Source organism: Streptomyces sp. NPDC059679, from assembly GCF_042734105.1.
Lineage (GTDB): Bacteria > Actinomycetota > Actinomycetes > Streptomycetales > Streptomycetaceae > Streptomyces.
The window spans coordinates 32,595-118,218 of the sequence record NZ_JBHWES010000035.1 but is presented as its reverse complement, the minus strand read 5'-3'; the positions used below and the strand labels follow the sequence as shown (position 1 = coordinate 118,218).

The 85,624-nt window shown below is 72.5% G+C and carries 49 protein-coding genes and 3 pseudogenes; 30 read left to right on the top strand and 22 right to left on the bottom strand.

Features of this window, described 5'->3' with window-relative positions; all coding sequences use genetic code 11:
* The 5 genes from ACFV2X_RS31760 to ACFV2X_RS31740 all read right to left on the bottom strand — a co-directional run.
* A partial coding sequence (locus ACFV2X_RS31760; RefSeq protein ID WP_385623083.1) for a type I polyketide synthase occupies window positions 1-3,528 on the bottom strand: 3,528 nt, incomplete at its 3' end.
* Between the two features lie 134 nt (window positions 3,529-3,662).
* Window positions 3,663-5,495 (bottom strand): acyl-CoA dehydrogenase, encoded by a 1,833-nt coding sequence (locus ACFV2X_RS31755; protein ID WP_385623080.1) that lies wholly within the window; start codon window positions 5,493-5,495, stop codon window positions 3,663-3,665.
* Window positions 5,496-5,698: 203 nt separating this feature from the next.
* The gene (locus tag ACFV2X_RS31750) at window positions 5,699-6,001 is read right to left on the bottom strand and encodes a hypothetical protein (RefSeq protein WP_385623077.1); all 303 of its coding nucleotides are present in this window, start codon (window positions 5,999-6,001) and stop codon (window positions 5,699-5,701) included.
* Window positions 5,998-6,621, bottom strand: a complete 624-nt coding sequence (locus ACFV2X_RS31745) for an RNA polymerase sigma factor (RefSeq protein ID WP_385623074.1) — start codon at window positions 6,619-6,621, stop codon at window positions 5,998-6,000. Before ACFV2X_RS31745 ends, ACFV2X_RS31750 begins: the two co-directional genes overlap by 4 nt.
* A 14-nt stretch (window positions 6,622-6,635) precedes the next feature.
* Window positions 6,636-8,180, bottom strand: a complete 1,545-nt coding sequence (locus ACFV2X_RS31740) for a sodium:solute symporter (RefSeq protein WP_385623072.1) — start codon at window positions 8,178-8,180, stop codon at window positions 6,636-6,638.
* A 317-nt stretch (window positions 8,181-8,497) separates the two neighbouring features.
* On the opposite strand from ACFV2X_RS31740, the gene ACFV2X_RS31735 reads away from it, so the two are divergent.
* From ACFV2X_RS31735 to ACFV2X_RS31710, 6 genes and pseudogenes are all read left to right on the top strand, one after another.
* Window positions 8,498-9,706 carry a cytochrome P450 gene (locus ACFV2X_RS31735; protein WP_385623070.1) on the top strand — a complete coding sequence of 403 codons (1,209 nt, stop codon included), beginning with the start codon at window positions 8,498-8,500 and terminating at the stop codon, window positions 9,704-9,706.
* A gap of 100 nt (window positions 9,707-9,806) precedes the next feature.
* Window positions 9,807-12,284 (top strand): PQQ-binding-like beta-propeller repeat protein, encoded by a 2,478-nt coding sequence (locus tag ACFV2X_RS31730; RefSeq protein ID WP_385623067.1) that lies wholly within the window; start codon window positions 9,807-9,809, stop codon window positions 12,282-12,284.
* Window positions 12,285-12,364: 80 nt separating this feature from the next.
* Complete coding sequence (locus ACFV2X_RS31725) at window positions 12,365-14,464, top strand: PQQ-binding-like beta-propeller repeat protein (protein ID WP_385623065.1); 2,100 nt, start codon at window positions 12,365-12,367, stop codon at window positions 14,462-14,464.
* Between the two features lie 5 nt (window positions 14,465-14,469).
* Window positions 14,470-16,686 carry a PQQ-binding-like beta-propeller repeat protein gene (locus tag ACFV2X_RS31720; protein WP_385623062.1) on the top strand — a complete coding sequence of 739 codons (2,217 nt, stop codon included), beginning with the start codon at window positions 14,470-14,472 and terminating at the stop codon, window positions 16,684-16,686.
* Window positions 16,687-16,761: 75 nt separating this feature from the next.
* Window positions 16,762-18,882 carry a serine/threonine-protein kinase gene (locus tag ACFV2X_RS31715; protein WP_385623060.1) on the top strand — a complete coding sequence of 707 codons (2,121 nt, stop codon included), beginning with the start codon at window positions 16,762-16,764 and terminating at the stop codon, window positions 18,880-18,882.
* 94 nt (window positions 18,883-18,976) lie between these two features.
* Window positions 18,977-20,423, top strand: a pseudogene (locus tag ACFV2X_RS31710) (alginate lyase family protein).
* 72 nt (window positions 20,424-20,495) lie between these two features.
* Here the strand turns inward: ACFV2X_RS31710 and ACFV2X_RS31705 are convergent.
* Window positions 20,496-20,816, bottom strand: a pseudogene (locus ACFV2X_RS31705) (hypothetical protein); the annotation flags it as partial.
* A 126-nt stretch (window positions 20,817-20,942) separates the two neighbouring features.
* On the opposite strand from ACFV2X_RS31705, the gene ACFV2X_RS31700 reads away from it, so the two are divergent.
* The 5 genes from ACFV2X_RS31700 (at window position 20,943) to ACFV2X_RS31680 (ending at window position 41,253) form a co-directional block, all read left to right on the top strand.
* The gene (locus ACFV2X_RS31700; protein WP_385623058.1) at window positions 20,943-22,706 is read left to right on the top strand and encodes a fatty acyl-AMP ligase; all 1,764 of its coding nucleotides are present in this window, start codon (window positions 20,943-20,945) and stop codon (window positions 22,704-22,706) included.
* A 3-nt stretch (window positions 22,707-22,709) separates the two neighbouring features.
* A complete protein-coding gene (locus tag ACFV2X_RS31695) occupies window positions 22,710-36,758 on the top strand; it encodes an SDR family NAD(P)-dependent oxidoreductase (protein ID WP_385623056.1) in 14,049 nt (4,682 codons plus the stop codon).
* Between the two features lie 115 nt (window positions 36,759-36,873).
* Window positions 36,874-39,249 carry a thioester reductase domain-containing protein gene (locus ACFV2X_RS31690; protein WP_385623054.1) on the top strand — a complete coding sequence of 792 codons (2,376 nt, stop codon included), beginning with the start codon at window positions 36,874-36,876 and terminating at the stop codon, window positions 39,247-39,249.
* Window positions 39,246-40,415, top strand: coding sequence for an alpha/beta hydrolase (locus ACFV2X_RS31685; protein ID WP_385623052.1), 1,170 nt, complete (start codon window positions 39,246-39,248; stop codon window positions 40,413-40,415). Before ACFV2X_RS31690 ends, ACFV2X_RS31685 begins: the two co-directional genes overlap by 4 nt.
* 55 nt (window positions 40,416-40,470) lie before the next feature.
* Window positions 40,471-41,253: an alpha/beta fold hydrolase gene (locus tag ACFV2X_RS31680; RefSeq protein WP_385623049.1), complete on the top strand. Its 783-nt coding sequence runs from the start codon at window positions 40,471-40,473 to the stop codon at window positions 41,251-41,253.
* A 104-nt stretch (window positions 41,254-41,357) separates the two neighbouring features.
* Here the strand turns inward: ACFV2X_RS31680 and ACFV2X_RS31675 are convergent, their stop codons facing one another.
* The 3 genes from ACFV2X_RS31675 to ACFV2X_RS31665 form a co-directional block, all read right to left on the bottom strand.
* Entirely contained in the window at window positions 41,358-42,059 is a 702-nt protein-coding gene (locus tag ACFV2X_RS31675) for an SDR family oxidoreductase (protein WP_385623047.1), read from the bottom strand.
* Window positions 42,060-42,217: 158 nt separating this feature from the next.
* Window positions 42,218-42,802 carry a TetR/AcrR family transcriptional regulator gene (locus ACFV2X_RS31670; RefSeq protein ID WP_385623044.1) on the bottom strand — a complete coding sequence of 195 codons (585 nt, stop codon included), beginning with the start codon at window positions 42,800-42,802 and terminating at the stop codon, window positions 42,218-42,220.
* A 45-nt stretch (window positions 42,803-42,847) separates the two neighbouring features.
* Window positions 42,848-43,555 carry an SDR family NAD(P)-dependent oxidoreductase gene (locus tag ACFV2X_RS31665; protein ID WP_385623042.1) on the bottom strand — a complete coding sequence of 236 codons (708 nt, stop codon included), beginning with the start codon at window positions 43,553-43,555 and terminating at the stop codon, window positions 42,848-42,850.
* A 103-nt stretch (window positions 43,556-43,658) separates the two neighbouring features.
* On the opposite strand from ACFV2X_RS31665, the gene ACFV2X_RS31660 reads away from it, so the two are divergent.
* Entirely contained in the window at window positions 43,659-44,498 is an 840-nt protein-coding gene (locus tag ACFV2X_RS31660; RefSeq protein WP_385623039.1) for a helix-turn-helix transcriptional regulator, read from the top strand.
* Here ACFV2X_RS31660 and ACFV2X_RS31655 read toward each other — a convergent pair.
* Window positions 44,488-46,416, bottom strand: coding sequence for a glycoside hydrolase family 9 protein (locus ACFV2X_RS31655; RefSeq protein ID WP_385623037.1), 1,929 nt, complete (start codon window positions 46,414-46,416; stop codon window positions 44,488-44,490). The genes ACFV2X_RS31660 and ACFV2X_RS31655 overlap by 11 nt on opposite strands.
* Window positions 46,417-46,492: 76 nt before the next feature.
* On the opposite strand from ACFV2X_RS31655, the gene ACFV2X_RS31650 reads away from it, so the two are divergent.
* The gene (locus ACFV2X_RS31650) at window positions 46,493-48,718 is read left to right on the top strand and encodes a family 43 glycosylhydrolase (protein ID WP_385623035.1); all 2,226 of its coding nucleotides are present in this window, start codon (window positions 46,493-46,495) and stop codon (window positions 48,716-48,718) included.
* A 94-nt stretch (window positions 48,719-48,812) separates the two neighbouring features.
* On the opposite strand, the gene ACFV2X_RS31645 is transcribed toward ACFV2X_RS31650, so the two are convergent.
* Window positions 48,813-49,931 carry an FAD-dependent oxidoreductase gene (locus ACFV2X_RS31645; protein WP_385623032.1) on the bottom strand — a complete coding sequence of 373 codons (1,119 nt, stop codon included), beginning with the start codon at window positions 49,929-49,931 and terminating at the stop codon, window positions 48,813-48,815.
* A gap of 53 nt (window positions 49,932-49,984) precedes the next feature.
* Between ACFV2X_RS31645 and ACFV2X_RS31640 the strand changes: the two genes are divergently transcribed.
* From ACFV2X_RS31640 to ACFV2X_RS31610, 7 genes and pseudogenes are all read left to right on the top strand, one after another.
* Window positions 49,985-50,677: a TetR/AcrR family transcriptional regulator gene (locus tag ACFV2X_RS31640; protein WP_385623029.1), complete on the top strand. Its 693-nt coding sequence runs from the start codon at window positions 49,985-49,987 to the stop codon at window positions 50,675-50,677.
* Window positions 50,678-50,696: 19 nt separating this feature from the next.
* Window positions 50,697-50,852 (top strand): annotated as a pseudogene (locus ACFV2X_RS31635) (class I SAM-dependent methyltransferase); the annotation flags it as partial.
* Window positions 50,853-51,084: 232 nt separating this feature from the next.
* On the top strand, window positions 51,085-52,056 hold the full coding sequence (locus ACFV2X_RS31630) for a DUF1996 domain-containing protein (protein WP_385623026.1): 972 nt from the start codon (window positions 51,085-51,087) through the stop codon (window positions 52,054-52,056).
* A 76-nt stretch (window positions 52,057-52,132) separates the two neighbouring features.
* Entirely contained in the window at window positions 52,133-52,711 is a 579-nt protein-coding gene (locus ACFV2X_RS31625) for a sigma-70 family RNA polymerase sigma factor (RefSeq protein WP_385623023.1), read from the top strand.
* Window positions 52,708-53,424, top strand: a complete 717-nt coding sequence (locus tag ACFV2X_RS31620; RefSeq protein ID WP_385623020.1) for a zf-HC2 domain-containing protein — start codon at window positions 52,708-52,710, stop codon at window positions 53,422-53,424. Before ACFV2X_RS31625 ends, ACFV2X_RS31620 begins: the two co-directional genes overlap by 4 nt.
* A gap of 155 nt (window positions 53,425-53,579) precedes the next feature.
* Window positions 53,580-54,512, top strand: a complete 933-nt coding sequence (locus ACFV2X_RS31615; protein ID WP_385623017.1) for an NAD(P)H-binding protein — start codon at window positions 53,580-53,582, stop codon at window positions 54,510-54,512.
* Window positions 54,513-54,659: 147 nt separating this feature from the next.
* A complete protein-coding gene (locus ACFV2X_RS31610; RefSeq protein WP_385623015.1) occupies window positions 54,660-57,347 on the top strand; it encodes an ABC transporter substrate-binding protein in 2,688 nt (895 codons plus the stop codon).
* Between the two features lie 17 nt (window positions 57,348-57,364).
* Here ACFV2X_RS31610 and ACFV2X_RS31605 read toward each other — a convergent pair whose 3' ends face one another.
* Window positions 57,365-57,907, bottom strand: a complete 543-nt coding sequence (locus ACFV2X_RS31605; protein WP_385623012.1) for a helix-turn-helix domain-containing protein — start codon at window positions 57,905-57,907, stop codon at window positions 57,365-57,367.
* A gap of 13 nt (window positions 57,908-57,920) precedes the next feature.
* Between ACFV2X_RS31605 and argG the strand changes: the two genes are divergently transcribed.
* Window positions 57,921-59,372 carry an argininosuccinate synthase gene (argG, locus tag ACFV2X_RS31600; RefSeq protein WP_385623009.1) on the top strand — a complete coding sequence of 484 codons (1,452 nt, stop codon included), beginning with the start codon at window positions 57,921-57,923 and terminating at the stop codon, window positions 59,370-59,372.
* Window positions 59,373-59,456: 84 nt separating this feature from the next.
* On the opposite strand, the gene ACFV2X_RS31595 is transcribed toward argG, so the two are convergent.
* Together ACFV2X_RS31595 and ACFV2X_RS31590 are read right to left on the bottom strand one after the other, a co-directional pair.
* Complete coding sequence (locus ACFV2X_RS31595; protein WP_385623007.1) at window positions 59,457-61,769, bottom strand: FtsX-like permease family protein; 2,313 nt, start codon at window positions 61,767-61,769, stop codon at window positions 59,457-59,459.
* Window positions 61,766-62,473 (bottom strand): ABC transporter ATP-binding protein, encoded by a 708-nt coding sequence (locus ACFV2X_RS31590; RefSeq protein ID WP_385623004.1) that lies wholly within the window; start codon window positions 62,471-62,473, stop codon window positions 61,766-61,768. Before ACFV2X_RS31590 ends, ACFV2X_RS31595 begins: the two co-directional genes overlap by 4 nt.
* A 137-nt stretch (window positions 62,474-62,610) precedes the next feature.
* On the opposite strand from ACFV2X_RS31590, the gene ACFV2X_RS31585 reads away from it, so the two are divergent.
* Complete coding sequence (locus ACFV2X_RS31585; protein ID WP_385623001.1) at window positions 62,611-63,471, top strand: sensor histidine kinase; 861 nt, start codon at window positions 62,611-62,613, stop codon at window positions 63,469-63,471.
* Window positions 63,468-64,178, top strand: coding sequence for a response regulator (locus ACFV2X_RS31580; RefSeq protein WP_385622999.1), 711 nt, complete (start codon window positions 63,468-63,470; stop codon window positions 64,176-64,178). The genes ACFV2X_RS31585 and ACFV2X_RS31580 overlap by 4 nt, the downstream gene beginning before the upstream one ends.
* 21 nt (window positions 64,179-64,199) lie before the next feature.
* Here ACFV2X_RS31580 and ACFV2X_RS31575 read toward each other — a convergent pair whose 3' ends face one another.
* Entirely contained in the window at window positions 64,200-65,639 is a 1,440-nt protein-coding gene (locus tag ACFV2X_RS31575; RefSeq protein ID WP_385622997.1) for a tol-pal system YbgF family protein, read from the bottom strand.
* 194 nt (window positions 65,640-65,833) lie between these two features.
* Here ACFV2X_RS31575 and ACFV2X_RS31570 point away from each other — a divergent pair, with 194 nt between their 5' ends.
* The 3 genes from ACFV2X_RS31570 (at window position 65,834) to ACFV2X_RS31560 (ending at window position 71,844) form a co-directional block, all read left to right on the top strand.
* Window positions 65,834-68,698, top strand: a complete 2,865-nt coding sequence (locus ACFV2X_RS31570; RefSeq protein WP_385622995.1) for a BTAD domain-containing putative transcriptional regulator — start codon at window positions 65,834-65,836, stop codon at window positions 68,696-68,698.
* Window positions 68,699-68,782: 84 nt separating this feature from the next.
* Window positions 68,783-70,753, top strand: a complete 1,971-nt coding sequence (locus ACFV2X_RS31565) for a BTAD domain-containing putative transcriptional regulator (protein ID WP_385622991.1) — start codon at window positions 68,783-68,785, stop codon at window positions 70,751-70,753.
* Between the two features lie 119 nt (window positions 70,754-70,872).
* Entirely contained in the window at window positions 70,873-71,844 is a 972-nt protein-coding gene (locus tag ACFV2X_RS31560; protein WP_385622988.1) for a helix-turn-helix domain-containing protein, read from the top strand.
* Window positions 71,845-71,854: 10 nt separating this feature from the next.
* On the opposite strand, the gene ACFV2X_RS31555 is transcribed toward ACFV2X_RS31560, so the two are convergent.
* From ACFV2X_RS31555 to ACFV2X_RS31540, 4 genes are all read right to left on the bottom strand, one after another.
* Window positions 71,855-72,592 carry a YoaK family protein gene (locus ACFV2X_RS31555; protein ID WP_385622985.1) on the bottom strand — a complete coding sequence of 246 codons (738 nt, stop codon included), beginning with the start codon at window positions 72,590-72,592 and terminating at the stop codon, window positions 71,855-71,857.
* Window positions 72,573-73,109 (bottom strand): DoxX family protein, encoded by a 537-nt coding sequence (locus ACFV2X_RS31550; protein WP_385622982.1) that lies wholly within the window; start codon window positions 73,107-73,109, stop codon window positions 72,573-72,575. The genes ACFV2X_RS31555 and ACFV2X_RS31550 overlap by 20 nt, the downstream gene beginning before the upstream one ends.
* A 61-nt stretch (window positions 73,110-73,170) precedes the next feature.
* Window positions 73,171-73,833 (bottom strand): hydrolase, encoded by a 663-nt coding sequence (locus ACFV2X_RS31545; protein ID WP_385622979.1) that lies wholly within the window; start codon window positions 73,831-73,833, stop codon window positions 73,171-73,173.
* An 88-nt stretch (window positions 73,834-73,921) separates the two neighbouring features.
* On the bottom strand, window positions 73,922-75,802 hold the full coding sequence (locus ACFV2X_RS31540; protein WP_385622976.1) for an amidohydrolase: 1,881 nt from the start codon (window positions 75,800-75,802) through the stop codon (window positions 73,922-73,924).
* A gap of 276 nt (window positions 75,803-76,078) precedes the next feature.
* On the opposite strand from ACFV2X_RS31540, the gene ACFV2X_RS31535 reads away from it, so the two are divergent.
* Both ACFV2X_RS31535 and ACFV2X_RS31530 read left to right on the top strand, forming a co-directional pair.
* Window positions 76,079-77,050, top strand: a complete 972-nt coding sequence (locus ACFV2X_RS31535) for an alpha/beta hydrolase (protein ID WP_385622973.1) — start codon at window positions 76,079-76,081, stop codon at window positions 77,048-77,050.
* A gap of 14 nt (window positions 77,051-77,064) precedes the next feature.
* Window positions 77,065-77,787 (top strand): alpha/beta fold hydrolase, encoded by a 723-nt coding sequence (locus tag ACFV2X_RS31530; RefSeq protein WP_385622970.1) that lies wholly within the window; start codon window positions 77,065-77,067, stop codon window positions 77,785-77,787.
* Between the two features lie 139 nt (window positions 77,788-77,926).
* Here ACFV2X_RS31530 and ACFV2X_RS31525 read toward each other — a convergent pair whose 3' ends face one another.
* The gene (locus ACFV2X_RS31525; protein WP_385622967.1) at window positions 77,927-79,036 is read right to left on the bottom strand and encodes a low temperature requirement protein A; all 1,110 of its coding nucleotides are present in this window, start codon (window positions 79,034-79,036) and stop codon (window positions 77,927-77,929) included.
* Window positions 79,037-79,362: 326 nt separating this feature from the next.
* Here ACFV2X_RS31525 and ACFV2X_RS31520 point away from each other — a divergent pair, with 326 nt between their 5' ends.
* The gene (locus ACFV2X_RS31520) at window positions 79,363-80,667 is read left to right on the top strand and encodes an MFS transporter (RefSeq protein ID WP_385622965.1); all 1,305 of its coding nucleotides are present in this window, start codon (window positions 79,363-79,365) and stop codon (window positions 80,665-80,667) included.
* Between the two features lie 57 nt (window positions 80,668-80,724).
* Here ACFV2X_RS31520 and ACFV2X_RS31515 read toward each other — a convergent pair whose 3' ends face one another.
* Window positions 80,725-81,597 (bottom strand): LysR family transcriptional regulator, encoded by an 873-nt coding sequence (locus tag ACFV2X_RS31515; protein WP_385622963.1) that lies wholly within the window; start codon window positions 81,595-81,597, stop codon window positions 80,725-80,727.
* A gap of 207 nt (window positions 81,598-81,804) precedes the next feature.
* Here ACFV2X_RS31515 and ACFV2X_RS31510 point away from each other — a divergent pair, with 207 nt between their 5' ends.
* Window positions 81,805-82,143, top strand: a complete 339-nt coding sequence (locus ACFV2X_RS31510) for a GNAT family N-acetyltransferase (protein ID WP_385622961.1) — start codon at window positions 81,805-81,807, stop codon at window positions 82,141-82,143.
* Here ACFV2X_RS31510 and ACFV2X_RS31505 read toward each other — a convergent pair.
* Window positions 82,100-85,441: a type 2 lanthipeptide synthetase LanM family protein gene (locus ACFV2X_RS31505; protein ID WP_385622959.1), complete on the bottom strand. Its 3,342-nt coding sequence runs from the start codon at window positions 85,439-85,441 to the stop codon at window positions 82,100-82,102. The genes ACFV2X_RS31510 and ACFV2X_RS31505 overlap by 44 nt on opposite strands.
* Window positions 85,442-85,624: the final 183 nt, after the last annotated feature.

Sequence of the window (85,624 nt, the reverse complement as noted above, 5' to 3'; positions counted from 1 at the left end):
CGTCTCCAACAGCAACCGCTGCTGCGGATCCATCGCCAACGCCTCACGCGGCGAAATACCAAAGAACCCCGCATCGAACTCACCCGCCGCATGCAAGAACCCGGCCTCACGCACATACGACTTCCCCGAGGCGTCCGGATCGGGGTCGAACAACCCCTCCAAGTCCCACCCACGGTCCTCCGGGAACCCCGACACCGCATCGCCGCCCGACACCACCAACCGCCACAAGTCCTCCGGAGACACCACCCCGCCCGGAAAACGACACCCCATCCCCACCACAGCGATCGGATCCTCAGCCCCGGCCCCCAAGGCCCCCAAGGCCCGTGGAGTCGCCGCATCCGGCCCGGCCTCCGTCGCTCGCAGTCCCAGCGCCTCGGAACGTACGAAGCCGGCCAGCGCGACCGGTGTCGGATGGTCGAACACCACCGTCGTCGGCAACCGCAGCCCCGTCGCCGCGTTCAGCTCGTTCCGGAGTTGTACGGCCAGCATGGAGTCGAGCCCCAGTTCCCGGAAGGCGGCCTGTGAGGGCACATCGTCGGGCGCGTCGTAGCCGAGCACGATGGCCGCATACGTGCGCACAAGATCCAGTGCCGCGCTATGACTCTCCTGGTCGCTCAGCTCGGCCCACGCCTCGAGGAGTGCGGCCTCCGGCGCCGGGGCAACCTTCTCGTCCCCGCCCGCGCCGTCATTCCCCTCCGTGTTCTCGCTCGCGTCCCACTCGCGCTGAACGGTTTCGTGGGCCGCGTCGGCTGCCTCAGCCGCAGGGGCTTCCAGCCAGTACCGCCTGCGCTGAAACGCGTACGTGGGCAGCTCGGCCCGGCGCGTCGTACGGCCGGCGAAGGCGGCGTCCCAGTCGACGGGGGTGCCGTGGACATGGACCTGGGCCAGCATGTCCATCAGTTGGTCGGGGCCGCCGGCGTTACGCCGCAGCGAGCCGACCACGATGGCCGCGCTGCCGACGTCCTCGATGACTTCCTGCACGCTCGCGGCGAGGATCGGATGCGGGCTCACTTCGACGAAGGTCTCGTAACCCGCCGTGGCAAGCGCCCGGATCGCCGGCTCGAAGCGGACGGTCTGCCGGGAGTTGCGATACCAGTACTCGGTGTCCAGCTCGCTGGTGTCCATCCAGCGGCCCTCGACCGTCGAGTAGAACGGGATGTCCGAGGAAGCGGGCCGTACCGTTCCCAGCAGGTCCAGCAGCGGCCGGCGGATCCGCTCGACGTGTGCGGAGTGGCCAGCGCAGTCGATGGGCAGCAGCCGCGCCCTGATGCTGTGCTCCTCGCAGTGCTCGACCAGTTCGCGCAGCGCCGCGGTGTCCCCGGAGACGGTCACCGTACCGGGTCCGTTGATCGCCGCGATCGACAGCTGCCCGCTCCACCGGGACAGCAGCAACTCCTCCGACTCCGCGGCCGGGAGCGCGACGGACGCCATGCCGCCCTGGCCGGCGAGCAGGGCGAATGCCTTGCTGCGCTGGGCCACCAGACGGGCCGCGTCCTCGAGTGGCAGGGCTCCGGCTATGTGAATCGCCGCGATCTCACCCTGTGAATGGCCGACGACCGCCGCCGGTTCGACGCCGTACGACCGCCACATCGCCGCCAGGGACACCATGACGGCGAACAGCACGGGGTGCACCACATCGAGCCGGTCCAGCGACAGTTCCGGGGAGGTTTCCGAGCCTCCGCGCAGCACATGGGTCAGCGACCAGTCGACGTACGGTGCCAGAGTCTCCTCGCAGCGGCGGATGTGTTCCGCGAAGACCGGGGAGCTGTCCATCAGCTCGACGGCCATGCCGACCCACTGGGACCCCTGGCCAGGGAAGACGAACACGGTGCGGGTGGTCGGTCCGAGGGCCGTGCCCTGGGTCAGCCCTGGCGCGGGGTGGCCTGCCGCCAGTGCCGCGAGTGGCGCCCGGAATCCCTCGATGTCGTGGGCCCGGATGACGGCTCGGTGTGTGAACTGTGCCCGGGTTGCGACGAGCGCGTGGCCAAGGTCGGCCACGGACGCCTGCCCGTGCGCCTGGGCCCCGATGTGCTCCAGCAGACGCCGGGCCTGGCCCTTGAGCGCAGCGGCGCTCTTCGCTGAGAGCACCCAGGGCAGCACCTCTCGCCCCTCAACCGTCCCGCCATCAGCCGCCCCGCCCCCGTACGCCCCGCCCCCGTACGCTCCGCCCTCAGACGCCCCTCCCCCGGTCACGCCGTCCCATTCGGCCAGCACCACGTGGCAGTTCGTCCCGCCGACTCCGAACGAACTGATCCCGGCGATCAGCGGTCGGTCCGGCGATGGCCAGGGGCTCGGCTCCGTGTTGACTTCCAGGCGCAGTTCGTCGAGCGGGATGTCGGGGTTGGGGGTGGTGAAGTGGAGGCTGGGAGGCAGTTCTCGGGCCCTGATGGCGAGTGCGGCCTTGATCAGACCGGCGATGCCGGCGGCTCCCTCAAGGTGTCCGATGTTCGTCTTCACGGAGCCGACCAGCAGCCGGTCGTCGGCGGGGCGTCCGGCGCCGAGGACGGCTCCCAGGGCGCGGGCTTCGATGGGGTCGCCGAGCCGGGTGCCGGTGCCGTGGAGCTCGACGTACTGGACGTCGGCGGTGCGTACCCCGGCGTTCCGGTACGCCTGCCGCACCACCTCTTCCTGCGCGCTCTGGTCGGGGGCGGTGAGGCCGTCGCCACCGCCGTCATTGTTCACGGCGCTGCCGTGGATGACGCAGTGGATGCGGTCTTTGTCGGCGATGGCCTCGGAGAGTCGTTTGAGGACGACGAGTCCGCCTCCCTCGCCCCGCACGATGCCGTTGGCCCGCGCGTCGAAGGTGAAGCACCGTCCGTCGGGGGACATGCCGCCGAACTTGGCGATGCTCACCGCGCTTTCGGGTACGAGGTTGAGGTTGACGCCGCCGACGACGGCGAGCGCGGTTTCTCCTCTGCGCAGGCTTTCGCAGGCCAGGTGGACGGCCACGAGGGAGGATGACTGACCGGTGTCCACGGTCATGCTGGGGCCGCGCAGGCCGAGCACGTACGACAGGCGGTTGGCGATGATTCCGCGCTGCAGGCCGGTCATCGTGTGCTGACTGATGGCGCCGAGGCCCTGGCGGCGGGCCAGGGTCGCGTAGTCGTCCCAGATGGCCCCGACGAACACGCCGACCGGCAGGCCGGCCAGTGTGGTGGGCACGATGCCGGCGTCCTCCAGCGCTTCCCAGCCCAGTTCGAGGGCGAGCCGCTGCTGTGGGTCCATGGCGACGGCTTCTCTCGGGGAGATGCCGAAGAACGCGGGGTCGAAGGTGTCGACCGAGTCCAGGAATCCACCCCAGCGTGAATTGGTCTTGCCGGGGGCGGACGGCTCCTCGGCGAAGTGGGCGGTGGCGTCCCATCGGTCGGCGGGGACCTCGGTGATCGCGTCAACACCGTCACGCAGCAGGCGGGAGAAGGCGTCCGGGCTCGGCGCGCCGGGCAGGCGGCAGGCCATGCCGATGACGGCGACGGGTTCGCTGGACGATCCATGCGTGCGGCTTGCCGGGTTCTCCGAGGTTTCTGGCATGGCGTGCTACGGCCTTCCGGGATGCGGAGGGATAGATACCATCTGTATCTAAGAGGGCGTGCCGGGAGAGGGAGAGAGGGTGTGGGTAAGGGGGAGCGGCGCGGTGGCGGGTCAGCCGGGCTGCAGGGCCGTGTTCACCGCGCGGCGAAGGCCTGGGTGTAGGCCGAGACGTAGTCGGCGTGGGCGATGGGCGCGCCGACCACGTCGTACGGCACGTCGAGGGCGTCCGCCAGGTCCAGTGCGTGGGGGGCGATGTCGTCACACAGCTGGTTCAGGAGGCCGGGGATCCGTCTGATGTCGTCGGCGGTGAGCAGGCCTTCGGTCAGATACCAGCCGCTGTGGTCGTGAATGTCGCTGAGGAAGTGCAGGGCGCACAGCCGCTGGGCGAGCTGCCGTGTCGGGCCGTCCGGCAGTCCGTCGGTCGCCGTGCGGACGATGTCCACCAGCAGGCGCTGGGCGTGGGCCTGGGCGGTGCGTTCGGCGAGTTCGAACCGGTCGTTCCAGGCGTCGAATTCGTTGAGGCCGTTCTCCCGGGCCTTGCCCAGTTCGCCGGTCAGCTCCTGGTGGAGGCGCCGTTCGCGGGCGCCGATGAGCGTGGCCCACAGGGCCGGGTCCGCCAGGTCCCATTCGGCCGCGGTGGCTGTGGGGTTGCGGCCGGGGGTGTCGTCGGCGGGGGGTTCGTAGTCCAGGCCCAGGGCCATGGTCCAGGCCGCGTTGAGGTAGAGGACCTGGGTACTGAGGCCGGCGGCGTTGAAGGAGTGGGCGAGGCCCTGGTATTCGAGCAGCCGGTTGCTCGGGCTGAAGCCGAGCACACCGGTGGCCGCACGGCCGGCGGCGGTGACCCGCTCGGCGATCTGGTCGATGACGGCCTTCAGGGTGAACAGTGTCCGGATGCCGCCGGCCGTCCCGCCCAGTGGTTCGGGGGACGCGATGACGCGGGCCGCCATGGCGGCCACGTAGGCCGAGGCCAGCGCGCCGAAGAGGGTCCGCTGCTGGTTGCGGTAGCGGATGACGGGCATGTCCGGGGCAAAACCGGCGAAGGTGCCGTTGGTGTGGCGTACGTGGGCGTGGCGGACGGCGATCGCCGCGCTCGCCCGGGTGATGGCGGCGAGGCCGACGGCCGCTCCTTCCCAGACGTACCGGATGAGGCGGGATGCCTGCCGTGAGCGCATAGCCGGGGTGCTGAGGGGGTCGGTGAAGGTGCCGTCGTCGGATATGGCGGCGGAGTCGCGGAGCCAGTGGGTGTAGGGGATGCGCACGTGGTCGAAGGAGACGGCGGCCCAGTCGAGTGGCAGCAGGGGGGAGGAGTCGTGGGGTTCGATGCGGACGCCGGGGCGGGGACCGGTGGTGTCGCGCAGGGGGACGGCGAAGCAGAAGATTCCGCAGTCCTGCCGGCCGACCATGAGCCGGGCCGTGACGATGCCGAGGCGGGGTATGCCGTCGGCGGCGACGCTGGGCGGGTACTTCACCGCTTCGGGGACGGGGGTGTTGATGGTGAATTCGCGCCGGTCGTGGTCGTAGGAGGCCACGGTCCGCACGGCGGCGTTGCTGTTGCCGTGGCCGAGCTCCGTCATCAGCAGGGCGCCGACGACTGACGTCGAGCCCAGATCGGCCAGCACGTCCTCCAGACCGTCCTGGTCCTTGCCGAACTCCCGGATGGCCCCGACGACGGTGCAGTGGTGCAGGAAGAACGCGTAGAAGAGGGAGGGGTCGGCGATGGCGGCCCATTCCAGCAGTGGGAAGAGCAGGTCGCGCCGACCGAGGAGGGGAGTGCGGGCGTCGACGCTTTCGGTGAGGTGGCGCAGGCGTGCGTAGGTGAGTTGGTGTCGGTCCGCGCCGGTGGCTCCCGGTCTCGGGGTGAGGATCCCGGACGAGAAGATCTGGGCGAGTCGCGGCTGGATTCGGTGGTAGGAGTGGTCGTGCACCAACGTACGAAGGTGCTCCTGAACCGATTTCTCTGCGTCCACGGTGGCTGACTTCCCCCTGTTGAAGAGTGGCGCGCGCAAGCCGAGTACCGGGGCAGCACCCCGTGCGCCGGGCCCTCCTTCCTCATCGTTTCGCATGCCCTCGTTTCGGCTGCCCGGGTGTGAGTTGCCGAAGGTGGCGCTTCGGTTTACAGGTTTCCGCCGCGAGTTGCGAAGGATTGTTCGGACGACGGTACGGCACCGGGTCAAAACACCCGCAAGGCTCGCTGGTCGACACGTAGCGGGATACCGGGAGGTATGGTCGCCTTCTCGAACGAGCCGGTGGAAATCACATGGGCGCTCGCGGTCGCGCTCGACAGCACCCATACGCCGACGGCCACGGCGATGGCCACCAGCAGCAGCACGACGACGGCGATGACTGTCCGTCTGCGGCGCTCGAAGTAGCGCCACCGGTCCTGCGCCTCCTGGTAGGCGGTCGGCGATTCCCGTACGGAGTCGGCGAAGCCTTCCAGCGCTTCCCGCAGGCGCCCCTCCATCTCGGAGTTCATGCGCCGGCTCCCTTCAGGATCGCCTCGAGCTTGGCCATCCCCCGGGATGTGTGGGACTTGACCGCGCCGCAGGATATGCCCATTGTCTGTGCTATCTCCGCTTCCGACAGGCTCAGCCAGTAGCGGAGCACCAGGGCCTGGCGCTGGCGCGTGGGTAATGTCTGCAGTGCTTCCACGACCGACCGCTGATCGTCGTTCAGGAGGACCTGTTGTTCGGCAGAGAGCACATGCTCATCGATGGGGCGCTGTTCATGGCGGCGCACCACCTTGAGGTGGCGGTGGCGCATCCGGGTGAGGTTGCACACGGTGGATCGCAGATAGGCGGCGGCCGCTTCCGAGGTGCGGAGCCGGGACCAGCGGCGGTTGAGTTGGTAGAAGGCCTCGGCGACGACGTCCTCGGCATCGGCCCCGGCGCCCAGCAGTGTCGCCAGGCGCAGCAGGCGGGAGTGGTGGACCTGGAAGAGGGGTTCGATGGCGCCTTCGGGGGCGGTGGCGCGCCGCTGTGTTCCGGCGGTGTCGGTCTGCTCCACGGTGACCGGCTGTGTCTGGGACAGCGGTGCCACGTCGAGGGCGGGCCCGGACGGGGAATCACCAAGCAACTCATGCTTGGGCGGTTTCATCTCTTTCTCCCTGATCAGTGGACTCTTATCGCGAACCGGGAGCCGCGTCGTCGCGGCGGGCCGGCCTGCTCGGCATCCGTGCCGCGGCGGGGCCACCACCGGTTGCAGACCGGTGTGAGCAGCACCGCAGCCGTCAGATTGAAGGCGAAGGCTCCGACGGCGACGTATACCGGGATCCGATGGGCGCCGAAGCCGAGGTCGACGATCGTATGGAACCCATGCCATACCGACATTCCCGTTCCCGACCCGATGCCTATTGCCCAGCCCGCCAGAAGGGCATACGGGTGGAACCAGGTCGTGAACAGGGACAGTGCTACGGCGGGGAAGAGCTGCAGTATCCAGATGCCGCCCAGCAAATGGAGGTTGATCGCGTCCTGCGGAGCCAGAGCGAGTGCGAAGGAGAAGGCGCCGGCGATCACCACGATGGATGAGAAGCGGGCGACCCGTACCTCGTGTTTGGGCGTGGCCGACGGGTTGAAGTACTCACAGTAAACGTTACGCACAACCAACAAGGAAATGCCGACGCAGATGGCCGACATGGGTACGAGGAGAGCGACGGCCAGTCCGCCCAGCAGAAGGGCCTGCAGCCAGTCGGGGGCGAGGGCGTCGATGAGCCGGGGAATGACGAGGTCGGTGTTGGTGGCGGGCACGTGGACGCCTACGGCAAGGGCGGCGACGCCAAAGGAGACGAAGAGGCCCAGCAATGCCGTCCATGCCGGGAGCAGTAATATGGCCGAGCGCAGGGTGTCCTTGCTGCGCGCGGCGAAGGCCGACAGATAAATCTGGGGATACATCAGCTGGGCCAGCGCCGAGCCGAAAGCGAGGGTCATATAGGCGGGTCTCATACTTGGTGAGACCGCGAGCGACAAACTCCGATCGGCAAGGCGGTCGCCCGCTTCGGAGAAGACTTGCCCCGGAGCTCCGGCCCGCACCGCCACCAAGCCGACGAGAGATATCGTCACAGCCGCGAGCAGGAAGGTCTTGGCCATGGCCAGGACGGAAATCGATCGCAATCCATCGTGGAAGGTGACGATGCCGCACAGTGTCAACAGCACGGCCATCACGAGGAAACCCGATCCGTCGCGGAAATCTACCCCCAGGACGCTGAGGATGTCCGCCAGGCCGACGATCTGAAGGGCGAGATAGGGCATGGTGGCGACGATCCCGGTCAGTGCGACGACGAGCCCCAGGACGTGCGAGCCGTAGCGGTGCCGGACGTAGTCGGCCGAGGTCAGGGCGGAACGAGCAGCGTACTCCTGGTACAGCCGGGGCAGCACCACAAAGGAAACCGGAATCAGCAGTACCGTGTAAACGAGGGTGAAGAAGGCGAATCCACCCTGGGCGTAGGCGAGCCCGGGCGCCGCCAGGAACGTATAGGCCGTGTAGATGACGCCACCCATCAGGACGCCGGTGCCCGCGACATTCAAGCGGCTGTCGGCGATCCCCCAGGCCGCGGGATGCGGAAGTTGATCACGCGCCCGCCATTTGACCGTGAACCATGCCGCGAACGATAAAGCACCGCCCACGACGGCCATGAACAGGATAAACTCATAGCCCATAGCTCGCCCCCGTTCCCCTCACGCGACAGGCGTACCCCCGATCCGCCGCCGCAACCCCCGTAAGCCAGCCCTCGAACGCTATATCGCTCACCTTGCCCGCGCAACGATTCGGCCGGCGATCCCGAGCTCAGCCCTCAGCATAATTGTCGCATTCACGCGCATTGCTCCAGGTGAGCCGCTTCTGCGTGACACCCTTCCGCATAGCATGATCGTTCAGGGATCCCTGGCGCAATTGCTTGAGTCCGACTAGGCTTCAGCCGACCTCAAGCGTTTCTCACGGCGTGTCATCCCGGTCCCTACCGAATTGGATATAAGGCATGACCGGAAATTCGTCCGATCCGGACGTTCTCAACTACCCGTTCGAGCGCCCCACCGCGCTTGACCCCTGTCCGCACTACAAGCGGCTCAGGGAGTCGACGCCGGTGGCCGGCATCCAGATGCCCAGCGGTGACCGCGCCCTGCTCATCACCGACTACGACTCCGTTCGTACGGTGCTGTCCGATCCGCGCTTCAGTCGAGCGGCGACGACCAAGCCGAACGCTCCGCGAATCGGCACAGAACCGCAGAACGCCAAGAATCTCCTCAGTATGGATGATCCGGAGCACTCCAGGGTGCGGCGCCTGGTGTCCCGGGAGTTCACGGCGCGCCGTGTCGCCGCCCTCCGTCCGCTTATCCAGAAGTACACCGACCACTTGCTGGACACCATGGAGGAGAAGGGGGCACCGACCGACCTTGTGCCCGCCCTCGCCTTTCCGCTTCCCGTCACCGTGATCTGCGAGCTCCTCGGCGTGCCGGTCGACGACCGCGGGAAATTCGCCGAGTGGTCGGGCACCGTCTTGTCGACCGTCTCCCTGCCGACCGAGCAGATCGTCGCGGCACACGTCGCGCTGAGCACCTACCTGGGCGCGCTCATCGCGGCCAAGCGGAAGACACCGGGCGATGACCTGCTCTCGGCTCTCGTGTCGATCCACCAAGAGGACGAGGAGCGGCTCGACGAGGAGGAACTGCTCCATCTCGGCATCACCTTGCTGATCGCGGGCCATGAGACCACGACCAACCAGATCGGCAACGGCGTCCTCGCGCTTCTGACACACCGTGAACAGTTCGAAGCGCTTCGCGCCGATCCCGGTCGGATCCCGGCGGCCGTGGAGGAGCTGCTGCGGTTCGCGCCCCCTGGCGATGAGGCGACACTGCGCATAGCCCTCGAGGATGTGAAGCTCGGCGACACCCTCGTGCCCGCCGGCACCGCGGTGCTCGCGTCCCTCGCCTCCGCCAACCGTGATGTGCGCCACTTCGGCACCCCGGACACGATGGACGTCGCCCGGTCGGCCAACCAGCATCTGACGTTCGGTTACGGCGCCCACTACTGCATAGGCTCAGGCCTGGCCCGGCTGGAGCTGCAGGTGGTCTTCGACAGCCTGATCCGCCGCTTCCCCACCCTCCAGCTGGCCATTCCGCCGGAGGAGGTGCCGCGCTCGTCCGGCCGGCTGATCCATGGGGTGACCTCGCTCCCGGTTGCCTGGTAAGTCCCGGCCGTATACGCCCGGGCCGTATACGCCCCGCGAGCCGTGTCCCGTGCGAAGCAGATAGCCTCCTGATGCTTCGTACGCCACACACGGGAGTGGGATGGAACCCCTGCGCTACGACGACCCGCGCCATGTGGGCCCGTATGTGCTCATCGGTCGTCTGGAGGCGGCCCTGGACGACGTCCCCGCGGTCGAGCGCAGATACCTCGCCCGACCCGTGGGCGGGGACCGTACGGTCGAAGTCACCACGCCCCTGGGGCAGTTCGACGACGACGCGGCGTACGGGGCCCGCTTCCGGGCCGAGGCCGAGCAGGCGTGCCGGCTGGCCGCTCGCATCGGATGGCCGGCGCCCGCCACCGAGGTGTCCGCCGAGCGGGAGCGGCCCGTCTGGCGCGCCCGTCCGTACCGGCCCGGACTGCCGCTGCCCGAAGCGCTGGTGGCATACGGGGGGCCGCTTCCGGAGCGGACCGTACGCGCGCTGGGCGCGGCCGTCGCGGAGGCCCTGGCACAGCTGCACACGGCGGGCCTCGCACACGCGGGGCTCACGCCGTGGGCGGTGCTGGTCGGCGACCGGCCGCGGATCACGGGGTTCGGCGCGGTCCGCGCGGTGGCGCCGGACGGTCAGGACCGCTCCGGGCTGCCGGGGTTGGTGGCCGAGTGCACGGCACCGGAGCAGTTGACGGGTGGCCGCCCGCGTCCGCCGGGAGACGTGTACGCGCTGGGGACGGTCCTCTCGTACGCGGCGACCGGGCGGCTGGCCGCCCCGCCCGGTGAACTGCCGGAGCCGCTGCGCGAGGCCATCACGGCCTGCCTGGCCCCGGACCCCGCGGCCCGGCCGAGCGCGGCCGCGCTCTTGGCGCAGCTGATACGGGATGCCACGAGCGATGCGCACGCCCCCGCGGGCGAGTTGGCGACGCTGCCGGGCGGCGGGCCGACGGCCACTGTCCTGGACGGCGGCGCGGGCGGGGCCGAGAGCCTGCTGGGACCGGGCTGGCTGCCGGGGCGGGTGATCGCGGCGATGGCCGGGCAGGCGGCACGGGTGCTGGCCACGGAGGCGGAGGGCACAGAGGGCACAGAGGGCGCGGTCGACGCCGGGCCGAGCGCCCGACCCGCCCGGCCCGTGGCCACCCACCCCCCGGCCGCACAGCCCGACTCAGCCGCCCCGGCCCCGGCCGCACAGGCCGCCCCATCGGCGCAGCCCGCCCCTGCCGCGCAGCCCGCGGCGGCCCGCCCGCCACAAGCCCGCCCGCCCGAGCCCGGCCCACCGCCCGGACCGCTGCACACCGCCGACACCGCGCCCCGGGCCACCGGCATCGGCCGTCGCCCGTCCCGGCGGACGCTGCTCACGGGCGCCACGGCCGGAGTGGCCGGCGGGGCGCTCGGCTTCGGGGCCGTCACCGCCATCGGCCTCGGGGACGACGAACACCCCGCGCGGCGTCCCCGGGCGATCCGCGGAGTCCCGCCGGTTCCGCTGTGGGAGTACCGCGTGAACGACGCGTCGTTTGCCGGCCCCGTCGTCTGGCGCGGCGAGATCGTGGTGCTGGTCGCCGGCGCCCAGGTCTTCGGCCTGTCCCTGCGCACCGGCAAGCGGCTGTGGACCGCGGACAGCGTGGCGGCGGGCCCCGCCGTCGATGTCGGCAACGGACTGATCATGGTCCCCGGCATAGGTCCGTCCAGCTTCCTGTCCGCGCGGAGCGGGAAGATGCGCTGGCGGGAGGGGAAGTACGACGACGAGAGCAGGGGCGGCGAGCTGAAGCAGGTGCTCGACGTCCGCGCCGGTGTCGTCTGGTTCACCGTCACCAGCCGGGGCGAGGACCTGGTGCGGAAGACCACATCCGTCGTCGCGTACGACGTCGGCGCCCGGCGGGAGCGGTGGCGCAGCCCGCTCCCCGAGCGCTTCACCGCCACCCCGGTGGACCCCGGCAAACGACGGCTGGTGAGCCCGCTGCCGCTGGGGGACGCCTCGGTGATACCCGAGGCGATCGGCGAGGGGCAGGGCAGGGAGCGGACGGACGCCAAGCGCTTTGTCGCCCTCGGCCGTCGCGACGGCCACCGGCTGTGGACGAGGACATACGACGGCGTCACGCTCGACACCGACGTGACCCCCCTCGCGCCGGGCAGCGCGCTCGTCACCGACGGCCAGGGCACCCTGCGGGCCCTCGGCCTCCCCGACGGCACAAGGAAATGGACCGCGCGACTCCGGTCGGACGCCGCGGCGTTCGGCAACCCTGCCGTCCGCGGTGGCAGGGTCTACGTGGCGGACGGCAAGTCCGCCGTCACCGCGGTGGACGCGAGGACGGGCGAGGTGGTGTGGCACACCGACCCCGAGCTCCTGACGGTCGAACTGCTGGCGGACATCCAGACCTTGGTGACGCCGTCCGGCAAGACGGTGCTGGCGGTCAACTCGACCGAGACCACGGCCTTCCGGGCCGCGGACGGCGCGTTCCTGTGGCGGTTCTCGGACGTCAGCGGCGCATCCGGCGGACTCGGCTCGGGCCCGGGGAAGCTGCTCGCCTTCGGCGGCGGGGTCGCGATCGTACTCAGCCACAAGTCCGCGTACGCGCTGCCGGTTGAGTGACCCGGCCGATGAATCCAGCACCAGGGCCGTCGCCTAAGCTCCCCATGGCAGGGAGATCCGCGGGCGACCGAGGGGGATGGATGGAGCCGCGCCAACGCGTCGGCCCGTATCGTGTCATCGCCGGTTCACACTGGGACGCGGACCACACGCGGTACTGCCTCGCGGTGGGTCTCACGGCCCCCTGCCACCCGGTCGTTCTGGCGGTGCCACCCACCGCTCTCGCGCAGGACACGGCGTTCCGCGTCCGGTTCCGTTCGGAGGCCGCGAACTCGCGGCGGCTGACCGGCCCCGCCGTACCGCCCGTGGTGGATGTCGCCCCCGACGGGCCCGGACTCCCCTGGGTCGCCACCGGCTACGTTCCGGCCGTGCCACTGCCGCAGGCGCTCGCCGCCGCCGGGGGCCGGCTGCCGGAGCCGACCGTGCGGGCGCTCGGCGCGGCGCTCGCTCGGGCGTTGGCGAGCGCGCATGCCAACGGGTGGGTGCACGCCGGGATTTCCCCGGCCACCGTCCTGCTCGCGGCCGACGGCCCCCGGCTGCTCGGCTACGGCGCCGCGCGGGCGGCGACATCCGACCGGCAGCCGACGGGGCGGGCAGCGGTGTCCGTGCCGCCGGAGCAGCGGACGGGCGGGTGGCCACAGCCGCCGGGGGACGTCTTCGCGCTGGGCACCGTCCTTGCGTACGCGGCCACCGGCCACCCGCAGCCGGCGCCGGAGGCGCTGGAGGCGCTTCCCGCGTCGCTGCGCCGCGCCATCACCGCCGCGTACGCGCCTGACCCCGGGCGGCGGCCCCGGGCGGATGAGCTGGCCGCCGAGCTGGCCCCGCCGCCCGCGCCCGGCTGGCTGCCGCCGTCCGTCACCGCGGCGATCGACCGACAAGAAGCCGCGGTCCGGGCTGCGGAGACCGAAGCGGAGGCGGAGGCCGCCGCGGCCGAGCCGCCCACCGCCGCGCCCGACCCGGCCGCCCCTGCCACCGGTCGCCGTACGCTCCTCGTGGGTGTCTCGGCGGCCGTCGCCGGGCTGGCCCTGGGGGGCGTCGCCGCCTTCGCCGCCTCCGGTGACGAGGACCGGGCGCGGCCGAGACCCCGCCGTACCCGCTTTCCGGGCGTCGCGCCGAAGCCGCTGTGGCGCGCCGAGCTCCCGGCCCGGGTCGGCGATCGCGCCAAGGGGAGTCCGCCGCTCATCTGGCGGGACCGGATCGTCGTCCACTCCGCAGGCCGCGGCGTGGTGGGCATCGATCTGCGCACCGGCGAAAGACTCTGGACCCTGGACGACCACCCGGTGCGCGGGGACATGTACGACCTCGGCGGCGGGCTGGTCCTGATCCCCGGAGACACGTTCAAGGCCGTCTCCGCGCGCACCGGCGCGGTGGAGTGGTCGGCCGCCGACTACGCCCCGGGCCGTGCGTACGCCTTCGAGGCGCCGCTCGCGCTGTCCGGCGACACGTTCTGGTTCACCGCCTCCCGAACCGGCCGGGCCGCGAAGGACAGTCGGGCTGCACAGGAATGGGGGCGGGTCGTCGCGTACGACACCAAGGCGCGCGAACAGCGCTGGACCCTCCCCACCGGGACGCCCGGCAAGGGAAAGGCGCTGCTGCAGCGGGAGTTCCTGCTGCTGTCGGACGCCGACGGCGGCTGCACCGCCGTCGACCGGCGCCGCGGCCGGAAGCTGTGGACCCAGAAGTACCCTGGCGTGCCCGACGGCAAGGAGCCGCCCGTCTACACCGGCACCCCCGAGGACCTGCTGGTGGTCACCCTCGCCGGAGACCTCCGCGCGTTTCGGATGCGCGGCGGAGAGCATGCCTGGACGTTCGGCGCGAAGGCCGGCCTGTTCGGCCGCGCGCTGCGCCATGGCGCCCACCTCTATGTGACCGACTCGCTCGCCCGCACCTATGCCCTGGACGCGGCCGACGGCGGCCTGAAGTGGAAGCGTGACAACGGCGTTTCCGTCAAGGCCAGCCTGCCGTACCCCGTCACCTCGATCAGTGGCTCCGGCCGCACCGTGCTCGCCTCCACCGCGAGCTCCGTCGACGCCTACGCCGCGGATGACGGCACGCTGCTGTGGCGCTTCACGGCGGTGGGTGCGGGCGAGGAGAAGGGGTACACCGGGACCGTCGTCGGCTGCGGTGCGGGCGTGGCCCTGGTGCGGAACGAACGTGTCCTGTACGCGCTTCCAGTGGACTGATGACCATGGCCTCTCCCCTCACCCACGACGATCCGCGGGCCCTGGGCCCGTACCGGCTCATCGCCCGGCTCGGCGCCGGCGGCATGGGCGTGGTCTACCTGGGCCGCTCGTCCGGCGGCCGCACGGTCGCGCTCAAGACCATGCACGCCAGGACGGCGGCGGACACCGAATTCCGCGCCCGCTTCCGGCTGGAGACGGACGCGGCCCGTGTCATCGGCGGGGAGTACGGGGCCGCGGTCGTCGACGCCGACCCGCTGGCCGACACCCCGTGGCTGGCGACCGAGTATGTGCTGGGCCCGCCGCTGGACGAGGCGGTCGCGCTGTGCGGCCCGCTGCCGGAGCGGTGCGTGCGGCCGCTGGGCGCAGCGCTGTGCGAGGCGCTGGGCCGGTTGCACGCCTCGGACGTCGTCCACCGCGATCTGAAGCCCTCCAACATCCTGCTCACCGCCTTCGGCCCGAAAGTCATCGACTTCGGTATCGCGCGCGCCATCGGCGACGACCGGCTGACCCGTACCGGCCGGGCCGCGGGCACCCCGGCCTTCATGTCGCCCGAGCAGGCCACCGGCGGGGAACACACACCGGCCGGTGATGTGTTCGCGCTGGCGGGTGTGCTGGTCTTCGCGGCGACCGGCACCGGGCCGTTCGGCAGCGGGCAGCCGGCCGATCTGCTCTACCGGGTGCGGTACGGGGAGCCGGAGCTGACCGCGGTCCCGGACGGGCTGCGGCCGGTGCTGCGGCGCTGCCTCGCCAAGGATCCGGCGCGGCGCCCGGGCACGGACGAGCTGCGTGCCCAACTGCACGACAGCGATGGGCAGTTCGCTGACCATCTGCCGGAGGTGCTGCTCGCGGACATCGCCCGGCGCTGCGTCCAGGCGTACGAGATCGCCCCGCGGCGCCTGGCCGCGCCCGCCGAACCCCCCGAGCCCGCCGGGCCCGCCCCGGCGTCCGACGCCCGGCTCCGGCGCCCGTCACGGCGGACGGCGCTGGCCCTGGCCGGCGGGGGCGCGCTGGCGCTCGCGGGCGCGGGCTACGCCGCCTGGTCGTGGCGGTGGGGTGGCGGTTCGGGGCCCGGTCCTGACGCCGGGCCGAGCCCCACCGCGCGCGCCGCCAACGTGCCACCGGACGCGGCGTGGCGGCGGGAGACACCTGAGATCAGCCTCCGCGAAGCCCCGCAGATCGTGGGCTCCGCGGTGGTCCTGCTCACGGACGACGGCACGCTGGCTCTGGAGGCGAGGCGCGGCACCCGGCTGTGGACCTCCGACACCATGGACGCCGGCTACGCCATGACCACGGACGGGAAGAGGCTCTTCACCCTCCAGGACATGGAGTACGGTGGCGGCCTCACCGTGACCCGCGTCGATCCGAAGACCGGCAATCCCGGGGCCGCCGTGTTGCGCGCCACGCGATGGGAGCCGTTCAGCACCACCCTGCTGACCGCCACCTCCGACGCGCTCTACGCCATCTCCCGCGACGACAGGGCCGGCCGCCTGGACAAGGGCTCGTATCTCCTCGCCTTCGACCTCGGCTCGGGCGCGGAGCGGTGGCGGCAGCCGTTCGCCCGGTCGATGCCGAGCGACAGCGACACCGCGGTCGTCGCGTCGGTCTCCGGCCGCCATCTGCTGCTGGCCGGCAACGGGCTCGCACTGGAAGTCCGGGACACCCGGACAGGCGCCCGGCTGTGGCGGCGGAGGGTTCCCACCGGCATGGAGTTTCCGGAGTCGCTGCAGAGGACCGCCCGCGGGCAGCTCGCGCTCTCCCCCACCCATGTGTACATCGGAGCCGACGAGATCTTCGCACTGCGGCTGAGCGACGGGAAGATCTCCTGGCGCTTCGGCAAGGGGCGTGAGGTGGGCGACGACTTCGAGGAGAGGGAGCGTTGCTACGGACCGCCCACGGTCCGCGGCGGCGTGGTGTACGCGGCGGAGGGCGACCGCGGATTCGTCGCCCTGGACGGCGAAACGGGCGAGCTCCGCTGGGCGGAGAGACCGACGGGGCTGGCCGCCGACTTCCACAGCGCCCCGCTCGTCGGTGACAGGTACGTCTACGGAACGGTCGACAGCCGTCGCTGGATATCCGCCGTGGACCTCGCCCGGCACACCTCCGCCTGGACCTTCAACGCCCCCGAGGACGGCGGCATCGGACGGGCCGCCGTGGCGCACCGTCAGGCGCGGCGCGCCATCGTGGCCACCGGCAACGTCGTCGCCGCCATCCCCCTCGAATAGCCCGAGAACAACCCCGACAGAGTCCGGTCAGCCCGACCGCGTCCGGTCAGCCCGAAGAGCCCTTCCAGGAGACACATGAAGCCCCTCGGCCCCGGCGATCCGCTCCGCCTCGGCCCCTACCGTCTGATCGGCGTGCTCGGCGCGGGCGGCATGGGCCAGGTCTATCTGGGGCGGGACCGCACCGGGCGCACCGCCGCGGTGAAGGTGCTGCTGCCCGAGTTCGCCCACCGGCAGGAGATGGCCCGGCGCTTCGTCCGCGAGGCGCAGGCGGCCCGGGCGGTGCGCGGCAAGGGGGTCGCCCGGGTGCTGACGGCTCAGGACGGCAACAGCACCGACGCCTCCTCGGGGGGCCGTTCGTGGATCGCCACGGAATTCCTGGCCGGGCCGGCGCTGGAGGGCGCCGTGGCACGATACGGGCCGCTCGGCGACGCCGATGTGCGGGCGCTGGGGGCGGCTGTCGCCCGTACCCTCGTGGACATCCACGCGACCGGCCTGGTGCACCGGGACATCAAGCCGTCCAACATCGTGCTGACCTCGGCCGGGCCCCGCGTCATCGACTTCGGCATCGCCCGGCCCGAACACGGTCTCACCCTCACCGCCACCGGCCAGGCCCCGGTGACCCCCGGCTACGGCGCCCCCGAGCAGGTGCTGGGGCAGCGGGTCGGGCCGCCCGGGGACGTGTTCTCCCTCGGCTGTGTCCTGGCGTACGCGGCGACCGGGCGGCGGGCCTACGACGGCGGGCATGTGGCGGCCGTGCAGTACGAAGTGGTGCACGGCGAACCCCGGCTGGACGGCGTCCACCCCGCGCTGCGGGCCGTGATCGCCCCCTGCTTCGCCAAGGACCCGGCGCACCGGCCACTCCCGGAACAGCTCGCCCGGGCCCTCGCGCCGCCGCGCAGAGCCGTGCCCGCGTGGCGCACGGGCCCGCTCGCCGACGACATCGCCGTGCGCGAGACCGAGGCGGAGCGGCTGGCGGCCTTCCCCACCGACGACACCGTCGCGCCACGGCCCGGCCGTCGCCGTGCCCTTTCCCTGCTGGCGGTCGGCGCCACCGCCGCGGTGGCGGCGCTCGGTGCGGGGGCGTGGTGGCTGCTGGACGGCGACGGCGGCGGACAGGCCGAGGACTGGGCCGCCGAACCGCTGCCCGACCCCGGGTCCGGTTACCGGACACCGCCGCGGCCGCTGTGGGGACCGGTGTCCCGGGCGGCCGCCGCCGACTCGCCCGCGCCGCTGCCCGTGCGCGATGTGGTCGTCGTCGGCGCCGTGGGCGGCGGGCTGCGGGCGTACGGGGTCACCGACGGGCGGCGGCGGTGGGATGTCCCCGGCGCGACGGCCGCCGCGCGGTATCTCGCCCCGAGCCACGACCTTTTCCTCGCCGCCGACACGCGCGGCACGCTGCTCGCGCTGGACCCCGCGGAGGACGGGAAACAGCGGTGGTCGGCCGCCGCCGATGTGGCGATGCTGCTCGCCGCCGACGCGGAGGCGGTCTATGTCGTCACCCGTCAGGGACGCTTGCGGGCGGTGGAGCTGGCGTCCCGCAGGCCGCGGTGGACGGTGCCGGCGCCGGTGCGCACCTCCCTCAAGGCCCCGGCGCTGGCGGCGGTGGGCGGTCGGCGGCTGGTGGTCTGCGGCTCGGACGGCACCGTGGCGGCGCTCGACACCCGTACCGGGCAGGCCGCGTGGCCCGCGCGCAAGGGCCAGAGCACCAAGGCCCTCGCTCCCGCCGTCGCCGGGGACACCGTCTGCCTCGGCGGTCGCTCGCTGACCGCCCTGGCGCTGTCCGACGGCGCGGTGAAGTGGTCCCATCGCTCCGATACGCCCGGCGACCAGAGCGATGGCCAGGGCGGCGACCAGGGCTCGGGCGGCTGGACCGCGCCCGCCGTGTCAGGCGATGCGCTGTACGCGGCCGACGGATCGGAGCTGCGGCAGCTCCGCCTCGCCGACGGCGACCAGTCCTGGACGTATCCACTGCCGTACGAGGCGCCGCCCTCGGATCCGCCCGTCGTCGAGGGGCACGGCGTGTGGATCGCCCTGGACCGGTCCGGTGGCGCGGGGCTGGCGACGGTACGGACCAGGGACGGCGTCGGCGTGTGGCAGCACAGCGCGGGCCAAGCCGGCACGTTGACGGCGGCGGGCGCGGGCAACCGGGTGTTTCTGCTGCGCGGCGGTGCCCTGACGGCGATGCCCGTGTTCTGACTCGGTGGATTTCCTCGGCTCACCGGTTTTCTGTTATCGCCCGCGCCGCGCCGCGTCTCCTGTGCGTACGGATCCGAACCCGAGGAGCACAGCAGTGGCAGCAGACATCAGCCGCAGGAACATCTTGAAGATCGCCGGGGCCGCGGCGGGTGCCGGCGGCATCGGTACGGTCGTCGGCGTGGCGGGCCCGGCCTCGGCTGCCGGGACCTTCGCGCACGCACCCGGGGATGCTGCACACCCGGGCGGACCTCGACCGGATGGCCGCCAAGGTGAAGGCGGGGGCCGCCCCCTACAAGGCGGGGTTCGCCCGGCTGACCGCCAACCCCCACGCGGGGGCGGGCTGGAAGGCCAATCCGCAGCCGACCGTCTACCGGGGTTCGGGCTCGCCGGAGAACTACCGCACCCTCTACAACGACGTCCACGCCGCCTATCAGAACGCCCTGCGCTGGCACATCACCGGCGACACCGCGCACGCGGACACCGCCCGCGATGTCCTCAACGCCTGGTCGGCCAAGTTGACCAGGCTGGACGGCACCGCCGACCGGTTTCTCGCGGCGGGCCTGTACGGCTACCAGTTCGCCAACGCCGCCGAGCTGATGCGCGGCTACGAGGGGTTCGAGCTGGCCCGCTTCCAGAAGATGCAGCGCGAGGTGTTCTGCGCGGTCAGCGAGGACTTCCTCAGCCGCCACAACGGCGCGTACATCACCAACTACTGGGCCAACTGGGATCTGACGGCCATGGCCTGCGTGCTGGCCACGGGCATCCTGTGCGACGACCGCGCCACGGTCGACCGTGCGGTGAACTACTTCAAACACGGCGAGGGCATGGGATCGGTCAAGAACGCCATCCCCGTCATACACTCCGACGGCCTCGCCGAATGGGTCGAGGCGGGCCGCGACCAGGGGCACGCCCTGCTCGGCGTCGGGCTGATGGGCACCGTCTGCGAGATGGCCTGGAACCAGGGCATCGACCTGTACGGATACGACGGCAGCCGCTTCCTCAAGGGCGCCGAGTACGTCGCCAAGTGGAGCCTGGGCGGGGACGTCCCCTTCACCCCCTACAGCCGGCGGAAGGGCGCGCCCGGCGTCTGGTCGGGGACGGAGACCGTCACCAGGGCCGCGGACGCCGACCCGGCGATGGTCCGGCCCATCTGGGCCATGATCGCCAACCACTACACCAAGCGCCGGGGCCGGCCGGCGCCGTACATCACCCGGATCGCCGCCAAGGCCGCCCCGGAGGGCGGTGGCGGGGACTACGGCCCCAACAGCGGCGGCTACGACCAACTCGGCTTCGGCACCCTGTGCTTCACCCGGGACCGCACCTCGACTCCAGCCCCTTCTTCATCCCCTTCCGGCTCCGCCTCCGCCGCGTCGTCTTCCGCCGCGCCCTCCTCGGCCCGGCCGCAGGGCGGCCGAGGCGCCCTGGCGGCCACCGGCTCGGGTGAGCTGGTCGGGCTCGCCGCGGCCGGCGGGGTCGCCGCCCTCGCGGGCGGGCTGCTCCTGCTGCGCCGCCGCGGCCGGGCCAGTGGCGAAGGGTCGTAACAGACCTGGTCAGTCGGTGTCGGCGGCGGTCGACCGGTAGTCGAACCAGTCGAAGGCGGCGCTGCCGGTTGGTCCGCCGCGCCTTCCGAGGTCGTAGTGGTGCGCCTCGTCGAGGCGCACCGAGAGCCCGGCGCGGGCCGAGCCGGGGTCCAGGAGCGCCGTCACCCGGCAGTCCGGGTGCTGCTGCCGACGCCCGATGAAGGTGTGGCCCGGCACGCAGTGCTCGCGCGCGGTGCCGCCCTCGGCGAGCATGAGGTACCACCAGTCGCCGATGCGATACGGACGCAGGGCCTCGGGATGCCACAGCCCCGTCCCGGACCACACCGGCCAGGGTCCCTCCAGCACCGTACCCGCCACCGGGATGGCCGGCGCGTAGATCCCCCCGGAGGCCGGCACTTCGTCCGGCAGGTCCAACTGCCCGGACCGGCCCCCGGCCTGCTCCCGACCTGCCCCGGACCCGCGTCCACTCCGTGGGACTGCCCCGTTTTGTCCGGGTCACCCGACCGTACTCTGATGCCCATGCCTGACTCGCTGGTCACCATGATGCTTACTCATGAGTCGCGCCAACCCGACCGAATCGCCTATCGCTGTCTCGCCACAGGAGACTGCGACGGGGAGATTCAGGAATTGTCGTACGGGCGGCTGAGCCGGCGTTCCCGGGCCATCGGCGCCTGGCTTCAGGAGCGCGGTCTCGCCGGTTCCCGTGCGCTGCTGCTGTATCCGCCCGGCGCCGAATTCATCTGCGGCTATATGGGGTGTCTCGCGGCCGGGGTCATCGCGGTGCCGGGCGTGCCGGCGCAGGGACGCAGACAGAACCACCGGGCCCTGACCAGGATGAAGCGCCTGATCGCCGACGCGGACGTCAAGGTGATCCTGGGCGGTCGGCAGGTCATCGAATCCCTGGACGGCATGGCGGAGGACTTTACCCAACTGGCCGACATCATCTGCGTCATCACGGAGGAAATACCCGACGAGGCGGAGAGTTCCTGGCAGGCTACGGAAATCAGGCCGGATTCGGTCGCGTTTCTCCAGTACACATCCGGCTCGACCTCGGCTCCGCGCGGTGTGGCGGTGACGCATGGCAATCTGATGGACAACCAGCGGGTCCTCACGGCGGGATTCGGGCACAGCCCCGACGCGATCGCGGAGTGCGGCGGGGAGCTCTTCGTCAGCTGGCTGCCGGTGTATCACGACATGGGACTCATTGCCCCGGTGCTCAACACCCTCTACCTGGGCGGGACCTCCACCCTCTTCTCCCCGCTGCATTTCCTGCAGCGGCCCGAGCGCTGGCTGACCGCCATTTCGCGGTACCGCCCGCACACCAGCGGGGCGCCCAACTTCGCCTACGAGCTGTGCCTGCGGCATGCCACGCCCGAGCTCATGGACCGTCTCGACCTGGAGCCTTGGCGGGTGGCGTTCAACGGCGCCGAGCCGGTGCGGGCCGCGACGCTGCGGCGGTTCTGCGACACCTTCGCCGCCGCCGGCTTCCGGCGTGAGGCCTTCCTCCCGTGCTACGGACTGGCGGAGGCGACGCTGATGGTGAGCGGCAGCTCGGTGGGCGCGCCGCCGACGCTGGTCAGCAGGTCCGATATCGGTTCGCTCGGTTCGCAACCCGGGACGGCGGACGCGGAACTGGTCAGCTGCGGCCGGCCGGGCCCCGGTATGACGGTGCTGATCGCCGACGCCGAACGCCTGGAGGAGTGCCCCGAAGGCGAGGTCGGCGAGATCTGGGTCGCCGGAGAAAGCGTCGCCCGCGGCTACTGGCGCAACACCCTCGCGACCCGCGAGGTGTTCCGGGCGTCGCTGAAGGACGGCAGGAGCGGTTTTCTGCGGACGGGCGACCTGGGGTTCCTGCGGGACGGGGAGTTGTTCATCACCGGCCGGATCAAGGACCTGATGGTGATCGACGGGCGCAACCACTATCCCCAGGACCTGGAGCTGTCGGCCGAGATGTCCCACCCCGCGCTCCGGCCCGGCTGCACCGCCGCGTTCTCCGTCGAGGACGGGGGGCTGGGCGAGCAGCCGGTCGTCGTCGCGGAGGCGGCGCCGGAGGCCGCGTCGGAATTCGACCGGATCACCGCCCTGATCCGCAGCACGATCGGCGAGGCCCATGGCCTGTCGGTACGGGACGTCGTCCTGGTCAGCCCCGGCACCATCCCCAAGACATCCAGCGGCAAGATCCAGCGCCGCGCCTCCCGGACCGCGTATCTCGAGGGGACGCTGTCCGTCGTCAACGCCTACGTCGGCTCAGCCGTCGGTTCCTCCAACGGCAGCGGCGGTTAGCCGATGTCCGCGAGGAAGTTTCCCAAGGTCTCCGCCGAGGCCGTCCAGGCGTGGCTGGTGCGGGCCGTCGCCGACCGTACCGGGCTCGATCCGCTGCGGGTCGACATCGAGCAGCCGATCGCCGAATTCGGCCTGGGGTCGCACGATCTGGTGGCGCTGGCTGTGGGCCTGTCCGAGCAGGTCGGCCGTCAGCTGGATCCGTCCCTCCTCTACGACCACCCCACCATCTCCTCGGTCGCCGCGGCGCTGTCCGGCGCCGGACCCGCCCGTACGCCCGCCACGTCGCCCGTATCCGTCAGGTCCGGCGCGTCCCCCGTGGACGACATCGCGATCATCTCGATGGCCTGCCGCTTCCCCGGGGGCGCGGACGACCCGGAGGGGCTGTGGCGGCTCCTGGCCGCGAGTGAGGACGTCATCGGCGAGGTCCCCGCGGGCCGTTGGAACACCCAGGCGCTGTACGACCCGGATCCGGAGGCCACCGGCAGGGCGTACACCTTGCGCGGCGGGTTCCTCACCGACATCGACCGCTTCGACGCCTCGTTCTTCGGCATCGCGCCGCGCGAGGCGGCCGCGATGGACCCGCAGCAGCGGCTGCTGCTGCAGACCGGCTGGGAGGCGATCGAGCGGGCCGGGATGGTCCCCAGGGCGCTGAGCGGCAGTTCCACCGGCGTCTACCTGGGCCTGTACGACAGCGGTTACCTGGCCTCGGCCGGGCTCGGCCAGTTGGACGGGCACGTCGGCACGGGCGCGGCGGCGAGCGTAGCCTCCGGCCGGCTCGCCTACGCGCTGGACCTGCGGGGCCCGGCCGTGACGGTCGACACCGCCTGCTCCTCCTCGCTGGTGGCCCTGCACCTGGCCGCGCGGGCGCTGACGGGCGGCGAATGCGACCTCGCCCTGGCCGGCGGCGTCACGCTGATGGTCACCCCGCGCGGCCACGTCGAGTTCAGCAGGCTCCGCGGGCTGTCGCCCACCGGGCGGTGCCGGCCGTTCTCGAACGACGCGGACGGCGTGGTGTGGGCCGAGGGCTGCGGCCTGGTGCTGCTCAAGCGGCTGGCCGACGCGCGACGGGACGGCGACCGGGTCCTCGCGGTCGTCAAGGGCTCGGCGATCAACCAGGACGGCCGCAGCCAGGGGCTGAGCGCCCCCAGCGGCCCGGCGCAGGAGCGGGTCGTACGCGCCGCCCTGGACGCGGCGGGCCTGGAGCCGCACGACGTGGACCACGTGGAGGCGCACGGCACCGGCACCCGGCTCGGCGACCCCATCGAGGGCCGCGCGCTGGCCTCCGTCTTCGGCCCCGGCCGCCCGGCCGACCGGCCGCTGGGCGTGGGGTCCGTGAAGTCGAACATCGGCCATCCGCAGGCCGCGGCGGGGATCGCCGGCGTCATCAAGATGGTGCTGGCCCTGCGGCATGAACTGCTTCCGGCGTCACTGTACGCCGAGCACCCGACCGAGCAGATCGACTGGGCGGGCGGCGGCCTGGAGGTGGCAGGACGTGCGCGGGCGTGGCCGCGCGGCGAGCGGGTGCGCCGAGCCGGGGTGAGCGCGTTCGGGATCAGCGGGACCAACGCGCATGTGGTGATCGAGGAGCCGCCCGAGGAACTGACGCCGTCCGCCGTGCCGTCCCCGCCGTCTCGGCAGGACGACACTGGCGGTGAGCGGCCCGAGGTGACGCTGTTCCCGCTGTCGGCCCGTGGCCTGTCCGCGCTACGCGGACAGGCCGGCCGGCTCCTCGACGCCCTGACGGCGGCCGAACCTGGCCCGCCCCTGTCGGCCGTCGCCGCGACACTGGCGCATCACCGTACGCACTTCGAGCGGCGCGCCGTCGTCGTGGCACGCCACCGCGACGAGCTGCTGAGCGGGTTGCGCGGCCTGGCTTCGGGGCAGGCCGACGAGAACCTGGTCGTGGAGGCGCGGGAGACGCTTCCACCGGGGAAGCTGGCCTTTGTGTTCCCCGGCCAGGGCGCGCAGTGGGCCGGAATGGCCCGTGATCTGCTGGCCCGCTCCGCGCTGTTCGCGGACGAGTTCGACCGCTGTGACGCCGCCCTGCGCCCGTACACGGACTGGTCGGTCACGGCCGTCCTGCGCGGCGACGCGCAGGCACCTCCGCTGGAGCGGGTCGATGTCGTCCAGCCGGTGCTGTTCGCCGTCATGGTGTCCCTGGCGGCGCTGTGGCGGGCCCGTGGGGTGCGGCCGGACGCTGTGGTGGGGCACAGCCAGGGCGAGGTCGCGGCGGCCTGTGTCGCCGGGAGCTTGAGTCTGCATGACGCGGCGGCCGTGGTGGCGCTGCGCAGCCGGGTGCTGACCGGTGTGGTGGGGACGGGAGCCATGGCCGTGGTGGCCCTGCCGTCCGAGGAAATCGAGGCCCGCCTCGCGGAGCTGGGCGGGAAAGTGTCCGTCGCGGCCGTCAACAGCGGCAGGTCGACGGTGGTGGCCGGGGACGTGGCGCCGGTGGAGTCGCTGCTGGCCGGCCTGGAGCGGGAGCAGGTGTTCACCCGGCGGCTCAGTGTCGACTACGCGTCGCACAGCGCGCAGGTCGAGCCCGTACGCGAGGCGATCCTGTCCGAACTCGACGGCATCGTCACGTATCCGGCGTCAGTGGCGTGGTATTCGACGGTGTTCGGCGGGCCGGTCGGCGAGGAGTTGGAGGCCGACTACTGGTACCGCAATCTGCGCGAACCGGTCCGCTTCGCCGCCACCGTGGAGCGCATGGTGGCCGACGGTTACCGGTACTTCGTCGAGCTCAGCCCGCATCCGTCGCTGCTCACCGCCCTGCGGACGGTCGCCGAGGACAGCGGAGGCGACCTGGTCGCCGTCGGTTCCCTGCGGCGCGACGAGGACGGGCCCACCTGTCTGGACCGGGCGGCGGCCGAACTGCACGTCCACGGGCGGGAGATCGACTGGTCGCGTCTTGTCCCCGATGGCGCGTGGGCCGAGTTGCCGACGTACGCATGGGATCCGCAGCGCTACTGGACCGAGCCCGACTCCCCGGCCGGCGCCTGGGGCCCGCTCCCCCGCGCCGGACATCCGTTGCTCGGAGTCCAGCTGCAGTCGCCGGACGCGACGCGCTGGACATTCCGCGGCGAGTGGTCCCGCGCCACGGCGGAATGGCTGCCCGACCACATGGTGTTCGGGCAGGTCGTGGTCTCGGGGACCACCCTGGCGGAGCTGTGCCGGGCCGCGCTCGCCCTGGCCCGCCCCGACCGTCCGGCCGACGTGGCCGACCTGCTGCTGCTCGCGCCGCTGACGCTGCCCGCCTCCGGCACGGTGGAGGTGTCCGTCGAGGTCGTGGCCGCGGACCCGCGGGCCGTGCCGGAGGTGTTCGTGCACAGCCGGCCGCGCGGGCCGGAGTCCGGGGCCGAGGGGTGGACGCTGCACGCCACCGCGTCGGCCGGCGAACCCGTCACCGGGGCCTTCGGCCGGCCTCCGGTGTGGCCGGAGGCGGCCGAGCCGTGCTGGGGCCCGGACACTTATGCGCGTCTCGCCGAGGCGGGCCTCGGCTACGGCCCGGCGTTCCAGGGCGTCCGGTCGGCGGTGCGCACCGCCGACGGTGAGCTGCTGGCCCGGCTGTCGCTCCCGTCGCACGCCCGCGATGCGGCGGATCCGTATCCGGTCCATCCGGCTCTGCTGGACGCCGCGTTGCAGGTGGCCGCCGCGTTCGACACCTCCGGCCGGGCGCTGCTCCCGGTCGCCGTCGACCGATGCGAACTGCCGCCTGGAGGGGCGACCGACCTCATCGCGTCGGTGCGGCGCACCGGCGGCACGGGGCCGGACATCACGCTGGACGTGGCGCTGTGGGACCCGGACGGCCTTCCGGTGGGGCGTCTGGAGGGCGTACGGCTGCGCGCCGCCGACCCGGCGGAGCTGCGGGGCGCCGCCGAGAGCGCTCGGCATCTGTACGAGGTGGCATGGACGGCCGTGGCCACCGAGGCCGAGCCGGGCGTGGCGCCGTCGCCGGGCGATGGCTGGGTCCTGCTCGGCGCCCCTTCGGACGAGCAAGTGGCGGCGGCCCTGAGCAGCCTCGACCCGGCCGGGACCGGGCTGCGTGCGGCCGGCACGGTGGACGCGTTGCCGGACGGCACCGACACGCTGATCAGGCTCTGGCCGGCCGCCGGTCCCGAGGCCGAACCTGCCGCCGCTGCCGAGGAGTTGACGGCAGCCGGGCTTGCCGAGCTAAGGGCCCTCCTCGCTCTTCCACGGGACCGCGCGCCGTCACGGGTCGTCTGGGTGACCCGCGGCGCGGTGGCGGCCGACAGCGGCGACGCGGTGCCGGGCCTGGCCCAGTCGGCGCTGTGGGGCCTGGCCCGCGGCGCCCGCGCCGAACACCCGGAGCTCGGACTGCGCCTGATCGACCTCGACGGCCCCGGCCCATGGCCCGCCCTGCCCGCCGCCGTGGCCGAGCCCGACGAGCCGGAACTCGCCCTCCGCGACGGCCGGTTGCTGGCGCCACGCCTCGTACGCACCCGGGCCGGGGGGGCCACCCCTCTCGGCAACCGGCCGGACCCGAAGACAGTGGTGCCCACCGACGGCACGGTGCTGATCACCGGGGGTCTGGGCGCGGTGGGTGGGCATATCGCGCGGTGGCTGGCGAAGAGCGGTGTCCCGCGGCTGGTGCTGACCTCCCGGCGTGGCCCCGACGACCCCCGCCACGCCGAGGCCACCGCGGAGCTGTCCGCGCTCGGCGCCGAGGTCGACGTGGTGGCGTGCGATGTGGCGGACGGGACGGCGCTCGCCAAGGTGCTCGACCGCGCCGGCCGTGCAGGCGGTGGCCGTGAACTGCCGCTGCGCGGCATCGTGCACTGTGCGGGGCTGCTGGCCGACGGGGTGCTCGCCGAGCAGACGCCCGAGCGGTTCGCGGAGGTGCTGCGCCCGAAGGTGGCGGGCGCGGTCAACCTCCACCGGCTCACCGCCGACACACCGCTCGACCTGTTCCTGCTGGTGTCCTCGGCCGCCGGGGTGGTGGGAAACGCCGGGCAGAGCAACTACGCGGCCGCCAACGTCTTTCTCGACCAACTTGCCCACCACAGGCGGGCTTTGGGGCTGCCTGGCGTCTCCGTATCCTTCGGGCCCTGGTCGGGCGCCGGGCTCGCCGCCGAACACGCGGATCTGGAGCGGATGGCCCGGTCGGGTTATCGCGCGCTGAGCCCCGATCAGGCGTGTGAGCTGGTCGAGCTCTCGCTGTCGCGCCGCGCTCCGCATCTGGTCGCCTGGGCCGTGGACCGGTCGCGGCTGCGTGACACCTTCGCCCATGACGGCGGCCCGGCGGCGGCGCTGTGGCGCGCGCTGCTGCCCACGCCACAGGCCGCCCGGGGCGGCGCCGCCCTGGCGGACCGGCTCGCCCGCCTCCCGGAGGCCGAGCGCACCGAACGGGTGCGCTCCCTGATCCGTGCGGAGGCGGCCCGGGTCCTGGGGCTGCGTTCGCCGGACGCCATCCGCCCCGATCAGCCGCTGCGCGAGCTGGGCATGGACTCGCTCATGGCCGTCGAGTTGCGCAACCGGATCGGTGCCCGGCTCGACTCCCGGCTGGCGGCCACCGTGTTGTTCGACCATCCGACGACGGCCCGGCTCGCGGACCATCTGCTGAACACCGTGTTCGCGTCGGCCGACCGTACGGCGAAGCGGCCCGCGCCCGGTGCTCCGGCGGCACGTGCCGGTTCCGACGAGCCGATCGCCGTGGTCTCCATGGCCTGCCGGCTGCCGGGTGGCGTCGCCGGACCCGAGGCGCTGTGGGAGCTGCTGGCCGAGGGCCGCGACGCGGTCGGCCCGTTCCCGGCGGACCGTTGGGACGTCGCGTCGCTGTACGACCCCGACCCGGAGGCCCCGGGCAAGACGTACGCCCGGGAGGGCGGTTTCCTCCAGGACATCGACGCCTTCGACGCGGGCTTCTTCGAGATCACCCCGCGCGAGGCCGCCGCGATGGACCCGCAGCAGCGGCTGCTGCTGGAGACGGCGTGGGAGGCGCTGGAGCGCGCCGGGATCGTACCGGCCGAGCTCGCGGGCAGCACGACCGGCGTGTACGTCGGCATGTTCGGCAGCGACTACCTGGCCGGGTCCCGGCTCGACCAGTTGGACGGCCATGTCGGCACCGGGACGGCGCTCAGCGTGGCCTCGGGCCGGCTCGCCTACGCCCTGGGGCTGCACGGCCCGGCCCTGACCGTGGACACCGCGTGTTCCTCCTCGCTGACCGCGGTGCATCTGGCCGCGCAGGCGCTGCGCTCCGGCGAGTGTGATCTGGCGTTGACCGGCGGGGTGACGCTGATGGTCACGCCGCAGACGTTCGTGGAGTTCAGCCGGTTGCGGGGGCTGTCCCCGACCGGCCGGTGCCGGTCGTTCTCCGACGACGCCGACGGCGCGGTCTGGGCCGAGGGCGCGGGGATGGTGGTGCTCAAGCGGCTGGGCGACGCGCGGCGCGACGGCGACGAAGTGCTCGCCGTGCTGCGCGGCACCGCGGTCAACCAGGACGGCCGCAGTCAGGGCCTCTCCGCGCCCAACGGCCCGGCCCAGGAGCGGGTCGTACGCCGGGCCCTGGAGCTGTCCGGGCTCGCGCCCGCGGACATCGACTACGTGGAGGCGCACGGCACCGGCACCACACTGGGCGACCCGATCGAGGCGGGCGCCCTGTCGGAGGTGTTCGGCGCCTCCCGCCCGCAGGGCCGCCCCCTGTACGTGGGCTCGCTCAAGTCGAACCTCGGCCATCTGCAAGCGGCTTCGGGCATCGCCGGTCTGATCAAGGTGGTGCTCGCGCTGCGCCACCAGACGCTGCCGCGCACCCTGCACGCCACCCGGCCCACCCGCCACGTGGACTGGGACAGCAGCGGGCTGCGGCTGCTGCGCGAACCGGTGGCCTGGCCGTCGGGCGCGCGGATGCGGCGCGCCGGGGTCAGCGCGTTCGGGATCAGCGGCACCAACGCCCACGTGGTCGTGGAGGAAGCGCCACACCAGGCACCGATCCCGCAGGTCTCCCCTCTGCCCCAAGGGGCCTCGGAGCGGCGGTTGTTCGTGGTGTCCGCGCGCAGCGACGCCGCCCTGCGCGGCCAGGCTGCCCGGCTCGCCGAACACCTGGCCGCGCTCCCGGCCGACGGTCTCGCGTCCGCGCTGCCGGACATCGCCCATACGCTGGCCCGCCACCGCAGCCACTTCGAGCGGCGCGCGGCGGTGCCGGCCAGTGGCCGGGGCGAGCTGCTGGCCGGTCTCGACGCGGTGGCGAGGGGAGACGCTCAGGCAGCCGTGTCGCTGTCGCCGTCGGGGGCCGCGCCCGAGGGCAAGGTGGCGTTCGTCTTCCCCGGACACGGCGGACAGTGGCCCGGCATGGGCGTGGAGCTGATGGCCGGCTCGGCGGCGTTCCGGGAGGAGCTGTCCCGCTGCGACGAGGCGATCGCCCGCCACACCGGCTGGTCGGTGCTCGCGGTGCTGCACGGCGAGGAAGGCGCGCCCAGCTCGGAGGGGACGGACGTCCTCCAACCGGTGCTGTTCGCGGTCAACGCCTCGCTGGCCGCAGCCTGGCGCTCCTTGGGAGTCGTCCCCGACGCGGTGGTCGGCCACAGCCTGGGCGAGATCGCCGCGGCGTACGGAGCGGGAGCCCTCACCCTGGACGACGCCGCGGCCGTGGTGGCCCGGCGGGCCCGCGCGATCGTGCCGCTGGCGGGTGCGGGCGGGCTGCTGTCCGTGGAGCGCTCGCGCGAGGAGGTCGAGCGGTTCCTCGCCCCGTACCCGGACCGGCTGTTCGTGGCGGCCGTCAACAGCGGAACGTCCACCGCCGTCTCCGGCGACCCAGGCGCGCTGGCCGAGCTGCGACGGCGGCTCGACGAGGAAGGGGTGCCCGCGCGGCGGCTGCCTGTGGCGTTCGCCTCCCACAGCCCGCTGATGGCTCCGCTGCGCGGGGAACTGCTCGACGCCCTGGACGGTGTCCGGGGCACACGGGCGCGGACCCCGCTGTACTCGACGGTGCTGGCGGAACCCATCGCCGGCGACCGCCTGGACGCCGACTACTGGTACGCGAATCTGCGGGAGCCGGTCCGGTTCGCCGACACGGTGCGGCGCATGCTGGACGACGGCTACCGCTACTTCGTCGAGCTGAGCCCGCATCCGTCGCTGGGCCCGGCGATCGAGTCCGTCGCCGCCGAGGCCGGGGCCGACGCGGTGAGCGTCGGCTCGCTGCGCCGCGACGACGGCGGCCGGGACGGGCTGCTGCGCCGGCTCGGGCGGCTGTACAGCGCGGGGCACACGCCCGACTGGTCGGCCCTCTTCCCGGCGGGCCGCCGCGCCGACCTCCCCACGTACGCCTTCGCCCGGGAGCGCCACTGGCTGTCAGCCGCTCCCGCGCCGACTTCGGGGCCGGGCACCTCGCCGCTGGTCGGCACGCACCTGGAGGCCAGCGACGAACCGGACCGGCACCTCTTCCAGACCGACATCGACCTGCGGGACGACCGGTTCGGCTATCTCTCCGACCACCGGGTGGCCGGGGAGGTGTGGCTGCCCGCCGCGGCCTTCCTGGAGATGGCGCTCGCGGCGGCTTCGGCGCTCCAGGACGGCGGCGGACCGGTGCGGCTGGCCGGGGTCGAGTTCGAGGCGCCGCTGCGGCTGGCGGCCGAGGCGCCCGTACGGCTGCAACTGGTCCTGCGGCCCGAGGAGGACGGCGTACGGAGCTTCACCATCGCCTCGACGGCCCTGAACGAGCGGCGGCCGACCTGGATACGGCACGTCCGCGGGCTCGTCGCCCACACCGACGACGGACCCGGCGCCGCTGATGAACGGTTCGCCGCGCTGCGGGACAGGTGCGCCGAAGCGGTCGACATGGCCGGTGTCCACACCGGTCTCGCCGCCCTGGGCATCGATTACGGCCCGGCCTTCCGGCACTTGGCGGAGGGCCGGCGCTCGGACGTCGCGGCGCTCGGCCGGCTGGCCGAACTGCCCGCCTCCGGGCATCTGCTGCACCCCGCGCTCCTCGACGCCGCCTTCCAGACCGCCGCCCTGCCCGGCGACGCCCCCGCGGGCCGGGCGTTCGTACCCGCCGGGGTCGGACGGCTGCGGTTCACGGGGTTGCGTACCGCTCCGGCCTGGGCGACCTGCTCGCTGCGCGCGGTGGACGGGGACGTCGTGACCCTGGATCTGCGCCTCTGGGACGAGCGGGAACAACTCGTGCTGGACGTCGAGGGGTTCCGGCTGGCCGCGCTGACCGCGCTGTCTCCGCTCGACGGCTCGCTCTTCGAGACGCGGTGGCTGCCCCGGCCCGCCGCGCGGGAGCTGCCCACCCGGGGCAGCTGGCTGATCCTGTCCGACGAGTCGGGCGTGGGCGCCGCGCTCAGCGATCTGCTCGGTCCGGCGGCACATGTGGTGGCCCGCAGGGGCGACACCTTCGCGGCCGAGGCGCCGGGGCGCTACCGGCTCGATCCGCTGAACCCGGAACACCTGGCGCGCCTGCTGGAGGAGGCGTTCCCCGAGGGCCCGCCCGAGCGGGTGGTCCAGCTGTCCGCCCTCGATGCCCCGGCGATCGACTCCGCGACCGATTCGGCCGAGGCCGCCAGCCGGGTGGCCCGGCTGTGCTGTCTGACCACCCTGCACCTGGTACGGGCGCTCACCGAGCGGCCCCGCGGCCGGGCCCCGCGCCTGTTCCTCGTCGTACGGGGCGCCCAGGCCGCCGGGGACAGCGCGGAGGTGACACATCCGCAGCAGGCGCTGGCCTGGGGCTTCGGCCTCGGGGTGGCCCAGGAGTACCCCGAGCTGGCCCCCACGCTGATCGACCTGCCGGCCGACGGCGGCCTCGACGCCCTGTGGACGCAGCTGCGGCACGCCGACGACGAGCGCCTGGTCGCGCTGCGCGCGACGGGCCGCCTGGTGCCACGCCTCGTACGCACCCGCCCGGACGACGCCGGACACGGCGAGATCCGCCCCGACGGCACGTATCTGATCACCGGTGGCCTCGGCGGCCTCGGCCGGGTCGTCGCCGAACGCCTGGTGCGGTGCGGGGCGCGCCGGCTGGCGCTGCTGAGCCGGGGCGCGCCCACCCCGGAGGCGGCGGGCTGGCTCGAGGCGCTGCGGGGGCGCGGCGTGACCGTACGCCACGTCCGGGCGGATGTCGCCGACCGGGAGGGCCTGGCCACCGCGCTGGACGGGCTGCGGCGCGAACTCGGCCCGGTCACCGGCGTCGTCCACACCGCCGGTGTGCTCGACGACGCCACTCTGCCGACTCTGACGGACGAGCGGGTGGAGCGCGTCCTCGCCCCCAAGGTGCTGGGCACGGCCCTGCTCACGGAGCTGGTGCCGGAGGCGGAGCGCCTGGTGCTGTTCTCGTCGGCGGCGGGCCTGCTCGGCTCGGCCGGGCAGAGCGCGTACTGCGCGGCGAACGCCTTCCTGGACGCCTGGGCACACCATCTCGCCCGCGCCGACCGGTCCGCGCTCAGCCTCGACTGGGGTGCCTGGACGGGCGTCGGGCTGGTGGCCGGGTCCGACACCCGGGCCGCGTCGGTGAGCCGGTCGGGTCTGATCGGCTTCTCCCCGCAGGAGGGAGGCGAGCTTTTCGAGCGGCTGCTGCCCACGGCGCGCCGTCAGCTCGCGCCGCTCGCCCTGGACTGGGCGGCGCTCGCGCACGACCCCGACACGGCACGGTCGCGGCCGTTGCTGTCCGACCTGGTCACCGCCCTGGAAGCCGCCCCGGCCGCCGCGCGAGGCGCGGACGGGCTGGTCGAGCGGGTGCTCACGGCCACGACGGCCCGGGAGCGGACCGACCGGCTGGAGACCTATGTACGGGCCAGGGTCGGCGAAGTGGCCGGTCTCGGTGTCACGGACGCCGCGCCCACCACGGCCCTGAAGGAGCTGGGCCTCGACTCCTTGACGATCGTCAGGCTGCGCAACGCCTTCACCCGCGACCTCGGCGTCGAACTGCCCACCTCCGCGGTGTTCTCGGCGGCCGACATCCGCGGCCTCGCGCGGGACCTGGGCGCGGCGCTGGCAGAGCGGGACACCACCCAGAACGCCACCACGGCCACCACCGCCACCGCCACCGCCGGGCCAGGTTCCGCTCTTCCGGCGGCCGAGGCAGAGGTGCCCGAGGCCGATGTGCGGCCCGCGACCCGTGACGTGGTGCGGCTGTTGCGCAGCGCCCGGCGGGACACCCCGAGCGCCGCGCACGCCATCGGCCTCGCGGTCCGGCTCACCGTGCCCACCACCCGGCGGCGGCTGACCGACATCCTCAACCGGCTGGCCGGGCGGCACGCGGCGCTGCGTACGGCGATCCTCACCGGCACCGGCACCGAGGAGGGGCCGCGGCTGCGGGTCGAACGAGCGCCTGCCGGACCCCTGCTGCGCTGGTCGGAGCTCGGCGGCGGCGCGGACGAGGACGGTGGTGAGGATGGTGAGGTGAACGGGCGGCTGCGGAAGTTGCTGGAGCCGCCGTTCGACCTGGCGGCCGCGCCGCTGTGGCGGTTCGAACTGCTCGACCGCGGCGACCAGGGCCAGGTCCTGGTGTTCGGCGCGCACCACGCGGTGAGCGATCTGCAGTCGCTGCTGCTCGTGGCGGCCGAGATCGACCGCGAACTGTCCGGCACCGCGCTGGACGACACCCCACTGGACGACACCGCGCTGGGCGACACCGTCTCCAACCGCGACATCGACCTGCTGCTCCAGGCGCAGGAGGCGCAGCTCACCGACCACCGCGACGACGCGGCGGCCGAGTGGCGCGAGGCGTTCACCGGCAGCGCCCGGCTCGACCTGACCCTCGCACGGCCGCGTCCGCCGGTGCGCTCCTTCCGGGCGGGCAGTGTGACCCTGGCGATCCCCGACCGGCTCATGGAGCGGGTGTCGTCCCGGGCGAGCCGGCTGGCGATCACACCGGCCGCCTTCTGTCTGGGCGTCCTGACCGTGCTGCTGGCCCGCGAGCGGGAGCGCGACCGGTTCGTGCTCGCCGTGCCTGTGGACACCCGTATCCACGTCGACGCGTACGACGCGGTGGGCTTCTTCGGGGTGCCGGTGCCCATCCCGGCCCAGGCCGCCCCCGGCGAGGCGATCGAGGACGTGCTGCGCCGCGCCGACGGCCGCCTGGACCGGGTGCTCACGAAGGGCGCCATGTTCTCCGACGCCCTGTCGGCGCTCGCGGCGCAGGGGCTCCACCGGGAGAACGCGCCGCTGGTCGAGGTGTACTTCAACTACGTACGTTCCTCGGCGGCGCGGCTGGACCACCTGGAGGTCCTGCCGGCCGGGACCGGATACTCCGACCTCGATCTGATGGTCACCATGACGCCGGACTCCGGACGGCTGCGGCTGGACTACAACCTGGACATCATGGACGAGGCCGTCTGCGCCGCGCTCGGCGAGGCGTTCCTGGGGCTGCTCGCCGTAGCGGCCGACGATCCGGCGACCCCGGCCCGTCCCCCGGCTCCCACCCGCCCGGCGGCCCCCACCCGCCCGGTGGCCACGGCCGGTCCCGTGGCCCCGACCCCCGCCCGTCCCGCGACGCCGCGTCCCTCGCTCGCCCTCGCGGCCACCTTCGCCCTCGGCAACCTGCCGCTGCTGTGCGAAACGGCCCTGAACGACGCGAATGACACCGCGTCAACCGGCGGTGGCGGCGGGGTGGCGGTCGCGGAGGCGCCCTACCACCATGTGCTGGCGAGCCTGCGGGATCCCTCCGGGGTCTTCGCCGACCCCTCCACGGCGCTCGGCGTGGTGCTGCTGAGGGCCACCGACCTGGAGCGGTTCGGACCGGTCGGCGACGCGCTGCTCGCCGAGTTGCACACTGCGTATCCGGCCGCGCTGCGGGCCCTGTCCGAACGGACCCGGACGCCGCTGGTCGTCGGGTTCCTCCCGTCCTCGTACGGCGACGACCGTCTGGAGCGGTGGGAGCGCGAGCTGGCCGCCGAGCTCGCGGAGCTGCCCGGTGTCGCGGTGCTGCGCCACGACGACTGGACCCGGCACCACGCGGTCGCGGACCGGTTCGACGACCACACCGACAAGCTGGCGCATCTGCCGTTCACCCCGCCGTTCCAGGCGGCCGTGGCGCTCACCCTGGCCGAGGTGGTCCGGGCCGTGCGCCGTACGCCGCCGAAGGTGATCGCGGTGGACGGCGACGAGACGCTGTGGAGCGGCGTGGCCGGGGAGATCGGCCCGGACCGCGTGGACCTCGGCGGCCCCCGCGAGCTGCTGGCCCGCCGACTGCTCCAGTGGCGCGCCGCCGGGGCCCTGCTGGTCCTGGTCAGCAACAACGACGAGGCCACGGTACGGGCCGTGCTGAACCGCCCGGACAGCCTCCTTCGGGCGGAGCACTTCAGCGTGGTCTCCGCCACGTGGGGCCGTAAGGCGGAGCGCCTGGAGGCCGCGGCGCGCACCCTCAACCTGGGCCTTGACAGCTTCGTGTTCCTCGACGACAACCCGGTCGAGATCGCCGCCATGCGGTCCGCGCTGCCCGAGGTGCTGTCCGTGACCTGCCCGGCGGCCGGGGAGCTGGCGCCCTTCCTGGCCCGGCTGTGGCCGCTGGTCCCCGCCGCGGCCACGGCGGAGGACTCGCTGCGCGCGGAGTTCTACCGCCAGGAGCGGGCCCGTGACGCGGAGCGCGAACGGGCCGGGTTCGCGGAATTCCTCGCCCAGCTGGACCTGGAGGTCGACATCCGGCCGCTGTCCGAACCCGATGTCCAGCGCGCCGAGCAACTCGTACGCCGCACCAATCAGTTCACCCTCCGCGCCCGGTCGGCCGACGGCGGCGATCTGGAGCGGTGGCGCCGGCAGGGCGAGGTGTGGACGGCCGCGGCCCGCGACCGGTTCGGGGACTACGGGCAGATCGGGCTGCTCGCGGTGCGCCGGGAGGGCGACCGGCTCGACGTCCTGGCCTGGATGCTCAGCTGCCGTGCGCTCGGCCGCGGGGTGGAGGAGCGGCTGCTGGGGTGGCTGGCCGACCGCGCCGACGCCCTGGGGTGCGCGACGGTGCGCCTGACGGCGGAGCGGACACCGCGCAACGTACCGGCCCGGCGGCTGCTCGCCGCGCTGGGCGGCGGCGAGCCGGACGATGCGCGGGTGACGGTCGTGACGACACCGGAACACCTGCGGGCGTTCCGGTCCTGGGAGCAGTGAGTTGACGAAGGGACGGACGGACTACGTGAGCGACGCACGCGAGGCCACCCAGCCGCGCCATGCCACGCAAGCCGCGGATTCGCCTCGCGGGCGGAGAAGCGAACGGAAAGACCCGGTGAGTGACGAGGCCATGCGAGTGGGCGCGGCGGACGAGGGGCAGCGGCTGACCGGCGAGTCGATCGAACGGGGCGGCGGCGGGCTCGGCGTGGCCGACCTGCTGGCCCGGGCCCTGCCCGGGGCCTCGGCCCCCTCGCAGGCAACGGCGGGCGACAATCCCGGAGATAAGCTCGAAGATGGGCCAACCGCAGAGATCGGCGCAGACATTGGCGCAAGGGTGGATGCCGACGTGGACCAGCTGGCGGAGGCCATCGCCGCCGCGGCGGCCCGCTATCTGCCCGATGGCCGGATGGGGCCCGACACCGACTTCTTCGACGCCGGGGGCACCTCCGTCGACGCGGTGGAGCTGGTCGCCGCGGTGGCCCGGGAGTCGGGTGTGGAGCTCGCCCTGGACGATGTGTTCGCCGACGCCCGGCCGCGCCGGCTCGCCGAACGCTGGCTCTCCGCCGCCGGGATCCGGACCGTACACGCCCCGCCGACCCCCGTCCTCACGTCCCCCGCCCCCACAACCCCCGTCCGCACGGCCCGCGCCCTGCCCGTGAACACCGCCGACGAGGACCTGGATCTGGTCCTGGCCGACCTCGCCCGCGCCGACGCCCTGCCGTGGACGGGCCCGCCGGAGCCCGCCCCGCCCCGTCGGATCCTGCTGACCGGGGCAACCGGCTTTCTCGGCGGCCATATGCTGCTCGATCTGCTGCGGTACAGCGACGCCCACGTCTACTGCCTGATCCGCGCGGCTGACGAGGAAGAGGCCACATCGCGGCTCGGCGCCGCGCTGGCCGGTTTCGCCCTCCCCTGGTCCTCGGAAATCCGCAGGCGGGTGACGGTGCTGCCGGGCGACCTCCGCCGGCCGCGCCTCGGCCTGTCGGAGGAGCGCTGGGACGCGCTGACTGAGGAGCTGGACTCGGTCGTCAGCGTGGCGGCGGCGGTGGACTTTCTGCGCGGCTACGCGTCGCTGCGGCAGAGCAATGTGATCGGGCCGCTGACGCTGGCCGAACTGGCGGCGACCGGGCGGCCCAAGCCGCTGCACCACATCTCATCGATCGCGGTCTTCAACCAGGTCGGCATCGTCTCCATGGGCGAGGACGATCCGCTCGCCCGTATCGACCGCCTCGTCGCCGGCTACGACAGGTCCAAGTGGGCCGCCGAGACCGCGCTGCGGCGCGCCCGTGACCACGGTCTGGTGGTCACCATGATGCGCCCGGGTGGCATCGGCGGACACACCAAGACGGGCGCATACAACGCCCAGGACCTCAGCAGCGGGCTGATCTCGGCGTTCGGCCGGTTCCGTACCGTGCCCGCCTTCCGTTACCTCAACGCCGCCCCGGTGGACTGGGTGAGCCGGGTGGCGACGGCCGTGATCCGCGAACCCGGCGCCTGGGGCTACAACTACAACCTGACCGGTGTCCCGAACACCCTGGACGACGTGGTGCGGGACATGGGGTTCGGCGGCATGAACGTGACCGTGCAGGAGTGGGACGAGTGGCGGGCCGACGCCCTGGCCCGCCTGGAGGCCGAACCGGTCCCCAAGCTGGACTTCCTGACCAGGGTGTTGCGCAGCCCCGCGGCCCTCAAGCTGTGCGAGGCGACGCTGACGGGGCCGGCCGCCACCGACGAGCGGACCAGCGCGTTCGTCGCCGCGCACGGCCTGCCGACCGCGGCCCGGTACGACACGCAGGCGCAGCTGAAGACGTTCGAGCGGCTGGCGAAGGACGGCCTCGGCCGGCTGCCCGACCGCGAGGACCCGCCGTATCTGTGGTTCCCCGAGACGATCGAGGGGAGCCTGGGCTCGGTCGGCGGGCCCGCGCACAGCAGGTGCACGCTGTCGCTGACCCTGTCCATCGCCAGCATGTACCAGCTGGTGCGGGAGCGCCGGGTCGATGTCCGCGGCGAGCTCTTCTGCGCTCTGCTGCACCCCGATCCGGTCGTGGTGGAGCGGGGCGATCTGTGGGTCCGTCCGCAGGAGGGGATACCCCTGACGCACGGTCCGCGGCATCAACTGCTGCTCTACCGGCTGCGGTTGCGGGACGCCGACGGCGGGCGGTGGTGGCTGGAGGGCCGGAAGTTCGCCCGTGCGCGGCGCGATGTGTGGCGGCAGACTCGGGCGCTGACCGTCGAGATCGGCCGGGAGGGCGAGCCCGCGTGTCTGGCGGGCGAGGTCGTCGTGCCCGCCGACAGCTATGTGCGCGACCAGATCGACGGCATCCGGGTCGACCCACGCCTCTCCAGCCAGGAGAAGCGGGTCGCCAAACTGACGTGGCTGGCCTGGTTCGGCCTGGAGGTGGGCCGGGGCCTGCTCGGCCCGTTCGCCCGAGTGGGGGCGGACCTGCTCGACCTTCGCCGGAACCCGACGCTGACGGAGCGCACCCGATGACCCCGCTGACCCCGAGGATCCCGCGGACCCGCAGGACCGCGCAGACCCCGATGGCCCCGGTGAACCCGCGGACCCCGGTGACCCTCCGGCCGCTGTACGTCCGGCTCGACGGGGCGAGGGTCGAGGAGATCCCGTTCCGGACCAAGGACGGGACCCGGCTCGGCCTGAGCAGGGTCGCCACCGGCTCTTCCCCCGGCCAGGGGCACCGCCCCGCGGTGCTGTTGCTGCACGGCCACACCGCGTCCTCCGACATGTTTGTGCTGCCCGAGACCCGCAACCTGGTCGAGGTCCTGCTGGACGAGGGGTACGAACCGTGGCTGCTGGACTGGCGGGGCAGCTGCCGGCTCCCGTACAACGAGACCGGCCGCCGGTACACCTACGACGATGTCGCCGTGTACGACATCCCCGAGGCGGTGGCGCTGGTCCGGCAGCGGATCGGGGACCGTCCGCTGTTCGTCGTGGCCCACTGCATCGGCGCGCTCTCGCTGTCGATGAGCATGGCGGGCGGTCTGGTGCCCGGGCTCGCCGGGGTGGTGGCGCAGGGGGTGTTTCTGACGCCGAAGCTGGCGGGCCGTACCTCCCTGCGGATGACGCTGGCCGCCGAGTTGCTGAAGTCCCGTGTCGACCACATCCCCGTGGACTTCCGCACGGTGGGCTTCTGGTCGCGGTACACCCCGCTGTTCGCCCTGGCCTCCCGGAAGGCGAGCTGCCCGGATCCGACCTGCCAGATCCTGCACAACTCGGCCTGGGGCACGGGCGCCTCGCTGTTCGTACACGAGCATCTGTCGGCCACCACCCACAACCGGCTGGCGGAGCTGCTGGGTCCGGCGCCGCTGTGGATCCTGCCGCATCTGCGCCGGATCGAGCTGGCGCGCAGCGTGGTGCGCTGGCACCACGGGGACGACCGCTACCGGGCGCTGCCGGAGAACGCGCTGGACCAGGCCGGTCGTATCGACTGCCCGGTGCTGCTGCTCTCCGGCAGCGAGAACGGGCTGTGGCTGGACTCCCAGAAGCTCTGCCACGAGGTGCTGGCCACGCGTCAGCCACGGCTGGATGTGGCGTACGCCGAGGTCCCCGGCTACGGTCACCTCGATACGTTCATCGGCCGGGGCGCCGCCCTCGATGTGTTCGGGCACATCCTCGACTTCCTGGGCAAGCACCGGTGATCCCGTACTCCACAGCCCTGCACCGTCACGCACCACAGCCCGGAGGTCATGACCCATGCCGCAGCTCGAAGTCGGCGGCGCCCGACTGACGTTCGACGACGAGGGTCGCCGCGACGGTGTGCCGCTGGTGTTCATCCACGGCTGGACGGCCAACCGGCACCGCTGGGACCACCAGATGGCGCATTTCGCCCCGCACCGGCGGGTGATCCGGCTCGATCTGCGCGGGCACGGCGAGAGCGACGGCATGCCGCGCACCATCGCGGAGCTGGCGGGCGATGTGTCCGCCCTGCTCGACCGGTTGGAGGTGGACCGCTTCGTCCCGGTCGGCCACTCGATGGGCGGCATGATCGCCCAGACGCTGGCGCTTGACCACCCGGAGCGGATCGAGCGCATGGTGCTGGTGAACTCGATCAGCCGGATGGTCTACAACCGCGGCCGCGGCCTGCTGATGGCGGCCTCGACACTGCTGCCGTTCCGCGTCTTCGTCACGGTCAACATCCAGCGGGCCTTCGGCCCCGGATACCCGCGCGCCGAGGTCCGCGAATACGCCCGCGCCTCCGCGACCACGCCGCGCGAGGTGGTCATGACGTGCTACGACGCGATGCGGGCCTTCGATGTGCTGGACCGGGTCGGTGAGATCCGGACGCCCACGCTGCTGCTGCACGGCTACCACGACATCCAGCTGCCGGTGTCGCAGATGCTGCGGATGGCCAAGGACTACCCGGACGCGGTGGTACGGATCGTCGACGCGGGCCACGAGCTGCCGGTGGAGAACCCCGCCGCGGTCAGCTCGGCGGTCGACTGGTTCCTCACGGCGGGAGGTTCGGGCACCGCGTAGCGGGGGTGCCGATCGCGACACTGCCGCCGGGGGATTCTCCCCGCTCCCAGGGCCGTTCGGAGTGGTGTTCAACCGCGTACGCGCCGCGGTTCAACACGCGGGCGCTACTGCGCCAGCTGCGGGTACAGCACCGCCGGGTCCTCGGCCAGCCCCGCCTTGACGCGCCGGGTGAGGTCGTCGGCCAGCACCTCGTACGCCCCCGACTCGACGCCGTCGAGCGCGGCCGCGGCCACCTGGCCCGCGTCGGCCTTGGGCGCGTCGATGTCCGCCGTCATATCGGTGTCCACGTATCCCACGTGCAGCCCGGTGACCCCGATGCCGCGCGGCTGCAGCTCCAGGCGCAGGGAGTTGGACTGGGACCACAGGGCGGCCTTGGAGGCGCTGTAGGAGCCGGCGTTGCCCAGCCAGGAGAGCACGGAGTGGACGTTGAGGATGTGGCCACCGCCGTTGCGCTCGATGACGGGTACGAAGGCCCGGGCGACCAGCAGCGGCCCGTAGAAGTTGGTCTCGAACTCCCGGCGGACGTCAGCGACCGGGGAGCCGAGGAAGGAGGCCCCGACCGAGGCGCCGGCGTTGTTGATCAGGACGGTGACGTCCTGGGCCTGTTCGGCGGCGGCCGCCACGGAGGCGGGGTCGGTGACCTCGAGCGCCACCGGGACGGCATCGGGGTGTGTCACCGTGCGCGGATCGCGGGCCGTGGCGTAGACCTTGGCGGCACCGCGCGCATAGGCCTCCTCCACGAGCGCCCGGCCGATGCCGCGGCTGCCGCCGGTGACCAGAACAACAGCGTCCTTGATCGCAGTCATGATGTCTCCCACTGTGGTAAACCGATCGGTTTCTCAGGCTGACATCGCCACCGTAAACCGATCGGTTTCCTGACGCAAGGCGGGTTTGAAAACACAACCGAGCAGAAGACGCACCGGTCGGGCGGGCAGGACCCTGAGTGGGGCCGCGCCTTGGCAGGTCAGCGCACACCGGCGGCGTCGAGCAGGGTGACCACGGTCGGCAGGAGCAGCCCGGCCAGGGAGTCGGCCTGGATACCGGCGCGGGCGCTCGCCCCGTCGAAGACCAGGCTCAGCTGCCGGGCGAGCAGATCGGGATCGCTCGCCCCGCCCCGTTCGGCCTCGTCCCGGAAGAACGCCGTCAGACCCTCCTTGATCCGGTGCGCGACCCTGCTCGCGGGGTGATCCACATCCTTCAGCTCGATCTGCACGGCCAGAAAGGGGCAGCCCCGATAGGCCGACTCGGCCGCCTGCTCCTCCGCCTGCTCCTCCGCCTGCTCGAAGAGGCCCAGAATCCGCTCACGCGGCGTACGGGCGTCGTCCGCCCCGGGCAGGAACCGCGCGGCGAAGCCGGCGGCACGCCGCTCCAGGCTCGCCGCCAGCAGTTCGTCCTTGCTCTCGAAAAGCTGGTACATCGAGCGCTTGGACACCCCCGCCGCCTTGCACAGCGCCTCCACGCCGACACCGACGCCGTCCAGATAGGCAAGGGTGGCCGCGGCGTCCAGCAGCCGGTCGCGGGAGCTCGTCTTCGTCGTGTCTGTGGTCATGTGCGACAGGCTAGTGCGGTTTCCGCCACACTGAAACCGATCGGTTTACCAGGGCAGGGTGCCTGCGGCGTCGAAGAAGCCCCCGGTCGGGCCGTCGGGGCCCACCTGCGCCATACGGACGATGATCTCGGCGCCCTCCTCGACGGTCTGGATGCCGGTGTGCCGGTTCAGATCCGTCGCGGTGTAGCCGGGCTCCACCGCGTTGATCCGCATCTGCGGGAACGCCTTCGCGTACTGCACGGTGACCATGTTGACCGCGGTCTTCGACGCCGGATAGGCGACGCCCGGGTAGGCGTACGTCGGGGTATCCGGGGCGGTGACCCTGGTCAGCGAGGCAAGGCCGCTGCTGACGTTCACCACGACCGGGGCGGCGGACCGCGACAGCAGCGGCAGGAACGCATGGGTCACGCGCACCACGCCGAAGACGTTCGTCTCGAAGACCGACCGCATCGCGTCGGCGGTCACCTCCGCGGCACCGGCCACCCCTCCATCCGGCTCCCGCGCCTCGACGCCGGCGTTGTTGACCAGCACATCCAGTCCGCCATCGGCCTCGACGGCCTTCGCCGCGGCCGCGACGGACGCGTCGTCGGTGACGTCGATGAGGACCATCCGCGCGCCGAGCCGCTCGGCGGCCCGGCGTCCGCGCTCGGCGTCCCGGCTGCCGACGTAGACGGTGTGACCTGCTGCGATGAGCCGACGGGCGGTTTCGAAACCGAGCCCCTTGTTGGCTCCGGTGATGAGTGTTGTCGTCATGCCGCCAGGGTCCGGCGGGGCGGGGCGGTCAGCCAGGCGTCCCGTGTTCCTGGGACTGCTGGTACCAGGCAGGGGCGTGGCCCGGCGGTGCACACTGGTGTGCATGGCGACGGCTGAATTCGGGCAGGCAGTGCACCGCCTACGCGACCGGGTGCCGCCCGAGGCGGCCGGACTGCCCACCGGCGGACACCGGCGGGCGCCCGGACTGCGCCGCGAGGAGTTGGCGTTGCTGGCCGGGATCTCCGTCGACTACGTCACCCGCCTCGAACAGGGCCGCGCCTCCAATCCGTCGACTCAGGTCGTCGAGGCCCTGGCCAGGGCCCTGCGGCTGTCGGACACCGAGCGCGCACACCTGTTCCGGCTGGCCGGGCTGGCGCCGCCGGGCCCGGACACGGTCCCCGCGCATATCACCCCGAGCATCCAGCGAGTGCTGGACAGGCTGACCGGGACGCCCGTCGTGGTCCTCGACGCGACCGCGACGATACTGCTGGCCAATCCGCCGTACGCGGCGCTGATGGGCGATCCGTCCGGATGGCGGGGCCACCAGCGCAACGCCGTCTGGCGCCACTTCCTCGGCCCGGGCAGCCGGGTGCGGCACACCCCCGAGACCCTGCGCGAGTTCGAGGCCTCACTGGTCGCCGATCTACGCGCCGCCGCCGACCGCTACCCGGCCGACCAGCGGCTGGGTCGGCTGGTCGGCGAACTGCGCGCACACAGCGAGCGGTTCGCCGCGCTGTGGGACTCCGGCGCCGTCGGCCGCCACGAGGCCGCACGCAAGACCATCGACCATCCACGGGTGGGGCCCCTGACGCTGGACTGCGATGTGCTCACCGTGGCCGGCAGCGAACTGCGCATCAGGGTCTACACGGCCGAACCCGGCACCAAGGACGCCGAACGCCTCGCGCTGCTCACCGTCCTCGGCACCCAGGAACTCATCGGATAGCCCCGCGTCCGTGTTCTGCCGCCACTGGCTGGTCGGCCGCGAACGAGACGACCCACGACAGCGCCGCGTTCCAGTTGACGGCGACCTCGTTGGTCGACCACGACTGGATGTCGTCGAGGTAGCAGAGCTGCGGCGCGGGCCGCCGGGGCGGATCGACGGTGCGGTCGATCAGCAGCCTGTTGGCCTTCGGATCCTCCAGGCCGGCGCTCGGGCCGCCCGCCATCGAACCGGCCGGTGGCTCCGGGAGCGCGGGGTCGATCTGATGGCCGTAGAGGCGGCTGTGCTGGTTGTGGGAGTGGTGTTCGCCGTATCCCGTCACATAGGACTGATTGAGGGCGTTGCGGCCGAAGATGTAGTCAAGACCTTCCAGCACCCCGTCGCGATACCGCCGGTCACCGGTCAGATCGAAGGCGGTCGCGATGACGACGAGCTTGTTGAGCAGCACGCTGTTGGAGCCCTGGACATACTCGCCTGCGCCGAGCGGCATCCCGTACGCCTGGCCGTGCGCCGTATCGAGATACCGGTCCGCGGCGGCCACCACCGAGGCGCGGGCGGCCGTCCGGTCGGCGTCCGGCAGCGGTCTTGGCACGGTCGCCAGGTCGAGCCGGCCGAGCGCGGCGACCTGCTGCCAGCCGAACCCGGACGGCGGAAACGCCTCGCCGGCGGCGTACGGCGAGGCCCGAAGGGCATCGAGAAACGCCTGCTCGTCGGTGGTGAGGAACAGTTCGGCCGCCGCCCAGTAGAACTCGTCGGTGACGTCCGTGTCGTCGTACGGGCCACCGCCGATCGCGTCGGCGCTGTCGGCGAACACCTCCCGGTGGGTCCGGGCCGCCGCCCAGGCGGTACGGGCGGTGGTCAGGCAGCGCTGGGCGAAGTCCTGGTCATAGGGCGCGTACAGCCGGGCGCCCTGCGCGGCGACAGCGGCCAGGTTGAGTGTCGCCGCCGTGGACGGCGGGTGCAGATGGCGCGGTTGCGGGTCCTGGTCCGGGGACAGTGGCAACCCGGTCCAGTCGTCGTCGTGCACCTTGTGGTGCGCCATCCCCGCGCGGGGCTGCCCGGCGGGCACCTGCATGCGCAGCAGGAACTCCAGCTCCCAGCGCGCCTCGTCGAGGATGTCCGGTACGCCGTCCCCGGCCTCGGGGATGCGCAGATCACCGTCGCCGAGCGGACCCAGGCGCCCTGGGGGTGCGGTGAGTGTCCGCTCGTACTGGCTGAGGAGTTGGTAGGTGGCGATCCCGCCGCCCACCACGTACTTGCCCGCGTCGCCGGCGTCGTACCAGCCGCCGCGCACATCCAGCGCATAGTCACCGACACCCGGCAGGCAGGGCACGCTGGTGTCGCCCTGGTTGGGGGCGACACCGAGGTGTCCGGCCGGCCGCCCGTACCCGGGTGCCAGCGCCTCGGTGATGGGGATGCCGCTGCGCTGGACGTAGAAGAAGTGCAGGGCGTCGGAGCACAGTTGGTCATAGAGGGTGGCGGAGATGTCGAACGGGTAGCTGGTCTGCCCGTCGGCGCTCAGCGTGTATCCGGTGCCGGTCCCGGCCACCGCGCCGAAGTCCAGTGTGTGCACCCGCTGTCCGGAGGACGGGTCCACCCCGGCCGGTGTCGAGGTGCCGGACGCCACGGTGGCGCCGGCGCTGTTGTTCAGCTGCCAGGGGATCGGTCCTGGGGCGTCGGTCACGACGGTCGCGTGTTTCGGTCCGTACGGCAGATAGCCGACCTGGTTGACCCGCACCCGTGGGCCGGTGTCCGGTACGTACTGTCGCAGCTGTCGCAGCCCCTGTGCCATATCGCCAGCGTGCGCGGCGTCCGCCGGGCATGCCACCCGGGCGGGCCCCGGTCCTGACCCGCCCACACTGAGACGAAACCGCACAGCGCGGCCGAAAACTTTCGCACCCTTGAGCGGCCGCCCACCCATTGACGTGCAGGGTTCAACTGACCACACTTCGGGCCAGCAGTCCAACATAATCCATCAGACTCCCACAGGATGTTTCATGGCGTCCCGCACAGCCCGAACCTTCCTCCTGCCGCTGCTCGTCCTGTTCACGATGGTGGTGAGCCTCCTGGCCGCATCGCCCAGTCCCGCACGGAACCGCGAAGCGCCATCGGATGCGCAGCCAAGACCCAAGTACGCCGGCTATCTCTTCACCTACTTCACCGGTGAGGGCACCGCCGACGGCGAACAGATACGGATGGCCCTCAGCCGCGGCAACGACCCGCTGCACTGGCGCGAACTGAACGCCGGCAAGCCCGTCCTCACCTCCAGCCTCGGCGAGAAGGGGCTGCGCGACCCGTTCGTCATCCGCTCCCCCAAGGGCGACAAGTTCTATCTGATCGCCACCGATCTGCGGATGTATCAGAACTCCAGCGGCACCTGGGACCAGGTGCAGCGCACCGGCAGCAAGTCGATCATGGTGTGGGAGTCGACCGACCTGGTCCACTGGACCGACCAGCGCCTCGTCAAGGTCTCGCCCGACACGGCCGGCAACACCTGGGCGCCCGAGGCGTACTACGACGAGGATCTCGGCGAGTACGTGGTCTTCTGGGCCTCGAAGCTCTACGCCGACGACGACCCGAACCACACCGGCAACACGTACAACAAGATGCTGTACGCGACGACCAAGGACTTCCGCAGCTTCAGCGCGCCCAAGGTGTGGAACGACCCCGGCTACTCGGTCATCGACTCCACCGTCATCAAGGACAAAGGCACGTACTACCGGTTCACCAAGGACGAGCGCGACCCGTCCTCCGGTACGCCGTGCTCGAAGTTCATCACGGCCGAGAAGTCCACCTCACTGACGGACACCTCGTACGACTTCGTCGCCGACTGCATCGGCAAGGGCGCGATCGACCGCGGCGAGGGGCCGACGATCTTCAAGTCGAACACCGAGGACAAGTGGTATCTGTTCATCGACGAGTTCGGCGGCCGCGGCTACATCCCGTTCGAGACCACCGACCTCGGCTCGGGCAAGTGGACGCCGTCCGAGAACTACCAACTGCCCGCCAGCCCCCGGCACGGCACCGTGCTCCCGGTGACGCAGGAGGAGTACGACCGGCTGCTGAGCGCCTACCCGGCGTCCGCCGGCTCGCTCGCCGACGTCACAGCCAAGGGCCAGAACGGGTACGCGATCGTCACCGAGGCGAGCAACAAAGTCGTGCTGCCGATGGACCCGAAGGCCGATCTCAGCCGTCTCGCGCCCCGCTTCGCGCTCCCGGCCGGCGCCACCCTCAGCCCGGCCTCCGGCACCCGGCGCGACTTCCGCAAGGCCCGGACGTACACGCTGAAGACCGCCGACGGGATGACCCGCACCTGGACCGTCGAGGCCGTGCCGATGCGCAGCCCGGTGCTGCCCGGGCTCAACGCCGACCCGGACATCCAGTACTTCGACGGCCGCTACTGGATCTACCCGACGACCGACGGCTTCCGTAGCTGGAGCGGCACCAAGTTCACGGCGTACTCGTCGAAGGACCTGGTCCACTGGGAGAACCACGGGGTGATCCTGGATCTCGGCCCCGATGTGAGCTGGGCGGACAACAACGCGTGGGCGCCCGCGGTGGCCGAGCGGGACGGCAAGTACTACTTCTACTTCTGCGCCGAACAACAGATCGGCGTCGCGGTGGCCGACTCCCCCGGCGGCCCCTTCACGGACGCGCTGGGCAAACCGCTGGTGGCCAAGGGTCAGTTCGCGGGCCAGATGATCGACCCCGCGGTGTTCACGGACGATGACGGCCAGGCGTATCTGTACTGGGGCAACGGCCAGGCGTACGGGGTGCCGCTGAACGCCGATATGACGTCCTTCGACGCCTCGAAGGTGCGGAAGTTCACCCCGGACAACTTCCGGGAGGGCTCCTTCGTCGTCAAGCGCAAGGGCACGTACTACCTCATGTGGTCCGAGGACGACACCCGCAGCGAGGACTACCACGTCGCCTACGCCACCGGTACGACACCGCTCGGCCCGTGGACCAAGCGGGGCACGATCCTCTCCAAGCGCGCCGAGTACGGGATCAAGGGCACGGGCCACCACTCGGTGGTGAACGTCCCCGGTACGGACGACTGGTACATCGCCTACCACCGGTTCGCCGTCAACGGCCCCGGGAAGGCGGGTGGCGACGGCACACACCGCGAGACCACCATCGACCGCATGGAGTTCGCGGCCGACGAAACGATCAAGCCGGTGGTGCCGACCCTGGAGTCCATCGCCCCGGTCCACCGGCGCTGACCGGGGGTTGCGGACACACGGACGGATCTGACGGGCTGGGGCCGCGCGGCCCCGGCCCGTCAGCGTGCAGACGGTCGGCTCTCGCGCTCGGCAGTCAGGATGGCTGGACTTCGTCGAAGAGGGCGAGGGCTTCGGCGGGGTCCGGGCTCACAAGGCGCTCCAGACCGGCCGTCGTCATCTCCGCCCACCTGCCGGCCCGTGCCCACATCCGTTCCTCGAAGGCGCGGACGGCGTCGTCCAGATCTCCAGGGCCGGTGGCGATGGACTCGGCGAGTTCGGCGCCTTCCAGCATCGCGAGGTTCGCGCCCGCCCCCAACGGGGGCATCAGATGGGCGGCGTCGCCCAGCAGCGTCACCCCGGAGACGTGGGTCCAGGTGAGGGACACGGGCAGGACGTAGAGGGGGCGGTGGGCGAAAGCGGTGCCGCGGCGGAGGAGGTCGAGGACGGGAGCGGCCCAGCCGTCGAACAGAGCCAGCAGGCTCGATCGCACGGCCTCGACGTCGGCCAGGTCCAGGTTCGTGTGCCAGTCCAGCGGCGCGCGGAACTGGGCGTACACCTTGACGTGGCCGCCGCTGTTGCGCTGGGCGACGACAGCTCGGTTCACTCCGTACACAGCCACGGAACCGTCGCCGATCAACCGGGCGAGGTCGGGGTGGCGGGTGTCGACGTCGTCCAGGGAGGTCTCGACCGAGGTGACGCCGGTGTAGTGCGGCGTCACCGACGAGACTGCCGGGCGGACCCGGGACCAGGCGCCGTCCGCGCCGACCACGAGGTCGAACGTCTCCTGTCGCCCGTCCGCGAAATGGACCAGTACGCCATCCCGGGTCCCCGGCACCACCCGCGTCACGCCCCGCCCCCACTGGACGTCGAGAGGGCCGAGCAGAAGGTCACGGAGTTGCCCGCGGTCGATCTCGGGATTGGCCCGCTCATCTGGACGGGGTCGCCAGTCGCGCAGGACCGTCCCGTCCGCGTCCAGGATGCGCATGGCCTGCCCCTCGGGACGAGACAGCGCCTGGAATTCCGCCAGCAGCCCCGCCTTGTCCAGCGCGCGCTGGCCCAGCCCTTCGTGCAGGTCAAGCGTGCCGCCCGGGGGGCGGGCGTCGGGGGCGGGATCGCGTTCGAGGACGGTGACGGGGTAATCATGGCGGTGCAGAACGCGGGCGAAGGCAAGGCCGGCAGGGCCGCTCCCGACCACGGCGATTCGATGTCTCATATCGATACACCGTATTGGCCCGGGACGGTGCATCGCAACAGTACGATGTGTCCATGACTGTGTGGGACCGGCCGGAGCCGCCGACTCGCCCCGTGCCGCTCGACCGGGAGCGGATCGTCGCCGCCGCCATCGCGCTGGCCGACGAGGGCGGGCTGGAGGCGGCGTCGTTGCGCAAGGTCGCCGCCCGGCTGAACGCCGGCCCGATGCGGCTGTACGGATACATCTCCACCAAGGAGGAGCTGTTCGACCTCATGGTGGACGAGGTCTACGCCGAGATCCTCCCCGAGGAGCAGCCCGGTGACTGGCGGGAGGCGCTGCGTGTCCTCGCCCACCGCACCAGGCAGGCCGCTCTCCGCCACCAATGGCTGGCCGACCTGCTCGGCGGCCGCCCGGCCATGGGCCCGAACGGTCTAGCCGTGGCCGAGGCCACGCTGGCAGCCCTCGACGGCCTCGCCGACATCGACACCGTCATGCGCGCCGTGGGGACTGTCAGCGCCTACTTCACCGGCGCGATCAGGCGCGAGATCGCGGACCTGCGGGCCGAGCGCGCCACGGGCCTGTCCAGGCGCGACTGGCAGCGCGCCTCCGGCCCGCATATGACGAGCATGCTGGCCACGGGCCGCTTCCCGACGCTGGCCAAGGCCGTGTACGACGGCACGGACGTGGACGCCGAGGCATCCTTCGCGACCGGCCTGGACTGGATCCTCGACGCCGTGGCCGCCAAACTCACCCGACCCCCGGCGTGACGCTCAGGTCTAGAAGCCGTTGGACTTCATCGACGACGCGTCGTTCGACGGAGTCGTGTGCGCATTGACGCTCCACCATATCGCCGACCGGCCGCGTCTCCTCGGCGAGCTACGACGCGTCCTGCGTCCGGGCGGATGGCTGCTGGTGTCGACGACCCACCCGACGGCTGACTGGCACCGCCGGATTCACGCTCGAAAGACTCATCGAGCCTCGTCCGACGCCTGTCCTGCGAGAACTCGACGAAACGGCCTACGACAAGCTCCACCAGGCTCCGTGCTTCCTTGCTGTCAGGCTCCTGCGGCCCTGACAGCACCGTTCCGGCTCGGCCCCGGCCTTGATGGGGCCGGGCAGGTGCTGGGACCCTGCTCCCGTGTGGCTTCGACACCTCCGTCCAAGGTCCCGGCCGGTGCCGGTGGTTCTCACCGTGACGCTCTGTCTGTCCGTGATCGTCGCCGTGGGAGTGGTCTTCGCCGCCAGCCGTGCGGCTCCGGACCGTACGGGGCCCTCGGCCGACCGCTATGTCGAGATCACAGCCGTTTCTCCGGCCGTCGTCCCGGCGGCCGGGCCGGACGCCTCGACGGGATCCTTCACAGAGGACTGCGGGCGCAACGAGAACGGGCACCACAACGCCGACAATGTCGTCGTGGCCCCGGGCGTGGTGGGCGGCGCTCACCACACCCACGACTACGTGGGCAATGTGTCGACCGACGCCCTGTCGACCAACGAGAGCCTGGCCCGGGCCGGAACCACCTGTGCGGGCGGCGACCGCTCGACGTACTACTGGCCGGTGATCCGGCGGCTGGATCGCGACGGCGCCGATGCCCACGCCGTGGGCGGAGGGGCGGACGGCAACACCGGCGCCATCGTAAAACCGTCGTCGGTCCGGGTGGAGTTCCGCGGCAACCCGGTGAGCAAGGTGGTCGCCATGCCCCGGTTCCTGCGGCTGGTCACGGGGGACGCGGTCGCGGCGACCGCGGGCGGCGATGCGCGGATACGGGCCCAGTGGGGCTGTTCCGGCCACCCCGGGCGGTTCACGACGGCGTACACGAGGTGTCCCCAAGGCAGCGGGCCCACCCGTACCTTCGACCTCCCCAGCTGCTGGAACGGACTTGCCACCGACAGCCCCGACCACCGCGCCCATGTGGTGTTCCCCGCCGTCAACGGCGTCTGCCCGCAGGCCACCTTCCCGGTGCCGCAGCTGCGGATCACCGTCGCGTACGACCTCACCCACGGCACCCGCTACGCCGTGGACTCCTTCCCGGAGCAAGGGCGCGATCCGAGGACCGACCACGCTCTCGTCATCAATGTGATGACGGACCGCCGGATGGCGGCGGTGGTGCGCTGTATCAACGACGGCCGTCACTGCCGGTCCGCGTGACACAGGCCACATTGAACCGGGGCCGTACGGGATCCGTGTTCAGCGCGTCAGTGCAGGAGAGGACGGGAGTGGGTGGATGGCGGCGGCACTATGGTCCCGCACTCGCAAGAAGCAACAGAGAACGAGTGACGAGGCACTGATCCGGGCTCTCTACGAGGAACACGGCAGGGCGCTGCTCGCCTATGCGCAGCGGTTGACCGGCGACCACAGCGCCGCGGAGGACGTGGTCCAGGAGACGCTGATCCGGGCCTGGAAGCACCCGGACGCGCTGGTCAACGGCAAGGGCTCGGTGCGCGGCTGGCTGCTCACCGTTGCCCGCAACATCGTCACCGACCGGTACCGGGCCAAGGCGGCACGCCCGACCGAGGTCGCCGAGTCCGCGGCCACCACGCCCGTGGCGCAGGACCATGCGGACGCCGTGGTGAATTCGATGCTCGTGATGGAAGCGCTCGATCAGCTTTCCCCGGACCACCGGGACGTGCTGAGAGAAATTTATTTCCAGGGAAGAAGCGTCGCCGAAGCGGCGGAAAGTCTCGGGATTCCACCCGGAACCGTGAAGTCGCGATCACACTATGCCTTGAAGGCACTGCGTGAAATGTACAGGGACAAACCGACGACGGCGAAGCTCGTCGCGCTGAAGGGGGTGGCGGTATGAGCATTCAGCAGCATGACAACAGCGAACTGCTCGGCGCCTACGTTCTCGGCGCGCTGGATGAGCGGGAGGTGCGGGCCATCGACGAACATGTGGCGTCGTGCCGGAGATGCCGCGACGAACTGGACGGGCTGCGGGAGATGGAGTCCGCGCTGGGTGAGGTGCCCCCCGAGGCATTTCTCGACGGTCCGCCGGACGGCGGGGATCTGCTGCTGCAGCGCACCCTGCGGCAGGCCCGCGGCGACCGCGCGGGCATGGAGCGCGGACAGCGGGTCGTCCTGGCCGCCGTCGCGACGGTCGCGGCGGCGGCCGTACTGGGCGGCGGTGTGCTGATCGGCCGGCACACCGGCGGGCGGCCGACGGAGATCGCGGAGCGCCCGCCGACCTCGACCTCGGCTCCGGCCACTCCCCCGGCCGGTACGAAGGTGGCCTCGGTGACCAGCGCCGAGACGGGCAGCCGGATGACGGTACGGGTGACCCCGGCGGCCGACTGGGTCCGGATCAACGCCTCGGTCAATGGCATCCCGGCGGGTGAGCGCTGCCGCTTGGTGGTGGTGTCCGACGACGGCAGCCGCGAAGTGGCCGGAAGCTGGCTCGTCTCGGGCGAGAAGAAGGGGGCCGACCTCGACGGCTCGGCGGCCGTACCGGCCGACCAGATCACCAAGGTCGTGGTGGAGAACGACAAGGGCAAGGAGTACGTGTCGGTCAACCTCTGACGAACGACCAGCCCCGCACCCCAGCACACTCCCGTCACCACGCCCCGGCCGGAACCGCCCCTGTCCATGCGTCCCGGCCGGGGCGAGGGCGCATGGGGCCGACTCGCGCCGAGCGCGTCGGCCAGCGAGAATGCTGGGGAACGGGAGGACTCTCGATGCCTGAGACACGTCCGATTCTCGTGACCGGGGCCGCAGGCAGTGTCGGAGCCGTCGGCCGCACCGTGGTGGAACTTCTCCGCGCGAAAGAACTCCCCGTGCGCGCTTTTGTCCGCCGAGCGGACGAGCGAGCGCGAGCGCTGCGCGCCACGGGCGCGGACGTCTTCGTCGGCGATCTCACGAACCCCGGGGACGTGGGCCGAGCCATGGCGGACTGCCGGCGGGTCTATTTCGGCATGGGCGTTTCCGCGCAGTATCTGGAGGCCGCGATCAACACCGCGGCCATCGCGCGCGACCGCGGACACCTGGACGTGTTCGTCAACATGTCACAGATGACCGTGGCCCAGATGAGCGCCACGAGCACATCGGAATCGGCCCAGCAGCATCAGCACTGGCTGGTCGAACAGGTCCTCAACTGGTCGGGCCTGCCGGTGACCCATATCCGGCCCACCGTGTTCATGGAGAACCCGCTCTTCCAGATCTTCGCGTACGCCTCGATCAAGAAGAGCGACACGATCCGGCTGCCGTTCGGCTCCGGGAAGACCTCGCCCATCGCCGCCCGGGACGTGGCGGAGGTCGTCGCGACGGTCCTGATGGATCCGGCTCCGCACCTCGGGAACACGTATCACCTCACCGGCGGCGCCTCCCGCGATATGACGGCCATGGCCGCGGAGTTCTCCGCCGCGCTCGGGCGAAAGATCACATACGTCGATGTGCCCCATGACCAGTGGCTTCAGCAGGAGCTGGCCACCCAGGGCCTCCCCGAGCATGTGCTCAATCACCTCTCCACGATGGCGCGGCTCCACGCCGAGAACCGCTACGACCGCGCCACGGACGATGTCAGCACGATCCTCGGCCGGCAACCGACGAGCGTGGAGGGCTTTGTGAAGCGGCGAGCGCGTGGACCCGGCCGTCGACCCGGACCCTGCTGAATCCGTCGGTGCTCAACTGGCGGACGATATCGGCGTGTTCGCCCTTGACGGGAAAGTCGCCAATGTGAGCAATTACTCCGGGACCGGTCCCGCCCGAGCCCCTATAGGCTCATAATTCGTGATGAACCGCAACGGGGGTGTCCGCTTATGCCCTTACCTCACGGTGGATTCGACGGGTTCCCGGACGATTCCAGAGCCGAAGTCTTCGTACGTGAGTTCCTGACCGCGGTGGCTCCGGCGAACCGAAAGAACCTGGCGACGAAGCCGCCACTTTTCATCCTGCGGGTCCCGGGCGATGCGGCCCAGTGCGAGGCCGCCGTGCACCGGGTGCTGGAGGCGCTGCGCCGGTCGATCGACGACAGCGGCAGGCTTGTGCCGTACGCACATCTGACCGCCGGCCCGGACACCGAACTGCTCTCCGAGCGCGCGGGCGCCTGTCTTCAGGTCCCCCCGCACATGGTGCCGGACCGCTTCCCGCACTTCCAGGTGGTCCGGGACCTGGTGACCTACCTCAGGGAACATCCGGCGCGCTGGCCCGGACCGCGCGCCAGGGAGCTGCGGGAACACGTCTGCGATCAGCAACAGGCCGAACACCGCGGCCTGCTGGGGAGGCTCCCGGCGAGCGACCCCCCGGCGGACACCATCCGGGGGTGGCTGCTGCGCGTCGGCTGGCTGTCGGTCGCCCGGAGACTCCCGCGCAGACTGTGGTCCTGGTGGACATCGGCGAAGGTGATGCGCGCCTGGCTGGCGGACCTGCCGGTGGCCGCGGGCGGCCGGACGCTGTTCGCGGTGCTGGACCAGGTGGCCGCCGTCCAGGCGGTGCGGCTGAGGACCAATCCCCGCCACGACGAAGCCCTCCAGGAACTGGAGGAGCTGCTGGTGCGGGCCCTGCTGGAGGATCTGCGCACCCCGCCCGTCGGCGGTGTCCTGCCCAGGCGGCGGCGCCGCACCGCGCGGCCGGTGCTCCTGGTGGAGTTGGAGCCGACCGGGGCACAGGGCGCCCGTGGCGCCGAGCGCTTCCTGCGCGCGCTGCACCGGATGCGGGACACCGCGGCGCAGCCGGGGCCGCTGGTCATCGCCGTCGGGCAGCCGTCCCCGGCGCTCCTCGCCGAGCTCGGCGACCCGCCGGAGAGCAACTTCACCCAGGCCGGGCTCCAGCTGGGCCACAAGGACGGCCCGCCGGTCCTCGTGACCTTCAGCGAGGCCGCGCTCGCGGGCCCGGGGCTGCCCGTGGGTCCGGTGGCGCCCAGGACCTTCCGGCTGAGCTGGCGGACCACCACGTCCATCGTGGCGGTTTTCGTGGCGCTGGCACTGGTCGGCACGGTCCTGATCGTGAGCCGCGCACTGCCGGACCCCGAGGATCGCTCCTGCGTCGGCGGCAGCCGGTCCGTCGCCGAGTCCGCCCGCGCCACACCGGTCCGCATGACCCCGAAGGCCTGGTACGACGCGGCGCGCAGGGCGATCGACACCGAGAACAGGCGCGCCGAGCGGTTCGCCGGCCAGGGGCGGACCGTACGGACCGTGGTGGCCTTCGGGTCCAGCAGACCGCGGGACGAGACGGACGCCCTGTTCGACGGGACGATCCCGGAGCTGCGCGGTATCGCCCTGTGGCAGCGAAGGCTGAACGACGAGGCGGTCTCGGACGACTCGCTGGTGCCGCTGCGCGTGGAGGTGCGCACCACGGGTGAGAACTTCCAGGAGGCCGAACAGGCGGCCCGGAGGCTCGTCGACGAAACCCGCCACGAGGACGCGGCGGGGCGCAAGGACCGTAAAAGGGACTATAAGAAGGTCGTCGGCGTTCTCGGGTACGCGCAGAGCCGGGACACGACCAAGGCCGCGCTCCGGGTGCTCGGCGCGGCCGGAATCCCCGCGGTCGGGACCACTGCCACCGCCGACGAGATGCTGGACGGCCCGGCGAGCCTGAACTACTGGCCCTCCGCCCCGTCCAACTCCACCGAGGCGCGCATCGAGGCCGACTTCGCCGGCCAGCAGAACATCGTGGCGGCACGCGGCGAGAAGCAGAACATCTGCTCCCCGGCGAAACGGGCGCTGGTGATCGAAAGCTCGGCGGACCTCTACAGCAAGAGCCTCGCGGACAAGTTCCGCGCCGAATTCCCGGGCCCCACCTCGGTGTTCAACTTCGACCAGGACGGCGACTTCCGGTTCGCCCCGGCAGGTTCGACCAGCGTGCACAGCGCCGTCGAACTCGCCAACCAACTGTGCCGGGCGCTGCGGACGGATCCGGACTCGGTCGTGTACTGGTCGGCGCGGGCGCGCGATTTCACCGCCTTCATCAACGCCATGGACCTCCGGGGCACCTGCGTCGACCACGACATCACGGTCCTCGGCGGCAACGACCTGACCAATGTGGCGATGACCGGCGAGCTCAGTGACAAGAGCTGGCTGCGGCTGTACTACTCGGCCCACCGCATGCCGCTCACCGACCCGCGCACCAGCGCCAGGAGCCGGCAGTTCGCCAAGGAATACGACCACTTCGTCCGGGCCACCACGGAGGGAGACGACCCCTGGCGGCAGGACGGACACTCCGCGGTGTCCTACGACGCCGTCCACATGCTGTCGCAGGCGATCGACCAGGCCCGGCTGCGCGACCCGGACGTCGAGCGGGAGTCCGTCCTCATCGCCCTCGGCGCCGGTGTCACCTTCGACGGAGCCACCGGATACGTCTCCTACGACCAGGGCAGCAACGCGCCACCCCGGGACAAGACCCTGGTCCTGCTGCGACAAGTGGCGCAGCAACCGGAAGCGGTGGTGGCCTGCGGGGCGTACCGGCCGGACACCTCCAGCCGTACGACCGGCGCACCGTGCGCACGCTGACCCGCCTGGTCGCGGCCTCACGGCCCGCTGCCGAAACCGGTGGCCCGGCGCGCCGACGGCAGCGAACCCGGTGTCCGTCCGATCAGCTTCCGCGACGTCCGGGTCAGATGCGCCTGGTCGGCGAAGCCCGCATACGCCGCGGCCGGCGAGGCGCCGGGCAGGGCGGCGACCGCGTCCCGCGGCCGTGCCCACTGCCGCAGTACGGCCAGCGATGTCCCCACGGCCTCGCGGACCAGTGCGCGCAGCCGCGGGGCCGACAGGCCCACCTCGGCGGCGACGGCGCCCCGAGGGGCGCCGTCGCCGGGGTGCATGATCTCCGCCAGGGCGTGCGCCACGCGCGTATCGAGCGCGGGTGGCCTGCCGGTCAGGGCGACGAGCTCGTCGTACGCCGCGTCCGGGTGCGCCGCGGCGGCCGGACAACAGGCGCCGACCGGCCCCAGCGCCTCGGCCTGCTGGTGCCGGCCCCGGGCAGCCGTGCGGCCGGGGCGTGGGCCGTCGCGGTCGCGGAGGCGGCCCGGGGCGGGTCGTAAATCGGCGCTTGCATGATCATGCGGGGTCATGCATACTTCTGCCGTGTCCAAAGTTCTCACCTCCCTGCCTGTCGGCGAGCGCGTCGGGATCGCCTTCTCCGGTGGCCTCGACACCTCGGTAGCCGTCGCGTGGATGCGCGACAAGGGTGCGGTGCCCTGCACCTACACCGCTGACATCGGCCAGTACGACGAGCCCGACATCGCGTCGGTGCCCGGCCGCGCCACGGCCTACGGCGCGGAGGTCGCCCGGCTGGTCGACTGCCGGGCGGCCCTCGTGGAGGAGGGTCTCGCGGCCCTCGCCTGCGGGGCGTTCCACATCCGGTCCGGTGGCCGCAGCTACTTCAACACCACCCCGCTCGGGCGGGCCGTCACCGGCACCCTGCTGGTGCGCGCGATGCTCGAGGACGATGTCCAGATCTGGGGCGACGGCTCCACCTTCAAGGGCAACGACATCGAGCGGTTCTACCGCTACGGTCTGCTGGCCAACCCCTCCCTGCGGATCTACAAGCCGTGGCTGGACGCCGACTTCGTCAGCGAGCTCGGCGGCCGCAAGGAGATGTCGGAGTGGCTGGTCGCCCACGGCCTGCCCTACCGGGACAGCACGGAGAAGGCCTACTCCACCGACGCGAACATCTGGGGCGCGACGCACGAGGCCAAGGCGCTCGAGCACCTTGACACCGGCATCGAGCTCGTCGAGCCGATCATGGGCGTGCGGTTCTGGGACCCGACCATCGACATAGCGGCCGAGGACGTCACGATCGGCTTCGAGCAGGGCCGGCCGGTGACGATCAACGGCAAGGAGTTCGCCTCCGCCGTCGATCTGGTGCTGGAGGCCAACGCCATCGGCGGCCGGCACGGCCTGGGCATGTCCGACCAGATCGAGAACCGCGTCATCGAGGCCAAGAGCCGCGGCATCTACGAGGCGCCGGGCATGGCGCTGCTGCACGCGGCGTACGAGCGGCTGGTCAACGCGATCCACAACGAGGACACCGTCGCCACCTACCACACCGAGGGCCGGCGGCTCGGCAGGCTGATGTACGAGGGCCGCTGGCTGGACCCGCAGGCGCTGATGGTGCGCGAGTCGCTGCAGCGCTGGGTCGGCGCGGCGATCACCGGCGAGGTGACCCTGCGGCTGCGGCGCGGTGAGGACTACTCCATCCTGGACACCTCCGGGCCGGCGTTCAGCTACCACCCGGACAAGCTCTCCATGGAGCGGACCGAGGACTCCGCCTTCGGTCCTGTGGACCGGATCGGCCAGCTGACCATGCGCAACCTCGACATCGCGGACTCCCGCGCCAAGCTCGAGCAGTACGCGGGGCTCGGGATGGTGGGCAACTCCCACCCGGCGCTGATCGGCGCCGCGCAGGCGGCCTCGACCGGGCTGATCGGCGCGATGCCGAAGGGCGCGTCCGAGGCGATCGCCTCCTCCGACGGCCAGGTCTCCAGCGACGACCAGCTGCTCGACCGCGCCGCGATGGAGTTCGGCGCCGACTAACGGCCCCGGAACACTCACGCGCAGCGGCGGCCCTCGCCCGGTTCCGATCCGGACGAGGGCCGCCGCGTTCCGTATGGCGGGGCGCTACTCGTTGTGCAGCACCTCCGCGATCGTCAGCCGCGCCGCGCGCCGCGCCGGGATCAGGGCGCCCAGCACCCCGATCACCAGCCCCGCCAGGGCCAGGCCGGCCAGGGTCGGGAGGTGCCAGACGTCGGTCATGTACGAGGGCAGGGCGATGTCCACCGCGTCCGCCATCCGCGGCTCCACCAGGTCGTAAACCGCGATGCCCAACGGGACGCCGAGCAGCGAGCCGAGCGCGCCCAGCACTCCCATCGACGTCACCATCATCGCCGTCACCTGTCGTGGCGTCATGCCGATGGACTTGAGCATGCCCAGGTCGCGGCGGCGGTCGTGGGTGTTGAGGACGACCGTGTTGAAGACGCCGAGCGAGGCGACCACGACCAGCATCAGGGTGAGCGCCGTCGCAGAGCCGACGATGGTCTGCTCGCCGGTGTTCGGGCCGTTCGGTGTGGGGGTGGTCCCGGAGTCCGCGGCCCTGGCGGCGCGCGCATAAGCGTACGGGTCCGCTCCGTCGCGGAGTTTGACGTGGTACGCAATGGGTTTCTCCTGGGGGGACAGGGCCGTGATCGTCGCCCAGTCGCCCACGACCAGCCGGCCGTCGCTCTCCATGTACTCGCCCACGACGGTCACCGCCTCCCTGTGGTCGCTCTTCTCCAGGGTGAGGTGATCGCCGATCCGCATGCCGTGCTGGCGCAGGAAGGCGGAACCAGCCACGATCTCACCCGCCCCCCGCGTCCACCGGCCCTCGGTGAGCACGCTGTCCAGCCGGAGCAGGTCGCCCCGGCGGGCCTCCAGCATGAGGTTCTGCGCGGCGCCGCCCATGCGGACCTCGATGTCCGCCCTGGCGGTGACCTCACTCGCGCCCGGCAGCGAACGCAGCAGGGACTGGAGTTCCCGGTCGCCGTGCTCGGGCTGGGTCTCCTTGCCGTGCTTGGAACTGCTCGCGTACACCGTGACGTCGTAGGAGCCCTGCCCCGCCTCCCCGAACCGGGTCATCATCGTGGCCAGGCCGGTCGCGAAGGTCACCGTGGTCACCCCGAGGAGCACGGCGGCGAGCGTGAGGGCGCTGCGGCCGGGACGGGCGAAGGGCAGGCCCACCCCCAGGCTCAGCGACCGCGGCAGCCTGCTGCCCGCCAGCCGGCGCTGGACGCCGAGCGCCCGTCCGGCGCGCGGGGCACTGCCCGCGCTGATCGCCCGCGCCGCGGAGAGCCGGTGCGCGCGCACCGCCGGGGCGAGGGCGGCGAGGGCGCAGACGACAGGCATGCCGATCAGGGCGAGCGCGTTCACCCAGGGCGCGATGCCCACGTTGTGGTTGAACACCCCCGAGTCGGGCCCCATGAACACGAACTGGAACAACGGACGTGACACCAGGTTGCCGACGACGGTGCCGAGTGCGCAGCCGATGACGGCGGGGACGGAGACCATGGCGAGGTAGACGGCGACCACCTGGCCCGGGGTGAAGCCCAGGGCCTTGAGGATCCCGATGTGCCGGAAGCCGGAGATCACGGCGCCACTGACCACGTTGGCGACGATGAGCACCGCCACCACGACACCGAGGACGCCGAAGGCCAGCAGATAGCTCGCGTAGGACCGGGCCGGGGCGCCTGTCCGGTGCTTGAGGGCGAGGTACGACTCGGAAGCGGTCAGGGCGTTCTTCGGCAGCCCTTCGGTCACCGTGGCCAGTTGGGCGCGCAGCCGGGCGTCCGACGACGCGTCCGTGAAGCGGAAGAGCATCTGCGTGGTGGTCGGGTGCAGGGCCTCGATCTGGGCGGGCGCGACCCAGGCGTCCGCCGTGTGGCTGAGTTCGAAGCCGAACCCGACGATGGTGAGCGTCGGCCCCGAGGGCACCCGGATCCGCTTGCCCAGGTCGCGTGCGGTCCAGTCCGACTGCCGGTTCAGGACGACCTCGCCCGGCCGGGTGGGCCAGTGGCCCGCCCAGAGGTCCACCCGGTCCACCGGGCCCCCCGGCCCGGGGCGGCCCACGACGGTGACCTGGCCGCCGAGGCCGTAGCTCTCCGGACCCCTCGGCATGTCGACCGTCGCCTGGGCGAACGGGCCGGCGGCGGCCTCGACTCCGGACCGCCGCGCCGCCCGCGCCAGCTGTGCCTCCGAGACCTTCGCGGGATCGAACGCGGCGGCCATATGCGGGCCGCGCTGCCTGGCGAAGGTCTTCTCGAAGGGGGCCGATGCCGAGTCGACCAGGCCGAGCGCGATCACCATCGCCCCGGTGGAGACCAGCGTGACCAGCAGGATGACGATCGTCTGGAGCCTACGCCGCCGTACGGCCGCACGCGCCGCCCGCCACACGGCCCTCATGCGGAGGCCTCCAGGGTGTGTTCGCCGGTCACCCGGCCGTCGGCGAGGAGGACCAGCCGGCTGGCGCAGCGCCGCGCCAGGTGCTCGTCGTGCGTCACCATGATCAGCGTCTGGCCGATCTGGTTGAGGTCCAGCAGCAGATCCATCACCTGCTCGCCGGACCGGCTGTCCAGGGCGCCGGTCGGCTCGTCGGCCAACAGCAGGGCGGGGCGGTTCATCAGCGCCCGGGCCACCGCGACCCGCTGCCGCTCGCCGCCGCTGAGCACCGCGGGGTAGGCCCGGGCGCGGTCCTCGATGCCCAGCTCCTCGAAGAGTTCCAGCGCGCGCCGGCGGGCCTGCCGGGCGGGGGTGCCGGTCAGCTGCGCGGCCAGGGCGACGTTGTCGAGCGCCGACAGGTCGTCGACGAGGTTGAAGAACTGGAAGACCATGCCGATGCGGCGCCGCCGGTACAGGGCGAGACCCTTCTCGCTCAGCTCCCCCACGTTCTCGCCGTGCACGGTGACCGTGCCGTCCGTCGGACGGTCCAAACCGGCGATCATGTTGAGCAGGGTGGACTTTCCGCACCCCGACGGCCCCATCACCGCGACCGCCTCCCCGGCCCGGATCTCCAGGGACACGCCGTCCAGCGCCGTCGTCTCCCCGTATTCCTTGCGTACGCCGTCGAGCCGTACGACGACCTCTGCGCTGCTGTGCTCAGTGAACATGCACAGGACGCTAACCGGGGAGCCCGGCCCGAACATCCCTCCCCGGATGGCACCTTCGCGCCCGTCTCATCCCCGGGATGCAGGGCCTGCATCCGCAGGCTGATGCGGATCCCGGGGCGGTCTGCCACAGTGGCCCCGTGTGGGAGTGGGAGACAAAGGCGCTGGTGGCGGCAGTAGGGGTGGTGTCGGTCGCCGCCCTGTGGCTGGCGGTGGCGCTGGTGCGTACGCGGCGCCGGTGGCAGACGGCCGTGGGAGAGCGCGGCTGGCTGCTGGAGCGGGAGCGGGAGAGCGCCGCGCGCGCCGCGATCGAGGCCGAGCGGGACCGTATCGCCCGGGAGTTGCACGACATCGTCAGCCATAACGTCAGCCTCATGGTGGTCCAGGCCGGGGCCGCCCGCGAGGTGCTGGGCACCATGCCGGACGAGGCCACGGCGGCCCTGCGGGCCGTCGAGGACGCGGGGCGTGGCGCGATGACCGATCTGCGGCATCTGCTGGGGCTGTTGGCGCCGTCGCCGAGCGGCGAGGACACCGACCAGGGGCCGGGCACGGCCGGCGGCGGCGCGGCGGAGCTGACACCGCAGCCGGGCCTTGACCGGCTTGGCCCGCTCGTCGACCGGATCTCCTTCGCCGGGCTGCCCGTCGAGGTGCGCGTCTCGGGCGAACCGCGCCCGCTGCCCCAGGGGGTCGATGTGACCGCCTACCGCATCATCCAGGAGGCGCTGACCAACGCGCTCAGACACGGCGACGGCGCCGGCAAGGCCGAGGTGACCGTGCGCTACGCCGACCACGCGCTGCGCGTGGAGGTGCTCAACACCGGCCCCAGCGTGCTGACCGGCGGTGCGCCGGCACAGCCGACACCGCGGCAGCGGGAGGGCACCGGCCGCGGACTGCTGGGCCTGCGGGAACGGGTCGCGGTGTACGGCGGAGACCTGGACGCCCGGCGCCGCCTCGGCGGCGGCTACCGGGTCCGGGCGCGTATCCCCCTGGACCGGCCATGACGGCGGCGGCGCCCGGGCGCGAGCGGGCTCCGCGCGTGCTCATCGCCGACGACCAGACACTGATCAGGACCGGCTTCCGGCTGATCCTCACCGCGCGCGGCATCGAGGTGGTGGGCGAGGCGGCCGACGGCGCGGAAGCGGTGGCGGCGGCGCGCGAACTGCGGCCGGACGTGGTGCTGATGGACATCCGTATGCCGACCATGGACGGCCTGGAGGCCACCCGCCGCATCCTGCGCCAGACCCCGGACTGCCGGGTGCTGATGCTGACCACTTTCGACCTGGACCACTATGTGTATACGGCGCTGTCCGTCGGGGCCAGCGGGTTTCTGCTCAAGGACGTCACCCCGGAACACCTGGCGGCGGCCGTACGGCTGGTGGACACGGGCGATGCCCTGCTGGCCCCGTCCATCACCCGGCGGCTGGTGGAGCGCTTCGCCTCACCGTCCGCCCCCGTCCCCGCCCAGCACGCCGACCTCGCGGCCCTCACACCCCGTGAGCTGGAGGTCCTTGGCTTGCTTGGCCGTGGCCTGTCCAACGCGGAGCTGGCCGCCGAGCTGACCCTGAGCGAGGCCACGGTGAAGTCCCATGTGGCCCGGATCTTCGCCAAGCTGGCCCTCCGCGACCGCGCCCAGGCCGTCGTGCTCGCGTACGAGACGGGGCTGGTCAGAGCGGGTGATCCGGGCGCGGGCGGCTCCCCGGCCCGGTGAAGGGACCGGTGAAGGGCCCGGTCACCGGTGGATCAGCGACCGGAAGCCGGCGCGCACATCGGCCTTGGACGCCTTGACGTACACCTTCGACGGCGGGCCGAGGTCGGTGGGCCCGTAGGTGGTGTACGAGAGCTTCCTGGGACAGCTCGTTCCGCCGATCTCCACCGAGCGGTCGGCCACGAGCTTTCCGGTCCGCAGCTCGTAGACCTTCACCGGAATCGCGATCTTGTGGAATGTCACATCCGTGGGGAAGTTGGGGAAGGACTTGTTCTCGTACGGACACGTCCGGACGGACGTCCCGTAGTCCTCGTCGTCCGCGCAGACCACCAGCACCGCGTGGGCGGCGTCGGTGGTCCGCCACTCGCCCGGGAGCTTGTTCGTGTACGCATCGTTCCCGTAGAACAGCGCGCGGTTGGTTCCCTTGCCGTAGGGGGCGGCGCCGCTGTACTTGGCCGGTCGGGAGCAGTAGGCGGGTTGTGTGTCCGTCGACCCGTCGAGCAGGTCGCGGACGTGTCCCAGTTCGATGGTCAGCGTGGCCCGCCTGACCCCGCCGCGGGCCTTGGCCGCGAGTCCGTCGCCCGGGTACTGGTCGAGGAGTTGCCGATAGCGGTCGCGCGCCTTCTTCCAGTCCTTGCCCGCCATGAGGTCGTCACCGCATCCGACCAGCGCCGCGGGCGCGGTCCGCTTCGCGGTGTCCGCGGACCGGTCAAGCGCGTTGTGGGTGGGCCGGCGATGGCGGAGCCAGTCGGTGACCGTGACGGTGCGGCAGGGGTTCTCGGTGGGCAGACCGCCGAGGAACCCGTCCAGGACCGCGTCGACCGTCTTCCCGTTGCCGGGCTGCGCGAGGACCGAGGAGAGCGTGTCGAAGCCCGTCTTCAGGGCGCCGGTGTCCCCGGTCAGCCCGGTGGTCAGGTCCGCCTTGGCGGCCCGTAGCTGATGGCACGCCTTGACGGTCTTGTCGCCGCGGGCGGCCGGCGGCGCGTCGGCTATACGGTGGCCGATCCACACCTCGCCCTGCGCGGCCAACACCCCCGCGCAGTCGCCGCGTTCCCGGGCCTCGGTCACGCTCCGCTCGATCCTGGAGGCGTCGAACCGCAGGAACCCCGCGGCCAGCAGCACCGGAGCCGTGACGCCGAGCGCCACCAGACGCCGCGTACGTACGGCCGGGCCGACCCGCACACCAGGCCCGCCGCGGCCCCGCGCCAGGAACCACCCGTGCGCGATGCCGGCCACCCACCAGACGACCACCACGATCTCGCACCACGGCCGGGCGACCGAGACCAGGACGGAGACGAGGACGACGGTCACCACCGCGGCGGCGACGGCGAGCCCGCGCCGCCCCAGCAGCAGGTAGCCGACGCCGAGCAGGGACGCGTTGCCGAGGGCGCCGGTCAGCGGGTCGTATGCCCCGCCCCCGGGTGGCGCGGGCTCCGGCACGGCGGCGTACGTCGGGTCAGCCATCTCCTGGTCTCTTCCTCTCGCGAAACGTGCGAGCCCCACATGGCGGGCGACCGCATCGTGCGCCCCCGCGCCCGGGACCGGTCCCGGCGGACGCGGATCCCGGCCCGTGCACCGTGGGCCGTGGATTCGGCCGCGGTCGACTCACCACTTAGATTGATCGTGAAGGGGGCAGCGATCGGATCTCGGAGGGTGAGTTGTCACAGGGTCCCGTGCGGTTCGCGCTCCTGGGGCCGGTCAGGGCCTGGCGTGGGGAGAGCGAACTCGACCTGGGGCGCCCTCAGCGCAGGGCGCTGCTGGCACTGCTGCTGGCGGGGGCCGGGCGGACGGTCTCGATGGACGGCCTGGTCGACGCCCTGTGGGGCGAGGACCCGCCGGACAGCGCCGCCAATGTGATCCACCGGCATGTGGGCGCGGTGCGCCGGCTGCTGGAGCCGGGGCTGCCCACGCGGGCGGCGGGCCGTTGGCTGCTGCGCGGTGCGGGTGGCTACCGTCTGGAGGTCGACAACGACTCCCTGGACCTGCTGCGCTTCCGGAGCCTGCGGGAGAGGGCCCGGCGGGCCGCGGCGGAGGGCGCAGCCGGGCGGGCCGTGGCGCTGAGCGTCGAGGGGCTGGCTCTGTGGCAGGGGCCCGCCGCCTCCGGGATCGCCGCCGAGGTGCGCGGCCACCCGCTGCTCGCGGCGCTGGACCGGGAACACCTGGCGGCCGTCAAGGAGTCGGCCGATCTGGCCCTGGGCGCCGACGCGGCCGACCTGGTGCTGCCGGCGCTGCGGGCGGCCGCCGCCGCGAGCCCGCTGGACGAGCCGCTGCTGTCCCGGCTGGTGCTCGCCCTGGCGGCGGCCGGGCACCGGTCCGAGGCACTTGAGGTGTACGAGGGGGCCCGCATACGCCTCACCGACGAACTGGGCATATCGCCCGGCGCGGAGCTGCTGGCGGCTCAGGCGGTGGCGGCCGGGCGTAAGCCCCGGGAGGCGGCGCCTGCGGCAGGCGGGCCCGCCCCTGACGGGCCGTCCGGGCGCACCGGCTACACCGCGCCCAGCCCCGCCCAGCTCCCGCCCGACCTGCCGGTGTTCACCGGCCGCAGAACGGAAATGGCGGAGGTGCTGGCCCGGTTACCAGGGGCGGGGCAGGACACCTCCACGGTGCTGATCAGCGCCATCGGCGGGATGGCCGGGATCGGCAAGACCACCCTGGCCGTGCACTGGGCCCATCAGGTCGCCGACCGTTTCCCCGACGGACAGCTCTACGTCAACCTGCGCGGATTCGACCCGACGGGGCCCGCCATGACCCCCGGGGAGGCCGTACGCGGCTTTCTCGACGCCCTGGGTGTGCCGCCGCAGCACATCCCGAACGGCCTGGACGCCCAGACCGCGCTCTACCGCAGCCTGCTGGCCGGCCGCCGGGTCCTGGTGCTGCTGGACAACGCCGCGGGCACGGACCAGGTACGGCCGCTGCTGCCCGGCTCGCCCGGCTGTCTCACGATCGTCACCAGCCGCAACCAGATGCAGGGGCTGCTGGCGGCGTACGGCGCCCATACGCTGAGCCTGCGGCCGCTCGATGTGGACGAGGCCCGTGAGTTCCTGGCCCGCCGGCTCGGGGACGGCCGGGTGTCGGATGCCCCGGGAGCCGTCGCGGAGATCGCCGAACGGTGCGCCGGGCTGCCGCTCGCCCTGGCCTGCGTCGCCGCCCGCGTGGCGCTGAGTCCCGACGTTCCGCTGTCGGTCGTGGCCGACGAGTTGCGGGAGACCCGGGAAAGCCTCGAGGGGTTCGCGGGCGGTGAGGTGTCCACCGATGTCGGCGCGGTGTTCTCCTGGTCCTGCCGCGCCATCTCCCCCGCCGCCGCCCGGTTGTTCCGGGTGCTCGGCCTGCAGGCCGGACCGGACATCTCCGCCACGGCGGCGGCCAGTCTGGTCGGCCTTCCGCTGCGCGAGACATGGCCGTTGCTGACCGAGCTCACCCAGGTGCAGCTGATCGGCGAACACACTCCGGGCCGGTACGTCCTGCACGACCTGCTGCGCGCCTACTCCCGGGAGCTGGCGCGGGCCCAGGATTCGCAGGACGAGCGCCGGGCGGCCCTCCACCGGCTGCTCGACCACTACGCGCACGCCGCCCACGCCGCGGATCTGCTGCTCGCCCCGCACCTGGACCCGATCCCTCCCGCGCCGCCGCGGCCCGGGGTGACCCTCGAGACCTTCTCCTCCGCCGAGCGGGCACTCGACTGGCTCACCGCCGAGTACCCGGCGCTGCTGCTGGCGGTGGACGTCGCGGTGCGAGGCGGATTCGACACCCGAGCCTGCCAGTTGGCCTGGGCCCTGGAGGCATTCTTCGACCGCCGGGGCCACTGGCACGACTGGGCCACGGTCCAGCGCGCCGCCCTGGGAGCCGCCCTGCGGACGGGCCTGCCCGCCATGGAGGCCCGCGCCCTGCGGGCCCTCGCCCGCGTCGAGGGCCGCCTCGGCCGGCACGACGAGACCCGTACGCATCTCGAACGCGCCCTGTGCCTCTTCACGGAGCTCGGCGACGACATCGCGCGGGGCAACACCCACCGCAGTCTCGGCTGGACCGCCGAGCAACTGGGCGATCTCCGCGGGGCGCTGCGCCACAACCAGCAGGCGCTGGAGCTGTTGCGGTCGAGGAAGGACCGGCCCGCGTGGGCGAGCGTCCTGGCCTCGGTGGCCTGGTACCACGCCCTCCTCGGCGAGTACGACCTCGCGTTCAGCCACTGCCGCACGGCGCTGCCGGTGCTGCGGGAGTACGGAGACCGCTACGGCGAGGCCGCGGCCTGGCACAGCATCGGCTACATCCATCAGCAGGTCGGCCGCCATACGCGCGCCCTCGGCGGGTACGGCAACGCCCTCGAGCTGTACCAGGAGCTGGGCGTGCCCTATATGGAGGCCCAGACGCTGACCGACCTCGGGGACGTGCACAGCGCGCTGGGCGACTCCGAAGCCGCCCGGGCCGCCTGGCAGGAGGCATTGTCGCTGCTCAACGAGCTGGAACACCCCGACGCAGGGAAGGTGAGCGCGCGCCTGGCCCCGGGTGGCGAGGCGCACCGGGGGTGACCGGACGCATCACCGGCTGAGGCGCTGTCGCCCCTGTACTATTTGCCGCCGTATTCACGCGCTGAGGGTATGAGAGGAGCGAGGGTGTCGCGGGAATCTGTACGGTTCGCGGTGCTGGGGCCCATACGGGCCTGGCGGGCCGGGGCAGAGCTGGATCTGGGACGCCCCCAACAGCGCGTACTGCTGGGCCTGTTGCTCGCGCGGGCGGGGCGACCCGTCGGGCTGGGCGAGATCGTGGACGCCCTGTGGGGCGAGGACCCGCCCGGCAGCGCCGTCAACGTCGTCCGCCGGCACATCGGAATCCTGCGCCGCACCCTGGAGCCCGGGCTGCCGCTGAGGGCGCCCGGTCACTGGCTGCTGCGTGAGGCGGCCGGCTACCGGATCGCAGTCGACGCGGACTCGCTGGACCTCCTCCGCTTCCGCCGGCTGCGCGAGCAGGCCGACGAGGCCGCCGACCGGTCCCCCGGGCGGGCCGTGACGCTGCTCACCGAGGCGCTGGCGCTCTGGAGGGGACCGGCCGGCGCCGATGTGTCCGTCGAGATACGGGCGCGCGCCTTTCTCGACGTACTCGACCGGGAGCACCTCGCGGCGGTGAAGGAGCTGGCGGACGCGGCGCTGCGCACCGGGATGACGGCCCCGGTCCTGGACGAGCTCCGGAAGGCGGCCCTGGCCAGCCCGCTGGACGAACCCCTGCTGGCCAGGCTGGTGCGCGCCCTGGCGGCCACCGGCCAGCGGGCCGAGGCGCTGGAGACCCACCGCGCCGCCGTCACCCGGCTCGCGGACGAACTGGGCCTGGCCCCGGGGCGGGAGCTGTCCGACGCCCATGGGGCGGTGCTGCGCGAGTCCCGTCCGGCGACGCGCTCTGCCGCGGGCTCCGGGGCCGCGCTCGGCGGGGAGCCGGCGGACGGCGGGCTGCTGTCGGCGAACTCGCTGTCGGCCATCCCTCTGCCGGGGGTCGGGTATTCCGAACCGCGGCCCGCCCAGCTGCCCCAGGACCTGCCGGCGTTCTCCGGTCGGCGCGCCCAGTTGGCGAAGCTGTCCGCGCTGCTGCCGGAGGAGGGCCGGCCGCTCGACACGGCAGTCATCAGTGTGATCGAGGGGATGGCCGGGGTCGGCAAGACCACGCTGGCCGTGCACTGGGCCCACCAGGTGGCAGACCGCTTCCCGGACGGCCAGTTCTACGTCGACCTGCGCGGATTCGACCCCACCGGCACGGCCCTCGACCCCGGGGAGGCCGTACGCGACTTTCTGTGCGCGCTCGGGGTGCCGCGGCACCGCGTGCCGCACGGCCTGGACGCCCAAACCGCGCTGTACCGAAGCCTGCTGGCCGGGCGGCGCTTCCTCGTTCTGCTGGACAACGCACTGGACACCGAGCAGGTGCGGCCGCTGCTGCCCGGGGCGCCCGGCTGTCTGGTGATCGTCACCAGCCGGGACACGCTGACCGGGCTGGTCGCCGACCACGGCGCGCATCCGCTGAACCTGTGCTGGCTCGACGCCGAGGAGGGGCGCGAGTTGCTGGCCGCCCGGCTCGGGGCCGCCCGGGTCGCGGCCGAGCCCCAGGCGGCGGCCGAGATCGTCGAGCTGTGCGCCGGGCTGCCGCTGGCCCTGTCATGCGTCGCCGCCCGGCTGGCCGCACACCCCGGCTTCCGGCTGTCCGCCCTGGCCGCCGAGCTGCGCGATGCCCACGACCGGCTGGACGCCATCGCCCGAGGGTCCGCCGAGGTCAGCACGGTCTTCTCCTGGTCGTATCGCGCGCTGTCGGCGGGCGCCGCCCGGCTCTTCCGGCTGCTCGCCGGCCACCCCGGCCCCGACCTCTCGGCGTCCGCGGTGGCCGAACTCGCCGCACTCGACGGGCTCGCCGGGCTCGACGCTCAGGAAAGCGCTCGGCTGCTCGCCGAGCTCACCCGGGCCCACCTGGTCGCCGAGCTGAGCCCCGGCCGGTACTCCGTCCACGACCTGCTGCGCTCCTATGCCGTGGGGCTCGGCGAGGAGCCGGAGCAGCGGACGTCACCTGGCGTTCACCTTCCGGATGGGGACGCCAACGGCGGTCACTGAAGTGACACTTTTTTGTACTTCCTGCGCTTGTATGGTCACTCACGAAGAGAACAAGGCCCTCATCCCGGCGACAAAAGCCGAGGTTGGGGGCCATTCGTCGGGTGCCGGTGGAGGCGCAAGTGAGAATCGGCCGCACCGCGGAACCGCGGGAGGAGACCCCCGGAACCGTCGCCGAGTATGAGGGCGCGCGGTACTGGAGGTCCGTCGGTCTGGACATCGCCGTCGTGGACGCCGCACCGCGGATGTCCCTCGGCGACGGCCGGTCGGATCCGGCGACAGCCGTATCGGTCCTGTCCGATCAGTCGCCGGGCCGCGGCGCCCGGCTGGGCGCATACGACCCGGGCGACTATCACCTCGTCGGGCTGCGGGGCGGTGGCAGTGGCTCCCCTCGGTGCGGTGGGTCCGGCGGGCCTGCTGGGCCCACCGCGCCGAAGACGCTGCTGCGCCCCGGGGACATCCTCTTCTACGACGCCGAGCTCCCCCACCTCCTGGAGATGCCCGCCGGTGCCCGGCTGAAGATCTTCCTGCTGCCGCGGCAGTCGCTCGGCGTCGGCAAACACGATCTGCACCGGGTCACGGCGGCCCCCGTCCGCAGTGCGTCGCTGCTCGGCTCCCTGGTGTCGCCGTTCCTGTCCGAGCTGGCCGAGATGGTGACCTCCGCCGCCCCCGCGGTCGGCGAGACCGTCGCCCGCAACGCGCTGGATCTCCTGGCCACCCTGGTCATGGAGCAACACGCCCCGCCGCCCGCCGATATGGCGGACGCGCGCCGGGCGATGCTGCTGAAGATCCAGCGCTTCATCACCCACCACCTCCCCGACCCCGACCTCTCACCGGAGGCCATCGCCCGCGCCCACCACATCTCGGTGCGCTATCTGCACAAGCTCTTCCGGGACGAGGGCACCACGGTCGGGCGCTGGATACGGGGCCGCCGGCTGGAGGAGTGCCAGCGCGAACTGGTCCTGGCCCGGGGGCGCCAGACCATCGCGGGGGTGGCCCGCCGCTGGGGGTTCATCAGCCCGACCCACTTCAGCCGGGTGTTCCGGGCCACGTACGGGATGTCCCCCAGCGAATGGCAGGGCGCCGCGAGCTGACCGGCGGCGCTCAGCTCGTCGGCGGAGCCCAGTGCGCGTCGGCGGTCGAGACGCGGTGGGTGATCAGCGCGGTGACCAGGAGCAGCAGCAGCGCCAGTCCGAGGGCTGCCGCGAGATGGGTGTGCAGCACCAGCAGGGCGCCGATCAGGGCCCCGAGGAACATCGCCAGTACGGACAGGATCCGCCGGCCCGGCCGGGGTGCCGTGCCGCCCGCCGGGGTGGAGTCGGCGGCGAGCCCGGTCAGGGTGAGGGTGAGAACGGTGGTGGTCATATCGGGGACGCCGAGGCGCCGGGCCACGGCGTTCTGCAGACCCATGGCCAGGCCGAGCAGCACGATCAGGGCGTACTCGACCCCTGTGGTGACCCGGCCGTCGGCCGCGGCCGCGGTGGCCGCCGCCGCGCCGAACAGGACTGTCTGAACACCCGTGGCGACGGCCAGCAGCCGTCCGCGATGTGCCACCAGCCGAGTCGCGAGCCGGCCTCCCGCCAGGGCGCCGGTCAGGAACACGGCCAGTGAGACGAGGGACGCCGAGGCCGACAGCCCCGGGGCGCCGGTCAGGGCGAAGCCGAGGAAGACCACATTGCCCGTCATGTTGGCGACGAAGACATGCCCGAGTCCCAGGTAGCTCACCGCGTCGACGATGCCGGTGACCAGCGTCAGGGTCAGCATCAGCGGCGGCAGCGGGCCGTGCCGGTCCGCGCGGGGCGGTACCAGGGTGCGGGCCGCGTCAGTCAGCAGTGCGCGCATCGGCGGTCATCCTCTCCTCGGTGGTCGGATCCTCGGTGGTCGAGCGGTGCAGGACAAGGCGGGTGAGCAGGCCGCTGGCCAGGCCGAGGGCGATCGCCGCCGACGACAGCCACACCGGCCAGTCCAGGCCGATCGCATGGTCGGCGGACCATCGGCCGGAGCCCGTGAAGGACAGCGCCGCGCAGACGACGACCAGCACCAGGGGGTACTCGTAGCCGTCGTTCTGCACCCACAGTCCGTGCTGCCACTTGACCGTGATCGCGACGGTCATCACGCCGATGGCGACCATGGCCGCCATCGGCGTGAGCGCCCCGAGGGCCAGGAACAGGCCCGAACCGATCTGGCCGGCGCCCGCGGCGAGCGCGGTGAGGGCACCACCGCGAAAGCCGTCGTGCCGGAACTCCTCGATTCCCCCCGCCAGACCATGGCCGCCGAGGCGGAAGCTCACCTTCTGCACTCCGTGGCCGGCGATGAGCAGGCCCACCACCACCCGGAGGATCAGCAGTCCGGTGTCCATCGTGTTTGGTTCCCGTTCCTGTTCCTGGTCCTGGCCCTATGACCGGTGTCGGGGGTCGGGGTCAGCCGGCCGCGTGGGGGTCGATCATGGACTGCGCGTAGAAGACACCGAGGCCGTAGGCGCCGGCGTGCTCCTTCACGACCTCCGTGACGGGGCCGTAGGTCTCCGTTCTCGCCCAGTCGCGCTGCAGCTCCAGCAGCACCTGCACCCAGGTCACCGGCACCGCGCCGGCCTGGATCATCCGCTGGAGCGCGTGTTCGTGGGCCTGGGGGGTGACACCGCCCGAGGCGTCGGAGACGACATAGACCTCATAGCCCTGGGCGATCATGGACAGTACGGGCAGCACCAGGCAGACCTCGGTCCACAGCCCGGCGATGACCACCTTGGTGCGGCCGGTGGCCTTCACCGCCTCGACGAGCGCCGGGTCCTCCCAGGCGTTCATCGAGGTACGGTCGATGATCTCGGCGTCCGGGAAGACCTCCGCCAGCTGCGGCAGGATCGGGCCGGAGAAGGACTCGGCGGCCACGGTGGTCAGGACCGTCGGCACATCGAAGACCTTGGCGGCCTTGGCCAGGCCGACGGTGGCATTGATGATCGCGGTGCGGTCGCCGCTGCCGGTGCCGAAGAACATCTGCGGCTGGTGGTCCACGAACAGCACCACGGCGTTGTCCGGGGTGAGCAGGTCGGGGCTCGGTACGGCGCTGACCTCGTTGATGTCGACCATCGTGGTTTCCCTTCTCGATTCTGGGCAGTTCTGGGCAGTTATCGGTTGGACGGGGTGAGACACCGTCATTGAACGGGGTGAGGCACCGTCAGAGGACGAAGCAGGGGTCGTACGGCTCGGGGCGGCCCCCGTCGGCAAGCCCCCGCTGGACGCGCCACTGCCAGTGGAGTTCCGACTCCGCGGCGGCCTCCCCCAGCAGCTCCGCCTGACGGGCACCGGAGCCACCGGCTCCCCCGGTGGCCCAGTGGCCGCCGAAGTGCGCCACCGGGCTCCACTCGGGGCTGACGGCCGGGATCTCCTCCGCCATCTCCTCGTACTCCGCCACGGCGTGGACGACCCGGCCGCCGACGACGGTCAGCAGCGACTCGATATGCGGGATGTCCCCCTCCCGCACGGTGAAGTAGTCGTCGGACAGGATCGCGAGGTCGCCGAAGAAGCCCTCCCGCAGGATGCCCTTGATGTGCTCCTCGCCGGTCAGCGCGGCACCGGCCCGGGTGTACATGGTCAGAGCGGTCTCCCGGTCGACCCGGTTCTGCGGCGGCCGCAGGGCCATTCCGCCCAGCGTCCGGCCGGAGATCAGCCAGTGCAGCGCGACCCAGGGGTTGTAGGAGGACACCCGGGTGGCGTCGGTGCCGGCGCCGACGGTCAGCCCGCGCGCCAGCATGGCCCGCACCGGCGGGGCCTCCGCGGCGGCGCCGAGGCCGTACCGGCGCGCGAACACCTCGCCCTGGAACGACATCCGGTTCTGTACGGACATCGCCCCGCCGAGGGCCGCGACGCGGTCGAGGCTGTCCGGGGACACGGTCTCCGCATGGTCGAACAGCCATCTGTTCCCGGCCGGGAACAGCCCTTCCGCGGCAAGCTTCTCGAACACCGCCAGGTCGCGCCTGATGGTCTCGTCGTAGGTGGCGTGCAGCCGGAAACCCCAGCCGTGCCCCATGAGGAGCCGTACCGCCTTTTCGAACCCGGTCTCGTAGTCGCCGCTCAGTTCCGGGCGGGGCTCGGCGAAGTTCTCGAAGTCGGCGGCGGCCCAGGTCAGGTTCTCGCCCGCGCCGTTCAGCCGCAGCCACTCGTCCCCGTCCTCGGGGCGGACCATCTCGATCCAGCGGGCGAGGTCGTCGAGCTCCTGGCCGGCGGTCTGCGGAAACAGGTGGTAGGCGATACGCAGCGTCAGCTGCCCGTCCCTGGCCAGCTCGGTGACCGTGCCGTAGTTGTCGGGGAAGTTCTGGAAACCTCCGGCGGCGTCGATCGCGGACGTCAGCCCGAAGCGGTTCAGCTCGCGCAGAAAGTGCTGGGTGGAGGTCTTCTTGTCCTCCCCCTCCAGTGTGGGGGCCTTGGCGAGCGTGGAGTAGAGGATCAGGGCGCTGGGGGCGGCCACCAGCATCCCGTTGGGCTCGCCGTTCCTGCCCCGTACGATCTGGCCGCCGCGGGGGTCGGGGGTGTCCTTGGTGTAGCCGACGGCGCGCAGCGCCGCCCGGTTCAGGATCGCCGACTGGTACAGATGCAGGACGAAGACCGGGGTGTCCGGTGCGGCGGCGTTGAGCTCGGCGGGGGTGGGCAGCCGCCGTTCGGCGAACTGCTCGGCCGACCACCCTCCCACCACCCGCACCCACTGCCCCTTGGGGGTGCGGGCCGCCTGCTCCCGCAGCATCGCCAGGGCCTGACGCAGCGTGGGCACACCGTCCCAGCGCAGTTCGAGGACATAGTTGAGGCCTCCCCGGATCACATGCAGATGGGCGTCGTTGAGCCCAGGGATCACGCGTCGGCCGAGCGCGTCGACCACGGTGGTGGCCGGGCCGACGAAGGGCGCGACCTCCGCGTCGTCCCCGACGGCCGTGACGAGGCCGTCGCGGATGGCCAGGGCGCCGGCGTGCGGGCGCCCGCTGTCCCCAGTGTAGATCTTGGCATTGCGGACGATCAGGTCCGCGGCATCGTCGGCGGCGTGCGGAACCAAGCCGCCGACCGGCATCGTAGGCACCTCGGCAGACTCCAAATAACGACATCGGGAATGCCCAGGACATTAGGGTTCGTCGGCACCCCCGTATTGCCCGGCAGCGCACTGCTTCCGGCCCGACAGCGCACGGCGCCGCGCCGCGTCCCACGAATGGCGCTGCGGGGAAAGACCCGGTGCGCTGACGGGCAAGAGTTTTCCGCCGGCCGACCTAAGGTGGCCAGAGCAACCGGGAGATCCACCCCTTCATCCCGGCATTCCCATTCGTATCCCCGCACCATTCGGGAGCCCCACATGTCCGACGCCATCGTGCCGGTCCAGCCCGTCCTGGAGCCGGCCGCGGCCGCCTTCGCCGAAGCCACCGCCAAGCCGCCGTTCCTCTTCGACCTGCCCCCGGCGGAGGGCCGAGCGGCGGTCGACGAGGTGCAGTCCGGCGAGATCGACAAGCCGGAGGTGGACGAGGAGTGGATCACCGTGGCCGGTGGTCCGACGGGCAGTGTCCGGGCCCGGATCGTCAAGCCGGCGGGTGCCACCGGGGAACTGCCGGTGATCCTGTACATCCACGGTGCCGGTTGGGTGTTCGGCAACGCCCACACCCATGACCGCCTGGTGCGTGAACTCGCCGTCGGCGCGGGCGCGGCCGTGGTCTTCCCCGAGTACGACCTGTCGCCGGAGGCCCGGTACCCGGTGGCCATCGAGCAGAACTACGCGGTCGCCCAGTGGGTGGTCCGGGAGGGCGCGTCCAAGGGTCTTGACGGCACCCGTCTGGCCGTGGCCGGGGACTCGGTCGGCGGCAACATGACCGCGGCGCTGACCCTGATGGCCAAGGAGCGCGGCGATGTGCCGCTGGTCCAGCAGGTGCTGTTCTACCCGGTCACCGACGCGAACTTCGACACCGGTTCGTACCACCAGTTCGCCACCGGATACTTCCTGCGCCGGGACGGCATGCAGTGGTTCTGGGACCAGTACACCACCGACGAGGCGCAGCGGGCCGAGATCACCGCCTCCCCGCTCCGCGCCACCACGGAGCAGCTCACCGGTCTGCCTCCGGCCCTGGTCATCACCGGCGAGGCGGACGTCCTCCGGGACGAGGGCGAGGCGTACGCCAACAAGCTCCGCGAGGCCGGTGTCGCGGTCACCGCCGTGCGTTTCCAGGGCATCATCCACGACTTCGTCATGCTCAACGCCCTGCGTGAGACCCATGCGGCCGAGGCCGCCATCAAGCTGGCCGCGGACACGCTGGGCGCCGCGCTCAACGAGCGCTGATAAGGAGATCTGATATGACCTCATCTACCACTCCGACCGTTCTTCTGGTCCACGGCGCGTTCGCCGACGCGGGCAGCTGGTCCGGCGTCATCCGCGAGCTGCAGAGCCACGGCGTGTCCGTGGTCGCGCCGCCCAACCCGCTGCGGGGACTCGCGTCCGACGCCGCTTACGTCGCCTCCGTCGCCGCCCAGATCGACGGCCCCGTCATCCTGGTCGGCCACTCCTACGGCGGTGCGATCATCACCGTCGCCGGGGCCACCGAGAACGTGGTCGGGCTGGTGTTCGTCGCCGCGTACGTCCCGGAGGAGGGGGAGAGCCTCGGCGAGCTGCAGGGGCGCTTCCCGGCGCCGCCGCTGGCGGACAACCTGCGCCCCGCGACCTTCCCGGTCGAGGGCGCCGAGCCCGCGGTGGAGTTCACCATCGTGCCCGAGTCCTTCCCGTCGGTGTTCGCCGCCGACGTGCCCGAGGAGGTCACCCGGGTCCTGGCGGTCGCGCAGCGCCCGCTCGCCGCGGCGGCCTTCGACGAGCCGGCCCGGGCCACCGCCTGGCGGACCAAGCCCTCGTGGGCGCTGGTGGCCGACGCGGACCAGGCCATCAACCCCGAGGTGCAGCGCTTCGCGGCGAAGCGGGCGGGGGCGAACGTCGTCGAGGTCGAAGGGGCCTCGCACGCCGTCGCGGTGTCCCAGCCGAAGGCCGTCGCGGACCTCATCCTCGACGCCGTCCGCGCGACGAGCTGACGCCGCTGGCTCGGACCTCGATACGCACGCGAGCCCGGCCGGGGCACTCCCCGGCCGGGCTTGCGGCTGTACGGCGTTGGCTGTTGTGAGGTCCGGGCCAAAGAGCGCGGCTTGGCCGGCGGCGGGTGGCCGCGGCGGCTCAGGCGGCGGCCGGCCGACCGCCGCGGGTCACCGTGACGACCGCGGCCAGCACCGCCAGGACGATCCCCGTGGCCAGGGCCGGCGCCGGGGAGAACACGGTCAGCAGAACGAGGGCGGCGGCGACGAGGAAGGGCACCGACTCGCCGGCACACTGCTGGTGGGGCCGCAGATGCAGCGCCCATACGGTGAGCAGGAAGACGGCCGCCGGGACGGCCACCATGGCACCGGCGACCTCCGGGGGCACGTCCGTGCGGTGGGTGACCTGGTCGGCGCTCACCCCCAGCCCCGCCCCGATGGCCGCCGCCGAACCGAAGATCAGGTAGTGGCCGTACGCCCACCCGAATCGTCTGCCGGGGGCCTGGTGCGTGGTGGCGAGCAGGGTGTGCGCGGGGCGGGCGAAGTACACCCACCACATGGCGAAGACCATGAGCAGCCCGCCCGCCGCCACCGCGTACAGCGCCCCGGTGGGGTGTTCGTCGAAGGCGGTGCGGACCGCGGCCGTGGCGGAGGCGACGGACTCGCCGAGCACGATCAGCGTGAACAGCTCGTAGCGCTCGGCGATGTGGTGCGGATGCCAGGGGGTCATCCCGGCCGACTGCGCCCACACCGGCACGGCCACCTCCGCCACCACCAGCACCGCGATACCCGGCGCATGCACCGCGTCCGGCACGAACAGCAGCGCGATCCAGCCGATCTGACAGGCCACCACTCCGCAGGCGAAGCGCAGGGTGGTCCGGCGCCTTTCGGGGTCGGCCCGCGAGGCGCGCAGCCACAGCCCGGCCAGCGCGGTGCGCATCACGACGTACCCCAGGACGATGACGCTGAGGTCGTCCCCCTCGAACGCCCGCCGCACACCGGCCGCGAGGATCAGCGATCCGGTGATCTGGACGAACACCGTCAGCCGGTACGGGGTGTCCTGCGGGTCGTAGGCGGAGGCGAACCACGTGAAGTTCATCCACGCCCACCACACGCTGAAGAAGACGATCAGGTAGTGCAGGACGCCCGACGCATAGTGGCCGCTGGTGACCGCGTGGTGGAGGCTGAAGGATGCCTGGCTCACGGCGACCACGAAGCACAGGTCGAAGAGCAGTTCCAGTGATGTCGCCACGCGGTGCTTCTCGCGCGGGTCACGAGCCCGCATGGACGGTCCGGTGGACGGTGGGATTCGCATAGATCATGTTCCTGAGTCGCTCGACGGGCACCTCCGCGATGACGGCGACCCAGGTCGTACAGTACTTCGCCGCCCGCAGGCCCCGCCAAGGCGGCCCCGGTCAGGACGCCGCGCTCGGTCATCTCCCTCACAGATGACAGTTGTCCCGGATCATCGCCGCGACAGGGGAAGCATCCGACGCCTGCCGAGCGCTTGCACCCATGCGAGCGCCGAAGCAGTCGCTCCACCACCGCGAAGCCCCGTCCGAGAAGGTGTCCGAGCCCATGATCACCACACGGCTCCGTTCCCCCCGCCCGACCACTCCCCGTTCCTCCCGCCCGACCGCTCCCCGTTCCTCCCGCCCGACCACTCCCCCGGTGGCCGCGCCCGCGCGGGCCGGCTCCGGTGTTCCGGGGTGGCTGGTCGCGCTGCTCGCCGTCGGCACCGGCCTGACGGCCGCCAACCTCTACTACGCCCAGCCCCTGCTGGCCTCGCTGAGCGATGTCTTCCACATCGACACCGCCACCGCGGGCGGGCTGATCACGCTCACCCAGATCGGCTATGTGGTGGGCATGCTCTTCCTGGTCCCGCTCGGCGACCGGTTCGAGAAGCGCCGGCTCGTCACCGTCCTGCTGGCGGTCACCACGGTCGCCCTGCTCGTCGCCGGTACGGCGGCCAGCTTCCCGGTACTGCTGATCGCATCCCTGGTCAGCGGGGCCACCTCGGTCGTGGCCCAGATCCTGGTCCCGTTCGCCGCGAGCCTGGCCCCCGACCACGCCCGGGGCCGGATCGTGGGCCGGGTGATGAGCGGACTGCTCACCGGAATCCTGCTCTCCCGCACGCTCAGCAGCCTGGTCTCCGATGTGGCCGGGTGGCGGGTGGTCTACCTGGGCTCGGCGGTCCTGATGGCGCTGCTGGCCGTGGCCCTGTACCGGGCCCTGCCCGAGCACGCCCCGACCACCGGCGCCCCGTACCACCATGTGCTCCGCTCCACCATCCGGCTGGTGCGCACCCACCCCGCGCTGCTGCGCCGGGGGCTGTACCAGGCCGCGATGTTCGGTGCGTTCAGCGCCTTCTGGACCACCGTCTCGTATCAGCTCACCGGCCCGGAGTTCCACTACTCCGCGATCGGTGTGGGAGTCTTCGCCCTGGTCGGCGCCGCGGGTGCGGCCGTGGCACCGCTGGCCGGACACTGGGCCGACCGCGGGCTGGCGCGGCCGATGTCCGGTGCCGCCTTCGCCGTCGCGGCGCTCGCCTCCGCGGTCGCCGGCTTCGGCCAGCACAGCGTCGTCCTGATCGCGCTGGCCGCGATCCTGCTCGACATGGCCGTGCAGACCACCCTCATCCTCGGCCAGCACACCATCTACCGGCTGGACCCGGCCGCCCGCGCCCGCCTCAACAGCGCCTTCATCGCCATCTTCTTCGCCGGGGGCGCGCTCGGATCGCAGCTCGGTTCCCTCGCCTACCGCGCGGGTGGCTGGACCGCGGTGGCCGCGCTCGGGGCCGCCCTGCCCGTCCTGGCCTTGCTCTACTGGACCACGGAGCACTGGACCGCGGAGCACCGGAGGGCCCGGCGCGCCGCCCACTGATGGCGCACACCGGCCGTACGCGAGCGCCGACACCCGGGGACGGGGTCGGCGCTCGGGTCATACAGCCGCGGGCGTGATGTGGCGCAGCAGCGCGGCGGTCGCCGGTGGAGTCTCCCCCCGGGGCCGCACCACCATGACGTGCCAGCGCGGTGGGTTCCGGACGAATCGGCGCAGCGCCAGATCGGGGAAGCGAGCGGCGATCGACTCCGGTATGACGCACACCCCGAGGTCGTGCCGGACCAGTTCGGACGCCGCGACGATGTCGTTGACCTCGAAGGCCGGGACGCGCTCGACCACGGCGGCCCGGAAGGCCCGGTCCACCGCGGAGCGGATCGCCCAGCCGGGCGTGAAGTCGATGAACGGCATCCGGGCGACCTCGGCGAAGGTGACCTGGTCGTCCTGGGCGAAGCCGCGTACCGGCGAGGCCGCGAGCACCATCTCCTCGCGCACCAGCGGCCGGACCAGCAACCCCCGCTGCTGCTGGCGGTCCAGGGCCACCACGGCCAGGTCCACCGAGCCGTCGCGCAGCGCCTCCCGGATATCGGCCACCGGCCCCTGCCGGAGCCGGACCACCACCCGTGGGTGTTCCGCCCGCAGCCGGGCCAGCGCGCGGTGCAGCCCGACCCAGACGCCCTGCATCGTGCCGACCGTGACCTGCCCGCGCAGCTCGCCCCGCGCCACGTCGACCGCCGCCCGTGCCTGCTCCGCCGCCCGCAGCGCCGCGCGGGCGGCGGGCACGAACGCCTCACCGGCCGGGGTGAGGGCGACCCGGTGCGTGGTGCGGTCGAAGAGCCGGGTCCCCATCTCCTTCTCCAGCGCGCGGACCGTACCGGACACAGCCGACTGCACCACATGCAGCCGCCGCGCCGCCGCGGTGAACCCGCCTTCCTCGGCGACCGCGACGACCACCTCCATCTGCCGCAGATCCATCTCCACTCCCCGAGGGACGAGCCGTTGCGGCCATCTCCTGACGAGATCAGCGCACTCACCGATCATCGCATGCCAGGATCAGCCGCGCCCCGTCGCCAGTGCGCTGTGGGGCAAGGCCGCGTGCACCCGTCGGCATACCGCGCCCGTCCGGCGGGTTAGGTTGACCTGGGGCATGAGCCCCGTACCGCCTTCGCCGAACGGAACACGATGACAGAGCCTGCCGCCGCGCCCGTGGTCAGCCGAGAGGACCACAAGCACCGCTACGAGATCCTGGTCGGCGGGCAGCTCGCCGGCTTCACGGAGTACCGCGACCGCGGCGAGCAGCGCGTCTTCTTCCACACCGAGATCGACGACGCCTTCGCCGGGCAGGGCCTCGCCTCGTTCCTCGTCCAGCACGCGCTGACCGATGTGCGCGACAGCGGGCTGCGCGCCGTACCCATCTGCCCCTACGTGGCGAAGTTCCTGAAGAAGCACACCGAGTTCGACGACATCGCCGACCCCGTCACCCAGGACGACCTGCGGTGGCTCCGTACGGCGCTGCGCTGACCGGCGGGTGCAGTAGCAGGACGGAGGGCACCTGGTCCGGGCGGGCGAAGCGCAGCAGCTGGTGTCCCACCCCCGAGAGGCCCGTCAGCAGGCCCGGTGTCTCGCTGCGGGTCGGCGAACCGCACACCCAGCCGCGCTCCGCGGCGGTGTCGAGCTTCTGTCCCAGCAGCCGCATCAGCCCACCGGGCTCCGATCTGCCGCTCCGCTCGGCCAGCAGGACGAGTTCGAGGTTGCCGAGGTCGCCATGGCACATGCTGTCGCTGCCCCGGCCCATGAGCCGGTGCGGGCTGGTCTCGCCGGTGTCGCTGATGCCGTCGAGCCGCAGGGCAGCCATCGCCTGGGCGGCCAGCTCCTCCTCCCGGCCGGCGGTCCCGGGCCTGCCGATCAGGTCGAGCCGGGACATGGCGATGCCGGCGCCACCGTGGCACCACAGCGACCGGAAGGGTGACACGGCCTCGGCGCGGAAGTCGGGCCAGTTCCCCGCCTCGGCGTCGTACACCTCCGTCTCGTACGCCAGCCCGCCGGCCATCGCCTCGGCGCAGCCCTCGTCGGGCGCGAGGGGGTGCAGCCGGGCGAGGGCGGTCACGATGCCCGCCGTTCCATGGGCGAGGCCGGTGAGCGGCCGGGTGCTGTCGATCTGGTGGTGTTCCCAGCTCAGAGCGGTCCCGGTGGCACCGGGGACGGCGCCGGTTACCAGGTGGCGGGCGGTGGCGCGGGCGAGGGCCGCCGCTCGGCCGTCGGGGTCGCCTCCGGCGTCGATCAGGGTGAGCAGGGCCAGGGCGCAGCCCGCCGAACCGGCCACGACGTCGAACGCCTTGGTGCCGCCCAGGGCCCGTTCCACGGCGGACAGCGCGGGCTCGCGTACAGCCGCCAGATGCGGTGTGCCGCCCAGCAGCCGGTCGAGGTGCGCCAGGAAGTACACCGGCCCCATCCAGCCGCCGAACGCGCCGATGTCCGTGTCCTCGCCACCGTGGGCGTCTTTCGCGGCGAGGGCCCGCGGCGGGGAGGTGACCCGGCGGACCACCTCGTCGGCGATGTCCGACGCCATTTGCGTGAAACGCCGGTGGCCGCTGATCCGGCCCAGCCGGGAGAGGAAGAGGCCGATGCCGGACAGTCCCGAGTAGAGGTCCTGGCCGAGCGGGGCGAGGTCCCAGACCCCGTGCGCCACCGGCTGCGGTGCGACCCAGCCGATCCGCCCGTCCCGGACGATGGCGAGGTGTCGTACCCGGTCACCGATCGCGGTGGCGGCGGCGACGAGTTCTTCGGTGTCGGCGCTGCGGGCCATCGGCCCGGCCGGGCCGGGGACCGTGGCGGGCCGCTCCTCCAGCAGGCTCATATCGACGCTGCCGACGAACGACCCGGCGATGATCCGCTCCTGGAAATCCCGGTCCTCGGGGCCCATGGCCTCGATACGGCCGCGCACCGCGCCGAGCGCGGGTTCGGCGAAGAACCCGGGCACCGTCCGCCCGTCGTCGAGCAGCAGCTTCCGCGACCCTGGCAACGCCTCGAACAGCGGGATGTCCCCGCGCAGCACCGCGTCCATCTCGGCGCGTACGACCGCCTCACCCGCGGCCCCCGCGTACCGCCCCGCGCACAGCCGTGCCGTGCTGCGCTCCCGTTCCAGCGCGTCCCGCAGAAAGTCCGGGTGGGTGCTCTCGGCGAGCACCTTGGCGTAGACGAAGCTCGCCCGGGGCAGGAAGCGCACCGGTGTGCCGGCGAAGCCGGACACCAGGCCGCCGGGCGCCAGGAGTTCCGCGCGCCGGGCGCTGATCCAGTCGTAGCCGAAGCGGAAACCCGCCAGCACGTCGGGGGTGTGGTCCGCGGGGTCAGCGGGTGTGCCGTCGGGCAGCCGCGGCCGGTTCTCCCCGCCGGGGGTGGTCACGTGTTCCCACACGATGTGCACCTCGTCGGTGCCCGGGTTCTTCTCGACGGGCACCGGCACGACCGACGGCTGGTCCCGGGCCCCGTTCAGCCCGCTGTAGTCCGCTGCGGGCGCGCCCGCCGCGGCCCGGTCCAGCACCACCTTGGTGGGCAGCAGCGCGGTGGCCCGCACCGACTCGCGCAGCGCGACGAGGGCCGGCTCCTCCGGCTGCTCCTTCCCGCCGCTGTCTCCCCCGCCGCCGTCTCCCGCGCGCTCGGGGGCACGGGGGTGCAGCAGTGCTTCGAGGTCGACGAGGACCGGGTGTTCGCCGGCGGCGATGATGTTCTCGTGGTGGAAGTCGGTGCCACCCAGCGCGTGCACCAGGGCCAGCAGCGCGCCGGTGCGCCAGTAGAAGCCGGCCACGTCCCGTGTCGTCGCACAGGGCCGGGCCGTCACGCACTCCGCCCAGCCGTGGTCCGCGCGGGTCAGGGTGCGCGGGGTGCGCAGGGCGTACGGGCTGTCCTCGTTGAAGCGGTGCAGAACGCGGGCGAACTGCTCGTCCACGGCGAGCGACCGGGGTTTGTAGAACACCGATGGCGCGTCGTGGAAGTCGACCCGGCACACCGAGCTGCCCCGGCGGTGGACATCGCCGTGGCCGAAGCGCACCGCCGCCACGCCCCCAGGACGGGTGCCGGACAGCAGGGCGTCGCACAACTCGCCGAGGTCGTCGCGCAGATGCCGGGCGAAGCGCGTACGGCTCGCCACCCAGCTGTCGAGCAGTTCGGCCACGCACCGGGCCAGCACCGGGTACTCGGCCCACAGGCGGTGCTGGACCCGGGGACTGGTGAGCGAGTCGACGAAGAGGCGGTAACGCTCCTCGCCGGTCCTTCCGGACGCGAGTCGGCCCTCGACACGCGCCACGTTGATCTCCAGGATCATGGTGGGCTTGAGCACCATGGCCAGCCGGTCGGCCGGCACGCTCGCCGACAGGGCCTCGCACAGCCCGTCCAGCTCCGCGGGGAACGGGCCGAGGCGGCGCAGGGCCGTGCGCAGCCGGTCCTGCGCCTGCCGGACCAGGGGTTCGGCGACCCGCAGCAGCCCCGGCAGCGGCTCCGTACCGGGCGGGGCGGGGGTCGGGCGGGCGGAGCGCACCCGCCGCGCCCACGCCGGGCGGCCGGGCAGCCGGGCGGCGAGCGCCGTGGGGTCCTCGCCGAGCAGCCGGTGCAGCACCGGCGCTGTCACCCCGACCGGGCGGAGTCCGTCGATGAAGCGCTCGTCGGGGCCGCGAAAGGGCGCGAGCGCCCGCCAGCCGGCGAGCCGGGCCGTGGCAAGAGTCGGGTCGGCGGGGGCGGGTGGCGCGGAGGACGGGGTGACGCGTTCCCGTAGATGGCATCCCGCGGCCCAGAAGTCGGGTGCCAGGTCCGAGGCCAGATCCATCGGATGTCCTTTCGTGGCGGGACGCGCCGACTGGATACGCGTACGCCCCCTCGTACGCGTCCACGAGGCGGACCGGCGCCGGCCCCGGGGGGGCGGGCCGGGGCCGGCCGCGGGGGTGCGGGGGCGGCCCCGTACGGGGGGGACCGGCGGCTGGTGGGGGATGGGGCCGGGTCAAGCCCCGCC

Excerpts from the sequence above, each read along its gene's own strand:
- ACFV2X_RS31750 (WP_385623077.1), bottom strand. The coding sequence starts at position 6,001 with ATGAACTCCGAGATGGAGGGGCGCCTGCGGGAAGCGCTGGAAGGCTTC.
- ACFV2X_RS31745 (WP_385623074.1), bottom strand. The coding sequence starts at position 6,621 with ATGAAACCGCCCAAGCATGAGTTGCTTGGTGATTCCCCGTCCGGGCCC.
- ACFV2X_RS31740 (WP_385623072.1), bottom strand. The coding sequence starts at position 8,180 with ATGGGCTATGAGTTTATCCTGTTCATGGCCGTCGTGGGCGGTGCTTTA.
- ACFV2X_RS31735 (WP_385623070.1), top strand. The coding sequence starts at position 8,498 with ATGACCGGAAATTCGTCCGATCCGGACGTTCTCAACTACCCGTTCGAG.
- ACFV2X_RS31730 (WP_385623067.1), top strand. The coding sequence starts at position 9,807 with ATGGAACCCCTGCGCTACGACGACCCGCGCCATGTGGGCCCGTATGTG.
- ACFV2X_RS31725 (WP_385623065.1), top strand. The coding sequence starts at position 12,365 with ATGGAGCCGCGCCAACGCGTCGGCCCGTATCGTGTCATCGCCGGTTCA.
- ACFV2X_RS31720 (WP_385623062.1), top strand. The coding sequence starts at position 14,470 with ATGGCCTCTCCCCTCACCCACGACGATCCGCGGGCCCTGGGCCCGTAC.
- ACFV2X_RS31715 (WP_385623060.1), top strand. The coding sequence starts at position 16,762 with ATGAAGCCCCTCGGCCCCGGCGATCCGCTCCGCCTCGGCCCCTACCGT.
- ACFV2X_RS31700 (WP_385623058.1), top strand. The coding sequence starts at position 20,943 with ATGCCTGACTCGCTGGTCACCATGATGCTTACTCATGAGTCGCGCCAA.
- ACFV2X_RS31695 (WP_385623056.1), top strand. The coding sequence starts at position 22,710 with ATGTCCGCGAGGAAGTTTCCCAAGGTCTCCGCCGAGGCCGTCCAGGCG.
- ACFV2X_RS31685 (WP_385623052.1), top strand. The coding sequence starts at position 39,246 with ATGACCCCGCTGACCCCGAGGATCCCGCGGACCCGCAGGACCGCGCAG.
- ACFV2X_RS31680 (WP_385623049.1), top strand. The coding sequence starts at position 40,471 with ATGCCGCAGCTCGAAGTCGGCGGCGCCCGACTGACGTTCGACGACGAG.
- ACFV2X_RS31675 (WP_385623047.1), bottom strand. The coding sequence starts at position 42,059 with ATGACTGCGATCAAGGACGCTGTTGTTCTGGTCACCGGCGGCAGCCGC.
- ACFV2X_RS31670 (WP_385623044.1), bottom strand. The coding sequence starts at position 42,802 with ATGACCACAGACACGACGAAGACGAGCTCCCGCGACCGGCTGCTGGAC.
- ACFV2X_RS31665 (WP_385623042.1), bottom strand. The coding sequence starts at position 43,555 with ATGACGACAACACTCATCACCGGAGCCAACAAGGGGCTCGGTTTCGAA.
- ACFV2X_RS31660 (WP_385623039.1), top strand. The coding sequence starts at position 43,659 with ATGGCGACGGCTGAATTCGGGCAGGCAGTGCACCGCCTACGCGACCGG.
- ACFV2X_RS31655 (WP_385623037.1), bottom strand. The coding sequence starts at position 46,416 with ATGGGTGGGCGGCCGCTCAAGGGTGCGAAAGTTTTCGGCCGCGCTGTG.
- ACFV2X_RS31650 (WP_385623035.1), top strand. The coding sequence starts at position 46,493 with ATGGCGTCCCGCACAGCCCGAACCTTCCTCCTGCCGCTGCTCGTCCTG.
- ACFV2X_RS31645 (WP_385623032.1), bottom strand. The coding sequence starts at position 49,931 with ATGAGACATCGAATCGCCGTGGTCGGGAGCGGCCCTGCCGGCCTTGCC.
- ACFV2X_RS31640 (WP_385623029.1), top strand. The coding sequence starts at position 49,985 with ATGACTGTGTGGGACCGGCCGGAGCCGCCGACTCGCCCCGTGCCGCTC.
- ACFV2X_RS31625 (WP_385623023.1), top strand. The coding sequence starts at position 52,133 with ATGGCGGCGGCACTATGGTCCCGCACTCGCAAGAAGCAACAGAGAACG.
- ACFV2X_RS31620 (WP_385623020.1), top strand. The coding sequence starts at position 52,708 with ATGAGCATTCAGCAGCATGACAACAGCGAACTGCTCGGCGCCTACGTT.
- ACFV2X_RS31615 (WP_385623017.1), top strand. The coding sequence starts at position 53,580 with ATGCCTGAGACACGTCCGATTCTCGTGACCGGGGCCGCAGGCAGTGTC.
- ACFV2X_RS31610 (WP_385623015.1), top strand. The coding sequence starts at position 54,660 with ATGCCCTTACCTCACGGTGGATTCGACGGGTTCCCGGACGATTCCAGA.
- ACFV2X_RS31605 (WP_385623012.1), bottom strand. The coding sequence starts at position 57,907 with ATGACCCCGCATGATCATGCAAGCGCCGATTTACGACCCGCCCCGGGC.
- ACFV2X_RS31595 (WP_385623007.1), bottom strand. The coding sequence starts at position 61,769 with ATGAGGGCCGTGTGGCGGGCGGCGCGTGCGGCCGTACGGCGGCGTAGG.
- ACFV2X_RS31590 (WP_385623004.1), bottom strand. The coding sequence starts at position 62,473 with ATGTTCACTGAGCACAGCAGCGCAGAGGTCGTCGTACGGCTCGACGGC.
- ACFV2X_RS31580 (WP_385622999.1), top strand. The coding sequence starts at position 63,468 with ATGACGGCGGCGGCGCCCGGGCGCGAGCGGGCTCCGCGCGTGCTCATC.
- ACFV2X_RS31575 (WP_385622997.1), bottom strand. The coding sequence starts at position 65,639 with ATGGCTGACCCGACGTACGCCGCCGTGCCGGAGCCCGCGCCACCCGGG.
- ACFV2X_RS31555 (WP_385622985.1), bottom strand. The coding sequence starts at position 72,592 with ATGCGCGCACTGCTGACTGACGCGGCCCGCACCCTGGTACCGCCCCGC.
- ACFV2X_RS31550 (WP_385622982.1), bottom strand. The coding sequence starts at position 73,109 with ATGGACACCGGACTGCTGATCCTCCGGGTGGTGGTGGGCCTGCTCATC.
- ACFV2X_RS31545 (WP_385622979.1), bottom strand. The coding sequence starts at position 73,833 with ATGGTCGACATCAACGAGGTCAGCGCCGTACCGAGCCCCGACCTGCTC.
- ACFV2X_RS31540 (WP_385622976.1), bottom strand. The coding sequence starts at position 75,802 with ATGCCGGTCGGCGGCTTGGTTCCGCACGCCGCCGACGATGCCGCGGAC.
- ACFV2X_RS31535 (WP_385622973.1), top strand. The coding sequence starts at position 76,079 with ATGTCCGACGCCATCGTGCCGGTCCAGCCCGTCCTGGAGCCGGCCGCG.
- ACFV2X_RS31530 (WP_385622970.1), top strand. The coding sequence starts at position 77,065 with ATGACCTCATCTACCACTCCGACCGTTCTTCTGGTCCACGGCGCGTTC.
- ACFV2X_RS31520 (WP_385622965.1), top strand. The coding sequence starts at position 79,363 with ATGATCACCACACGGCTCCGTTCCCCCCGCCCGACCACTCCCCGTTCC.
- ACFV2X_RS31515 (WP_385622963.1), bottom strand. The coding sequence starts at position 81,597 with ATGGATCTGCGGCAGATGGAGGTGGTCGTCGCGGTCGCCGAGGAAGGC.
- ACFV2X_RS31510 (WP_385622961.1), top strand. The coding sequence starts at position 81,805 with ATGACAGAGCCTGCCGCCGCGCCCGTGGTCAGCCGAGAGGACCACAAG.
- ACFV2X_RS31505 (WP_385622959.1), bottom strand. The coding sequence starts at position 85,441 with ATGGATCTGGCCTCGGACCTGGCACCCGACTTCTGGGCCGCGGGATGC.